A 105,450-nucleotide genomic window follows, 5' to 3' on the forward strand; every position below is an offset into this window, starting at 1 on the left:
CGAACCCGACGGCCCTGCCTCACGCAGAGCCGCATCAGTCCCAGTCGAAGCCATCATCAAATCAGCCTCTTACTGCTTTACCAACGGACAGCCGCCCTTATCGAGCGGACGGAACGCTTCGTCGCCCGGAATGGTGCGAAGAACCTTGTAATAGTCCCACGGTCCTTTGGATTCCGCAGGCGACTTGACCTGAACAAGATACATGTCGTGTACCATACGACCGTCTGCACGCAGCTTCGCATTGCGGGCAAAGAAGTCACTGATATCCATCGTGCGCATCTTGTCGAGCACTACCTTGCCGCTGGTGGACTTTGCCGCCTCGGACGCCTTGAGATAGTTCATGACAGCGGAATAAACGCCAGCATGAACCATCGTTGGCATTTTGCCATTCATCCGCTCACCGAAGCGCTTCGACCAGGCGCGGGTCTGGTCATCATAATCCCAGTAAAAGCCGGTGGTCAGTGTCAGGCCTTTTGCAGTCTCAAGGCCAACGCTATGGACGTCGGAGAGAAACAGCAGCATGCCTGCTATTTTCTGGCCACCCTGCGCAATGCCATATTCATTGGCCTGCTTGAGCGCCGTCATCGTATCGCCCGACGAATTTGCAAGAGCAATCACGTCCGCACCCGATGCTTGCGCCTGGAGCAAGAAAGACGAGAAGTCAGTGGTTTCACGTGGGTGACGAACCGAACCCACAACTTCACCACCGCTCGCCTTGACGGCTTCTGTTGTATCCCGTTCAAGGGCATGACCGAACGTATAGTCAACAGTGATGAAGTACCACTTCTTACCGCCCTCCTGCGTCATGGCGCGACCGGTGCCATTGGCGAGTGAATAAGTGTCCCAGGTCCACTGCGCCGTGGTTGGCGAGCAGGCTTTGCCCGTCAGGTCCGAAGAACCTGCGGTGGATGCCAGAAATGCTACGTCCTTATCGCGCGTGATCTCTTGAACAGCCATGGCGACCGACGATGTCGGCACATCGATAATGGCTTTGACGTTCTTCTCGTCGATCCAGCTGCGCGCCAATGTGGAGCCGATATCCGGCTTGTTTTGGTGGTCGCCAACGATGACTTCGATGGGCTCTCCATTCAACTTGCCACCGAAATCCTCCACAGCCATCTTGGCCGCTACGACCGAGCCTTCACCGGCTAGGTCGAAATTCATGCCGGACATGTCTGTCAGCACGCCCAGTCTAACTGGTTCTGCCAAAGCCGGGCTCGCAAGCATCATTGCGGCAAATGCACCAGAGAGCATCATTGATTTCATTGTCATGGTTTTCCTCCTCCCAAATAATAACGGTGTCAGCTCGACTGGCTGTTGCTTTCCGCAATCAGCCTTGCCAGATAAAACTGGTCAGCTTCATAAGGTGCGGCCCAGTTGGCGCGGTGTTCCTGATCAATGGCCCTCTTCGTCATCCGCAAGGCCATTGGCGGACATTCAGCGATCGTCTGCGCGAAAAGCTTTGCTGTTTCGACCGCGCCACCCGCGGGCGCAATCTTGTCGCACAGCCCCATTTTGAGGGCGTCCTGCTCGCCGATCCGCTCATTGGTGAAAAGCGCGAGCTTGGCGCGCGTCGGCCCGATGAGCGATGACAGGAGGGGCAAACCGCCCCAACCCAGCGTCATGCCCAGACGAACTTCCGGAAACTGAAAGAATGCGCCCTCAGCCATAACGCGGAAATCCGCCGCCAATGCCAAAATACCGCCCCCGCCGACGGCTGGACCTTCGACAGCTGCAATAGTGATTTGCGGCAACAGCCGCCACCGATCACACATGACGCCGCCAAGCGACATGGCCGTGTGACGAGAAACAGCGTCCGAACCATTCCGCCACAGATTTTCGTCCTTCAGATCGACGCCACCCGAAAAACGGCTTTCAGTACCCGTGATGATAACGACCTGAATAGTGTCATCCGCCGACAGCTCGTCAGCCGCTTCTATGAGCTCTTTGATCGCTTTTTCATTGAGAGCATTGGCCTTGCCGCCACGGTCATAGCGCACCACCGCAATCGGTCCTTCGCGCTGGATATCGACTATGGCCATTTCCATCCTCCCAGATGTTTTCGCTTTGACATACTACCGAGTATGTTGCATATTCCAAATAGGTTTGCAACTGCCCTCTTTTGAAGGTTTAGTTGCGACCGGGGCAGGAGGAATTCAGAATATGACGCCAGACCAGCGTGCGCTCGACCGCAACCATTCCGTGTTGCGATATCTTCTCGATCAATATGCAGCGGAGCGCCCCACAGCACCATTCGTGCATTTTTGGCCATCGACAGAATGGGATTACAATACAACCCGGGACCGCGTTCGCCAGCGCGCGGCAACGCTGCAATCCCATGGCGTAAAACGCGGCGATCACGTGCTTTGTTTTATGGGCAACGGGCCGGACCTACTCACCACCTGGTTCGCCATCAATTATATCGGCGCGGTCTATGTGCCGATCAACACCGCAGCCCTCGGGCGCCCGCTGGAACACATTCTGGATGACGCGGATGCACCGTTGATGATCGCACATGTCGACCTCGTGGAACGTTTGCGAGATATCGCTCCGGGCAAACTGCGTAAAGTTCTTGTCGTCGAGGGTACAGCTGACTGCGCAGTCGCTAGCGTGGAAATCCTGCCTCTGATCGATGTTGAAACCGTCAGCGAGACCGAGCTTGTTCTCGACACGCCGATTGAGCCGTGGGACACACTGGCTATCATGTACACCTCTGGTACGACGGGCAATGCCAAGGGCGTCGTGACCTCTTATGTGCAGCTTTATACGATGGGGCCGGACGCCTTTGACTGCGTCGATGAAACGGACCGCTGCATGATTTGCGGTCCGATCTTTCATTGCGGCTCCACGCTTTATGTCTATGCGATGCTGGCGCGCGGACTATCGATTGGTATGATGCGCGAGTTCAAAACGCAGCATTTCTGGCAAGCAGTGCGGGAAACGAACTCGACCTACTGTCTGTTGCTGGGTGTGATGGCCAGTTTCCTCCTAAAACAGCCGGTTTCATCGGATGATCGCAACCACCCGCTGCGTCGTGCCTTCATCACGCCATTTGGCGAAGATGGTCCATTGTTCGCCGAGAGATTTGGCGTGGAGGCATGGACCATCTACAACATGACCGAAATCGCCAGTCCGCTTGTTGCTGGTCCCGGCATTACGCAAAAGGGCATCGCGGGGAAGCCGCGCCCCTGGTATCAGTTGCGTGTCGTCGACGAAAACGACATCGAAGTGCCGGATGGCACGGCTGGTGAACTTGTCATTCGCTCCGACCGCCCCTGGGCTTTGATGAAAGCCTATTACAACAATCCGAAAGCCACTGTCGAAGCCATGCGCAATGGCTGGTTTCACACCGGAGACAGTTTTCGTAAGGATGAAAACGGCGTTTATTTCTTCGTTGATCGCCTGAAAGACGTCATCCGGCGGCGCGGTGAGAATATCTCCTCCTTTGCGTTAGAGGCTGAAGTGCTTTTCCACGACAGCGTCAAGGAATGCGCGGCTATCGCAGTCCCAAGCGAATTGAGCGAAGATGAAGTCCTTATCGCCGTAACGCCGGTGGACGGACAAGAAATTGTCGCCGAAGAGTTGCTGGATTTTCTTGCAGGCCGCCTACCCCGCTTTATGGTGCCGCGCTATGTGCGGATTTTGGAATCTCTTCCGAAGACATCGAGCGGTAAAATCCGGAAGCATATTTTGCGCAGTGAAGGGGTTACCGAAAACACGATCGATCGCGAGTTGAAGGTGAAGCGCGCAAGTTGATTTGCAGAAGCTCGACCCCGATAAATCGAAAGAACTGAACACATGGAAAATTTCGTCTTCAACACAACGCCATCCATCGTGCTACAGACCGGCGGTCTGGCGAAGATAGCCGATATCGCCGGGCACCTGTTGGGCAAGCGTGTTGTGATCGTGACCGACAAGGGATTGCACAAGCTCGGACTTCTGGACTCTGCAACAAATGCGCTGGAACAGGCAGACATTGCCGTTTCGATGTTTGACGACGTGCAGGCTGATCCGCCAGAAAGTAATGTTCTCGCGCTGAAAGATCACATCCTGGCGCATGAAGCGACAGGTGTCCTCGCCATTGGCGGCGGCTCCTCAATGGATGTTGCAAAGGTTGCAGCCCTGATCGCAAAGAGCGGTGAGGCGCTCAACGACATCTACGGCGTCAATATTGCGCGTGGCCCGCGCCTGCCGCTCGTTCTGGTGCCAACAACAGCGGGAACAGGGTCGGAAGTCACACCGATATCGATCATCACCACGGGAGCATCGGAAAAGAAGGGCGTCGTTTCTCCGCTTCTGCTGCCGGACACGGCAATCCTCGACGCAGATTTGACCGTTGGCTTGCCAGCGGCGGTAACTGCTGCCACCGGCATCGATGCGATGGTGCATGCCATCGAAGCCTATGCCTCGGCCTCCACCAACAACAATCCCCTGTCGCGCTCATTGGCGCGCAACGCCCTGCAATTGCTTGGCTCCAATATCCGCACTGCGGTCTTTGAAGGCCAGAACCGTGATGCACGGGCTGCCATGCTGCTTGGCTCATTGCTTGCTGGTCAGGCGTTTGCCAATTCTCCGGTGGCTGCGGTTCATGCACTCGCCTATCCGATTGGTGGCCATTTTCATGTGCCGCACGGCCTGTCCAATGCGCTCGTGCTTGCGCATGTGTTGCGCTTCAATCTGCCAGAAGCAAGCCATATCTATGCGGAAATTGCAGCCGATGTTTTCCCAGAACTCGCCAGCATATCGGCGGAAAAACGCGCTGAAGCCTTTGTCGAAAAACTGGCAGACCTCAGCCGCGAACTTGGCGTACCGCAGACATTGCGCGAGGTGAACATCACGGAAGGCGATCTGCCTCTGCTTGCGCGCGACGCCATGAAACAGACCCGTCTTCTGGTCAACAATCCGCGCAAGGTAACCGAGGCAGATGCTCTGGCGATTTATAAGGCCGCATATTGATATCGCCGCAGTTGGCATCATAAAAAAGGCCGTTTAACCGGCCTTTTTCGTGTCTATCAGCAAATCTCAAACAAGCCTGCCGCACCCATGCCGCCGCCAACGCACATGGTCACCACCACATAACGTCCATTGCGCCGCTTGCCTTCGATGAGGGCGTGCCCAGTCATACGCGCACCCGACATTCCGTAAGGATGGCCAATCGAAATAGCGCCGCCATTCACATTGAGCTTCTCATTGTCGATGCCGAGCTTGTCGCGGCAATAAAGCACCTGCGCTGCGAAGGCCTCGTTCAATTCCCATAGATCTATATCATCGACCGTCAGGCCATGCTGCTTCAGCAGTTTCGGCACGGCATAAACAGGACCAATGCCCATCTCGTCAGGCGCACATCCGGCAACGGCCATCCCGCGATAGATACCGAGCGGCGAAAGGCCCCGCTTTTCCGCTTCCTTCGCTTCCATCAGCACGGAAGCCGAGGCCCCGTCCGACAACTGCGAGGCATTACCAGCGGTGATATAGCCGCCCTGCGCGATGACCTGACCACCGGCAAAGACAGGCTTCAATCCGCGCAAGCCTTCCAGTGTGGTTTCGGGACGATTACCTTCGTCCATGGCCAGCTCGATGTTTTTCGACGAAATCTCACCTGTGACCTTATCCTTGATCAGCATAGTGGATTGTAGCGGTACAATCTCGGCGTTCAACCGGCCTGCTGCCTGTGCGGCTGCCGTGCGTTGCTGCGATTGAAGCGCATACTCGTCCTGCGCCTCGCGCGAGACGCCATAACGCGCCGAAACAATCTCGGCCGTCTCAATCATGCTCATATAGGTGGCGGGCACATGCTCGGTTAGCCACGGATCGCGCCAGCGATAAACGTTCATATGATCGTTCTGCACCAGCGAGATCTGCTCCACGCCGCCGCCAATGGCAATCGTCATGCCATCACCGGTAATCTGCTTGGCAGCTGCCGCGATAGCCATGAGCCCAGAAGCGCATTGACGATCCATCGACTGGCCCGGAACTGACACAGGAAGGCCAGCCCGCAACAAGGATGTGCGGGCGATATTCATATGGGTCGTGCCTTGCTGAAGCGCCGCGCCAATGACGACGTCCTCCACTTCCGCGCCATCAATGCCTGCGCGTTCGACAGCAGCGGCAATTGCATGCCCCGCAAGTGCTGGCGCTGTCGTGTCGTTGAAAGCTCCGCGATAGGCTTTGCCAATCGGTGTACGCGCAGTTGATACGATTACAGCTTCTCTCATCAGAGCTCCTCCACTGACGCCGAAACGTAAAGCCTTTCGGCTAATTCTCTAAGTTCCGGGGTCAGCGGAACAGGTCGTCGCGTGTCTCGGTTCACATAGACATGCACATATTCACTTACAGCAGCAGTCAGCTCTTCGCCATCCTTGAAGATGCCAAATCCCCACAGCAAGCTTGTATTACCGATGTGCTCGACACGAACCCCGACAACGACATTGTCGGGATAAGAAATCTCGGAGAAATAATTCGTTGAATTGCGCGCCACGACGCCGATGGGGGTGGCGCCATTCAGCTCCAGAGCGCCTGCCGCTATCAGCGACCGATTCAACGCCGCATCGCAATATTGCATATAAACGACGTTATTGACGTGGCCATAAATGTCCATGTCACTCCAGCGCGTCTGCATCTCGTAGAACTCCCGATAGGCTGAGCGAGGTTCAGCCTTCGGGCGAGGCTTTTGCGCCGTCATTCGACGACCTCGTGTGCCCTCGACGTTGCAATGATGCGATCCACATGCGCCAATCCGGCATCGGTTTCGATGAAGTTGGCCATATCATCGATCTTCGTGAAAGCGGCAGCAACAGCTTCAGGCGTCCGCTCACCCTTCGGCAGATAAACGCCTTCACTTTCCACAATCGCCATGCGTGCTACGGTACCGGCACCGGCCAAAAGAACAGTCCGGCTTGGCGCTTGCTCGCTTACGAGGAAGAGAGCAGCAGGAACAACGTTTTCCGGTGCGAGGCGCACCAGCATTTCCTCGTCCAGCACATCACCGGTCATGCGTGTTGCCGCAGTCGGCGCTATCGCATTGACGTGGATGTCGTACTTGTCGCCCTCAAAATGCAACACATTCATCAGGCCGACGAGTCCCGCCTTGGCGGCACCGTAGTTGGATTGACCGAAATTGCCGTAAACGCCCGACGTGGACGTTGTCATCAGGATGCGGCCATAGTTCTGACCTTTCATGACGTCCCATACGGCGCGACTGGCATTGGCCGAGCCAATGAGATGCACGTCAACGACAGCGCGAAAATCGGCCATTTCCATCTTTGCGAAGCTCTTATCGCGCAAGATACCCGCATTGTTTATAAGAATATCGATGCGGCCAAATTCTTCGACTGTGCGCTTGGCCAGCGCCTGCATGTCATCGAATTTCGTGACGTTACCCGCATCGGCGATAGCCACGCCGCCCTTGGCGCGAATTTCCGCAACCACCTTTTCCGCGGCTTCAGACGCGCCGCCTGTTCCATCCCGGCTGCCGCCGAAATCATTGATGACAACCCTCGCGCCGCGTGCAGCCAGTTCAAGCGCATAAGCGCGCCCAAGCCCACCACCAGCACCTGTTACGATTGCAACGCGATTTTCGAAAGAAATGGCCATATGATCCTCAACCTACTGTCAGAATAAGCCAGTCAGCAGCGAGTGCTGGCTTCGCTTCGTCTTTGATTTCAACCGTCGCTCCAAGGGTCTGGAGCTGACCATTCCCCTTCGGCTGAACCGATTTGGAATTGAACACGCCGCGAATGGAAGACCCCACCTTCACCGGCGCGAGAAAACGGACCTTGTCGAAACCATAATTGATTTCGACCGCATCGGCTGCAACCTCCGGCAATACTTCGCGGCTGAGCTTGGTCAGCAGGGCAAGAACCAGAAAGCCATGGGCGATAGCTCCACCAAAGGCACTTTCTTTTGCAGCGCGCTCGGGATCCGTGTGAATGAACTGATGATCATCGATGACATCCGCAAATCGATCCACAAGCTGTTGATCGATCTTGATCCAATCCGAATACAGGATCTGGCTTTCCGCGCCCGCGTGTGGTGCAGAATTAGGGTTTATTTCCAAAATTAAATCCTCCAAGCGTTGAAAAATGGACAGTGGTCGCATTAATCAACAACATACTGAGTAGTATGCACTTGATCCTGGCTTTGTCTAGTGGCATTTTGTCGTCGAAATTTGCTAGGCTAAGCTGCCGCTTACCCATGCATCAATCGGAGTAGCAGATGGCTGACAGCCGCCGAAATAACCGAACGGACAGTACCGGGAATGTCGTGATCCTGGAAACAGCCGCTCAGTGCTTCATGGAGCAAGGCTTTTCCACAACGAGCATTGACGACGTGGCGCGCAGGATGGGCTCGACCAAGGGGCGCATTTATCACTACTACTCATCGAAGACGGATTTGTTCTTCGATGTACATCGTGAAGGCATGGATCGACTGTTCAAGGCTGTCGAACCCGTCATGACGTTGAACGGCTCGGGCCTGCATAGACTTGAAGAGATGCTCATGGCGCACGCACTGGCCATGATGAACAACGTCGCTTTCGAAGCGGTCGTGGTGCAGGGTGTTCATATGCATAAGCTTGCTGCGACAACACCCGACCAACGCCGGACACTCAACGAACTGATTTCGATCAGGCGCCGGTTCGAAGACCTGTTCAAGCAGGTCATTCGCGAAGGCATCGAAGATGGCAGCATCCGTCAAGTCGACGTGTCTGTGGCGGCAAAGGCTGTACTTGGCGCCATCAACTGGCTTTCAATCTGGTACCAACCGCGCAGTGTGGAAACAGAAGCCGACCGGGTCGCGCTCGCCAAAGAAATCGTGGGTATACAGATCAGAGGTTTGCATTCGTGAGAGGCGCTTTAACACCTCTCACATGTGGACAATATTCCCAAACTTATGAAACGCGCTGATGCGCTTCATTTTGCAGTAACGAACCGATCAAGCTTGCCCAGCGTTTCCAGACCAAGCTCAATCGCCCCAAAGCCTTTGGCATTCTGGAACTCAGCGGCTGTGCTGAAGACCATTCCCAGGGTCACTTTCGTGAATCCGTCTTGATCCTCAAATGAGGCCCATGCATCCGCATGTTTCGGTCCATTCTCACCCCATAGCAAGGTATAGCCAAGCCGTTCTTCCGGCTTGACCTCACCGTATTGGTGGTGGTTCGGGTACACTGTGCCATCCGGCCCGATCATATCGAAAACCCATTCGCCGCCTTGCCGCAGGTCAATCCTCTTTGTGCGACAAGAAAATCCTTCCGGGCCCCACCAAAGTGGCAAGGTTTCCGGATTCATCCACGCCTTCCAGACCACGTTGCGCGGTGCACGAATAACTTTCTGCAACACCATGGTGCGTTCGGCAGCAAGGGCCAGATTGTCCAGTCCGGCTCCGAAACCTGCTCGATAGCCAGCTTCCATATCGCCCGCCAGCGAAGACAGCTGCACCGTTACGATCAGTTTGCTCCTTTCGCCGAGGTCAGAAAAAGCGGCCGTGACCAATGCGGCTGATTGCTTCACGCCCTCGCAAGAAATCACCTCATAATTCACACTACGCAATGCGGGCTGCAATTCGAGCCAGTCGCATTCGCAACGAATGTCCGGCTGACCTTTCACCTTGCATAGCGAAACCTCGCGACCACCGATCCGCGTATCAGCTTCCAGAAACTCCACCTCGACGGCTGAATTTGGCGCAGCCCAAACTGCCCGTGCGGCTGGAGCAGCCCACGCCTGCCACAGGGCCGAGACGGGTGCGGCCACATTTCGCTCGAAAGTCAGCGTCGTGAAACGGCCTTCACCGGTGGGCGCTGTTTCAATGCTACTCGGCTTTTGAATTTGTGTCATTTTCGCGCTCCTCCATCACACTCATTACAAATGCATCAAGACGATCCAGACGTGCTTCCCAGATGGCGCGCTGTTCATCCATCCAGTTGCGCGCCGGTTCCATAGCTTCCGGCCGAATAGCGCAAGTGCGTATCCGCCCATCCTTGGATGACACAATCAAACCGGCTTCCTCCAGCACGGAAAGGTGCCGCATCACCGTCGGCAAACGAAGCCCGGTGGGCTCGGCCAAGTCCGTTACTGCCGTCGGCCCAGAAGCCAAACGGGTCAGGATCGACCGGCGTGTCGGATCTGCCAGCGCGTGGAACAAAAGTGAAAGGTCTGGATCATGCTTAGCCATATTACTAAGTATTCAGATAAAGGAAGGATGCGCAAGGAAAAACTTAGCCATTTGACGAAGTTTCTCTTGCGCTACCCGAGCGGATGTTCACCTAGCCGCAATAGGCGCGGATGATCTTTCCGGTATTCGCATCGGTTTCAATGGTTATACGTTCCTGCCGGAAGTCCATTGTAACCGGGTCGCCGGGCTTGACCTGACGCACCATGGTTGCGCCGGTGAGCTGCATGGCAGCGTCGTCGGTCATTTTGTCTTTGCCCGCAAGAGTTTCTGCGACATCCTTCTTGCATATTCCAGCCTGAACTTCAGCAACGACCGGAGCCTGCTCTTTTTGACAAGCGGCAACTGCAAGCAACAGCACTGCACCAAACAACAAAGATGCGCGACGCTTGAAATCCATGATCAAGATATCCTTTCAGCAAAATAATCGGCTACTGGAATCGCGTTATCACGAGACACCAGTGGTCTTGCGACGGTGCATAATCGCTCTCAGATGACCAGAACATGAATGCAATACGATTTTCGGTTGGCGCAACAGATCTGTATCGGTATGTTTTGCCCGAACAAAGATCGATATCGGGATGGAACTATGAACCTGCATAGTGGAAGCACATGGGCGAGATTCCACTCTGCCTTGCTTCCATTTATCATTTGGCTGCTGCTCAATCTTCTGGTGATCGGCGGCCTCGCCATTTACCAGCGATCCGAATTATTATCCGAACTTCAGGCGGCCAGTTTCACGTTACATCGTGAAGCGTCCCAGCGTGCGGTTCAGCATGATGCCCATTTGACGGCGCTTTCAACGATTGCGCAATCCAAGGTGCGGACTGCCGAACTTTCACAGGACGACGTGTTTCTTGAGGTCGCTACGACCATCACGCGCTTCTATCCGCGTATCGATGAAATTCAACTTGTGCCAATCAATCCAGCAGCGCCGGTCACGGGCACAAGAGAGCTGGAACCGGGGCTGACCGGAGCCATACGAGCGGCAGCACTTTCGTCGAGCGGCGTCCCAAAACTGATCACACCGGCAGCGCGTCCCGGACATTACATGATTGTAAAGCGTAGCCCGAATAACGATGATCCCCACGATGGATTGGCGCTATCGATCAATGCTGGCGCCCTTATCAGTTCCGACGATGCATTCTGGCGTCGCAACGGTGTCGCGCGCCGTATTCTCATGCCTGATGGAGCGGTTCTTTTCAGCAGCCCCGCTTCATTCGGCGCGGCACTCTTTTCCAAGCAATTGGGAAGTGCCTCTCAGCCGCTTCTTTTCGAAACCGCCGTGAATGTGGGCTGGGCGTCCCTGCTTCCACTGGACCAGTTGATCCCAATCCTCATTCTCTCAAATTTGCTTTTCTTTGGCGGATTAGTAATCGTTCGCCAGATAAAACGCACGCGACAGGCGGAACGTCGGGCTGAACTGAGCAGCCTTGAAGCCCGGCTGGCCCACGCTTCGCGCGTCAATACAATGGGCGAAATGGCAAGCGGTATGGCGCATGAACTGACGCAGCCGCTGACAGCGCTGCTAGCCGGAGCACAGGCCGGGCGCCGACTGTTGAACCGCAACAACACAACAGCGCTGGCTGGCGCGCTTGACGATATGGTGGATCAGGCGCGGCGCGCCTCCGCCATTCTGGATCGTCTGCGCAACTGGTCACGACCGCAACGCAGGGAAAACGTCCAAGCCGATCTCCGTCTTTCGCTGCAAAATGTTCAGACTTTGCTGGCTCCGGAAGCAAAGCGGCAAAATGTCGATATAGAACTTCTGATGCCTGACAACCCTTTGATGGCTGCGGTAGACCCTGTGGAGATGGAACAGGTTATGTTCAATCTCCTGCGTAATTCCATCGAGTCTTTTCATGATGCGGACATCAACAGTCATCGGCAGGTCAAAGCATCTCTGAAGGCTGATGGAAGCTCGGCCATTCTGGAAGTTCAGGACAATGGCCCCGGTGTGGCACCGGAACTGCTGCCTCGTCTGTTCACACCGTTCACGACAAACCGGCCGGAGGGCACTGGCCTTGGTCTTGCCTTGAGCCAACGTCTTGTCGAAAGCTTCGGAGGTGAGATTTCCTATATCCCGCAGGAGCGGGGCGCGCTATTTCGCGTGGCGCTTCCAATCGTTGCCGACAGAGAAAGTTGAAATTGATGGCCCAGCCTGTCTATCTCGTGGATGACGATGAAGCGGTCAGAAAAGCGCTCAGCCTCCTGCTCTCGACCATCGACATTGAGGTCAGGACTTTTGCCGATCCGTCCCTGTTTCTCGCACAACTGTCACGGCTGACGCCGGGATGCCTGATTTGCGATATTCGCATGCCGGTGATGACAGGCCTCAAACTACAGGAACTGTTGACAGTACAGGCAGTCGACTGGCCCGTGATCATTATTTCCGGTCACGGCGACATTGAGGCCTGTCGCCGCGCTTTTCGCAATGGCGCTGTGGACTACCTCTCCAAACCTGTCGATGAACAGGACCTGATCGATGCAATCCACAAAGCCCAGCAATTGCTCGACAGAAGGCTCGGCAGCAAGGCATTGAAGGCTGAAACTCTAGCCTTGCTCGATGCGTTGACCGCACGCGAGCGTGAGGTTCTGGAGCACATTGCGCAAGGCTTCACCACCCGGCAGATTGCGGACGGTCTTGGTTTGTCGCCACGAACAGTAGACAGCCATCGTGCCGCCATTGGCGTAAAACTGGGCACTACATCGCAGGCAGAAATGACCCGTTTGTGGCTGGAAGGGAACGCACATCCGTAGAACTACGGATAAGATCGCAAGCGCTACGGATTCAGTTCTCGGGCTGGTGGGATTAGGTCAGCTCCATCGAAAACGAGGAACGACCATGATCCGTAAACTTGCAATTATCGCTCTGTCGCTGGCTCCGGCTACCGCTTTCGCCCAAACTCTTCCAACGACGCCCTATCTGCCGCTTGATCTGGCAACCAAGGCCGCTCAGGCAGCACTGGATGCTTGCGTTGCCAAGGGCAACAATGTGAGCGTTGCGGTTGTAGCACGCGATGGATCGACAAAAGTTCTGCTCAAAGCGGACCTTTCCGGCCCGCACACCGGCAACAGTGCTGTAGGAAAGGCGTTCACATCAGCGGCTCTCGGCCGGGATTCGGGCGAACTTGCCGAGTTTATCGCTTCAAAGCCCGCCAATAGCGGCATGCGCGATATGGATTCGCGCTTTGTCATCCAGGCGGGCGGATTGCCGATTAAGATTGGCGATGCGCTGGTTGGCGGAATTGGTGTCGGCGGCGCACCGTCTGGCGCAACTGACGCAGAATGCGCACTGGCCGGCATTCAGGCAATCGTGGCGAAGTAAGAAACATCGGGGTCGGGTAATTTACCCGGCCCCGATTTTTCAGTGGCGGCATATCGCGATCTTGAAACAAGGTTCCTTTTCATAGATGAAGGCTGGATAATCCACGCTATCGGCCTGTGAAACGGGAAACTTTGATGACTGTTACGATCTATCACAATCCGAAATGTGGGACCTCTCGCAACACGCTGGCGATGATCCGTGCCAGCGGAGAAGAACCCGTCATCATTGAGTATGTGCAAAGTCCGCCATCGCGCGAAAGACTGCTAGAACTGCTGAAAGCGATGCAGATGACGCCGCGCGAACTTCTCCGTGAGAAGGGCACGCCCTTTGCAGAGCTTGAACTGCAAGATTCAAAGTGGACCGATGACGAATTGATCGACTTCATGATGGCGTATCCCATCCTGATCAATCGACCAATCGTGGAAACGCCGCTTGGTACCAAGCTGTGCCGTCCGTCGGAACTGGTTCTCGACCTTCTCGACAATCCGGTTACGGCATTCACCAAAGAAGACGGCGAAAAGATTTTCTTCAAATAACAGGGCAAAACCGTTTTTAAAAGAGACCGCCGCAAAAGAATATTTATAAGCAATCGCGGCCTGTTTCATTAAAAACCATCATATAATTCTTCTTGATTAAAGAAGGTAATTTGATATTAAGGGCGCATACTAAATAATCAGGATCGCACCAGAATTCCGAATATGACAAATATTTTTCAAAACGCACTGAATCTGTCAGCCATTTTGAAGAATGCCTCGTCATTTCCCCTGATGATGGATGCCAGATCAGACGATGCCATTGGGTTGCTGCACACATAAAGCTGCAGCGACCCCGACACTCCCATCATGACGAAACATGAAGTTCGATCTGGCAAGGCCGATCGTCCTTAAAAACGTTTGGGTTTTCAAATGGCTATCTGGACTGAGTTGGCGAACGCCGGCAATGATGCTGGCGACCAAATATTGTTGCGCCAAAGAGGCGATATCTACGAAATTCGCTACAACGGACTGGAATTGATGTCGAACATCAATTTTCAATCGGAGATAGTTCTCGCAGAACGTTCTCTGCGGTTTTTGCGTCAAACACCAAAGAGAATTCTGATCGGTGGGCTTGGCATGGGGTTCACGCTAAGAGCGGCACTCGATTATGTTCCACCGGAAACACAGATCACGGTGTGTGAACTCATCCCCGACATCATAGAATGGAACCGCTCATTCATCGGCCATCTCGCTGATCATCCACTGCGTGATCGTCGTGTCGAGCTTCAAATCGGAGATGTCATGGAAACCTTGAAGCAACGCCCTTCAACGTTCGACCTGATCTTGATGGACACCGACAATGGTCCCGATTTTCTGGTGCGAGAGCAAAACGACGCAATCTATTCCGGAAATGGCCTGGCCGCATTGGGTCGAGCTTTGACGCCGACAGGGACAGCAAGCTTCTGGTCGGCGACAGCATCATCCAGATTTGAGACAATGCTCGATGCGGAACAATGGAACTGGGACCGTCACGACGTGTGCCTGATCAGCGGCAGAGCCGATGCATTCCATCATATCTACTCCGTCAGTAGAGGCATGACGACGCCTCTCCATGCTCAAAATGCGAGCAACGCATACCAACTAATTGGCGCTTAGCGGACACCGAATGAGAAAGGCGGCTATCGAGCCGCCTTTCATGCACCATCTCTGAAAGGGTCCCGGTGGCGCGCGGCTCGGGAGAAAATCTACTCGCACTGTATAATATGCTAGGCGTGCGGCACGCTGGCTGATAAGTCCACGATACGAAGTCGTGAAAACTATATAGTCAGAGAAGCAGGCATTATGAGTCACGAATCCCATGATCCGGGCGGCAAAGTTCGTCTGAAAATCAAACCGGAAATCAGAGGAGATGCACTCTTTTCTGACTGTGGTCGATATCGCCAGCTTCTGACGCGTGAATGGGACGGCGGCGATCAAGACGGGTACGTACTTTGGATTGGCATGAATCCAAGCACTGCAGCTTATGATGTCGATGATCCAACGGTTTTCAAAGAGCAGAAATTTACACGCCGCTGGGGTTACAGCCGCTATGTAAAATGCAACGTCATGGACTATCGTGCGACACATCCGAAAATGTTGCTGGAAGAAGGCGTTATCCCCTGCACCGATGAGAATGTTCAGACAATTCTCGAGCAGGCCGGAGGCGCGGCAATTGTCGTCATGGCCTATGGATCGCTTCACAAGAAGCTGGCGCATCACGGAGAAGTCGTGACGAACATGTTGCGAAGCAACAATATCACGCTCCATGCACTGAAGATCACCAATAACGGTTCGCCGGGGCACCCGCTGTATCTGAAGGATACGAGCGAACTGATCATTTACTGACAGACCAAAGACAGAAAGACAGAAAATTGTCCAAGAACCCTCCTCGCAACCAGGCTGGTTTTGCAACGCGCGCGATCCATGTTGGCCAGGAACCCGATCCGTTGACCGGAGCCGTGATCCCGCCGATCTATCATGCGACAACCTATGTGCAGGATGGAATCGGGGCGAGCAAAGGATACGACTATACGCGAAGCGGCAATCCCACCCGAAACAACCTTGAGCGCTGCCTGGCAGACCTTGAAGGTGCAGAAGCCGCATTCGTTTTTCCGAGCGGACTTGCAGCAGCCGCGACATTGCTGGAGGCGCTTCCCGCCGGTTCATCCATATTGGCCCATAATGATCTCTATGGCGGTGTCTACCGGTTGCTCGCCGATGTTCGGCCAATCACAGCGGCGCAGAATGTGCGCTTCGTAGATTTTTCCGACGAGGCCGCGCTGCGTGAAGCCGTGGCCACGCACAAGCCTGCCCTGCTCTGGTTTGAGACGCCGTCCAATCCAACGCTCCGCATTGTCGATCTGTCGCTGGTTGCGGAGCTTGGCAACAAGGCAGGTGCGATTACTGTCTGTGACAGCACCTTCTCATCTCCCGCGGGCCAACGCCCGATTGACCATGGAATCCATGTTGTCGTTCACTCGGCAACCAAGATGCTGAACGGTCACTCAGACCTGCTGGGTGGTGTTGTCGCCGTATCGGCGAATGCACCTGCGGGGCTTGCAAAGCGGGTGGGTTATTTGCAGAACGCCCTCGGCTCCGTCATGTCGCCGACAGATTGCGCTCTTTTGCATCGCTCTTTGAAAACTCTCGAAATTCGTAGCATCCGGCAATCGCAAACGGCGCTGAAGCTGGCAACCAGCCTTGAACAAAGAGTGGATGAGCTGGGTCTGACGAGGGTTGTCTATCCCGGCCTGACGAGCCATCCGCAGCATAAAATGGCCGCCGACCAGATGATCAATTTCGGCTGTGTAATCTCTATCGAAGTTGGCGGCGACCTCGCACGGGTCGAGCGCATTTTGACTTCGACACGCTATTTCCACTTTGCAGTCAGCCTTGGAAGCGTGGAAAGCCTCATTCAGCACCCGTCGTCGCTGACCCATGCAGTTGTTCCCGAAGACCAGAAAAGCCAGCTCGGAATTAGCGCTCAGCTCATTCGCATTTCCATCGGCCTCGAAGATCCGGAAGATCTCGAAGCCGATCTTGTGCAGGCATTGATGAACAACCGCTAAGCTTCGCTCGAAGGCGAAATGGCTGAGCTTTCTATCAGCCATTTCGTTTCATCGAATAAGGCAGGAAGAAGAGATATAAACCCGTCGCCAGCAACACAAACAGTGGCAAAAGGGGTGAATAGACCACCCATGCTGGCGGTTGACCGAAAGCCATGGTGGGGAAATTCGCAATAACGGTCAGAGTAAATATAATCGATAGCCAGCGGTGAACTTGCCGGATGGATCTATTCAAGGCCATTTGTTCTTTCCCCTTCAGAAGCCAGCCATAGGCTTGGTGGCTGGCTCTTTTGTTAATCTTCCGTTTCGCGCGGTCTGAGCACTCTTCAAAGCGTCAAATTCAATCCACATTGCCCGCCACGGATTCGAGCTTTTCGAGGAAGCCCTGCCACCCGTGTTGTGCACCGTGAAACGCCTGCGTCTGATCCGGCATGAAACCCGTCTGCTCCATTCGCAAATGTGTGCCGGAGGCAGTCGGTTTGAGCGTCAAAGTCACGACGCTTCTAAGATTGTAAGCGCTATTCTCGTGGACGTGGTTCCAGGTGTAGGACAGTTGCTTGTTTGGCTCTACTACCAGTACTTCACAATCCAGCACACCACCCCACTCACCGCGAAGCTTGAATTGATGACCGACAGTCGGCGCGAAATCATTGTTCATCAGCCAATCGGCGATCAGATGAGGCTCGGTCAATGCCCGCCAGAGCTTCTCAGGTGGATAAGGTATCTCGCGCTCGACGACCACCGTGCGGGTCTCTGTTGATATCTCGCTCATTGGTCCATCCTCCTCAACAAATCTTCAAGGGCGTCAAACTTCCTCTCCCAGAAGCCGGTCATTTCCCGCGCCCAGTCTATAAGCGGCGCCAAAGCAGCATATTCGGCTTTGTAATGGCTCTGACGGCCTTCATGGCGATCGCTCACCAGCCCTGCCCGCTTCAACGCGGCAAGGTGCTTTGAGACGACGGGCTGAGAAACCCCTGCTCCCGCCGTCAGAACCGTGACCGTTTTCTCGCCCTCGCGACAAAGGCGTTCAAATATCGCCCGCCGCGTTGGATCGGCCAGTGCTTTGAAAACTTCGTCACGCGTCACAGTCACTTTATTCATACCTCTATAGCTATGGATTAATTCATAGCTACCTAGCTATACGTTTGTCAAGCGCGATGATAATCGCTTCAAAAGCCTGTCACAGTTGTATGCACATGAATATGCGCATATACTCGACTGAAAGGAGACTGTGATATGTCGGAGCATGAAGCAGCACGCATATTCAAGCGTGCGACCAATCTCTCAATCGATAGCGAGCTTCTTGCGGAGGCCCGTCGGCATAAGATCAATATTTCCAGAGCGGCTGAATTTGGAATCGCGCAGGCGGTTGCAGCCGCCAAGGCGACGCGCTGGAAAGAAGAAAACCGCGCTGCGATACAAAGCTCGAACGCTTATGTCGAAGCAAACGGCCTGCCTCTTGAACGCTATCGCCAATTCTGATGGCTCGATACGACGTCTACCCGAACCCCGGCGGCGGCTATGTGCTGGACTTGCAGGCCGACCTGCTCGATGAGCTGAAAACGCGCATTGTTATTCCGCTCATTAGCAAAACATCAGCCCCGCTTCCAGCAAAGCGCCTTAATCCCAGTTTTGAGATTGAGGGTGAAGCCTATATTCTCGTCACCCAGTTCATGGCGGCAATTCCGGTCTCAGTTCTGAGCGAGCCCGTGACAAACCTTATGGCTTCACACGACGAGATCGTCGCAGCCATTGATATGGTTTTTCACGGCTTTTGAGCCGAGAGGCCATGTCAACCAGACGCCGATAAGTGTACCAGCGGTGCCTTACTCTCTTGCCATAGGCCTTAGCAAATACTGCAACCATTCAGCAGTTTTCTCCGCGAAATCCGCCAGATACGGAACTTACAAGTGAACTCGTGAGTTTTAACAAGCGCTTTGCGTTGTATCGAACCATAGCAATTGGCGCGCTGACTGACGCGGAGGAGTTGTCGTGGAGAATTTTTTCACTCGTCTTTCTCAGAGCATCGCAGAGCTGGCAGGAACATCCTATGCTTTCGGCTGTGCTCTGGGGTTCATTCTTGTTTGGGCCTGCTCAGGTCCGCTTTTCGGGTTTTCTGATACCTGGCAGCTCGTCGTGAACACCGCCACCACGATCATCACCTTTCTGATGGTGTTTCTGATCCAGAACTCGCAGAACCGCGATTCTACAGCCGTGGAAGCCAAGCTGGATGAGGTGCTTCGTTGTGTAAAGGGCGCGCGTTCGCAGCTTATCGGCATTGAACATTTGACTGAGAGCGAAGTCGAAGCCATCCGGACAGCCATCGAAGACGAGAACGGGAACGAGCGTGCCAATGTGAATATTGAAGAGTTGCTCCGCAATGCGACCCGCAGGGCAAAACGACATCAAGCGAAGTAAGATGCGCTCCCGGTCATCCGCTTCAATTGGAGTGATTTAATCCGATACATCAGCGGTACGAAAAGTTGGACGTCTTCCACCGGCGGCCGAGCATCACTGGCTGGTCCGGATTATTCGGTTCTGGCAAAGGCTGCCCGGGGTCAGGGAGCGGCGGTATCTGCTCCGGCTCATCTGGACTGACCGGCTCACTGTCGGGGGTCGGTATCGTTTCAGGCGGCGGTTCTGGCAGTTTTTCCGGCTCGGGCGGTGGTATCTCGTTGGGATTTCCCGACATTTGCCTGAGACCAGTTGACCAAATGTGTTCAGTATCGAGTTGTGGTGCGGTCATTTGACGATCCTCTCTTACTAATGAGGATCAACCTGTCATTCACCCAATTGTTCCGCTCTATTCCTGATGCATCCTGGATTTCTTGTAAGCACTGCGCAATTCGTATTTCCTCATTTTTGATCGTCCGCCCAACTGCGCGATGAGCGAGCCAGCCACTGTCGTCTCCCTCAAGCAGCTCAACGCGCTGTTGTTACGATGGAATTAGGACTATCGATCCTGTTGTTCTGCGCGCCTCAAGATCACTATGAACGGCCACAACCTCATCCATGGACCGCTGCGTAATATGATCGACCCGAACCTCACCTGAAGCTAGCCGTCGAAACAGCTCTTGCGATCGTCTTTCCAGGTCGCTTTTCTCGGCAATATAATCGAACAGCACTGGTCGGATCGCGGACAGAGATCCCTTTGCAAGACGAGACAGTTCAAACCCCTGAATAGGCCCGGAAGACTGACCGAAGTTCACAAAACAGCCAAAACGCTGCAAACATTGCAGCGAGCCGCGCCATGTGTCTTCACCAACGCTGTCATAAACAACAGCACAGCCCAGCCCCTTTGTGATCGACAGAACTTCCGACACGAAATCTTTTTCACGATAATTGATGACGTGATCATATCCATGATCATGTGCGAGAGCGACCTTGTCATCAGACCCGGCAGTGCCGATTGCCCTAGCTCCCAAGACCTTCAACCATTGTCCAAGCAAAAGCCCGACACCGCCTGCTGCGGCATGGACGAGAACAACATCACCCGGCTTTACTGTATAAGATGAAGTGACGAGATACTGTGTCGTCAAGCCTTTCAACATGGCGCTTGCCGCTACAACATCACTCAATCCGTCTGGTATGATCACAAGCTGCGATGCCGGCAGATTCCGCAAGGTGCAATAAGCACCATGCTGCATGACATAGGCGACGCGATCTCCCGGCAAGAATCCGTTCACCCCCTGTCCCACGGCTGTGACAACACCTGCGGCTTCCGCTCCCGGAACCATTGTCGGTTGCGGCCACGGATAAAGACCGCTGCGGTAGTAGGTATCGAGGAAGTTGACCCCGATCGCCGTAGGGCGCAGCTGAACCTCGCCCGGCCCGGGTTTAGGAACGTCAACTTCAGTCCATTCAAGAACGTCCGGACCGCCCGGCTTACGCGCGACATAGGCATAGGCTTCACTCATGGAATGCCCTCAGCTTTTGACATCAAATTCTGGATCGACCGGAATTTGCAGGGCCGTCACGATATGGTTGGTTTGGGCAGCCAAACCAATAACCGCTAGGAGTTCACCATGTTGCGCATCGGTCATCCCCTTGGCGCGCGCTGAAGCTGTGTGAGAGTGAACGCAATACTGACAGCCATTGGCTGTTGATACGGCAATATAGATCATCTCACGCACAACGGGATCGAGGGCTCCCGGTGCAACCATGATCGACTTGAGCTGTTCCCAGACGCGCTTCAAATTGACAGGATCGTTAGCAAGACCACGCCAGAAATTATTGACGAAATCTGATTTTCTGGTTGCGCGTATATCATCGAAGACGGCTTTAACTGCCGCATCCTTCTCAACGTCTGCATCACTCAACAGTCTGACAGTGGCCATGGTCTTTCTCCTCAGGCGTGCGCCCATTCCCAATAGAAGCTGCGGGTGCGTTTGGTAGCAGTTCCGTAGTCAAAGCGGCCTTAGTGTACTGCCGCATACATGATCTTTTCTTCCGTCGCTTCTGCTGGCGAGAACTCCTCTACGATACGCCCCTGTCTGCAAACAAGAATTCGGTCGGAAAGATTCATGATTTCAGGTAGATAAGACGAGATCACAACGACAGCCAGCCCCGCATCAGCCAACTCGTTGATCAGCTGATGGATTTCAGCAATCGCGCCGACATCCACGCCACGTGTCGGCTCATCGAAAATCACCAGGCGAGGCTCCTGCACCAGACCCTTGCCTATAACGACCTTCTGTTGATTGCCGCCGGACAATTCAACCACCCTGGCATTGTCATTGATCGCGCGAATATTAAGCTGCTTGATCCATTGCGAGGAAAGCGCCTGCATTTCCTTCAAGCTTACGATGCTCGACTGTTCTTTATCGGCAGCCAGAACACCCGCAAAAAGGTTTTCCGCAATTGACATTGTTTCAAAAAAGCCTTCGCTTTTCCGGTCTTCAGTGATGTAGACGATCCCCAATTTTACGGCTTCGCGCGGCACATAATAGCGAACTGGTTTGTCATCGAGTTCTATAGCACCTCCGCGCAGAAAGTCTCGTTTGTAAATCCCGGAAATGACTTTGAATGTTTCGGTCCGGCCAGATCCAATCAGCCCAAAGACGCCGGTGATCTGCCCCTCAAAGATTGAAAACGAGTTGTTGCGAACCGCACTCCCCATGGAGATATCTTGAACCGACAGTATTTTTCGGCCCGCCTGACGCAAACCCGACGCATCTCGCTGGCGATATAGCTCGCCCGAAAGAGAACGGCCGACCATCGCGGCCACGATCTTTTCGCGGTCGAAATCTTCAACCGCACCGCTAGCGACCAATTCTCCATCACGCAGGATTGTGATCCTGTCCGAAATCATCAGCGCTTCTTCCAGTGCATGGCTGATGAACACAATCGAAACACCCTTGGTTTTCAACCGTCGGATCAGCGCAAAGAAATGGCGTTTTTCCTCCGGCGTTAGCGTTGCTGTCGGCTCATCGAAGATGATGACTTCTGCATTGTGATGTACAGCACGGGCAATCTCGACCATCTGCTTTTTGGCCGCTCCAAGCGTTTCCACCATCGCAGTCGGATCTACGGAAAAGCTTAGCGACTGTAAAAATTGTTGCGCTGAAATATAGATACCTCGGAGACGATTAAGGAATTTTTCGGAACCGAGATAGAGGTTCTGCGCAACTGTCATGGAAGGTACCAGACTGGTCTCCTGAAAGACCATTGCAACGCCTGCTTCCAACGCTTCATTCGGCGATGAAAAGCGAACTTCCTTTCCATTGTAAATCATGACGCCCGAGGTCGGCTCAACGACACCGGCAATCATCTTGGTGAGGGTCGATTTTCCGGCCCCGTTTTCACCAAGCAGCGAGTGAACCTCGCCACGCCTCAATCTGAAATCGACATTCTTCACAGCGGGAACGCCACGGTATTCCTTGGTGACGTTCTTCATTTCGACAACAATATCGTCTGTCTGAGCCATCAGTGCACCTTCTCATGGCTATGATCGACCGACCCTGCGTCAACAACACAGTCGCCGCCCTTGCTGGCCACCAGCAACCGTCCGTTGTGTTCTATAGCGCTGCAAGTACCATGGCGATGACCATTGGCTCGGCTATGATAGCTGAGAACCGGTTGGAACTGCTTGTCGAGCCGTACGACAAGTCCATAGGACCTGCTTGGAGCCCATGGTTTATGAACGCCCATCGTTTTGATGCCACCGCATTGCAGTGGTTCAAGAAAACTGCGTCCAGACGACAATGCGGGCGCAATCCAGAATTCCTGCGGAACCTGATCAATCATATCATTACGGTAATGTCTCTCCTGCAGAACAAGCTCGATCAGTCGATTGCGTGGCGCGAAAAACGCCAGCCACGCACCATCACCTGACGCTGGCGACAGATGAGCCGGATAACCCGGCAACTTGTCAGCAACGATGCGTTTTTCGCCTGTTTCTGCATCGAGAAAAACCAGCCGGTGCTTCCAGCTTTCACTAAAGACCACGCCGCCGGCGGTCGGCAAAAGCCCATAAGGGTATGCGAGTCCCGAAGCCACTTGCTGAAACTGTGTAGCGCCAACAGTCCGCTTCCAGATGGAGCCTGACGAGCCATGGCGCATCAAATCGGCGGACCAATTGGCCGCCGAGTGATCCGCAGACCCATTGGCCAACCACAAGGTTCCATCCACAGCGTAGCTGAGAGCTGTGATGCAACCAATCTTCGCAGGCAAAGGCTGCTCGTGATTGTCGATGAGGAGTTTTCCGGTTTCGAGGGCCACGGCGAGTTCACCCGAAGGTCCAGACGCGAGGCTCGTCACCGGGGCAGAAAAACGCTCGACGACTTCCGGCGCATTATTGGCGGTCAACCGGAAAACAGCGTTCCCGCTCGAAGCGAGAAGCGTGCCGCCGGACATAACAAGATTATCAGCCTCGTTGAGGTCTGCAAAAACCGGAGCCTCATCAAGGAGCGTATTGGGACGGAATGCACCATCAAGCGGTGGTATTGTCACTGCCTTGCCGCGGAAGAAATCCAGGATCGGATCAAAGATCATTGTTTTTCTCCCCAGTACGAGGCAGGACCTGTCCAGTCCGTGGCAGCACCGGCGATCCTATAGCGACCGATACGGTTGTTCAGGATGCCACCGACAAAGAGATAACCCTTGTGTTCGCGCATGGAGGTTACCATAGGGTGCGAAACACCCGACAAATCGCCCAGCGTATCGATGATCTTTCCCGTTTCATCAAACTTCACCACACCGCCAGTGTTAATATTCGGGAACAGCCATTCATCCTGTGGCAAGCGACGCGTCATGCGCTTGCGCATATCAGGATGGCGCAGCGACAGGTCGAAACTTGGCGTACGCATGCCGAGCCACGCCATCCAGTAGCTTCCATCGGATGCGCGATTGATATTGTCTGGGTAGCCGGGCATGTCTTTGATGACACATTCAGCCGTTCCTGCCTTCGGCCCTTCCAGCCAATAGCGATGTACCCTGCAGGCCCAGCTTTCGGCAAAATAGATCGACTTTCCGTCATGGGCCACACAGACACCGTTGGTGTAACGATAGCCATCCAGAAGTGTTTTCGTCGAACCGTCTTTGGGGTCATAAACCAGAAGCCGTCCAGTTGGGCGGTTCTCAATGGAATCGAGCGCCCAGTCATGAGCGTCATAGCGTTTGGTTGAATCGGTGAAATATATGCGTCCGTCGGGTGCAATGTCGCAGTCATTGGGATCACGCAAGCGCGCGTCATCTACAATAGACGTCAATGAGCGCGCGGTCTCTGCCGACAGTTTCTTCACTTCTCGCTCTGGCGAAATGGAATATAGACCCATCGCTCCGACACAGGAAATCAGATTGCCAGCCTTGTCAAAGGCAAGTCCGAGCGGAAAGCCGCCGACGTGAGCAAAGACTTCCGAACGCGAATAGTCTGGAGCAAAGAAGCGCATGATCTCCCCATGGCGGGTTCCGCAATAGAGATTGTCATTGCGATCAAGAATGACGTCTTCCGGCCCTTCGAGTTCGCCAAGACCGATATAATCTGTGCCCGAAAGGCGGTCATCCAGTTCATATGGTGTGCCGGATCCCGGGGCCGCCGACAAGGTCTCACCCATTTTGAGATAGACCGGCGCCACATAAATCTCGTTGAGAACTTTGTGGCGGTTCTTTAGCCAGCGAATATCGACTGTCACAGCAACGGCGAGCATGACGCCCAGAACAAGCTGCGTTGTGCCCGTCCCGTAACCGAGACGAATGAGCCCGTTGGTCATGACGAGAACGATGATCGCGCCCATCACGCCCTTCACGACCGAGCCGCGACCGCCACCCAGACTGTTACCACCAACCACCGCTGCGGTAAGCGCCAGAATTTCGAGATTCAGGCCTGTGCCGGGTCCAACACCGCTCAAACGACAAGCAATAAGAAAGCCAGCGAGAGACGAGCACAATCCCGAGAAGACATAGGTGAAGAACACCGTTCGGCGCACACGGATACCGGCATTATGTGCCGAGCGGCGAGAACCGCCGACAGCCAGAATATGCCAGCCTGGTCGAGAACGCGTGAGAACGATATGTGTAACGACAGCCATCAGGATTGCCGCAATCACCGACGCGGAAAAACCGAAAATAGTTTCGTCACCAATGAAATCCCAAACATCGGAAGAAGCGAGAGACGTTTGCACGGCAGCAGCAAAATTCACGACGAGAATATCGTATATGGCGCGACCGATGATAAATGTCACCAGCGTGGTGATAAACGCACGCAGTCTTAAAATGCCAACCAGATACCCATTGATCGCACCATAGACTACGCCGGTAGCAATGGAAGCAAGCAGCGCTAGCCAGACCGGCTGCTCGAAGATGAAGAATACGGTGACCGCAGAGAAAGCAGAAAGCGCGAAGATCGAGCCGACTGACAGGTCAATGCCACCGCCGAGCATGACAACCGTGAGCCCTGTGACCACCAGGGAGAACTCACCCAACTGGCGTGTGGATTCCTGCAAGGACGAGATCTTGAAGAACCCTGATACCTGTGATCCAAAAAGCGCAATCGTTGCCACAAGCACGGCAAAGGGAATGGCGTTATCAGTCCAGCGTTTTGTCAGCACCTCACCGATCAGATGATCAGGAATGTAGTTATAGCGCCAAGCCTTGATACGTTCTCGTAACGACATAGGGACTTCCGGAAATTTGATGTGTTCCGCCAAATATCAGACCGCCATGCGCCAAAGAAAAGCGCGTGGCGATCTGTCGGTTTTTCAATCAGCCCCGGCAGCTCTCCAGCCGGTTAAGCCGATATTATTGAGCTGCCTGTGCCTGCAGCGCCTTGACATCCCAGCAACTGGCGGGATTGAGATCCTTTTTGGTCGTCGCCTTTTCGAGCGTGTAAATATAGGTGTGCGACGTTCCTGCAGGCTGGCCGCTTTGCAGAAGGAACTTGATGATCGCATTGATATCGCCCGATTGGCGCGCAAGGTCTGTCATCACGACGGCGCCATAGGTGTTGTCTTCAAGACGATCGCAATCTGCAGTCTTTTCACCGCCGCCCGTCGTCACAAGAAAGATCTTGTCCTGAAGCTTGGCGTCGCGGATTGCAGCGGCAGTCCCGGTCGCGTCACCGTCCCAGAAATCGATAATGCCGCAAATGTCTGGATGCTGCTGCAAGATTGTGGTCGTTGCATTGCGTGCTGTCGTGGCGTCCCAATTGGAGTCTGGTTTAGCAACGACCTGGAAATCCGGGTTCTTTTCAAGAACCTTGGTGATGCCGGCATATTGATAGAGACTTGATGCGTTGACCTGATCTCCCTGGATGAGCGCAATCTTCTTTGAAGAATTTGCTCCGCAGCCCTTTATAACCGCTTCGGCTTCAAGTTGCCCCAGACGATCCCAGTCGGAACCAATGAAGGCATCGACGGCATAGTTGACCGGATTATCAATGGCGATGACGTAAATTCCCGCTGCCTGCGCCTTCTTGAAAAGCTTGGCATAAGAGTTGAGATCGGGCGATTGTACGACGAGAACGTCGGGCTTGGTATCAGACGCGATGGCTTCGGTGATGGCCTGCGCACCTGCTTCGGCGCTCCAGTTTGGATCGCGGGTTTCGAAAATGCCGCCGAACCCCTCAACCTCACTCTTGAGGTAAGCCGCCCATCCTTGAGCCAGATCAAAACCCATCGTCATAGGAACAAGCAAAACACGCTTGCCTTTGAGCGCCTTTTCATAAGCGGCCGGGCCCGGATCTTCGGCTGCTTTTGCAACTTGCACGGATAGAACCGTGGACATGATGGCGGTTGCCGCCAGAATTGTCCTGAAAAGCTTCATAATGTCCCTTCTCCTTTGAACAGCCATTCCGGCTGTCTTGAAACTGATTAGATGTCGCCCTGCTGCGCTGTCTGTTCATCACGTGGGTTGATAACGCCGTCGATGATGATGGCGGCCAGCAGAATGGTGGATTTGATAAGGTTCTGATAAAGCAGGGGAATATCGAGAATGGTCATGGCATTGAGCAGGATGCCAATCAGTGCGGCGCCGACCAGAACATTGCGCACGCCACCCTTGCCGCCAGACAAGCCAATGCCGCCGATAACCGCAACCAGAACAATGTCATACAGCAGAGTAGAATTCACGACCCGTGTATTGATCGAATGCAGGCTTGCCGCCGTTAGAAGACCCGCCGCAAAACCGATCAGCGCGGAAAGCACATAACGCAACACGATCATGGGCCGAACAGGCATACCGGAATTGCGAGCCGAAACGGGGTTGTCACCCGCATAATAGACGTATCTTCCCCATTTCGTGAAACGCAGAAATGCAAAGATAGCGAGACTTAAACCCGCGAAGATAAACACTTCGACGGGGATGTCGAAATAGCGAAGGCCGCCCAATAGTTCGAGCCAATGACCGCTAGGAACGGGCACTGCGTCCTGCGTGATGAGCTGTGAGCGAACATAGCCAAAAACGAAGGAGCCGCTTGCAAGCGTGACAAAGATCGCAGGCACTTCCGCATAGGCCACGAGAAATCCATTGAGAAGACCGATGCCCACAACGCCTGCCAGAACAAAGGCAATCGCCATGGCGTCGGATGTTCCCGCCCCCAATAGTTGCAAATACCACGCGACAGACATCGCCATGATTGCCACGGTCGAAAGATCAATCCCTCGTCCGATGATCACGATGGCCATGCCCAAAGCCAATATGCCCAGAACCGAAACGGAGCGTATGACGGCAATCAGATTTTCGGCGGTCAGAAAGCCGGGCAAAGCAACGGAGGCCGCGATGAACATGACAATCGCCAGCGCAAGAACTATTCTCTCTTGATTGATAACACCCCAAGCAGACTTTTGCATTTGCCCAACCCCTTCTAACCCAATGCAATGTCCTGCTTTGCGGTTCAGAAAGCGAAGGTAATCGGTGCGAAATCAATTCGTCCAATGAATAATTTTATCAAATATCAATGCGAAATTGGAATAGGTTATGCGCGCCAGCGAATTCTTAGCCCGCTCATGAATAGATGGGGCGAATCCGATCAGATAGTCTCGGCGATGATGTGATCCTTTAACGCTTCAACGAAACGCATCCCGTATTCGGGCAGAGGCGACGCATAGCTCCACATCGCGCATATATCAAAGTAAACCCGCTGGCCTTTCAAAGTAATCGGTTTCCCGATCAACGGCGGTCCAAATTTGACTGCCGAAGAAGGAACGACTGCCACGCCAATTCCACCCTCGGCCATTGAGAATAATGTATGCGGTGAATAGCTCTCGAGCACGATTGTGGGTGCAATCCCTGCCAGTTTACATGCTGCGTCAAAGACTTCACGTGACGCGTGGCGCTGATTAAGTGTCAGGATTGGCAAACGCAGGAGGTCGTTTAATTCGATGGACGGGGCTTCGTCGGATAGAAATTCCTCTGTTGCGACAGCCAGAAAGCTCAGTCGCCCGAGGGAAACCGATTCAAATAGATCGACTGGCGCGAGAGGACGCGCGCTGATCGTCAGATGAACAGCACCCGCCCGCAACTTATCAGCCAGTTCCGGTCCGCCGCCATCTTCAATGCGAATGCTCACGCCCGGATTCTCCCGGCTCCAATTCTTGATAAACTTCGGTAAGTAACGTTCAATGAGTTGCGAACAGGCACCCAATTTCAAGACACCGCTTTCGCCGTTGCCGAGGTTATCGGCCAGAACCCTCAGACTGCGATCAGCCCGCACAATGTCGTTTACTTTTTCCAGAAGAGCATCGCCATAGGCCGTGAGCTTCACGTTCCGCCCACTTTTCTCGAAGAGTTCGACACCCAGATAATCTTCAAGCCCCTTGATCTGGCGTGACAATGCTGACTGGGTGATATTGAGCCGTTGTGCAGCAAGTGTAAAATTCATCAGCTCCGCAGCTGCGACAAATCCATTGAAATTGCGAATATCCAAGTGGCCCCGCCTCTCTTATTCTTACGCTTCCAAGGCTGAGCTTATACGCTGGTGCGAAAGCTTCAAGAAATCTGATTTCAATCCAAAGCCGCATATTGCGCCCCCAATGGGAGCGCAATATCGCCGATCCAGCTTCAAGCAGAGGCCCCCTGCTGCCCGGCAAACCGAGCGGTAAAGACTTCCTTGGCTGCAAACAGTCCGTTGAGCGCCGCAGGGAAGCCTGCATAGACCGCCATCTGTATGATGATTTCAATGATCTCGTCTTTGGTCAGACCAACATTCAGCCCAGCCTCGATGTGGACTTTCAGTTGTGGAGTGGCCGTTCCCATCGCTGTCAGCGCTGCAATCGTCGCAATCTCGCGAGCACGCAGATCAAGGCCGGGACGACTGTAAATGTCACCAAACGAAAACTCGAAAACGTAATCTGCAAAATCGGGGGCAATGTCAGCCAAAGCGGCGATGACATTGTGGCCAGCATTGCCGTCAATTTCAGCGAGTGCGCGCTTGCCGCGTTCCAGCCTGCTTTCGCCTTGGTTCGGTAACTGATGCGTCATAGTTTTTCATCCTCTGTTCCTCGCCGGCATATCCGGCAATCTTGGTGTCGAGGACGACAAGGCAGGCTTGTAGTTTGGCCACATGTGCACGGACACGCTCACGGTGCTGTTCCAGCAACGCGCCGCGTTCTTCTTCCGTGCCAACGCCGCGCTCCCGCAAAGCTGCATAGTGCAACATTTCCCGAATAGGCATTCCAGTCATCTTGAGACGGTCCAGAAATTCTATCCAGGTCAGGATCGATGCGTCGTAATCACGTTGGCCCGATTGATCTCTGTCGGCAAAGGGAAGCAGCCCGATCCGCTCATAATAACGGATCGTATAGGCCGACAGTCCTGATCTCTTCGCCAACTCGCCAATCTTCATCGGAGCCCTTCTTTCGTCACGACGCAGAAGAAGCTAATTGTTAGAGTGCACTCTAAGTCAAGAGCCAATCGACAAAACCGCTCTCGACCCTCATTTCGGTCAGGTTCAGCAACTCAACCAGGCCGAATGTGAGAGCCTCGATCTGGCTCTGCACATTTTTGAAGTCGCCGAAACGACGAACATCACGCTACTGCGCCGGTGCAATTGCTTTCAGAAGATCGGCGTTGAAGCGCTCTGGATCCTGCATCTGCGGGCTATGCCCGTAGTCAGGATAGGTGATCAGCTGCGAATTCGGAATGCGCGCCTGAGCTTCCTTTGCCAACACCGGATAATTGCCGAGCGTTGCCGCGAGTTCCTTATCGGCGCGGTTCCTACCCATGGCGGTATTGTCCTTCAGGCCGATCATCAGCACGGTTGGCACACGCAGCTTCTCGAACTCGTGGACTACCGGTTGGTTGAAAACCATGTCGGCAGTCAAAGCCTGATGCCAGGCAACGATATTTCCACCCGGACCTTCATACATGGATGCCAGCATATCGACGGGCCGGTCGAATTCAGGTTTCCACGTTCCGGCATAATAGGTCGATTGCTGATAGGCCTTGATGCTCGCCCGTGTGGTCTTCAGTTCGCCGGCGTAGAGCGCATTGACTGTCGCATTGGGTACGCCCTTGGCGCGCCAGTCTTCCATCCCCAATGGATTGACCACGACCAGTTTCTGGAGTTCATCCGGATATTGCAGCGCGTAGCGTATGGCCAGCATCCCGCCCATCGAATGACCGACGAGAACCGGTTTTTCGATGTTAAGCGCGGTCAAAAGCTGATGCGTGTTGTCGGCAAGCGCGTGCAGACCATATTGATAGCGCGCTGGCTTCGTTGATTTGCAGAACCCAATCTGATCGGGAGCGATGACCCTGTATCCAGCTCCTGTCAGAGCCTTGATCGTCGTTTCCCATGTGCCGCCGCAGAAATTCTTGCCATGCAAAAGAACGGCCGTCTGGCCATTGGCCTGCTCGGGACGGGCATCAATATAGGCCATTGTCATGGCCTCGTTCTGGCTAAGTATGGTTTGTCGCTGGACCGGCCAGCCGTAGTCGAAATCACCAAGCAGAGGGTCAGCCATCGCAGGCGTAGCGGTTCCCAGGGCGATGACAGCCATCATCGTTCGGATCATGGGTGATACAGTCATTTGGGTCTCCAATTGCTCGTTTCAACAACCACATTCACGATATTCGCCATTTGCAACACCAACATGGTTTCGCGACCGTTACGTGGCTTGTTACGATCGCGAAACCAGTGATGAAGATGGGCGCAGCTTACTTGTCGATAAAGTTCTCAAGCAGCGCGTTGACTTCCGGGGCCGATTCTTCAAGCAGCCAATGGCCGGTATCTGGAAGAATGGTCGAACCCAGCTTGCTGGTGTCCTTTACGAAGCGCGCTTCAAGCTGCTTCGGCAGAACGTCGTTGACGCCCTTTGCACCGCTGATCGAATAGACCGGGATGGTCAACTGCTTGCCAGCGGCGAGCAGAGCTTCATTCTGGCGGATACTGTCGGAATGCGACTGATAATAGCCAAAGGCGGCATGCAGATTGGCACGGGTCGAATAGGGCTCGATCAGCTCATCCAGCAGTTCAGGCGTGAAAACGTCCTTCTTGCCTGCATATTCCTTGATGAAATAGCTCATGAACAGGACCGGATCGGTGGAGACCATCTTTTCAGCGATATCGCCAAACGAGAAATAGCCGAAATGCCAGCCAAGGCCTGGACCGTTTGGAGTCTAACCTGGATAGGTCCACATCGCCTTGTCGGGGATCGGCGAATCCATGAACACCACCTTCTTGATGATATCCTGATTGTTGGCGACCATTGGATAGGAAGCCGAGTTGCACAGATCATGGCAGACATAGGTGAAAGGCTGGTTGTTGGTCAGGCTCTTGATCGCGCCCAGAAGATAGGTACTCATCTTTTCTGCATCATAGCCCGCAGCAGAAAGTTCCGACAGACCCAAACCAGGCAGGTCGAGAGCGATGACCTGATGGTTTGCTGAGAACTTCTTCAGAGCTGGTTCCCACATTTTCCAGGTAGAGCCGAAGCCGTGCACGAAGATGATCGGATCACCTTTACCCTCGCCTCCGCTGACATAGTGCAGGCGAATACCATCGGTTTCCACCATGCCGCTCTTGAAGCCATCAGGAACGGCATACTGACCGTGCTTTTCGGCTTTGACTTTCGCCAGGTTCGCTTTGGAAACTTCCGGCGGCGTATTGATAGAAGGCAGCACGTTTTCCTGCGCCAGAACAGGCGGCGAAAACAGCATTGTAGCGCTCAATAGTGCTCCGGCGGATATGATTTTAGAAAACACGGTTTCGTCCTTTCTCGAGAAAGCCCGATACGAATGATCTCGGGCGAAGTGACCCGGCATACCCAACTTGAATAATGAGAGGGACACCGGTGCCAATAGAGGTGAAGGGGTTGTAAGGCGGCGCGATCAGACCGCAGCAATCCACCGGCCCGGTGAGGCGCGCATGAATTTTCCCAAGAGAACCCTGTGATTAAGCGACCAGCGGACGTCCGCTATAAGGCGAATAATCCACGTAGCCTTCGCGTCCCCCACCGTAATAAGTCGCACGATCCGGCTCGGTCAGGGGCCAGTTGTTGCGCAGACGCTCGACGAGATCGGGATTGGCGATGTAAGGCTGACCGAATGCAGCCAGATCGATCAATCCGGCATCAATCAGACGCTGTGCGCGTGCATGGTCGAGGCTACCGGCCAGAATGAGCGCCGTATCCGGCAGCAAGGGGCGCCATTGTTCCATCAGACCATGAATCGCATCGCTGACGGGGCGTTCACCGTATGGCAGCTTGACCTGTCCGGATTGATCCATGACATGGATATAGGCAACGCCGCGCGTACCCAATTCTCTGGCCAAAGTGACATAGGTCTCTTCCAGGTCTGGGAACAGCGGATTGTCGTGAATGGTGCCATATGGCGACAAACGAATGGCTACCCGGCTTGCGCCGATAGCGTCGGAGACGGCATCCACCGTTTCAAGCACGAAGCGCAGACGCCCCTCGATGGTCTTTGCCGAATAGATATCATCGCGGTCATTGACAAGCGGATTGATAAACTGCTCCAGCAGGTAACCATTGGCCCCGTGCAGTTCAACACCATCGAAGCCCGCATCGACAGCATTGCGTGCGGCCTGAACAAAGTCGCCAATAACCCGCTTAACTTCATCAGTAGAGAGAGCCCGCGGTTCCGAAACCGGCAGGAAATCCGGCTTGCCATCCGCATTGCGCACGAAAGACATGGCGCCCGAAGCAACCCGATCCGTGGAACTGACCGGCGCCACGCCATCGACCTGGATAGAGCGGTTGGAAATGCGTCCCACATGCCAAAGCTGCGCGAAGATGCGGCCGCCGGCACTGTGCACGGACTGCGTTGTCAGCCGCCAGCCCCGGACCTGTTCTTCCGAAAAAATACCCGGATTGAAAAGATATCCCTGACCTTCGCGCGAAATCGGCGTACCTTCGGTAACGATCAGTCCAGCTGTTGCACGCTGGCTGTAATAGAGCGCAACTAGCTCGTCTGCCACACCATCGAAACTGCGCGAGCGTGTCATCGGGGCCATGACGATACGATTGGGCAAGGCCAATCCTGAAAGATTAAACGGCTTAAAAAGGCTGCTCATGTTCCGGCTTCTCCTGAACTCGCATTCATCAGTTTTCTGAAAACTTTTATATCGCCATTGACGAGATAGCTTAATGGCGCTTGAATTCAGAACATTGTGGAAGGATTTTCCGGAATGAAACTCAAGCTGGATAATATCGGCGCGCTGCAAACATTCGTACATGCCGCCGAGAAGCGAAGTTTTCGCGAAGCGGGCCAGATTGTGGGGCTGTCGGCCTCGGCAGTCGGCAAATCGGTGCAAAAGCTCGAAGAACAGCTCGGCGTGCGCCTGTTTCATCGCTCGACGCGCTCAATTGCACTCAAACTGAAGGAAAGCTGTTTCTCGAACGATGCCGTCGTATTCTTGGTGAACTGGAAGTGGCAGAGGCAGAACTGTCCCAATCGTCCCAAGGCACACATGGCCGACTGAAGATCGGCTTGCCGATTTCCTCAACGCTGCTCGTGTCGGCAGTCAGCGCCTTTATGAAAGCTTATCCCGAGGTCGATCTTGAGCTGGACATCAGCGACCGCTTCGCCGATGTCATCGACGAAGGCTTTCACATTGTGATCCGCACCGGCAAGCCCAGAGACAGTCGCCTGCTCTACAGAAAAGTCGGAGAATTCTCGTGGTGCCTCGTCGCCGCTCCAGACTATATCGCGCGATGTGGAACACCCCAGTCTGTCGCCGATCTCCAGAACCATCGCTGCCTCCGGCACCGTTATTCGGAAACCGGCAAAATTGCCCCATGGGAATTGGCCGGACAGGACGACGACAACTATAAGCCACCGGAAACATTCACAGTAACGACTGTCGATTCCATCATACAATTGGCTCTCGACGGCAACGGAATTGCGTTGTTGCCAAGCTTCGCTGTTAAAGAAAAAATACTGGACGGATCATTGATTGATGTTCTTCCGGGAGCAGCCAGCAATACCGGAATATTTTATCTTCTGTGGCCCGCAAGTCGTTATCCGTTGTCACGGGTCCGTGCCTTTGTCGATTTCGTTTCGAAATTTCTTACAGATGAACTCGCTTAGATACGGAAATCCAGCGATTATCTCTTTGTTCGGTATTCCCAATGAATCGCTATCGCGGGTATCAGGAAAAAGACGACGTTCAAGACCTTCCAGAACCCGATGATGTTGGCCATATAGATGTGCGTTTGATCGGCGCTGAAGCCAAAAAATACAGACATTGCACTGGCTGTGACGCCAGTGAGTGACATCAGCCACGCAAAAATGATGACCAGCAGGTTGATGACAAAGGCCTTTAGCAGGACATTTCTAATTCTGAGGGGCGTTTCCATCGAAAGTACTCCTTCTTCGGCCAGGCGGCATTACCTCTTTCTCGGCCCAAGAGTTCCTATTATAGCGCAACCGGCGCGTATTTCGGTGGCGTTTCTGCTGGCAAGTCTCTATGGCGCGGCAACGCGCCTCCCCGCAAACCGGCGCGAAACATTGAACCTCTGACGCTAGTCAGGTAGCACTGCCACTGAATATCGAAAAGAACAGAGAGTCAGAATGACAGTTAGAGAGATCGTCGCCTATCCTGATCCTCATTTACGGGCAACCGCCGAACCTGTCATCACCTTTGACGACGATCTGCGTGCTCTCGCAGCCGACTTGCTGGACACTATGCGTGCTGCGCCGGGGATAGGCATCACGGCACCCCATATCGGGGTTTCAGCACGGGTCGTGGTGCTGCAACTTTCCGGCATTGGCAGTGAAAAGACCTACATCAATCCTGAGATGTTATGGGTATCGGATGAAAAAATCCGCCATCAGGAAGGCAGTGTGTCAATGCCGGGTATCGTCGAAGACGTCGAGCGTCATGCGCGTATCCGCATTCGATATCAGGATCTGGATGGCCGCGAGCAGGAGGAAGAATGCGATGGTCTGCTTGCTGTGTGCCATCAACATGAAATTGATCAGCTCAACGGCATATTCTGGCTTCAGCGCCTGTCGAAGTTAAAGCGCGATCGGCTTATCAAGCGATATCAGAAAGCTCAGAAATGATCGGGAAGCACTCGCTTTGATCCGGCGATGCTCCAATTTACCTGCAGGCATAGAATGCGACCGGGTCTTGCCCGGTCGCAATCGTTTTACTTGGTGGTGTATCCGCCATTGACGAGAATGGTCTGGCCGGTCATCCACCAGCCTTCCGAAACCAGCAGGCGGATCCAGGGGATGATGTCGCCAATATCGGTCAGGCCGGTCTTGGAGAAACCCGAAAGCGCTGCGGCAGTCTTATGATAGGCTACAGCGTCAGCACCTTCAGCGGGGTAGAAGAAAGGCGTGTCCATCGGGCCGGGCCCGATAGCGGTGACGGAAATCCCGCGCTCGCCAAATTCCTTTGATGCCGCCCGTGTGAAATGCTCGACTGGAGCCTTGGTACCAGCATAGCTTGAGTAGAACGGCGTGTAGGCACCGAGCAGAGACGTGACCAATGTGCAGATTTTGCCGTTATCATTCAGATGCTTGCCTGCTTCCTTAATGAAGAAGAATGCAGCTTTGGCATTGACCGCAGACATTTCGTCATACTCAGCCTCCGAAATCTCTGTCATCGGCTTTTTTAAGACCTTGCCAACGGTATTGATGGCGATATCCGGCCTGCCAATGGCAGCAACGGCGTCGGCAAACAGCTTCTCCGTCGCGCCGGCTGTGGCCAGATTGGCTTGAAAGGCAACAGCTTCGGCACCTGCTGCCTTCACAGCAGCAACGGTCGCATCGGCATCGGCTTTGCTTGCCGCACTATTGTAATGGATCGCGATTGCCTTGGCGCCATGCGCTGCGAGATCGCGGGCAATGAGCCCACCCAGATTTTTTGCACCACCGGCGATGAGGACGGTTTTACCTTTGATGGAATGATCAGTCACTGAATGGGCCTCCTTGGGGACGATATGCGACACAGTCCTGTTGAAGCTCGAATTTATCGTCTGGATTGTTTCCATAAAGACGATCATTCTGACAACATATGTCAGAATAGTCGAACAATCAGTTTGGAGGCGACGTGGACCGTATCGATCTTTTTCGTATCTTCATTCGTGTCGTCGAAGCGGCAAGCTTTACGCGCGCTGCCGATACGCTTGGCCTGCCACGCTCATCCGTCTCGACGGCAGTCGCGGAACTGGAGAACCGTGTCGGCGCTCGACTTTTGCATCGTACGACGCGGAAGGTTGCACCTACACAGGAAGGGTCAGCATTTTATGATCGCTGCGTCATGCTGATTGCCGACGTGGAGGAAACGGAAGGCCTTTTCCGGCGCAATCGCGCCGTGCCTTCTGGAAAGCTGCGTATCGATGTACCGGGACGTATTGGCCGTTTGATCATTGCCCCCGCTTTATCCAGCTTTCTTGATGCTTTTCCCGATGTCGATATCGATCTTGGCGTGACGGATCGCGCCATAGATCTGATTGGGGACGGCGTGGATTGCGTGCTGCGTGTCGGTCCCTTGAGCGATTCCGCTCTCATCGCGCGTCTAATTGGCAAACTGCCGCTTATCAACGTAGCCAGCCCCGCTTATCTTGCCCGGCATGGCGTGCCGTCTGGTCCCGTTGATCTCAAAAATCATGTGGGAGTCAATTATGCCTCACCCTCAAACGGTCGAGTAGAACCATGGGAATGGCTGGAGGATGGTCAGTATCATTCTGTCTTCTTGCGGGGGCGGGTAACCGTCAACAATGCCGAAGCCTATATAGCTTGTTGCCTTGCCGGGCTCGGACTAATCCAGATTCCCTCTTATGATGTTCGTCATCATATTGAGGCGGGCGAGCTGATCGAAATCCTGCCCGCCTACCGTGCCGAACCTCTGCCTATCACATTGCTCTATCCGCACCGCCAGCACCTTTCGCAACGGGTTCAGGTTTTTGCCGACTGGTTGGAGCCTCTATTAAAGGCCACCCTGTTTTTATAAGTGAACAGGATGACCCTACGTACCACTCAAACTAGCCTTTATGGGCCGCAACCAGCAGCATCATTGGTCTTTCCAGTTCCTCAGCGAGACCCGGGTTCTCATCGATCTGACTTCTGGTCGGAGCGAATTCATCCACGCGGTCGATATGAAACCCACCTTGGATGAGCGTATTAATCGTCGTTCCGATTGTGCGATGATACTTTAAAACACCATCCGCAAACCAGTTTGTTCGGCGCTCCCCCTCGATAGAATAGTGATTGACCGGCCACATCTTCTGTCCTTCGCTATCTTCAATCCAACCCGGCTGCGTCGCGGCCATGAAGATGGGATGCTCGATAGTGAAGACCAAAACGCCGCCGCCTACCAAGGCCTTGTGAATCATCCTGACAAGGCGGTGGAAGTTTTCGACATAATGAAAAGTAAGCGCGCTGTAGATGAGTTCGTATCTATCAGCGGGCAACTCCAACGTGTCAAGATCGGCAATGCGATAGTCAATCAGGTCATCGCCTGTATCCGCTCGCGCACGATTGATCATGTTTTCAGACAGGTCATAACCCATAACCGACGCGGCGCCATTCTCGCGCATCCAGCGCGACGCCCATCCAAAACCGCAACCAAGATCCGCGACCCGGGCGCCATTTAAGGGAGGTAGCAGCGCTTTGATTGCGCTCCACTCTGGAGCACCCATCAAACCATGCACCTGCCTTGGAAGCTGGCTATATCCGGCGAAAAATTTCGGATTGTCGTAGATGTTTTGTGCCATTTTCAATTCCTATGAAAGATTGGACGAGGCACCAGCCGAGCCAAAACACCCCATCCGAAAGGGCAAGACCGGCATTGGCAATCCGCTTGATCAAATCACGCGCTTGACGTCCCGGCATCCCGCGAAAGAGATACCGGCCAAGCGGGAGACAATATGGGTGTCCTTTTCAATCATGTTGTTATGATCGTGAATGAGATCGGCGTAGTCAAGCCGGATCTCCGGTCATCGGAGAAACCATTGGACCCCTCCTTTCAATCGTAGCGCGCCAAAAGCAACTTCGATGGGGCAAGCTACAATTTTTCTCAGACAATTTGGAGAATAGAAAAATATTCACAATATGGTGTATATTATGATTATTTCCATCATAATATATCTGCGCAATCGGGATATCGAACGATATGCGCCACGATAATTGGCGATTGGCTCCAACTGATAGATTGCGCCTATATAAAGCAAATATCAGGATATTTTATTATAAATTTTATATTTATACAGATAATGAAAACAATATTATTATTAATGCAAGACATAAAAATCCAAAAATAATATTATAACTTCTTATTAGCGAATTCAGACATAATTAATATCGATAAAGCTCTCGGAAATTGGCAATTATATAACCGTTATTGAGCGCTACTCTTCACATGGCTTCGCAAGGTTCAAAACCAAAGCCAGCTCTACCTTGTGCGGATCAGGCACATCCCTTTGATGCATCGGTATCGTCAAGGGCAAAAAAGGCCCGCTTGTATTTTGAAATGGACTGAGTCACAAATACAGTCTGGATGTTGCTTTACGTCTTGGGTGAAGGCCAAGGATTTGTTGCGTATCGTTACATTCTAATAATTATAATAAGGGGAAATCAGAACATGAAAACTGGCTTAACCACACATTCTATAGCGAAGTGCTTGATCGTTTCGACAGCTCTGCTTGGCGCGAGTTTAACCGCCCAGGCCGAGAAAATCGGCAATTGTGAGGTCACCGGCACGAAGGGCTCAGACCCAATCAAACCAACGGTTCCAGGTCAGCTCACGGTACAGACCACGCTGCCTGCGCCCGCCTGGTGGAATGGCGATTCACCTGACGCGATGAAAGACGGCTATGAATACTGCATGGCAGTCGACATGGCTTACCGTGCGGGTCTCGACAAGGTGAAGGTCGTCAATGTGTCCTTTGATGCGCTGGTTGCAGCCCAGACCAAGGATTTTGACATTGCGCTCGCCGAAGTGTCCATCACCGATAAGCGCAAGAAGGTGGTCGATTTTTCCACGCCATATTTTGATTCTGATATTGGAGTGGCGATTAAAAAGGGAACCAGCTACACCCCTGAAACCGTCAAGGACCTGCGCATTGGCGTGATGCAGGGCACGACGGGCGCTTCTTTTGTCGATCAGAAGCTGAAGCCGAAGGAAGTCAAGGTCTTTGCCGATACGGGCGCGCTGTCGACAGCTCTGATGGCCAACCAGATCGATGCAGGGCTGCACGATACGTCGATCATGCTCGGCGTCGCGTCGAACTCGCATGGCATGGTTGAAGTGCCATTCCAGTATTCCACTGGTGAATCCTATGGTGCTCTCTATCCAAAAGGATCGCCCAACGAGGCCGTCTTCAACAAGATGATCGAAGATATGAAGAAAGACGGCACCTTCGCGGCCTTGTCCAAAACCTATCTGGCCGACGCCTGGGGTGCCGATCCGGCCAAGATTCCTTATCTCAAGCCGTAATCGCGTTTGCGCATCGGATCGCTGCAAATAGCGGTCCGATGCACCCGTTCCACTGGTCGTTCGTCCTTGCCTGAAACAGAAAAGGCGAGATTACGACGTATAGAAACGGAGGCTCGCGCGATGACCGCCAACACTCCTCAATCCGGTACCAAGCCTACTCTTGGTCTTTATGATAGCGAACGCGGATGGAGCGCCAGCGCGCCGCCGCGTGATACGATGAACTGGGCAGTCACAGCCCTTATCGTCGCACTGGTCGTCATATTCGCCAGTTGGAAAACCCTGCATAATGTCAATGGCGCTCTAACAGAACTTGGAGCGGGCGGAGTTCTCGCAACAGCTTTGTTGTTTCTTTGCGGCTTGGCAGTACTCCTGCTGTTGAAGCCCGCAATGCAATCATGGCGAACATCGACCGCTGCCCGCCAGGCGCTTGCTGCGAATGATCTGATTGCTGCGCGTGCCAATACGGCAATAGCGCGCGAAGCCGCCTATTCGACATTGGGTTATGGTGCGGTAACGGTGCTGGTGCTTATCGACATCCAGTTTCTTCTGGCCAACGACCTTGCCGTCAGCCGCACATTTCTGCAACTGCCGCTCATAGCCAGCTCCTTCTGGCTGGTGCTCAAGGCTTTCTGGGTCAACGTCTATATCTTTGTTATTGCAGAGATTCTGGTTCTGATCTGGGGCCTCATCGTTGCAATCGCTCGTCTGATGCCAGGAGAAGCGGGGCGACCCGTCCGGCTGATCGCAACAGTTTATACCGATATGTTTCGCGGCTTGCCCGCAATCATCAACATCTATCTGATCGGTTTTGGCATTCCACTGACAGGCCTGCCTTATCTGAAGGATCTGTCGCCGGAATCCTATGCGATTATCGCTTTGACGCTCACCTATGGCGCCTATGTCGCCGAAGTTTACCGGGCTGGTATTGAGAGTATCCATCGCAGTCAGGTTGCCGCCGCGCGCTCCCTTGGTTTGTCCTACTTCCAGACATTGCGTTATGTTGTCGTGCCGCAGGCGGTTCGAAGAATCATACCGCCGCTTCTGAATGATTTCATCGGCCTTCAAAAGGATACCGCGCTCGTCAATGTCATCGGCTCGATCGATGCGTTCAATCAGGCGCGTATCATTGGCGCAAACAATTTCAATCTTTCGCCTGTGACGACGGTTGCTCTGCTCTTCATCCTGATAACGATCCCGCAGGCGCGGTTCGTTGATCGGCTGCTTGAGCGTGAACAGCGCCGTACACAGTCATAGCCTTTGCGGAGAATATGAACGATGGCGATGATAGAAATCCGCGACGTAACAAAGTCCTATGGTCAGGTTAAAATCCTCGACGAGCTAAACCTCAGCGTGGACGAACATCAGGTGGTTTGCCTGATTGGTCCTTCCGGTTGCGGCAAGTCGACTTTGTTGCGCTGTCTCAACGGTTTGGAGCCAATACAGGGCGGCGAAATCTGCATCCATGGCGACCGCATGTCGGGTCCTGGCGTCGACGTCAATGCGCTGCGGCGCGATGTCGGCATTGTGTTCCAGAGCTACAATCTCTTTCCGCATATGAGCGTGGTTGAAAATGTCATGCTCGCGCCGATGAAAGTGCTGGGCCGCAAACGTGAGGATGCTCAGGCTAGAGCCATGTCGCTGCTGACGCGCATCGGACTTGAACACAGAGCCACGGCCTATCCGGATCAGTTGTCCGGGGGGCAACAGCAGCGCGTCGCGATCGTCCGTGCGCTGGCGATGAGCCCGTCGGTTTTGCTGTTGGACGAAATCACTTCCGCGCTCGATCCTGAACTTGTGTCCGAAGTGCTAAACATCGTCCGCGATCTCGCTGCGGAAGGCATGACGATGTTGCTTGCCACCCACGAAATGGGATTTGCGCGCGAAGTTGCGAGCAAGATATGCTTTCTCTATGGCGGGAAGGTCCATGAGGAAGGACCGCCGGAACAGATATTTGGAGACCCACGCGAAGAGCGCACACGAAAATTTCTACAAAGCATTATCGAAGCCGGAAGGCTCTAGAACCGATAACCAAAACACAACCTCAGGCACCGAGACCGTCACCTGATCCATGGGATAAACCATACCAGACGGCGAACGAACTCACTTCCACATGCTGCGCATCCGCGCGCCGACATCTATACGCACATCGCGCAGACTGCGCTCACTTGCATAGGCGGCAACTTTTGGCCAGCTCGTCTTCTCGAACAAATGAAGGAGCGAAGCGGGAATGAACCGCGTCCGCGAGGCGTAAACATGCCAGTCGCCCTTCACATTTTGCCCATAGGTGAAAAACCGTTGCGGCGTGATGAGTGTGAGATTGTCACGCGCACGCGTCATTCCGACATAGAGCAGACGACGCTCCTCTTCCAGCTCGGCCGTCGTTCCAGCTCCGAGATCCGAAGGCATGCAACCGTCAACGACGTTGAGCATATAAACGGAGCGCCATTCCTGTCCCTTGGCGGAATGGATGGTTGAGAGGATCATATAGTCCTCATCAAGAAGCGGCACACCAGCCTGATCACTCGTTGCATCCGGTGGATCAAGCGTCAGTTCGGTGAGGAATCGCTCACGGCTTGGATAGCCACTAGCAATCTGTTCGAGCTGAACCAGATCTGCCTTCCGTGTATCGGCATCTTCGTGAATACGTTCGAGATGCGGCTCGTACCAGCTGCGCGCCAGACCGATATCGTCGGGCCACCCGCTTTCGGCCTTTCGAAGGCTTGAGAGCATATCGATGAAGGCTGGCCAGTCATCACCACTTCTGGGCGGCGGCGGAATTTCGGCGAGCGACTGTAAAGGTTCCGGGTCCAGGGCGATGGTGTCAAGAATCTTGCCAGCCGTCTGGGGACCAACGCCGGGTAACATTTGCAAAAGACGGAAGCCCGCAACGCGGTCGCGCGGGTTTTGCGCAAATCTCAAGGCAGCAAGCAGGTCTTTTACGTGCGCGCTGTCGAGAAACTTCAGGCCACCGAATTTTACGAAAGGGATATTGCGACGGGTGAGTTCGACTTCCAACGCGCCGCTATGGCTTGATGTTCGAAACAAAACGGCCTGCTGTTTGAGCGTGACGCCCACCTCACGGTTGGCCAGAACCTGCTCAACGATATAGTTCGCCTGATCGCTTTCGTCTCGCACCGTCACGAGCATGGGCCGCTGTTCCGATTGACGGTCGGTCCAGAGATTCTTGGTGAACCGTTCGCGGGCCAGATCGATCACACCGTTGGCGGCAGCCAGAATGGGCTGTGTGGAGCGATAGTTACGGTCAAGCGTGATGACGTCGGCGGGCTTCGGCGAGAACTCCTGCGGGAAGTCGAGGATATTGCGAATAGTTGCAGCGCGGAAGGAATAGATCGATTGGGCATCATCACCGACAACCGTGAGACCACATCCACTCGGTTTCAACGCCATCAGGATTGATGCCTGAAGACGGTTCGTGTCCTGATATTCATCGACCAGAACATGATCGAAGCGGTTGCCGACATCGTCAGCAAGTGCCGGATCCGACATCATCTGTGTCCAATAAAGCAGAAGATCGTCATAATCGAGCACGTTCTGGTGCTGCTTGGCCTCAACATAGGCCGCGAAAAGCTGCTTGAGCTGCTCTTCCCACCCTAGCACATATGGATAGGCGTTCTTCAGAACTTCGCCGATGGAACTCTCGGAATTGACCACGCGCGAATAGATCGCAACACATGTCCCCTTGGTTGGAAAGCGGCTTTCCATTTTCGAGAAACCCAGTTCATGGCGAACAAGGTTCATGAGATCCGCACTGTCTTCGCGGTCATGAATAGTAAAATCGGCACCAAGGCCGATCTGTTGCGCATAAATACGTAGGAGCCGTGCGCCGATTCCGTGAAATGTGCCTGCCCATGCCAGCGCATCCGTCATGACAGCGGAATTGTCGCCAAGGACCTGCTTGCAGATACGCTGAACGCGGCGCGCCATTTCAGACGCTGCCCGGCGTGAGAACGTCATCAGCAATATCCGACGCGGGTCAGCACCGTTAACGATGAGATGAGCGACACGATGAGCCAATGTGTTTGTCTTGCCCGATCCAGCGCCCGCGATAATCAGAAGCGGTCCACCAATGGCACCATCCGGCATTGCGATGCCGTGCTCGACCGCCTCGCGCTGGCGATCATTCAGTTTTTCCAGATGGGCCGCTGCCATGTGTCCTCGTCACGCAAGAATTTATCTGATCATTGGATCACGGCTTGTACGCCGAAGTGCTCTCAAGACATCTCTATTAGAACATTAGGAACAAAAAAGGAACACGCTGGATTGCAACTGAGCTGCTTTCCCCTCCGGCAAAAATGGGTCATTCGGGCAGGGAACATTCTCTTAAGACCCATGAAAAAGAACATTTGCCAATTAAGCGGCCTCACGCTTAATTTCAGTGAACGCTAAAAACTCACGGGCTGAAACGGATTCTCGATGACAATAGACGGCATTTCTTCGCTTCCCGTTTCACAATCCGTTGTTGGAAAACTGACGAAAGCGGCAATTTTTCTCGTCGTGACGATCAACCCTGGATCAGAAGCTGAAGAAGCCGTTCGTGATTTATGCGCGGATATTTCAAGTCTGGTCCGCGGCGTTGGTTTTCGGCGCTTGGACGGGCAGCTTTCCTGCATAACAGGGTTCGGCTCGGAGGCATGGGACCGCCTGTTTGGCGCTCCAAGACCAAAAGAGCTGCATCCATTTCGCGAAATCCATGGCGTGCACAATGCTGTATTAACACCCGGCGATATTCTGTTTCATATCCGTGCGAGCAGCATGGATCAGTGTTTTGAGCTAGCCAGCCACCTCATGGAACGGCTTTCGGGTCATGTGTCTGTTGTTGATGAAGTGCATGGCTTCAAATTCTTCGATGATCGCGATCTTCTCGGTTTCGTTGATGGCACAGAGAACCCGGTGGACCAGGCCGCTTTATCTGCCACGATCATCGGTGAAGAAGATCCGGACTTTGCAGGAAGCAGCTATGTCATCACCCAAAAATATCTGCACGATCTGGCGAAGTGGAACAACGTTTCTGTCGAAGAGCAGGAAAATATCATCGGCCGGCATAAGCTCTCCGATATTGAACAGCTTGAGTCCCAGAAGAAGCCCTATGCCCATAACGTTCTGACGAATATCGAGGAAGATGGGGAGCAGATTCAGATTCTGCGTGACAATATGCCGTTCGGCGAAGTCGGAAAGGGCGAATTTGGCACCTATTTCATTGGTTTCGCTCGTTCCCCATCGCGGATCGAAAAAATGCTGGAGAATATGTTTGTCGGTAATCCTCCCGGAACGTACGACCATATTCTCGATTTCAGCCGAGCCGTGACCGGGTGTTTGTTTTTTGTGCCGACACTAACGTTTCTCGATAACGTCTCTTAAGACGCAGGACCGCCACGCTGCATGTGCCGGGAAGGTCTTCGATAGACACTTAGTCGTTGACGCAACTCGGAAACCGGAAAAGGTTCAAAGCTGCATATTGCAGCAGGATGATCGTCTTGGCATCCCGGATTGCGCCGGAGCCAATCATGCCCAATGCCGCATCGATATCCACTTCGAAGCCTGCAATATCCTCGCCCTCCTCTTCCTTTCCACCGCCCTGTGAAACCCGATCTCCGGGCTCATACTCTCCAACGAAAAAATGGAGGCGTTCTGTCACCGACCCGGGGCTCATGAAGACGTCGAAAATCTGCCGCACTTCGCTTACTTGAAAGCCCGTTTCCTCTTCTGTTTCTGCACGAATGCGCACCGCCGGTTCCGCATCATCCAACAATCCGGCTGGCGCCTCGATCAGCAGATCATCATACCCATTCACGAAGGCTGGATATCGAAACTGGCGGGTGAGAATAACCGTTCGCCGACGCGGATCGTAAAGCAGAATGGTTGCGCCATTGCCGCGATCATAGGTTTCTCGTGACTGGCTCTGCCAGCTTCCATCAGCCCGCTGGAATGAGAACTTGGTTTTCTTCAGGACATACCAATCGTTTGAGAGAAGGGTGACTTCTTCCACCCGAACACGATGCGCAATACTCACAATAACCTCCACACAAACACGATAAGTCGCTAGCCGTCGCCAGATCGTCGTGATATTCGTGCAATATCATGCAGAGTCAAGGATTTTCGTGCAATGAATATGCTGACAAGTGAACGAAAGGCTTTGATACTCGAGCTGCTGCGTCGCGATGGTCGGATCGTGGCAAAGACATTCAGCCGAGAGCTGGGTGTTTCAGAGGACACGATCCGCCGCGATTTGCGTGAACTGGCCAGCGAAGGTCATCTCTTGCGCGTTCATGGCGGAGCCCTGCCCGCCTCAGCGGCCGTTGCCGATTTTGCAACTCGGGAAGATGCAGCGTCATCCGCCAAAACTATGCTCGGCGGCATTGCTGCCCGGCTGATCCGACCGGGCCAGATCGTCTTCCTTGATGGCGGCACGACAAACATACAGCTGGCGCGTCAATTGCCCCTCGATCTCAAGGCAACGATCGTCACCCATAGTCCCAATGTAGCCGTTGAGTTGGCGCGCCACCCGCTCATTGACATCGAACTGGTGGGCGGACGCTTATTCAGACATTCCATCGTCACAGTTGGGTCGGTAGCCGCTGAAGCCATCTCCCGAATTCGAATGGATGCATATTTCATGGGTGTGACGGGTCTTCACCCAGAAACGGGCGCGACCACCGGCGACAATGACGAAGCCGCCATCAAAAGACTGATCGCTCGCCAGTCGGCGGAGACAATCGTCGTGGCAACCCGCGAGAAACTCGGGGTCGCATCACCTTATCAAGTCGTACCGCTGGCAGAGATAACAACCCTTGTGACAGAGCCACAGCTATCGCAGGAGATATTGCTTCCCTTCGCATCCCAATCAATCGATATCGTCCAAGCGTGATTGACGGCGTGACCGTCACGGTAAACTCGGGACAAGCGTTATGATAATGCCTCAAGCGATTTCGCCAGTTCCATGACAAGCGGTGACGGATCATCAGCAGCATATATGCCAAATTCGGCGACCGGTGCCGGGGGCAGATTGTATTTTCCATTTATGGTCTCGCAGTCTGGCGGAACCGCTTCCGCAAACAACACCCCAACACCCAGCCCTCCCCGCAGTGCCGATAGCATGGCAGGCAAGCTTTTCACGCGGCAGCCAACGGTCCACGCGATGCCCGCTTCGGCAAGGGAGGCGATCATACGATCCTGCCACGAACAGGATGTTTCAAAAAGCACGACGGGAAGCGGGTCATTCTCATCCACATCAAGCAATCGGCTGGCGCACCAGACCAGTTGATAGGATATAAAGCTCATTGGCGGCAGGGCGAACCGGGCGGGATCGGCAACGACGATGTCGCTTTGCCCTTCATCAAAAGATCGCGCAAGCTGCGCCGAATTGGATGAACTCAGCTCAATTTCCACCGACGGATGTTGCTGTCTGAACTGAGCAATTGCGCCAGGAAGACGCGTGACTGCCAGATCTTCAAAAAGTCCTAGCCGAATACGCCCCACCAACTTCTTATCGACCAATCCGCGCTGCATGTCTTCCGTCAGCGCAATGACCCTTCGCGCATAAGCCAGAAAGGCTTCTCCCGCTTCCGTTAGAGAAACACCGCGAGAGGACCGCGTAAACAGTTCACTGTCCAGTTCCCTTTCTATTCGCTGCAACTGCATGCTGACGGCTGCCTGCGTGCGCGCAAGACGATCAGCGGCTTTGCTCAATGTGCCCGTTTCGGCCACCGCGACAAACATCCTGAGCAGTCTGAGATCGTAACTCACATCCATAAAGAAACCTTATACCGTACTAAGAATTATAAGGGTACACGAGGGGTACCGCTTTTGACAATATGGAATCCGAAACCAGAAAATGGAGTATGAAATGTCCGACTATAAAGAAAAACTGGCTGCTTGCGGTATCGTTTGGCCCAATCTGACCCGGCCAGATCTGCCCTTTTCGCCCACCACGAAAGTCGACAATTTTCTCTATGTTTCGGGCCAGATACCCGAAAAAGGCAGCGACATCGCTTACATCGGACAAGTCGGCGGCGAGATCGATATGGAAACCGCCCTCGAAAGCGCGAAGCTCTGCGCTGCAAATGTCATCTTCTGGGCGAATGAAGCGCTTGATGGCGATCTTGACCGTGTTGTCCGGTTGGCCAAGCTTACAGTCTTCGTCAATGCCGTCCCGGGCTTTACCACCTATTCTCAAGTCGGCAACGGTGCTTCTCAACTTATGAATGCGGTCTTTGGCGAACGTGGCGCACATGCACGCTCTGCCATTGGCGTCGCCGGGCTGCCAGCCAATGTGCCGGTCGAAGTCGAAGCCGTTTTCCATATTCGCTAATCAAGGGACCGCAAATGTCCGTCGTGCATTTTAATCATAGCGGAGCCGGGTTGCCTTCCCCCGAAACGGTTCAGGTGATTGTCGACCATCTGCGTCTCGAAGCCGAACGCGGTCCGATGGAGGCTGGCGCGGGCGCATCAGACGCCCTCCATAGGACCTATCAAGCGGCGGCAAAGCTGTTGGGGTGCTCACTGCAGGATATCGCTTTCGGAACCAGTCATGGACAGCTTTATGGCAACCTGATTGCCTCTATTCCGCTCTCTCCCGGCGACAGGATATTGGTCAGCCGTCAGGAATGGATTGGCAATGTCTTATGTCTACAACGCTCTGCAGACCTGAATGGCGCAACACTCTCATTGAGGGCCTCGGACGATACAAGCGCCGTCGATACTGTTGCGCTTGGACAAAGCCTCTCGCCGGTTACGCGCATTGTTGCCCTGACCTGGGTTGGTGCGGGAAGTGCACTGATCAACCCTGCCGCAGCTATTGGTGCTGCAATCCGGCAAGCCGGGTCATCGGCGTTTTTCATCATAGATGCCAGTCAGGCTATTGGACAGATACCGATTGATGTCGCCGAGTTGGGTTGTGACGCTCTCATCGCCTGCGGGCGGAAATTTCTGCGCGGACCGCGCGGCACAGCCTTGGCCTATATTTCACCCCGCCTTGCGGAAGAACTCGTTCCGCGCAGTATCGACAACCTGTCCTCCACTTTGAGTGACGGCAACGTCGCAGTGGCAAAAAGCGCTCAGGTTTTTGAGTTTGGTGAAGAGTCGGTGGCACTCAAGCTTGGTCTTGGAAAAGCAATCGAACAAGCCCTCGACTTGGGTATCGACCGCATCGGGCAAGACCTCGCACATAAGGCCGTGACCCTTCGTCAGACCCTTGCTGAAGTGCCGGGAGTCAAACTGCTCGATCTTGGAGACAGCAAAGGCGCTGCCGTCACATTTGCAATCGATGGATTACCATGCGCGCTCGTAAAGCAACGTCTCGCCGATCAGGGCATCAATATCGGCCTGAACGGACCGGGCTACACACCTTACGATATGTCTATACGCGGGATTTCAGAGTTGCTTCGAGCCTCCGTGCATTTGAGCACCTCTGATGATCATATTGCTTTGCTGGTCAATGCTATCAGATCGATCAGACAAACAGGGATTTGAGTTGGAATTTGACAATGAATGACAAAAAGCAGACAGCACTTCTTTTGGGTGGAAGCAAGGGTCTTGGATTAGGTGTTGCCGAAGCTTTGGCAAAGCAGGGCGTAAATATTGCTCTCGTCGGCAGAGACAAAATAGCGATGCGCGCAGCAGAAGAGCGCCTTGGCACTTATGCGGGTTCGGTGATGTCTTTCGCCTGCGACCTGACTGATCCTGCCAGTGTTTCCAGAATGATGGAAAATGTCGACAAAGCCGTCGGCAGCATCGATATCCTGCTTCTCAATGGCGGCGGCCCTGCTCCGGTTTCCGCTTCTCAATATGACGAAGCCTACTGGAACACACAGATCAGAAGCATGTTCCTCAGTCAGATTGAAGTGGCTGCTCACTATCTTCCCGGCATGCGTGAGCGCAATTTCGGTCGGATCATTGCAGTATCCTCGACCAGCATTCGCGAACCCATTCCCAATCTCGCAGCTTCCAATGCCTTGAGATCGGCCCTCGCAGGATGGGCCAAAACGCTTGCAAGCGAAGTCGCTGGAGATGGCGTGACCGTCAATGTCGTAATGCCCGGCCGGTTTGCCACCGAGCGCACCACGCGTCTCGACGCACTGGATGCAGTTGAGCGCGGTGTCGATCCAGTCGTCATCGCAACCGAGAGCCAGAGCGAAATTCCAATCGGACGTTACGGTACTCCGGAAGAGTTCGGCGAAGTTGTAGCGTTCCTTGCCAGCAAGGCAGCAAGCTACATCAATGGCGTGGCGCTGCCGATTGATGGCGGCCTGAGCCGTTCAATGATCTGATAAGCCAGACGTCGCCATACCTGCTCAGGGTTGCATCGCACCATAACGATGACGCTGGCTTCGCCCAATTGGACGTGACAGCCTGAAAATTCTAATTCTCCGAGATAAAGCCTCGGAGAACTGCCCATAGATTGTAATTAGGGAACCACTATTGCAGTCAGCAATTGCCTATCCGACGATTAATATCGTCATGATAGCTACGTTTTCACACACGGCATCATTTAACATATAGATCCCGCGACCGTTTGAGATGTGCAAGCATGGCCGCTTCGGCGCCTTCGGCGTCGTTTTCAGCCAAACGGTCGAGAATTTCGGTGTGTTCAACGAGCGTATATTTTTCCTTGCCGGTCCAGATCAGCATGTGGGTGTGATATTCCTTAAGCCACGCCAGCATGGCTTCGCTGACCGCTATAAAGATCGGATTATCCAGAATCTTCGCAATGCGAATGTGGAAGTCCATATCCGCAGCGATGAATGCATCAGCATCACCCAGAGATTGCCGCTGCCGTTCGATAATTTCGCGCAGTTCCGAAATATCGCGCGCGGTCACTTTTTGCGCAGCCTCGCGCGCAATGCCGCGCTCGAAAAAGATGCGCGCACTCTTCAGGTGCTCGAGCGTATCCATCGATTGCGCAAGCATGATCTTCGCCGTCGGATCAACCTGCTGAAATATCGACCTCGCTGTGAGCTTGAGAACCTTGGCGCGTTCTCCATGCGAAATACTGACCAACCCCATTTTGGCAAGTGACTGCATCGCCTCACGGATTGCAGGGCGGCCGACACCAAACCGTTCCATAAGGACGCGTTCGGACGGCATCTCATCGCCAGGGAGCAATTCGCCGGACGTGATCATGGTTTCAAGCCGGTCAAACACTTCGTCTGACAGTTTGCGGCGAACGATAGGTTCGATTGGCTGGGTCATGGCATCTCACTAATCATGAGCTTTGCTCTCTTATGCATCTTCGAATGCTCAGATGAAAGACATTACCCGTGCCCTCATGCACGGGCTAACAATTTTCCTCTTGCAGATATTGGAATACTCATTATACCAGTTTGCATTCGAACGCCATGCGCTTTTCGTTAGCGCGACTAAAGCAGCGAGTAACGGCAATTCCGATGAATATCTGTTTGACCTATCGCATTGAGACCACCGGCAGCATCGAGAAGATGGCAGCCAAGATCGCCAGCGACCAATCCACTGGCACCTTTGTTGCACTTCCGGGCGAAACGGAGGAATTGAAGGCACGCGTCGCCGCCAGAGTGCTCGATATCCGCCCTCTGAAAGATGCGCGCGTTCCGGCTTGGCCGGAACTGAAAGACGGTCATGGTCCGATCAGGCGCGCCGATGTGGACATCGCTTTTCCGCTCGATGCAATTGGTACCGATCTCGCAGCGCTCATGACGATCGCTATTGGCGGTGTTTATTCGATCAAGGGCATGACCGGTATTCGCGTCGTCGATATGAAGCTGCCGTCGGCGTTTCGCGATGCCCATCCCGGCCCGCAATTCGGGATCGAAGGCAGCCGCAGGCTCACTGGCGTAGAAAAGCGCCCGATCATTGGCACCATCGTGAAGCCCGCACTTGGCCTTCGCCCTCATGAAACTGCGCAGTTGGTAGGTGAATTAATTGCGTCCGGCGTGGACTTCATCAAAGACGACGAAAAGCTGATGAGCCCGGCTTACTCGCCGTTGAAAGAGCGCGTAGCGGCAATCATGCCGCGTATTCTCGACCACGAGCAAAAGACCGGCAAGAAGGTGATGTACGCGTTCGGCATTTCGCACGCAGATCCTGACCAGATGATGCGCAATCATGACATTGTTCTCGAAGCAGGCGGTAACTGCGCGGTGGTCAACATCAACTCCATCGGCTTCGGCGGGATGAGTTTTCTGCGCAAACGCTCGAGCCTTGTCCTGCATGCACATCGCAACGGCTGGGACGTTCTGACTCGCAATCCGGGCGCCGGGATGGATTTTCGCGTCTACCAGCAATTCTGGCGTTTGCTTGGCGTTGACCAGTTCCAGATCAACGGCATCCGGGTGAAATATTGGGAGCCGGACGAGAGTTTCGTGTCTTCCTTCAAGGCCATCAGCACACCACTTTTCGATCCATCCGATTGCCCGCTTCCGGTTGCCGGTTCCGGTCAATGGGGTGGTCAGGCACCTGACACCTACGCGCGTACAGGTCGCACCACAGATCTCCTCTATCTGTGCGGCGGCGGCATTGTCAGTCATCCGGGCGGACCGGCTGCTGGCGTTCGCGCAGTTCAACAGGCGTGGGAGGCAGCAGTCACAGACATCCCGCTCGAGACTTACGCAAAAGACCATCCCGAGCTTGCCGCCTCGCTGGCCAAATTTGGCAACGGAGGCGAATAATGACCGGCATCAACGCTCCGCTGCTCTCCTACTATGGAGATGATCTGACTGGCTCCACAGATGTCATGGAAGCCTTGAGTTCGAACGGCGTAGACACCGTCTTGTTCCTAAACACGCCGGATGACGTGCTATTGGCGCGATTTGCCCATTGCAGAGCTATCGGTCTTGCAGGCACCAGCCGCAGCGAAACTCCGGACTGGATGGACAATCATCTGACGCCGGCTTTCGCATGGCTGCGCGCCCTCAATGCTGCAATTTGTCACTATAAGGTCTGTTCCACATTCGATTCCGCTCCGCATGTCGGCAATATCGGCAAAGCGATCGAGATCGGCAAACATGTCTTCGAGCAGGCCTATGTTCCGCTGGTGGTCGGTGCGCCGCAACTCAAACGCTACACGTCCTTCGGCAATCTTTTTGCTGCATATCAAGGCGAGACCTACCGCATAGACCGTCATCCCGTGATGAGCCGCCATCCTGTGACGCCAATGCATGAAGCCGATCTGCGTCTGCATCTGGCCCAACAAACGGCGTTGAAAGCCGAACTGATCGACAGTCCAACCCTGACCTCAGCTGACGCTGATACACATGTCGACAAGATCGCTCAGACGGCGGACGGCATGGTGCTCTTCGATGTCGATAGCACAGAAACCCAGCTGCGCGCCGGAGAGCAAATTTGGCGTTTGCACGCGCCAGAGGGCTGGTTTGTCGCCGGTTCTTCGGGCATCGAATATGCGCTGATTTCTGCATGGCGAGAGGCTGGGTTGATCGGCGCTCGGAGAGACTTCCCGCTACCTGGCAAAGTCGATCGTATCGCCGTGGTGTCAGGCAGCGTCTCGCCGACAACCGAACGGCAGATCCGCAGCGCAACCGCAGCCGGGTTTATCAGCATCGATCTCAATCCGTTGGACCTTCTGGGTGAGAATGCTGCGCAGTCGATTGAAGAAGCCATCACGCTTGCACAAAGAACTTTGCAGGATGGCAGAAGCGTCATCCTCAATACCGCCCTTGGTCCATCTGCTGATCGTGGCCGTGAAATTGACCGCATTCCCGGTAGCCGTCATCGACTAGCGCGCATTCTGGGCTCGATCTTACGCAGTCTGGTGGAGCGCGAAAATCTTTCACGTGCCGTCATTGCTGGTGGCGATACGTCCAGCCATGCCCTGCGCGAGCTGAATGTTGACGCGCTGACCACTCTTCTGCCGCTACCGCAGACACCCGGCTCGCCGCTCTGCACGGCCCATAGCCGCGATGATACGACCAACGAACTTCAAATCGCACTGAAAGGCGGGCAGGTCGGCGCTGATAATTACTTCAGCCAGATACGCGACGGCCTATCCAAATGAATCTGGAATACTCATTGACTGGTTATACCAGTTAAGCTACCAAAGATACGGGAAGGAAAATTCAATCATGACAGCAATCGCTTTGTTCGGCGCAGGCGGCAAGATGGGCTACCGTCTGGCCAAGAACTTGAAGGGCTCACGCTTCGACGTCCGCCACATCGAAGTCAGCGATGCTGGCAAGACGCGCCTGAAGAATGATCTGGGCATCGAAACGGTAGATGCCGATCAGGGCCTTGCAGACGTCAATGTCGTTATTCTCGCCGTGCCAGATACGCTCATCGGCAAGGTGGCTGCGAGTATTATCGACAGACTGAAGCCCGGCACGATGGTGATTGCGCTTGATGCGGCTGCCCCTTTCGCAGGTCATCTGCCCGAACGCGCTGATCTGACCTATTTCGTCACCCATCCTTGTCATCCGCCGATTTTCAACGACGAAACGGATATGCAGGCAAAGAAGGACCATTTCGGGGGTCTGTTCGCCAAGCAGCACATCGTTTCGGCACTCATGCAGGGACCGGAAAAGGATTATGCGCTGGGCGAGGAAATCGCCAAGGTCATCTGGGCTCCCGTCATGCGCTCGCATCGCGTCACTGTCGAACAGATGGCCATGCTGGAGCCGGGCCTCTCCGAAACCGTGTGTGCATCGCTGCTCGTCATCATGCGCCAGGCAATGGATGAATGCGTGCGACGCGGTGTTCCGGAAGAAGCGGCTCGCGATTTCCTGCTCGGTCATATGAACGTTCTGGGCGCGGTCATTTTCAAGGAAGTCGACGGCGTATTTTCGGATGCCTGCAACAAGGCCATCGAGTTTGGCATTCCTGCGCTGATGCGCGACGACTGGAAAAACGTCTTTGAACCACAGGAGATTGCCGAAAGCATTCGCCGTATCACCTGACAATCAAAACGGGAGGGTCAAGCGCCCTCCCTTCACTGCCTTGCTGGGAACAGGGCTGAACACACTGGGAGGAAATTATGGAATTCACACGTAGGAAACTGACGCGCGGAATTGCGCTGGCTATTGTCGCTGGTGCACTGTCGGCAGGCACCGTTATGCCAGCCTGGGCGGCGGACCTCATAGCGATTATCACGCCTTCGCACGATAACCCGTTCTTCAAGGCTGAGGCCGTCGGCGCAGAAGCAAAAGCCAAGGAACTTGGCTATGAAACGCTGATCCTCGTTCACGACGATGACGCCAACAAGCAGTCTCAGCTTGTTGACACGGCAATCGGTCGTGGCGCCAAGGCGATTATTCTGGATAATGCTGGCTCTGAAGCATCCATTGCCGCAGTGCAGAAAGCCAAGGATGCAGGGATTGCATCCTTCTTGATCGATCGCGAAATCAATGCGACCGGCATTGCTGTATCGCAGATTGTTTCCAACAATTATCAGGGTGCACAGCTTGGTGCAGAAGAATTCGTCAAGCTGATGGGCGAAAAAGGCAACTACGTCGAATTGCTCGGCCGCGAAGCCGATCTCAATGCAGGCATTCGCTCCAAGGGTTATCACGACGTTATCGATGACTACCCGGATATGAAGATGGTTGCGCAGCAGTCAGCCAATTGGAGCCAGCCGGAAGCCTTTGCCAAGATGCAGAGCATTCTGCAGGCTAATCCGGACATCAAGGGCGTGATTTCGGGCAACGATACGATGGCCATGGGTGCCTGGGCTGCCCTTGAGGCAGCTGGCCGTAAAGATGTGATCGTGGTTGGTTTTGATGGTTCCAATGATGTACGCGATTCAATCAGGGCTGGAGGCATAAAAGCCACGGTCCTTCAGCCAGCCTTTGCGCAGGCACAGAACGCCGTCGTTCAGGCCGACGAATTCATCAAGTCGGGCAAGAAGCCAGCTGAAGAAAAGCAGTTGATGGATTGCGTTCTGATCAACGGCGATAATGCTGAAAAGCTCGAAACCTTCGCCTTGAAGGATTGAACCAAAGAAACCGAGAGCCGGGAGCCGAAACGCTCCCGGTATATTCCCTATACCGAGGATATCTTTATGTCAGTGCTGAAGTCAGCGTCCATTGTTGTGCTGGCCTGTGGTGTTGCGCTTTCGGGCTGTAAGATCATCAAGACGCCAACAGCTGAGGAAGCCGCAGCCGCGCGCGGTGACAATTTCAATCCGGATCGTTCTGTTGCCGATATCTGGGATTCCAAGGTTAAACCGTTCTTCGCAGAAAAGACGGTGACCCTCGATGACGTCATGACGGCGGCTAGCAGTGACATCGACGCGGCAGGAAGCAAATTTGGCCATCGTGAAAAGCAGGGCAACGCGCCCTGGACATTTGCAACCAAGCTGGAAGGCGTGGTCGTTGACGCCGAAACCAAATCGCGGGCCGCTTATATCGATGTTGACAGCAATGGTGACGGCAAGGCGGATGCCCGCGTCCAGATTGGGCCGACTATTCGTGGCACCGCAATCCGTGACAGCTTGAGCTTTGTAAACTTCAGCGAGTTCCGCAACCAGATTGAATGGGCCCAGTTTGGCAAGTCGTTCAACACACGTATCAATGATGATGTTTTGTCGAAGCTGCCGCGTGACAATCTGGTCGGCATGAAAGTCAAGGCCAGTGGAGCCTTCGCCATGCCCGCCAAGGGTCAACTACCACTTTTCACTCCCGTATCCATAACACTGGAGAAGTGACCATGGACACGGAACAACAACCCGAAGACGATATCGTTCTCAAACTCGAAGACGTATCGAAAGTCTATTCCGGCATTGTCGCCGTCAAACGCGCCAATCTGGAATTGCGACGGGGTTCGGTCAATGTGCTGGTCGGAGAGAACGGCGCTGGCAAATCCACGTTGATGAAGATCATTGCCGGTGTCGAGCGCCCAACCATGGGCAGGATCATTCTCGATGGAGAACCGGTCACATTTGACAGCCCTGCCGACGCGCAAAAGCGTGGCATCGCAATGATATTTCAGGAACTCAACCTGTTCGCCAACATGTCCGTGGCCGAGAATATCTTTGCTACCCGTGAGATTATGCGCGGAGTGCGCGGCATTGACCATAAAGCGCAAGTGCTAAAAGCCAATGCGTATCTCAGACGTCTGAATGCGGGCATTGATGCCAATATGCTCGTTTCCGATCTTCCCATCGGCCAGCAGCAATTGGTGGAAATCGCCAAGGCAATTTCGCTTGATGCGCGTATCGTCATCATGGACGAACCTACATCTGCGCTCTCCGCCGCCGAAGTTGATATTCTCTTCAAGGTCATCGCTGAACTGAAAAGCCAGGGCGTCGCTATCGTCTATATTTCGCATCGTCTGGAAGAATTGATGCGTATTGGCGATTACATCACCGTGCTGCGCGATGGCAAGATCACCGGCCAGGAGGAGGTCAAGAACATCGACACGCAATGGATTGTGCGCTCGATGATCGGCTCCGATGCCAAGGACTTTGCCAAGTCCGTCACCCATAAAATCGGTAGTGAGCGGTTCCGCGCTGAAAATATCACCCTGCCGCGTACAACTGGCGGCCTTGCCGTTGACGATGTCTCATTGTCGGTGCGCGCTGGAGAAGTTCTGGGTATATATGGTCTTATGGGCGCAGGGCGTTCCGAGTTCTTCGAATGTGTCATGGGTCAGCACCGACATTCGACAGGCCAGATTTTTATAGACGGTCAGCAAGTGACCGAACGCGACACGACACGCCGCATAAGGCGCGGGCTTGCTCTTATACCCGAAGACCGACAGCGCGAGGGGCTGGTGCAGGTGCTTTCAATCGCCAGTAACCTTACGATGGCCAGTCTCGACCGGCTGGCGAAGGTCTTTCACATCGCGCCGAAGCGAGAAAAGGAAGCCGTCAGGGAGGCTATCAAGGATCTCTCCATCAAAGCCCCGAACCCCGATTTCGAGGTGACGTCGATGTCCGGCGGCAACCAGCAGAAAGTCGTGATCGGCAAGGCGTTGATGACCAATCCAAAAGTTCTTTTGATGGACGAACCATCGCGCGGGATTGATGTTGGCGCAAAGGCGGATGTCTTTCGCACGATGCGTCGTCTCGCAGGCGAAGGATTGGCTATCCTCTTTTCAACCTCAGATCTGGAAGAAGTTATGGCGCTGTCTGATCGCATCGCCGTGCTCAGCAATGGCAAGCTCATTGCTATCTTTGAACGCGAGCACGCAACCGAAGCCCAAATCATTGCGGCCTCTGCCAAGGGGCATGGCCACAACCCGGATCAGCAAATCAAGGAAATCGTGTCATGACAGCCAAGACAGTTACGGCAGCCACTGACCCAACCTTTGCCGGCGGCTCTGCCCTGCTGACGCTGATGAAACTGCGAACATTCATTGCGCTTTTTGCAGTTTTCGTCTTTTTCTCATTCGCCGCGCCGAATTTCCTTTCGGCAGCCAATCTGATTTTGATGTCGAAACACGTTGCGCTGAATGCGTTTCTCGCGATGGGCATGACTTTCGTCATCATTACGGGCGGCATCGATTTGTCTGTTGGTTCGATTGTCGGCCTGTGCGGCATGGTCGCTGGCGGTCTCTTGATCTATGGCGTGGACCTGGGGATCGGTTACACCGTCTATTTCAATGTGATCGAAATATCTCTCATAACACTGGCTGTCGGCGTCGCGGTTGGCTTCGTCAACGGGCTCTTAATCACAAAGCTCAATGTAGCGCCATTCATCGCCACGCTCGGAACCCTGTATGTCGCGCGCGGCCTTGCCCTGTTGTCATCTGACGGCCAGACCTTCCCGAATCTGGTCGGCCGCGAAGATCTCGGCACGACCGGCTTTGGTTTTCTCGGCGCGGGCAGCATTTTGGGCTTACCGGTTTCCATCTGGCTTTTGATCATCGTTGCATTGGGTGCGGCCTATGTCGCCCGATACACGCCGTTGGGACGACAGATTTTCGCAGTAGGCGGCAATGAACGCGCGGCGCGCATGTCCGGCATTCGCGTCGACCGTGTAAAAATGTTCGTTTACATGTTTTCGGGCTTTTGCGCTGCCATTGCCGGTCTTATCATTTCCTCGGAATTGATGGCTTCGCACCCTGCGACGGGCAACTCCTTCGAACTCAATGCCATTGCGGCAGCCGTCTTGGGTGGAACATCCATGTCAGGGGGGCGCGGCACTATCGGCGGAACGATTATTGGCGCGTTTGTGATCGGGATTCTTTCCGATGGGTTGGTCATGATGGGGGTATCGTCCTTCTGGCAGATGGTCATCAAGGGCCTGGTCATCATCATCGCCGTGGTTGTAGATCAGGCGCAACGCCGCCTTCAGCAACGCGTCACGCTCATGCAAATGGCAAAGGCAGGATAATGACAGAATTGAATGGCGCGCTTATCGGCTGCGGCTTCTTCGCGATCAACCAGATGCATGCCTGGAACGATGTTTCCGGCGCGAAAATCGTGGCCATCTGTGACCGCGATCCCGAACGGCTGAGAATTGTCGGTGATCAGTTCGGGATCGAACGCCGTTATGCCGATGCTGAAGCGCTGTTTGCTGATGGCAACGTTGATTTTGTCGATATTGCCACGACAGTTGGAAGCCATCGCTCGCTGGTTGAAATGGCTGCCGCACATAAAGTGCCCGCCATCTGTCAAAAGCCTTTTGCCACAAATCTCGGTGATGCGAAGGCTATGGTGAAAGTGTGTCACGATGCCGGTATTCCGTTGATGGTTCACGAGAATTTCCGCTGGCAGACCCCGATACAGGCCGTTCGGAAAGCGCTCAATAGCGCCGCGATAGGCGATCCCTTCTGGGGGCGCTTTTCCTTCCGGTCGGGCTTTGATGTCTTCTCGGGCCAGCCGTATCTTGCGGAAGGCGAGCGCTTCATCATCGAAGACCTCGGCATTCACACGCTCGATATCGCGCGCTTTATTCTCGGCGATGTAACAAGCCTCGTCGCGCGAACCAAACGCGTGAACCCGAAGATCAAGGGTGAGGACGTAGCGACCATCTTGCTCGACCATGAAAATGGTGCCACATCAGTTGTCGATGTCAGCTATGCAACCAAACTTCTGGTTGACCCCTTCCCGGAAACGCTCATCGAACTGGATGGAACGGCGGGGTCAATCCGCCTTCATCAAGGATATCGTCTGGAGATAATTAATAACAAAGGAACAGCTATCTCAGATGTTTCACCTAGAATGCTGTCCTGGGCCTCACGCCCCTGGCACAATATTCAGGAAAGCGTTTACGCAATCCAGCAGCATTGGGTCGACAGGCTTGCTTCCGACGAGGAAACATCAACATCGGGCGCTGACAACCTCAAAACCTTTGCACTCGTGGAGGCAGCTTATAGCAGTGCGGCCAGCGGCAACCGCATCGATGTAAAGGCTATGCTGGCATGAGCAGCGTCGATCCGTTTCTGCTTTATGGTACACAGGAAACCGAAGCCAGACCGCTGCATCTGCAAGCCGGGCGTCTCGCAGTTGACCTGAGCGATGGGAATTTGCGGACCATCACATATGATGGGGCCGAAGTGCTGCGCGCTGTCTCCTATCTTATTCGCGACCGTGACTGGGGCACGTATGCTCCCTCTATCCGTGACCTGACCGTAGAGAGAAACACAGCCGGCTTTTCTATCACCTATCAGGCGCATATTGACGGCCCCAACAATACTCAATTGAAGGTCGACGTAACCATATCTGCCGATGCCGGTGGAACACTGACCTTTGATGCCATCGCCACATCGACAACCGGCTTTGAAACCAACCGATGCGGTTTTTGTATTCTGCATCCGATTGTCGGACTTGCCGGTTCGCCAGTCACGGTGGAGCATGTCGATGGGACGCATGTCGAGACCCACCTACCCGATCTCATCGAGCCGTGGCAACCTTTCAAGAACATGCGCGCCATCACCCATGAAGCCCTTCCGGGTGTGCTGGCCCAATGCCGGATGGAAGGCGATGTCTTCGAGATGGAGGACCAACGTAACTGGTCCGACGCGTCTTATAAAACCTATGTGCGCCCGCTGGCACTGCCCTGGCCTTATCGGATTGAAGCCAACGAACCTGTGCATCAGCGCGTCGCGTTGATTATACGCGATAATCGGATGAGTGCGCCCGTTGTTGTCAAGGCAACCACAGAGCCAGTCCATATTACGCCTGACAACGCACGTGGCACCATGCCGAATATCGGCATTATCATTACGCCGGAAGAGGCCAAGACAAGTCTAGCTGCATCATCCCTGGTTGATGAAATTAACCCGCAGGATTTGTTGTTCCACTACGATCCGCGTGCCGGACATAACAAAACGGCATTCATGAACTTTGCCGCCATAGCGGCTGAATTCAAGGGGCGCACATCGTTAGAAATAGCGCTCGCTTGTGAAAGAGCACTGCTTGACGAGACCTCCGAAATCGCGGCGCAAATGAAAGCTGCAGGCTTTACGCCAGACACGATCATTGTCTCGCCTTCAATCGACCGCCAGTCCACGCCGCCCGGCAGTGCGTGGCCACCTTGCCCACCACTGGAAGAAGTCTATAGCGCCGCGCGCATTGCTTTCCCGGGCGCCACCCTTGGCGGCGGTATGCTGAGCTATTTTACGGAGCTGAACCGCAAGCGCGTGCCGGGCGCTCTGATCGATTTCGTGACCCATTGCACCAACCCGATCGTCCATGCCGCAGACGATCTCAGCGTCATGCAAACCTTGGAAGCGCTCCCCTTTATTACGCGTTCAGTGCGCGCGATCTATGGTGCGAAACCCTACCGCATTGGCCCATCGACCATTCCCATGCGCCAAAATCCCTATGGTAGCAGGACCATGGACAATCCCGATGGAAACCGTATCGCCATGGTCAATCGGGATCCGCGCCACAACGGCAAATTCGCGGAAGCTTTCGCATTTGCCTATGCCGCGCGGGTGCTGGACGCAAATCTCGACTGTCTGACCCTATCGGCATTGACCGGTCCTTTTGGACTGATTGCGGATGAAAATGAGCCAACACCAGCAGGTTATACGCGCCCGGTCTTCAACAGCGTGAAGAGCTTATCTGCACTGGCTGGGAAGGAATGGCGCGCCTATCTTTCCTCACGGCCGAGCCATGTTCTTGCATTTGCAGTCGAGAGTGAACTCTGGCTGGTGAACGTCACCGCTGAAGAACAAAGTATCGGTATAGAAAACCAAAGACCGCTTCCGCTCGCTCCCTATGCCGTTACGGTGGTGGCGCTCTCAAACTGATTTTACAGGTAGGCAAAAGAGATGCCGATACACGACATTTTCCAATCGTATATCTGCTGAAAATTCAGCGCCGCTTAGCGGGCCTGGCAGCCAGAACAACATTGTGACGCTTGGCCAGCTCAGCGGTCACTGCTTCGATTTCTTCGGCTTTGCGCGCGTCACTCCAGCCAAGTTCCAGCGCCAGAATATCCGCTATCGCAGCCAGATTATCGGTTGCCAGTGCGCCATCAATGGCGAGCGTCGTACGGCGCAACACAACATCGGCGAGATGGACCACCAGTTCATTGCGCGCGATCCAGGCGATTTCGGCGCGGCTTACCGTATCGGTTTCAGGCAAATGCGCGGCACCGGCTTTGGCTTCATCGCGAATGATTGCACCAGCCGTTGTGCCATAGCGCTTGAGCAACAACTCAACACGCTCCCGTCCATGGCCCGTCTCGCTTACCTGTCGCGCAACCCAGGCAGCACGTGCTTTGTCATCCAGCGGGTAGTCCTTGCCGCCACCGATTGCGAGATTGCGCGTCGAATGAATACGCTTGCGGTCCATTCGTTGGAGAACCTTATCCGCAACCTCCTCGGCAAAGCCCCGGAATGTCGTCCATTTGCCGCCGATCAGCGATATGATTGCGAATGGACGCGCCGCATCGGGCTCAATCACCGGGGCCGAGTGATCACGGCTGATCAGCCCCGGTTCCGAGGCATTGGAAGCAGGCAGCGGGCGAATGCCGCTATAGGTGTAGACGATCTGGTTGCGGTCAAAATGCAGTTTCGGCAAAAGTGAGCGCAGACTTTCAATGAAATAATCCGTCTCATCATCGTCGCAGCTTACATTGTCCGGATCATCAGACGGAATATCAGTCGAGCCAACCAGCGCAAGACCATGATAGTCGTAGACCAGGCAGATACGACCGTCATCGGCCTCGAAATAAATCATCCTTCCATCAAGGCTCTTCACCAGTTCGGAATGGTCGATCAGAATATGCGATCCCTTGGTGCCACCGATCATCTTGGTCGGCTTGCCGAGCGCTGCATTCACATGGTCGATCCATGGTCCTGCCGCGTTGATGACAAGCTTCGGCCTGACCGAAAACCCTGCACCATCTGGACCTTCAAAACTGACTGTACCGTCACCGGCTTTTACCAATCTGGTGAAATTGACCGCCGCACTCAATGAATTGGCCTGAAGCCCGTCACTGACGAGTTCATAAACGAGGCGTTCCGGCCGGCTGACCTTCGCGTCATGATAGATGCCGCCAGCAACAATCGCTGGCGTGATATAAGGCATTTCCTTCGTAGCGGTCTTTTTCAAGAGAAAACGATGACGCGGCATCACACGTTCACGCGCACCGAAATAATCATAGAGACCAAGACCAATCTTGATCAAAACCGCACCGCGGCTGCGTGGAGCTGTTGTAGAACCGAACAAAGTGCGCAGCGCGGCTGTAATACCTTTGGTCCATGAGAAAACGGGAATAAAAGTCGGCAACGGCTCAACATTATGTGGCGCATTCTTCAAAAGCAGGTTTCGTTCCAGCGTGGATTGCGCAACGAGACCGAATTCTCCTGTCTCCAGATATTTCAGCCCGCCATGGATCAGGCGAGATGGCGCTGCACTGGTGCCCGATCCGAAATCACCCTTATCGACAATCAGGCAATTGACGCCTTGCTCGCACAAATCACGATAAAGCCCCGCACCATTGATGCCCGCCCCGAGAATAAGGACGTCCAAGCCGTTCTTTTCGAGTTGCGCAATGCGGCTTTTCATTTCGGCAGAGCCTACGAAACTGTTCATTTCACCGTCTTCACATGTGTTTTCTGCGCAGCCGCGCAATATTCGTTCCGTTCATCGTCAGTCCGTAAGGGCTTCGATCTTCGGCCATAATGGTCCAAGCGAGGATGCAATTTCCTTGAACAGCGTGAAGCGCTTTTCATATTGCACGCTGCGTTGGGCATCTGGCGTGTAGGTGCGGCAGATCGCATCAAGATCGCGCGGATCACTGTAAACATCCGCAAAAACACCTGCACCTTTGCCCGCACAAAGCGCTGCACCCCAGGCTGCTGCCTCATCCGTCTCGGTCACGGTTACGGGCATTCCGAGCACATTGGCAAACATCTGCGCGAAAGCTGGACTGCGCGACACCCCACCGGTCAACCGCGCAGCAGAAATATCAAACCCCTCCTTGAGGTGGTCGACATGGATACGATGATTGAAGGCTATTCCTTCCCAGACAGCGCGCAGCATATCGCCTCGTTCCTGCCAGCCGCGCAGACCGAAGAAGGCCCCACTTGCCATAGCCCCATAGGGTGAACCGAAGAGATAGGGATGGAACAATGCTGTTGAAGGCTTGGCCAAGGCTGCATCTATTTCCGGGCGCAACATGTCATGGATCGAGCGGCCCGTTTCCTCCGCCAGACGCCGCTCCGAAGGACAAAGCTGGTCCAGAAACCAGTCATAATTCGCCGTCGACGCCGGCGAGATCGACATGTTGTTCCATTCCCCCGGCGCAATGCCATTGCGGCAAAACCAGCTCTCGTTCACGCGCGGTTCGGAGGATAGCGTTTCATTGATCGAATAGGTTCCAGCGACAACCGCCACAGTCCCCGCTTTGAGGCCACCAACCCCCAGCGCCGATGCCGTCACATCGTGCAGACCGCCGACAACTGGTGTTCCAGCGACAAGTCCGGTCCGTGCCGCGCAAGCCGCAGAAACGCCGCTCACGATCTCGTCCGAGCGCGACATGGGCGGCAATGCGTTCCAAAGGGCATCGAGCCCAAACAGTTTCAGCGCCTCGCGCGAATAATCCTGCGTATTCACATCCGTAAATGAGGTGGACGCCTCGGTTCGATCCGTTCCGACCTCTCCTGTCAGGCAGAACCGCAGCCAGTCCTTGCAGGCTATCACATGCGCGATGCGGCTGAAGCGCTCGGGCTCGTTTTCTTTCACCCAGGCGAGAATTGCCGAAGGTGCCGAAGCGTGGGGCAATTGTCCGGTAACGGCGATGGATTGCGCTGCCACCGCGCTATTCAGCCAGTTTTCTGCAATATCGACGGCGCGGCTATCCAGCGACAGAATACCCGCGCCAAGAGGGCGGAATTCATCGTTGAGCATATAGATACCATCCCCATGTGCAGTGGTGGCAATGGCCAGAATGTCCGAGGCAGATCTCCCGCTCACGGAAATGGCTTCTGCAATTGCTACTGCCGTGGCGTTCCAGAATTCGTCCATGTCCCGCTCGACATGACGGGGATGTGGAAAAGATTGCGCCACGCGGCGACGCGCAACGGAAAGCGTCCTGCCGTCGATATCGAACACAACGGCTTTTGTGACGGTCAGTCCGCTATCAATTCCCAACAGAGAGGGCATGGATCGAATTCCTGGTATGTAAATGCAGGGCAGCGAAGAGCGTTCGCTGGGATTGGATTATTCTCTCTGGCCAGTTGAACGGGCGACCACGACATTGATATCCTGTGACTGCATCCGTTCAATATGCGTCTCGGGCGTATCTTCATCGACGATGACGACATCGAAATCGTTCAACGCACCGAAATTGTGCAGGGCGCGCCGTTCGAATTTTGTATGATCGGCCAGAAGGACACTTTTTGCTGCGCATTCGCGCATAGCTCGCTTGGTTTCAACCATCTCGGTCGATTGATGGAACAGCAGATCGTCGGTGATTGCAGCAATCGAGATGAACGCTACGTCTGCACGCAGACGCCGGATTTCATGGATCGTCATGCCGCCGACAAAGGCGTTGCACCAGTTATAAAGCTGCCCACCCAGACCGATCAGCGTGATGTCCTGCATATCGCGAACCTCATTCATCAGGATCAGCGAATTGGTAATGATGGTCAAAGGCGTCTTGGCCTGAAGATGCGGCACCATTTGCAAAACGGTGGTCGAGTTATCCAGAAAGATGGCTTGTCCCGGCTCGACAAACTGCATCGCCGCTTCAGCGATCTGTTTCTTTTCTTCCGACTGCCTTGAAACCCGATAAAGATCACTCGCTTCGATCAAGCTGGTGGGTGCTGCGGAAACGACGCCGCGCGTCTTGCGAAAAAGACCCCGGCTCACGAGTTCGTCGACGTCGCGGTGAGCGGTCATCAGGCTGATGCCGAAACGCTCGGTCAAGTCTTCGATCCGCATAGAACCTTCGGCCATAACAGTCTCGGCAATCTGCTGGCGACGCACCAGCTGACGTGCATGCCGACTGTCATTTGGCACTTGATCCGTCATCAGATTGTCTATGCTTGCTTTGTTGTTCACCGTCATGCCTGCTATCCGTTCCCTGCAATATTATCGTTTTCACTGACAGGTTCCGACGCTCTGCGCCAGATAAAAAGGGGAACGATATTCGGAGCGCCGGTTAGAAGCCGACGCTCCGGTCTTAGCTCTTACTGCTCGAGAACGAACGGAGCCGTGTACTTGTTGACATTATCCTTGGTGATCAGGAAGCAATCAAAAAGCTGCTTCTCCTGATCGACGCCTGTCTTGCCGGTCTTAATAAAGCTATCAGCCTGCTTGACGGCAGCTTCCGAGAAAATGGCAACCGGCTGCAGTACGGTGTATTGAAGTTCACCGGCCTTGATTGCTGCAACAGCATCTGGCGAACCATCGAAGCCGCCGACCTTGACCTGCTCCAGCTTGCCAGCCTTCTTCAGGGCAGCAATCGCGCCAAGAGCCATTTCGTCGTTGCCGGAAATCACGCCGATAATGCCGGGATTGGCCTGCAACAGGGCCTGCATCTTGTCGTGCCCCTGTGTGCGGTTCCAGTTGGCCACATCCTTGCCGGCCTTCACCAGATCCGGGTACTGCGACAGGACAGTTTCGTAGCCATTGGAGCGCGTTGCGGCATTGTTATCCGACGGCGCGCCGAACAGCTCGACATATTTGCCCTTGTCGCCAACGCTTTCAACCCACTGGGTTGCGCCGATTGCAGCGCCCTGAGCATTGTTGGAAACGAGCTGCGCCTTGGCGAGGCCTTCCTGATTGATTTCAGCGTTGACGAGGAACACCGGAATGCCTGCTGCGACAGCGCGCTTGACCGCGCCAACCGAGCCGTCAGCATTGGCCGGATCAAGAATGATCGCAACCGACTTATTGGTGATCGCGGTGTCGATCAGATTGCTTTCGGTGTTCGTGTCGCCCTTGTGACCGCCAACGACAGCCGAATAGCCCATGCCTTCAGCCGTCTTCTTGGCGATTTCACCTTCGGTGTACCAGTAGGGGTTGGAAGGATCGTTGACGATAATCGTCATCAGACCTTCAGCCCAAGCTGCGCTGGCGATAAGCGGCAGTGCCGCTGCTGCGGCAAACAGAACGCGCATACCCTTCTTAAACATGTCTCACTCCCGTAACATTTATTGTTTGTGTTGTGCCGGTTGCCCGGCGGGTATCATTTCCAGTGGGCGAGGCTTTTGAGGTTGATCGCCGTCTTGGAAATCTTTCGATACGCCCTCGGATTACGACCCATCCAAGATTGGACCGGGTCCTGTTCCTATCGTCGGGAGTATTGAATGCTGTTGAGCAGAACCGCGAGCACAATCACCGCGCCGGTAAAGACCGTCTGCCAGTAGGAGGATACACCGATGATCACCAGACCGTCGGATAGGAAGCCGATCACGAAGGCTCCCAACAGCGTACCTTGAATGGTGCCGCGTCCGCCTGTCAAAGCTGCGCCACCGATAACAACCGCTGCGATTGCCGTTAGTTCATAGGTCGTTCCCGCGGTCGGACCGGCCGATGTAAGCTGCGACGACAAAACGAGACCGGCAATTGCGGCGCAGATACCTGAAATGACGTAAACGGAAATCTTGACCCGCTTGACGGGTACGCCCGAAAGCTCAGCAGCCCGCTCGTTCCCGCCCGAAGCATAGAGCCAGCGACCGAACGCTGTGCGGTTGAGAACGATGGCGCAGATGATTGCGAGAACAGCCAGAACCAAGACACCGATCGGAACACCGAAAAGCGTGTTGAAACCGAGCCACTCAAAGCCGGTGTTCCCGAGTTCAGGACGGCCACCAAGATTGTTGTAGGTCAGACCGTTGGTCATCAACAAAGCAACACCACGCGCGCAATAGAGCACGCCGAGCGTCGCCACAAAGGCTGGAACCCGCAGATAGGCAATCAGCACGCCGTTAACAGCGCCCACAAATGCACCCAGTGCACAGGTGAGGATCACCACGGCCCAGACCGGGAAATACAAAATGATGCCAAATTCCTGCAGCGTCACGCCCTGCATAAGAAAACCGGCAACCACACCCGCAAGTCCCAATGTGGAGCCAACGGAGAGATCGATGCCGCCATTCAGGATCACCAGCAACATGCCGATCGCCAGCAACCCGAAAATGGCAACATGCGAAGACATGATGAGGAAATTGTCGACTGTGAAATAATAGGGCGACAGGAACGAAAAAGCAGCGATGATTGCGATCAGGGCAAAAAACGCACGACCTTCGAGCAGCAGATGCACGATACTGGTTTTCCGCTTTGCCCCGCCCGGGGTTGCCGCTTTGTCTTTTGTGCTCGTGACTGACATTCTATCAGTGCTCCATAACTAAAGCATTCAGCGATCTGGTAAAATCAGATCAGGTGCTCGAACTTTTGACTTGCGCATGCCCCACTTAAAAAGCCGAAGGCGTCGGGAGACATGCAGGAATTTCTCAGTGACCGACCATGGATTCGCCCGAGGCTGCCATGATCTTTTCCTTGGAAACATCCGAACCGAATTCGGCTGAGATGCGCCCTCGGTGCATAACGATGATGCGGTGCGCGATACTCAGGCATTCGCCAACTTCGGAGGTGGTGTAGACAACCGCCAGTCCCTGCTTGGCTTTCTCGGCCAACAGCTTGAACACCTCGGCCTTCGCGCCGATATCAATGCCCCGGCTCGGTTCATCCAGCAGGATCACCTCTGGCTCGGTCGCCAGCATCTTGCCGATCACGACTTTCTGCTGATTGCCGCCGGACAGCGATCCAATCGCCGCGTCACCGCCATCGGTCTTGATATGAACGTTCCTGATCGACTGATCGATGATGTTCTTCTCGCTCTTTCGGGACGTGAAGAGGCCCTTGGTAATCTCGGCGATGCTGGCCAGAGACAGGTTCTTTCCGACCGTCATCGTCTGGACGAGACCGTCGCGCTGGCGGTCCTCCGGAACGAGAACCAATCCCTTTTCGATGCGCTGGGCAATAGTGAGGCCTGAAACGTCATTGCCCTTGAGGACAATCCGGCCGCTGCTTGCCTTCAGTCGACCAGCAACCGTTTCCAGAAGTTCGGTACGACCAGCGCCCATCAGCCCGTAAATGCATATGATTTCACCAGCACGCACATTGAGGGACAGCCGGTCGACCAGCGCGAAATCCGCGCCTGCCGGATCGGGAACCGTCAGGTTCTCGATGGAAAGAGCGACATCACCCCATTCATAGCCGGTCGGAGGCGAGCCAAGATCGAAATTCTCGCCCACCATATTGCGAACGATCCATTCCAGATTGATTTCACTGCGAGGCGCATAGGCCGTCATCGTGCCATCGCGTAGCACGACAGCATGATTGGTGATCTGAAGCGCTTCTTCGAGATGGTGAGAGATATAGACGATTGCGACGCCGCGCGACGTCAGATCGCGGATGACCTTGAATAGCACCTCGACTTCCGACGCGCTCAATGCGGATGTTGGTTCATCCATGATGAGAATGCGGGAATTGACCGAAAGAGCGCGAGCGATTTCCACAATCTGTTGCTGGCCGAGTCGCAATTCTTCAACCGGCGTCAGCGGATCAATATCCTCTTCCAGTTCCTTCATGAGTTCGCGCGTCAGGCGCTCTTCCTCAGAGAAATTGACACCGGTCGGAGTGCGGATTTCGCGACCCATGAAGATATTGTCGCGCACATTCATGTTCGGTGCGAGGCTCAGTTCCTGATGGATGATCGAGATGCCGCGATCACGCGCTTCGGTAGAAGAGCTGAATGTCACCGGTTCACCATCCAGCACAATTGTACCCGATGTTGGTTGAATGACCCCAGACAGTACTTTCATCAGAGTCGACTTGCCTGCACCGTTCTCGCCAAAAAGCGTGGTGACCTGACCGCGACGAATTTCGAAGTTAACGCCTTTGAGCGCATGGATGCGACCATAGGATTTGGCCACATTGTGCGCCGCCAGAACGACATCGCCGTTCTTACCTTCGATCTTGGAGCTTTCCATAGTTTCGGTGGAACTCATTTTACTGCAAGCTCCACCGGCGTCACGAGCCAGTTCTTTGGATTGACGAGCTTGAATACGCCGGTTACCGAAACGGTCTTGCCAGTGAGACTATCAGCATCCACACCCTGTAGAACCTGCTTCTTCATTTCATTGTTGAGCGCAGAACCGGCGTTTTGAAATTCGATCTGGTTCTTGAACTGGCCAAACTCGACTGTGCCGGTCGCATCGCGCAGATCCGTGCCGTTGACGGCAGGCCCGGTCTGAACGCGGATTGCCACGCCCTCAGGCATGCCATCGACCTTGATCACGTTATAGTTCGACTTACGTTCCTCAACGACACCAGTGAACTTCACAGGGATGACGGGATTGACACTGCCGACGCCGTATTTTTTGCCTGCGGCGGCCTTGTCTGCGACCAGCGCAGTTGCGACTTCGACCGCATCAGCAGCCCGTTCAACAATGCTCGACTTCACCTTAGGGAACTCCGAAGCGCCATATGCCTCCGGCGAGAATACCTGCTGACGCACATCGGAATCGGAACCGATCTTGACGACTTTGGTGTCGAACCCAATCGCGCCAATAACGACAACGGCCGCAATCACGCTCCAAAGAATGGCGCGGCTTTGCTTGGCAGAACCTTTTGAAACTTGATTAGTCTGTGCACTCATTATCAAACGCCTTCAGCAATTTCTGCCAGATTGTCGTGACGGAGCGTGCCGCGCAGCCACATTTCAGCCCCTACTCGCAAATGGCTCATATCCGGCCATCACATTGAAACAGGCAAAGCCCCGTTCCGTGCGCCGCAAAGGGCCGGGTCCAAGATCATGAAGATCCTCCACAGGTCCCAGGGCTCCGCTCCTCCGCGCCTTCTGGAAACAGGTATCGCCACATGCATTATGATAGCGACGTGTTATTAACTCCAGTAATGATGTTATAAACATAGATAGCTGTCAATGAGATGTTTTAAACCCTGCCGTGGAATACCGCAATTTCGCGTGAATCCAGTCCGATACAGTAGGGGAAAACCCCGCGCCGATCCTCTTTTTTTTGGATCATCACCATTGCAGCTGACTGGAGTCCTAAGCACGTCACGCTCAAATTCTTCAGTTATTTTTTGTATAATTAACAATATGATAGACCGTATATGGCGAATGATAAAAAATATGCCACTCGTATACTAAGTTCGAAATCCGCATCTTATCCCACAGGGATTTTATCCACGCTCACCAAGATTTGTAAAAAAAAACTGTCGTAAAAAAATTTTACAGACATTGCAGAGTCGTTATGTTATCTCCATTATACGCAAATGTCCGATTTGGTTAAAAACAGGACTGCGAGCGACGTATTTCAGTCGTGGGAGGAATCCAGATGTCGTTAAAAGCGTGTAGCCGTCATGCGTGATAAAGGTGATCTCATAATCGGGATCGACGCTGGCACGTCCGTTCTCAAGGCAGTCGCGTTTGATTTTACCGGACGCCAGATTGAAGCCGCAGCCGTTCGCAACAAATACGAGACGGGTGATCACGGCGCGGTAACCCAGTCCCTGTCACAAACCTGGAAAGACTGCACCAGCGCTTTGCTCGGCCTTGCAGAAAAAGTTCCGGAATTGCGTGAAAGAGCAGCGGCGATCGCTGTCACCGGCCAGGGCGATGGCACATGGCTTGTCGGCAAGAACAATCGACCAGTGACCGATGCATGGCTCTGGCTCGATGCGCGCGCCGCCACGACTGTTACCCGACTTGCCGCAGGCCCCATGAACCGCGCTCGCTTCGAAGCGACAGGCACAGGGCTCAATACCTGCCAACAGGGCTCGCAAATGGCGCATATGGACAGTGTTGCGCCGGAACTGCTCGATCAGACCGAGGTCGCGCTTCATTGCAAAGATTGGCTCTACCTGAACCTTACCGGCATTCGTGCGACCGACCCATCGGAAGCAAGCTTCACTTTCGGCAATTTCCGCAACCGCCAATATGATGACGTCGTCATAGAAACCCTGGGGCTGCAAAAACGGCGTCAGCTTCTGCCTGAAATCATCGATGGCACACAGATTATGCATCCGCTGAGTGATGAGGCTGCGGCGGCAACCGGCTTGCTTGCTGGAACGCCAGTCAGCCTGGGCTACGTCGACATGGCCATGACCGCCCTGGGTGCTGGTGTTCGCGGTGGTAGCACCGACGCTGGCTGCTCCACCATCGGCTCGACGGGCGTACATATGCGCGCAAAGCCTGTCGCCGATATTCACCTAAACCGGGAAGGCACCGGCTATGTCATCGCATTGCCGATCCCCGGGATCGTGACGCAGGTTCAGACCAATATGGGAGCCACGATCAATATCGACTGGATATTGCAGGTGGCCGCCGACCTCATGTCCACGCCGGACAAGCCCGTTTCATTGAACGACCTTATTCCGCGTCTCGATGAATGGTTCAACGCAAGCCGCCCAGGCGCAATCCTCTATCACCCCTATATTTCTGAGGCCGGCGAGCGCGGACCCTTCGTTAATGCCGATGCGCGTGCAAGCTTCATAGGTCTTTCCAGCCGTGATCGCTTCCCCGAAATGGTCAGGTCTGTGGTCGAAGGGCTCGGTATGGCGACGCGCGATTGCTACGCCGCCATGGGCGACATGCCAGCAGAACTGCGCATTACAGGGGGCGCAGCCCGGTCCCGCGCGTTGCGCAGCACGCTTAGCGCTTCCGTCAATGCGCCAGTGCGCGTTTCCTCCCGCGAAGAGGCAGGTGCTGCCGGTGCGGCGATGATGGCCGCCGTTGCTATTGGTGCTTATCCGACCATGGATGATTGTATCGCTGAATGGGTGGAACCTCTGCTTGGAGCCCCCGAGGCGCCAGACGCCCCACGCGCGCAGCATTATGAAGAGCTTTACCTCGCCTATCGGGAATCTCGGCTGGCGCTCGCGCCAGTCTGGGACAAATTGGCGGCCGACAGGTAAGGCCGGGCGGATTGCCCGAGACGACATTATGAGATGTGCCGAAACATCGGCACCCGAAGGAGCATGCAATGGCTGAGACGGAAACTTGCGATCTGTTTGTGATCGGCGGCGGCATCAATGGCGCGGGTGTGGCGCGCGATGCTGCCGGGCGTGGTCTCAAGGTCGTTCTGGCCGAGAAAGACGATCTGGCGGAAGGCACTTCGTCGCGTTCGGGCAAGCTTGTCCATGGCGGCTTGCGCTATCTCGAATATTACGAGTTTCGCCTCGTTCGAGAGGCCTTGATTGAACGCGAGGTGCTACTCAATGCGGCACCGCACATCATCTGGCCGATGCGTTTCGTTTTGCCTCACAGTCCGCAGGATCGCCCCGCATGGCTGGTGCGGCTGGGTCTGTTTCTCTACGATCATCTCGGCGGCCGCAAAAAACTTCCCGGCACCCGCACGCTCGACCTCAAGCGCGACCCGGAAGGCACACCGATCCTCGACCAATATACCAAGGGCTTCGAATATTCAGACTGCTGGGTCGATGACGCTCGTCTTGTAACACTCAATGCGCTGGGCGCCGCTGAAAAAGGAGCGACCATCCTCACCCGCACACCGGTTGTGTCGGCGCGGCGCGAAAAGGGTGGATGGATCGTCGAGACCCGCAATCGTGACAACGCCGAAGTCCGTAGCTTCCGCGCCCGCTGTATCGTCAATTGCGCAGGCCCTTGGGTAACGGATGTTATCCACAATGTGGCTGGCTCGAACTCCAGCCGTAATGTTCGTCTGGTCAAGGGCAGTCATATCATCGTGCCCAAATTCTGGGCTGGTTCGAATGCGTATCTCGTCCAGAACCACGACAAGCGTGTGATCTTCATCAACCCTTATGAAGGCGACAAAGCGCTGATCGGGACTACGGACATTGGCTATGAGGGTCGTGCGGAAGATGTTGCCGCGGATGAAAAGGAAATCGATTATCTGCTTGCTGCGGTCAATCGCTATTTCAAGGAGAAGCTGCGCCGCGAAGACGTGTTGCACGCGTTCTCCGGGGTGCGCCCCTTGTTTGATGACGGTAAGGGTAATCCTTCCGCTGTTACACGCGATTATGTCTTCGATCTGGATGAGACCAATGACGCGCCTCTATTGAATGTGTTCGGCGGCAAAATCACGACATTCCGCGAATTGGCCGAACGGGGCATGCACCGTTTGAAGCATATCTTCCCTAACATGGGCGGTGACTGGACAAGAGGCGCTCCGCTTCCCGGCGGTGAGATCCCCAATGCCGATTACGAGACCTTCGCCAATAGTCTGCGCAACAATTATCCCTGGATGCCACGCCAGCTGGTGCATCATTACGGTCGCCTCTATGGCGCACGGACCAAGGATGTCGTCGCTGGTGCGACAGAACTTTCAGGCCTCGGTCGCCATTTCGGTGCGAACCTCTATGAGGTGGAAGTTCGCTATCTGGTCTCCAAGGAGTGGGCAAGGACGTCAAACGATATTCTCTACCGCCGCACCAAGCATTATCTGCACCTGACCGAAGCCGAACGCGCCGCTTTCACGCAGTGGTTCGAAAACACCCATATTGCCGCCTGAGGACGACATGGCCCTTACGCTTTCTTTGAATACCAACCCGCTGGTCAATCGCTTTGCCGAGCCTGATGATCTGGTTGAAACTGTCGCCCGTGATCTGCGCCTGCGCGATCTTCAGCTGACACACGAGTTCATCAACCCCAGCTGGCAGGCCTCCACGATCCGCCGTTTGACGCGCGATATGGACAAAGCCTTAGAGCGAACTGGTGTGCGCGTGACATCAGGCATGACGGGCCCCTATGGTCGCCTCAATCATTTCGGCCACCCGGACCGGGAGGTTCGCCGCTACTATGTCGATTGGTTCAAAACCTTTGCTGACATCATCGGCGATCTTGGTGGCAAATCCGTTGGCACGCAGTTTGCGATCTTTACATATAAGGACTTTGACGATCCCGCGCGTCGTGAAGACCTGATAAGCATCGCAATCGATTGCTGGGCAGAGGTAGCCGACCATGCGGCCAACGCCGGTCTGGAATATGTTTTCTGGGAACCAATGAGCATCGGTCGCGAGTTCGGCGAAACCATCGCCGCATGCATGAAGCTTCAAGACCGCCTGACGGCTACCGACATGACGATCCCGATGTGGATGATGGCCGATATCGATCACGGCGACGTCACGTCAGCCAACCCAGACGACTTCGACCCCTATGCCTGGGCCCGCGCCGTGCCCAAGGTTTCGCCGATCATTCATATCAAGCAGAGCCTTATGGACAAGGGCGGTCATCGGCCTTTCACGGCAGCCTTCAACGCCAAGGGTCGCATTCAGCCGGAACCCTTGCTAAAGGCCTTTGCCGAGGGCGGTGCCGTTGACAATGAAATCTGCCTTGAACTCTCGTTCAAGGAACGCGAACCAAACGATCGGGAAGTCATTCCACAGATCGCGGAAAGTGTGGCTTTCTGGGCCCCGCACATTGACACAGGCGTCAGGGATTTGAAGATATAGATACAGGCATGATCCGATCGCCGCATTGCGCATATTGAGAGGATTATGCTTCAAGTGAAAAACCTTAGAGTGCGGTTCTGACGCCATTGGAGCAGAGCGCGCTCAACGTCCGAAAGGAGCCGGAAGGCTCGAAATGGCAGATCAAGACGACTCCCTCGCCCTTCGTGCCGCCTGGCTTCATTTTGTTGCGGGCATGACGCAGTCTGCAGTTGCCAAGCGCCTTGGCGTGCCATCGGTGAAGGCCCACCGTCTCATCGCCAAGGCTGTCGCGGACGGGGCGGTTAAAGTCACTATCGATGGGGACATTATCGAATGCATCGATCTCGAGAACCGTCTCGCGGATCGCTATGATCTCGATTATTGCGAAGTCGTACCCGATATCGGGGAAGAAGGACTGCCTCTTACCGCTCTTGGTCATGCTGGCGCGGATTTCCTTCGCCGTGAGATCGAACATGGTGACCATGAAGTAATCGGCATCGGCCATGGACGTACCTTGTCGGCTGCAGTCAATTATATGCCGCGGGTTGCGGCAAACGACTTGCGCTTCGTTTCGCTTCTAGGCGGCCTCACGCGAAATTTTGCCGCCAATCCCCACGACGTTATGCATCGCATCGCGGAAAAAACAGGCATGCCAGCTTATGTGATGCCGGTGCCCTTCTTTGCCAATACAGCCGAAGACCGCGAAGTTCTTCTCGCTCAACGTGGCGTCACGGCAGTTTTCGATATGGGATGCCGTGCAGAGTTAAAAGTCGTCGGCATTGGCACAGTCGATTCCCAAGCCCAACTCGTAACAACAGGCATGATCGAACTCGCCGAGGTCGAAGAGATCGCTTATCTGGGCGGCGTTGGCGAAATGCTTGGACATTTCTTTGATACCGACGGCACGCGCCTTGAAACCGGCCTGACGGCGCGCACAATCGCTGCGTCGGTTGAAAACGCAGATATGAGCCGCATTATAGCCCTGGCGGGTGGCTTATCCAAAGCCGAAGCCATTCGGGCTGTTCTGAAAAGCGGGCGTCTTTACGGCCTTATTACCGACGAACGCACTGCGAGAGCCCTCGTAGAATAGAAAACGTGAAAACGTCACAAAATCACATTCTTTGTAGATTTTTTTGTGATTTTGTGATTTATGCCTCTGCATGAATGCTCCGCGAGACAAATCGGACACAGGCGTGAAGCGCGACGATAGAAGACAAGCGATCATAAACTTGCTGATTGAAAATCAGGCAGTCGATCTTGACGATCTGGCTGATCGCTTTGCCGTCTCCAAAATGACCATCCACCGCGATCTGGATTCGTTGGAAGAATCCGGCGTATTACGCAAGGTCCGCGGCGGAGCGACAATGGACGCTGGCTCGCAGTTCGAAAGCGATTTTCGATTTCGCGAGCGGCAGGACAATGAAGCCAAGCTCCAGATGGCAAGGGCAGCACTGGAACTGATTGAACCGGGTATGACCGTCATGATCAATGACGGTTCGACGGCTGCGGTACTCGGCGGCCTTTTCCCCGAGAAGCGCCCCTTGACCGTCATCACAAACAATGCGGTCATCATCGATACGCTTAAAGGCGAAAGCGGGATCAATCTCATTGCTCTCGGTGGGGTTTTCTCAACCAAGTTCAACGCTTTTTTCGGCCTTCTGACGGAAGAAGCCCTGTCGCATCTGAGCGCCGATATCGCCTTTATTTCAACGCCCGCCGTCAATGGCAGGCTCGTCTATCACATGGACGAGAATGTCGTGCGCACAAAACGTGCAATGACCGCTTCGGCGACACGCACCTGTCTTCTGGTCAACCACCAGCGCTTCGGGCGTCCCGCCTTGCATGTCATGGCCGATCTTGGCGACTTCGATGCGATCATCACCGATACATCGCCCGGCCGCGAGATTATGGCCGAGTTGGATCAGGCTGGGATCAAACTGACAATAGCAGACTAAGAAAGAGCATTTTGGCATGGCCAGATTTTGGGTTGGAACGAGCTGGAAAATGAACAAGACGCTGGCGGAAGCGCGGCAGTTTGCCGATGCGCTGAAGGCAGCCGACGGCGACCGGTCCGCCGATATTCAGCGTTTCATCATTCCGCCCTTCACCGCGGTGCGCGAAGTGAAGGAAATTCTGTCCGACACATCGGTGAAGGTAGGCGCACAGAACATGCACTGGGCTGACAAGGGCGCATGGACCGGTGAAATCTCACCTGTGATGCTCAAAGACTGCAATCTTGACATCGTAGAGCTTGGTCACTCCGAACGTCGCGCACATTTCGGCGAAACCAACGAGACTGTGGGCCTTAAGGTTGAAGCTGCGGTGCGCCACGAGCTGATCCCGTTGATCTGCATCGGTGAGACACTGGAAGACCGTGAAAGCGGTCGGGCTGCGGAGGTCCTCGCAGAGGAAGTACGTGGTGCGCTTTCCAAATTGTCCGACGAGCAGAAGCAGTCCGTCATCCTGTTCGCTTACGAGCCCGTTTGGGCCATCGGCGAAAACGGTATTCCCGCGTCCGCGGATTATGCTGATGCCCGGCAGGCAGAAATTATCGCTGTCGCTAAAGGTATTCTCGGTCGCCGCGTTCCTTGCCTTTATGGTGGCTCGGTCAATCCCGGCAACTGCGAGGAACTGATCGCTTGCCCGCATATTGACGGCCTGTTTATCGGACGCTCCGCGTGGAACGTCGAAGGTTACCTCGATATTCTCGCGAAATGCGCGGCAAAAATTCAAGAAAATTAAAAGTTCAGACAGGTTAAGGAGTGAAATCATGAAAGTTGCAGTAGCAGGAGACAGCGCCGGCGAAGGTCTGGCCAAGGTTCTGGCCGACCATCTCAAGGACCGTTTCGAGGTTTCCGAAGTCTCGCGCACCGATGCTGGCGCCGACGCATTCTACGCCAATCTTTCCGACCGCGTCGCATCCGCCGTTCTGGATGGCACCTATGACCGCGCCATTCTCGTCTGTGGTACCGGCATCGGCGTCTGCATCGCGGCCAACAAGGTTCCAGGCATTCGCGCCGCACTGACACACGACACCTACTCTGCCGAACGCGCCGCCTTGTCGAACAACGCCCAGATCATCACCATGGGTGCGCGCGTTATCGGCCCGGAAGTCGCCAAGACCATCGCTGATGCTTTCCTCGCCCAGACGTTCGACGAAAACGGTCGCTCGGCTGGAAACGTCAACGCCATCAACGACGTCGACGCCAAGTACAACAAGGGCTGATTTTGCCGCTTAGAGCTGGTGCTCGAAACGTTACGCACATTTCGGAATGGCGCAGCTCTAAAATTGAGAAAGCGGACGGTTTCCCGTCCGCTTTTATTTTTACAAAAAGCTGGGTGCTTAATTGAACTTTGGATCGAGCGATCCATCGAGATAACGCTTTGCCATATCGGCAAGCGGGATCGGACGGATGGACGATGCATGGCCAGCCGTGCCGAACTGCTCGAAACGGTCCTTGCAAAGCTTGGTCATCGCCGCCATCGCAGGCTTCAGATATTTGCGCGGATCGAATTCGCTTGGATCTTCCTGCAGGATGCGGCGGATCTGACCGGTCATTGCCATGCGATTATCCGTATCGATATTGATCTTGCGCACACCATGCTTGATCCCGCGTTGAATTTCTTCAACTGGCACACCCCAGGTCGGCTTCATCTGTCCGCCGAACTTGTTGATGATTTCCTGAAGATCTTCCGGCACCGATGACGAACCGTGCATGACAAGATGCGTGTTCGGCAGCTTACGATGAATTTCTTCGATCACATGCATGGCAAGAACCGAGCCGTCCGGCTTGCGGCTGAACTTGTAGGCGCCATGTGACGTGCCCATGGCAATCGCCAATGCATCGACCTTGGTTTCACGGACAAACTTCACCGCTTCATCCGGATCGGTCAGAAGCTGGTCGTGCGAAAGCACACCTTCTGCACCATGACCGTCTTCCGCATCACCCATGCCGGTTTCGAGCGAACCCAGAACACCCAATTCACCTTCGACAGAAATGCCGCCAAGATGCGACATCTCGCTGACACGGCGCGTGACCGAAACATTATAGTCCCAATCGGCGGGCGTCTTGCCGTCAGCCTTGAGCGAGCCATCCATCATGACAGAGGTGAAACCGGCCTGGATAGCCGTCATGCAGGTTGCAGCTTCGTTGCCATGATCCAGATGCACGCAAACGGGAATATGCGGATAGATCTCCGTCACTGCATCCATCATGTGGCGGAGCATAATATCATGGGCATAAGAACGCGCGCCGCGCGATGCCTGCAGAATAACCGGCGCATCAACGGCGTTAGCCGCTTCCATGATCGCCAGAGCCTGCTCCATATTGTTGATGTTGAATGCCGGTACGCCGTAGCCTTTTTCAGCTGCGTGATCGAGCAATTGCCGCAGTGTGATGCGTGCCATTTATCAGTCTCCCTACCAGTCTTAGTCAGATGCGCTCACGCGCGTAATATTCACCCAAAACATCGACTTCTTCCGCCACGCCAAACACAAGCGCGCTGCGTTCGTGATAGGCCTGCGGCACAATATCGAGGATGGGGGTTGAACCGTTTGTCGCCTTCCCGCCTGCTTCCCGGCAAAGGAAAGCAATCGGATTTGCTTCGTAAACGAGCCTCAGACGGCCCTTTTCGTAACCGGGGCGGCGGTCATCGACATAAAAGAAGAGGCCACCGCGCTGCATGATGCGATGCATGTCGCCAACGGCAGCGCCGAGCCAGCGCATATTGAAATTGCGCCCGCGCGGACCGTCTTTGCCAAGGAATGCATCGTTCACATAGGCCTGCATGCCAGCCGACAGATGCCGCTGAACGGATGCATTGAAGGCCAGATCCGATGTGCGGTCGGGCAAGGTCACATTGCGACGCGTGATCTGGAATGTGCTGCTTGCGGGATCGAAGGTGGCGAAAACAACGCCATCGCCAACCGAAAAACACAGATCAACGGAATTGCCGTAAGACACGTAACCGGCAGCAATCTGCCGATTGCCCGGCTGAAGGAACGGTTCCGCCGTATCGGCTGGAAAGAACGAGAAGATCGTACCGAGCGGCGCTCCCAGACCAACATTGCCGGAGCCGTCCAGTGGATCGATTGCAACGGCAATCAGACCGTCTGCCTTACCGGCAACCGGCAAATCGGCTTCTTCGGACAGGACGGATGCCGCGCCAGCGGCGATCAGCAAATCGACGAACAGATTATGCGAGCCGACATCGATGCTCTTCTGTTGATCCTGATCGCTGTTAACGCCGACGAGCTTACCCGGATCGCCGGGCAGCGAACCGCGTGCGACGCGCCCGGCAAGCCTGCTTGACCCCGCCAGAATGGCTTTGATAGCATTGGCGGTTGCAAGACGCATGGCATCCTGTCCTGCCCAACCATCGAGATAGTCTGCGACGGTTTCAGTCTCAACGCGGTCACTATCACCCGCCAGAACGAGTGGCGCGAAATTGCTGGCCATAGTCATTCACCTTGCTCCAGAAGAAACTTTGCCCGCGCGACAACGCCATCGACGGTGATACCGAATTTTTCATAAAGCACTTCGGCAGGTGCAGAAGCCCCGAAGCCGTTCATGCCAATCACATCGTCTTCGCTGTCGACATAACGCGTCCAGCCAAACTTACCGGCGGCCTCGATTGCAATGCGCGGCGCGGCGCCAAGAACGCCATCACGATAGGTCTTGCTCTGTTTCTCAAACAGATCCCAGCTCGGCATCGAAACGACGGCTGTCGGGATGCCCTGTGCACCAAGTGTCTCGGCAGCTTTTACTGCCAGCGACACTTCAGTGCCCGTCGCCAACAACGTGATCTGACGTTCACCCTGTGCGTCGCGCAGCACGTAAGCGCCCCGTGCAGAGAGATTTTCACCATTGTCAGTGCGCAATTGCGGTACATTTTGACGCGAAAGCGCCAATGCAGAAGGGATATGCGGATCGGAAACGGCAATCGCCCAGCACTCAAGGGTTTCAATCGTATCCGCAGGACGGAAGACATGAAGGTTGGGCATGGCGCGCAAGCTTGCCAGATGCTCGACCGGCTGATGGGTTGGGCCATCTTCGCCAAGACCGATGGAATCATGCGTCAAAACATGGATGACGCGAACGCCCATCAGCGCTGAAAGACGGATGGCATTGCGCGCATAATCCGAAAACACCATGAAAGTGCCGCCATAAGGGATGAAACCGCCATGCACGGCTAAGCCGTTCATCGCTGCACCCATCGCGAATTCGCGCACACCATAACTCACATAACGACCGCTCTTTTCCGGCGTGAAATCGCTGTCGACAGCGGGGACGCGGGTCAGATTGGAATGCGTCAGGTCGGCGGAACCGCCGATCATTTCTGGCAGCGCTGCCGTCAGGCTTTCCAGTGCAATCTGGCTTGCCTTGCGGGTTGCAACATTCTGCGGCTTGTCGATCAGGCGCTGCTTGGCGTCGCTGACAGCCTGTTCAAAGCCTTCCGGCAAAATGCCAGCCATACGGCGATTGAATTCGGCACGCTGGGCTTCCGGCAACGCATCGACGCGTTTTTGCCAGGTTTCCCGCTCGGCAGCACCGCGCGAACCGGCCGCACGCCATTGATCAAGCAAGGGAGCCGGAATTTCAAAGGCTTCGGCAGCCCAACCGAGCGCCGCTTTGGTCGCCGCATTTTCGGCAGATCCCAACGGCGCACCGTGAACACCGCTGGTTCCCGCACGGTTCGGAGAGCCGTAACCGATAACCGTTTTGAGCGCGATGAGCGTCGGACGTTTCGACTGCGCCTTGGCGCGGGTCAACGCTGCATCGATAGCATCATGATCGTGACCATCGACCTTTTCGACATTCCAGCCGCATGCCTTGAACTTGGCCGGAATATCGTCGGTAAATGCAATGTCAGTGCTGCCGTCTATGGTGATGCCATTGTCATCATAGAGCAGGATCAGCTTGCCCAGCCGCAGGTGACCGGCAAGCGAGATCGCTTCTTGCCCGACGCCTTCCATCAGGCAACCATCGCCACAAAAGACATAGGTACGGTGATCGACAACGTCTTTGCCGAACTGGTCAGCCAGTGCGCGTTCAGCAATCGCCATACCAACGGAACTCGCCAGTCCCTGACCCAAAGGTCCGGTGGTCAACTCAACGCCGGGCGTGTGCCCATATTCGGGATGGCCAGCGGTTTTTGAACCCCACTGACGGAAGTTCTTCAATTCCTCAATCGTCACACCCGCGTAACCGGTGAGGTAGAGTGCGCTGTAAAGCAGCATCGAACCATGACCGTTCGACAACACGAAACGGTCGCGATCAGCCCAGTTGGGATTGGCCGCATCGAATTTCATATGCTTCGAGAACAGGACCGCCGCGGCATCGGCCATACCGAGCGGCATGCCTGGATGGCCTGAATTCGCTGCGTCAACGGCGTCTATTGAAAGCGCACGGATGCAGTTTGCCAGTTGCAGCATGTCGGATACGGGCGAGGCGAAATTCATGGCGGCAACCTCCTTGCCAAGCACTGATTTTTTGCCTGCAGCACGCGTATTCGTAAGAAAGGTCAGCAGGCATCAGCCCACTAACATCATCCTGAGATATTAACAACGTCGCTTATAACATTATAACGATTTAAATGTTATTTTGTGTGCAACTTTTTTATTTCGTGATTTTCGGTCTTTTTATCATCCCTTTGTAAATATTACATATTCTCGGCCCGGCACCATTTTGGTGAATCCGGGCCAAACTATGTTATAAAGCAGATCAGCGCATCATCGCGGCCACATTTCCTCCGTCTACCGTCATCACAGCACCCGTTGACGTGCGCACTTGCACCAGATGCAGCACAGCCTCCGCAACGTCTTCGCCTGTGACCTCACGATTGAGCAGATTGCCCCGCATGTAAACTTCCGGTGTGACACCACGCGCACGAGCACGCTCTTCCACCATGGCATCCGTCATCAGCCCTGTCCTGATCCGGTCCGGATTGATTGCATTAACCGTTATGCCGTCGCTCGCATGTTCCAGAGAATATTGCCGCATCAGCGCCATGAGCGCCGCTTTCGACGTTCCGTAAGGTCCAAAATCAGGGCCTGGATTGACGGCCTGCTTGCTCACATTGAAGACGATGGAACCTCCGGTGCCCTGACGCTGCATCACCTTGACTGCGGCACGCGCAATATAATGATGGCTCCAGAAATTGAGATCGAAGGCCGCCTTGAACAGCCCGTCATCCACTGCAGTCAACGCGCCCTGAAACGCTGCCCCTGCATTGGAAACCAGAATATCGACGCCGCCCAAGGCTTCCACAACACGCGAGATCGCCATTTCGGCAGCGTCGGCGTCAGTGAGATCGCAGGCAACAGCGAGACCGCCCAATCGTTTCGCTTCTGCGCAAACACGATCCGCATCGACATCGATCAGCGCTATTTCCGCGCCCTGACTTTTGAGAAGTTCCGCGACTGCGAGACCGAGGCCGCCTGCACCGCCCGTTACAACGGCCACCTGCCGGGTGAGCGGCTTTTCTGTCTGCTTGGCGAGCTTGGCTTGCTCCAATGACCAGTATTCAATATCAAAAAGGTCTTCTTCCGAGAGAGCCTCGAACCGGTCGATACCTTCTGCGCCGCGAATGACCTCAATCGTCGCTTCCGCGACGTCAGCACAGATACGCGCGGATTTCTGCGTTGAACCGGCAGCGAAAAGACCAACACCTTCGACATAGAAAACACGCGGCATCGGGTCGAGCATTTTCTTGCCGCCGCCAACACGGGCATTGTTGCGCTCGAAATAGGCCTTGTAGTCGGCAGCATAAGCGGCCACCGCGTCCTTGACCATCTTTGCCCAACCGTCGACATCGTCGGCGTGCGGGCCAGGAAGGGCGATGCCATACCGCTTGATATGAATGACATGCTCCGGCGTAGCATTCCCACGTCGCACGAGATCGGCAACATTGGACGCTCCGCAGAAGTCGAGAATGTCATCGTTGGAACGATGCTCAATGACAAAGCGACGCGGACGCCCCTCGCCCGCACCAGGCAAAGCTATCGCGCCACGCAGTATCGGTGCGATATCGGCAACAGAGGCCAAAGCCGCAGCGGGCTTTTTTGTGCTTGCGCTGCCGAACGGACGCGGATTGCCTTTCGCAATACGCTTCTCGGCGCGGTCGATGGCAGCAATCATATTTTCATAAGCAATGCGTGGGTCTTCGGACCATGTAAAAATACCATGTTTGAGCAAGATCATGCCGGGAGCGTCCGGCTGCGCCGTAAACGCCTTGAGACAGGCTTTCGACAAGTCGAAGCCTGGCATAACATAGGGAACGATGATCATTTCCGGAAACGCTTCGCGGATGATTTCCTCGCCATGCGGCTGGTTTGTCAGTGCGACTATCGCATTGGCATGGGTGTGGTCTACGTGCTTGAATGGCAAGATTGCATGAAGAATGGCTTCGACAGAGGGATTGGGCGCAGCCGGATCGAGCAATAATCGTCGCTGCAACATGACCATATCATCATCCGAAAGCCGCTCGTAATTCACCATCGCTTTCAACGGTTCCAGATGCAGCGCCGGCAGACCCGCCGGTTCGATCTTGCCCATATCCCAGCCGCTGCCTTTGACGCAAAGCACGTCAACCGGGCTACCATCATGATCGGTCAGGACGGTCTTGACGGAGGTATTGCCGCCGCCATGCAAAACCAGATTCGGCTCCGAACCGAGCAGCCGCGTCGTATAAGTACGGATAGCGATGTCGCGATTCACTCCCGCCTTCACATATGCGCCGACGATTGTGTCGAATTCCGCCTCAGACCATGTCGATTTCATCTGCTGTTTTCCTAACTGTCGGTCCGCAGCCTGCAGCTGAAGACACGCCGTTGCACCCACGGAAAACGACGGTTTTCCACGACGCAACAAAGACTTCTGGAGATTACTCCTCACTTCATATACAATTGACACCATAGACTGACATTCGTCAACTCGAATAAGCATCTTGTTGATTAAAAGCATTTTCTATGCAACTCAGGCACACAGCAGACGTCGGGACGACATCAGTCAACTAACAGGGCAAAGTCAGGAATTGAGTATGACATCGGACGATTTGACGCCGACGACGCATGCCATCCCCGCCGAGTTCGACGACGCCATCGTCTGGGCCGCCTGGCTTTACTACGAAAACCAGCTCACCCAGAACGACATCGCCAAGATCGTTGGTGTATCGCGTGCGACAATCGTCAATTATCTGCAAGAAGCGCGGCAAAGAGGTGTGGTGCGGATTCTCATGAATTCCGAAATCCTCACCCGCACCAACATCGCTCGCAAACTGGCCGCCAAATATGGGCTGGCAGAAGCGCTCGTCATTCCAACCGACAAGTCTGTCACCACGCAAGAACGGCTGAATGCTTTGGGCGCCGGCGGCGCTCGCCTGATCGAACGGATGGTCACGCCCAGCGAGACTATCTGTGTGTCCTGGGGACGCACTGTTCTGGCTATTGCCGATGCTATTTCGCTGCCGCGTCCCGTTGAAGGCCTGACCGTGGTTCAGGTGACGGGCTCGTCGATCGGCAAACGTGAATTCTCAGCAGAGCTTTGCACATCGATCCTGGCACGCAATATCGGCGCGACAAGCATCAATATGCTTGCTCCTGCGGTTCTCAGCACTGCTGCACTCCGTGATGCGCTCATGGGCGAACCCATTCTCCAGCGCCAGTTTGAACTGATCGCCCAGTCAGACATGATCGTGTTTGGCGTCGGCGGACTAGCGGCAGAGAGCACAATGCGCGTGGCTGACGTAACCAGCGATGAGGAAATCGATGCCTATGCCAAAGAAGGCGCGGTTGCCGTTTTGATCTGCCGGTTTCTCGACCGGGACGGCAAACAGATCGTGCGCGATCTCGACCGACGGGTCATCGGCATTGAACTGGATGAACTGCGCAGCGTGCCGAGCAGACTTTGCGTGGCGGGCGGCAAACAGAAGGTCGAAGCCATACGCGCTGTTCTTGCAGGCGGCTACGCCACCCATCTGGTAACCGATGTCGAAGCTGCGGAATTGCTGTTAGCCAGTTGAACGAAGATGAAGCGAGCTGGCTACCCAGCTCGCCTGTTTTGAATCAGTGCTTGATCGGCGCACTGTTCATGAATGCCAGCGTCTCTTCGAACGAACGAATGCCTGCATCCGAACCAAGTCCGGTGGCCACCAGAGCGGCCGAAGCCTGCGCGAAGTTCAGTGCTGTTTTCAGGTCCATCTTGCGATGAAGCGCGGTGATAAACCCGGCATCGAAAGCATCGCCGCAACCCGTGGTATCGACGACTTCAATCTGGAATGCCGGCTGGCTCAGCGTCTCACCCGATGCACCCATAAAGCACACGCCGTCGCCGCCAAGCGTGAACACGCAATGTTTCACACCACGGTCGAGGAAAAAGCGGCCCGCCCCTTCAACATCCGATGTCCCGGAAATCTGACGTGCTTCTTCTATGGAGGGCATGAAATAATCGATATGGGGAAATAAAGGCGCAATAAGATCAAGTGTGCCTTCATTCGCGCCCAGCAGATCAAAAGTGGTGGTCCGTCCGCGAGCCTTGGCTTCAGCGAGCAGTTTGCGGCTTGGCTCTCCATCGAGTTTAGCCAGCAGGCCGGTGCCCCCCAGATGAACAATGGGCGGTGCCAGAACCGCATCGAGAGCGCTGTCGGCAATTTCAAAATGATCGGATGCACCGCGCGCGTGCAAGGCAGGCCGGTCTCCGTTGCGCCGGATGTTCAAAATGGTCGAAGATGTCGGCACACCTTTCAGGCGCTGCATTTCGGTTGTATCCACACCGAAGCGCTGGAGCGTTGCAATGACGAAGTCTGCCTTTTCGTCATCACCCACAGCGCCAACGGCAAGACAGTTCAAACCGAGCTTCGCGAGGTCCACAACCGTTCCCCCCGCAGTACCAGCGACCGTCAATCTGATTTCGTCAATGAACTCCACATTGCCGCCGGGCGGAATGGCATCGACCGGTCGTCCGAGGACATCAAGAATGTAGAGCCCAACGACAGAAACATCATGAGACATGAAAACCCTCCCAGATAATAACGCAAGGCCAACCCAGCGCCGCCCGGCGGCACAGGGTTGGCTTGAAGACAGTTAGCCGCGATTGCGCAGCGCAAAGATCGTACCAGCGAGCAGAATGAAGAACCCCACCACGGCCAGCTGCAAGGTGCTGGGAATGCCAACGAAGATCAGCACATTGCTAACGAGTGTTATCAGCAACACACCGAGCAGCGTCCCAACGACGGAACCCGAGCCGCCAGTGATACGCGCGCCACCCAAAACCACAGCAGCAATGATTTCCAGTTCCATTCCCGCCAGATCGAACGGATTAGCGAGCCGGTTGCTCGATACGTGAACGACACCAGCAATCCCTGCCAGCAGCCCGGCATAGGCAAAGACGAATACCCGTACACGAAAAAGGTTGATACCGAGCCGCTCGGCAATGGATGGATTGCCACCCACGGCGAAGATAGCGCGACCCATCAGCGTGCGTTCAAGGATAAACCATGTCGCTACGGCCGCGACCAACAGAACCAGCACGGTTGCGGGTAGCACCGACACCACGCCGTTTGATGCGTGGTGGGTGAAAAGAGAAGCTTTTCCAAAGGCGTCCATTGCCGCTGGAATATTCATGAACAGGGCCGTGCCAACGAAAGTCAGCAGAAAACTACGGATTACATATTGGGTGCCAATGGTAACGATCAGCGATGGAGCTTGAAGTTTCTGCACCATCACGCCGTTGAGTGCCCCAAATGCCGCTCCACCCAAGGCGGCGAGGATCAAAATGATCGTCATCGGCATCTCGGGGAACCAGTTGGTGACGATCATCGTCAGCGCATACATGACGAATGCAGCAATGGCAGTGAATGACACATCAATGCCGCCGGACGCCAGAACTACGAGAACACCCATCGCAAACAGCCCGCGCACAACAGATGCGCGCAGGATATCGACGATATTGCTCATTTGGAGAAAATCGGGATTTGCGGCTATCACGATCAGGCAAGTGGCGACCGTCAGAAGAAGCGTGAAAATTTCCGGCCTGCGCCCCATCAAATCCCACAGCCGTGTCGCAAAGCCTCGAGGTTGTGTCTGGGAAGTGGTCGCCGATACGATCTCGGTCATTGTACAACTTCCTTTGCGTTCCCAACTGCTGATGTGCTGGCCATGGATTGATAGATCGCATCCTCTGTAAGCCCGTCCGCATTATGCGTCGCAACGATGCGTCCCTGACGCATAACAATGATGCGGTCGCAGTTTTGCAGCAGTTCCGGCAGGTCATCGGAAATGATGATCACGCCCATGCCATCATCGGCAAGACGTTGAATTATACGGAAAATTGTGTCTTTCGAGCCAACATCCACGCCGACAGTTGGCCCATGCAAGATCAGCAATTGTGGATTGATAGTCAGCCAGCGACCTATCAAAACGCGCTGTTGATTACCGCCGGAAAGCGACCGCACGGGGATCGACACATCCGGGGCTACAATCTGGAGATCGGCCACGCTTTTTTCTGCCACAAGGCGCGCCTTGCGCGAAGAGATAATGCCGAGCGCATTCTTTAAACGATTAAGGATCGGAAGCGTGATGTTGTCCTGTATCGGCTTTTCCAGAAACAGCCCTTCAATCAGGCGGTCTTCGGGCACATAGCCAATCCCATATTCGATAGCTTCAGCGGTTGATTGTGGCGCGATTTCTTTGCCGTTCAGATAAATTTTGCCTGAAATCGATGGTTTGACGCCCGCAAGCGCCAGCGCCAATTCATTGCGGCCTGAATCGAGCAACCCGGTAACGCCAAGGATTTCGCCTTTCCGCAAACTGAATGAAACATCGCGAAACGTTCCTTCATCCCCGAGCTTTTCAAGCTCCAGCATTGTTTCGCCGAGTTTCGGTTCCGTGCGATAGCGTGTTTCACTGATCTCACGCCCTGTCATCCAGCGACTGAACTCCGCCTTGCTATGACCTGCAACATCGAGTTCAGCTACTTTCAACCCGTCGCGCATGATGATTGCCTTGCCACCGAGCGATTTGCATTCATCGAGCTTGTGGGTGACAAAAAGAACCGCAACGCCGTTGTTTCGAAGACGTTCAACCACACGCAGCAGATTGTCGACTTCCTGACGCGTCAGTGATGTTGTCGGTTCATCCATGATAACAAGCCGCGCCTCTGAGGCCACAGCCCGTGCAATCGCTACCAACTGACGGGTTGCAAGCGGCAACGTATCGGTTCTGCGGGTTAAAAAGGTGCGATCAGTCGGCAGATGCACTTCGCCAAGAGCCCGCTGTGCGGTTTCATAAAGCGCCGTCACATTAAGTCTGCGCGCAAGTCGTCCGCCCGCCTCGACAAGCTGCTCGGTAAAGGCGACATTTTCGGCGACCGACAGATTGGGAAGCAGCGACAAGTCCTGGTATACAGTTTCGATCCCCGCACGCAATGCGCCGATCGCGCCAAGATCGCCAGCACATTCGCCGGTCGGTTGACCGTCGATAAGCATCTGGCCTTCATCTGCGCGCTGGGCACCCGATAATATCTTGATCAGCGTGCTCTTGCCGCAGCCGTTCTCACCCATCAGATGATAGATCTGCCCCGCTTCTATAACGAGGCTGATCTCTTTGAGTGCTTTGACACCGCCAAACGACTTCTTGACGTGCCTGACTTCAAGAAAAGGGGGCGCTGAACGGGGGGTGGCAATGGTGACGTGCATGACGAATTCCTGAAATTCTCAAGACGATTTCTCCCGGGGCTGCGGTGGTGCAACACAGCCCCGGAAGCAAGCGTTGGCGCTTATGCGCGATTAGAACGGGAAGTTCTTGTAGTTCGATTTGTCGACATCGACCCAGGCCTGGCCCTGGATGATGACGCCCTTACCCGGTCCCTTGACCACAGTCATCTTCTCGTAACCCGGCACGCCAAGATTGATGCCGTCCTTGATCTCTTCTCCCTTGAGCACGAGATCAGCGACCTTGTTCATGACGTAGCCTGCGTCCTTCGGATCCCAGAAGAAGATCTGGTCAACCGCGCCGCTTTCCAGATAGGGACCAGTGTCCTTTGGAAGACCGAGCCCGTAAACGCAGGTCTTGTCCTGAAGCCCTGCTTCTTCCACCGCACGGCCGATACCAATTACGTCAATGGCGGACGAGCCTTGGAAGCCTTTGATATCCGGATACTTGCGCAGGATTTCCTTGGCTTTTTCATAGGCGCGGTTGGCGTCGTTGAAGGATTCATTCTTCTCAGCGACAAGCTGCATATCCGGGTACTTCTTGGCGTTTTCAGCGCCTGCTTCAACCCACTGGTTATGGGTCAGGCTGCCGAGAGAGCCCACAAACGAAGTCCACTTGCCGGACTTGCCCATGCACTCGGCAAGCTTTTCATTGATACGTGCACCGAAAGCCTTGTTATCGAAAGCTTCGATATCGACATCCGTATTCTTGAGGCTGTCACCTTCATGGGTGATGACCTTGATACCGCGCTGGGAAGCACGGCGCAGCACGCCTTCAAGCGACGACGGGTCCATTGGAACGACCGCAATTGCCGATACGTTCTTGGCTACAAGGTCTTCGATGATGCGGGTCTGCTGAGCGGCATCGGCTTTTGCAGGGCCGATCTGGCTGGCGCTCACATTGGGGTTGTCTTTGCCATAGGCATCGACACCTTCATTCATGCGAATGAACCAGTTTTCACCTGTGACCTTCACCACCGTCACGATGGATGGCTTGTCCTGGGCAAAGGCCGCCCCGGCCATGACGGCGCCTGCAAGCATCGTGCAGGCAGCTAGTTTGGAAATCGTGCTCATATTTCTCCTCCATTGATATAAGCAAATTGCATTCAACACTTCACACCAACGGCCTGGAGAGAACCTCCCAATTCAAGCCGATGGTGAAATCTGTTATCGCCGCTTCGGCTGCAACCAGTAACCAAGGTGCACCCGTGCTGAGGCCAAAAGGGCCAGCAGCAGAACTCCCCAGGCGAGGTCGCGGAAAAAGTTCGAGATATTCATGAAGTTGAACAGGCTGGACAGTATCTGCAGCGCAGTCGCAGACAGCAGCACACAAATGACCTTGCCATAGCCGCCCTCCGGCTTCACGCCGCCCAGAACTGCAATGAGAATTGCGATCAGCACATAAGAGCCGCCATAGTCCCATTTGACCGAGGAATTGCGCGCGGCAATGATGATGCCGGCGACCGAAGCCAGCACGCCGCAAAGCGTATAGGTCACCAGCAACATGCGCTTTTCATTGATCCCGCCATAACGGGCAGCCTTCGCATTGCTGCCAAGCAACATCAGCTTCACACCGAATGGCGTATATTTCAGCAAAAATGCCAACACGGCTGCGATGGCCAGAAACGCTGCAAAACATATGGGAACGCCGAACACTGGCATGTTGCCGAAATTATCGAGCGGTTCGATAAAACCCATGCTGAGTGCAGAGCCATTGGTCAGAAACACTGCAAAGCCAGTAAAAAGAAGCTGCGTGCCCAAGGTCGCAATCAGTGGCGTCAGCCGCGCATAGGCAATAACGACCCCGTTCAGCAGCCCACCCATGATACCGATGGCAACGGCCAGACCGGCAAAGGCCCACGCAAATAAAAGCGGCGCATCATCTGCAGAGATATAATGGCGAGCGATCAGAAAGGCGACGATGCCGGAGAAATTAGCGAGTGCGATGCCCGACAGATCGATGCCGCCATTGCCCGATATCATAGCCAACATGACGCCCAGCGCCAGAAGCCCCAGCTCAGGCACCTGCGACGCCATGGACTGCAGGTTATAGCTGTCCATAAAGGTTGCTCCGGCCAACACGGCGCCAGCAACAAGCACGGCACAGTTAATCAACGCCAGAAACAGCGTTTGCCGATCCAGACCATACAATGACACGTCGTTTCCTCCCGCAAGCGGGGCGTCTTAACACCCCAAACAAGCTCGCCGCCTCCACGGCCGATTGGCAATTTGAATATTGCCACCCTTAATTGACATTTGTCAGAATGAACTGTCGCTTGTCAACATGTTTCATGGAACCGTCATCAAAACTTTGCGACTTCAAGCCGCAAAACCCGCATCTGTGTCAGTGAGAAAATTCTATAATCGCCGTTAAAGTCGGCATGCTCGATAGCGCGAATGCACAGGCTTCCTACCTTTACGAAACTGGCCAGTTGCCAGCTTTGATATGCCTGCTATGAGTGTCGATACTATTTCGACATGTTTCCAATTGGGTCGCACCTTAAGGCTCGCAATGTGCAAGGCACGGGAATGAACGAGGATTTCGGATCGCTGGATGACGAGCTGGAACGCGCGCGCGTTGCCTGGCTCTATTTTATCGGCGGGCAAACCCAGCAGGAAATAGCGCAGCGGATGAACATCACGCGGCTCAAGGTCAATAAGATCATTGGTCATGTCCGCGAGTCTGGGCAGGTGCAAGTCAATGTAAACCTGCCACTGACCGATTGCATTGAGCTGGCCGAGAAAGTAGCGGCCCGATACGATCTCGTTGAAGCCGTCGTTGTGCCCGATCTTGACGATTATATCGAGCAAAAGCGGGTTATCGGTGAAGCCGCAGGCACTATGGCGTCGCAGCTTATTGAAGGCCGCGATATGGGTGTCGGCATCGGCTCGGGACGAAGCTTGAGTTTCGCCGTTCGCACCCTCACACTACGCCCAAAGCCGGAAAGCTGGGTTGTGGGGCTCACAGGCGGCGTCACCAGCGGTTCATCGACGAACACATTTGAAGTCGCAACGGCTTTTGCCCGTGCGCTGGGTGTTGAATGCCATTACCTGACAGCGCCGATCTATTGCGCAAATCCCGAAAGCCGCAATGCGCTTTTGCTCAACGATGAGCTGACCGATGTTCTGGCCAGAACGGAAATCGCAGATATCGGGCTTGTTTCATGCGGTCCACTGACGCAAGAAACATCACTAACACATATCCGGGTTGTCAAAGATCACCTCGATACGGTGCTGAAGCTCGGCGCCGTAGGGGAATTCATGGGCTGTTTTCTGGACGCCCAGGGCCAACCGATCGATCATTTCCTCAATGATTCAATCATTGCCCTGCCGCCGGATAAACTGAAACTCAAACCCGTCTCGGTTCTCGTTTCAGGTGGTCTCAATAAAATTCCAATCATCCGCGCAATTTTGCGCGGTGGTTATGTCAATCGGCTCGTCACCAATGAAGGTGTGGCCCGGGCCTTGTTGCAGGGGCCGCGTTAAGCGACATCTGCAACAAGCAACGCTCTACTTCTTCGTCACTACGGCCTGCAAGGCTTCCGCCATGGCGCGCAGCGTCACAAATGTCGAGGCTGCGCCGGGGTCGATATGACCGACCGAACGCTCTCCAAGTTTTGCAGAACGACCGCGACGCGATTCCATCGCAGCGGTCGATTTCATACCTGCCTCTGCGCCGTTGCGCGCGGCAACGAGGACGTCCAGTGTTGACTGCCCCTGCTTTGCGGCATCGGAAGCGGCAGCCACAGCGGGAACCCAGGCGTCGATCATGGTTTTATCGCCCGGTTCCGCACGACCACGATCACGAATGCCCTGGCAGGCAGCCGCCAGCCATTCGGCGACGCCCGTACCATCAAGGTTCAACCGGTTGCTGACCGCAGTGCCCGCGCGCAAGAATGCCGTTGCATAAAGCGGACCAGATGATGCACCAACCGCATCCAGAAATGCCTTGGCCATACGTTTGCAGATGGCTTCGATGGTTTCGTCATCCGGAGCATCTTCCAGCGCGTGCTGGACAGCCTTCCAGCCGATCTCCATCGTAATGCCGTGATCACCATCCCCGATAATACCATCCAGCTCCGACAGCCAGTTTTTCTCGGCGATGATCTGTTCGCCGACATTTGCCATCATGATCTTGAAAATGGCTGGCGTAACGTCGCCGTCCTTGATCAGTTCCCGCGGCGCATCTTGGGCAGGGTCCAGACTTTCCGCTGCGCGCTCGATCTTATGGCTGCGGCTTGCAAGACGTTCCTTCGGTTGCACGGCACCGACCGTCAAGGCAGGCGTATGACATGGATGGTCAAGAAGCCCCTGCAATGTATCATCCAGCTTCATCAGCGTGATGGAAGCGCCAGCCATTTCGAGTGACGTTGCATATTCCCCTACCCAGGACGCATGGATGCTCACACCCTTACCATCAAGCAATTGCTTGACACGGCGGAACACCAGATAGAGTTCTATCTGGGATGTTGCACCAAGGCCGTTGACCAAAACAGCAACGCGGCCACCGCTCTTGAGAGCCAGCTCGCTCAGGATGGATGCCATCAGTTCGTCGGTAACGGCATCGGCAGGTGCGAGTTTTTCGCGTCGGATGCCCGGCTCGCCGTGCAAACCCATGCCGATTTCCATATCCTCGTCGCCGATTGTGAAATTCGGCTTGCCAGTTTGCGGCAAAGAACACGGGCTAAGCGCCACGCCCATTGAGCGCGTCGCCTCATTGGCAGCCTGCGCAAGCGCTTCGACGCGCGCAAGAGGTTCGCCAAGATCGGCAGCGGCACCCGCAACTTTGAATACGAAAAAATCACCGGCAATGCCGCGACGTTCCGTTTTACGCTCCAGCGGTGCGGAGGCCACATCGTCGGCCACAGCTACATGCCGCACTTCCATGCCGCTTTGCGCCAGTTCTTCTGCAGCCATGGTGAAATTCAAAACATCGCCGGTGTAATTCCCATACAGCATGAGAACGCCAACACCACCATCAGCCGCGCGCGCCGCTTCAGCAATATGCGACGGCGACGGCGAAGCAAAAACATTGCCGACAGCCGCAGCATCGGCCAAACCGCGCCCGACATAGCCCGCGAAGGCTGGCTCATGTCCCGAGCCGCCGCCAACGACGATACCGACCTTGCCGTCACGCGGACCGTCGACTGCCACCACGGCGCGACCGGTCTCGCCCTCGACACGCAACATGTCGGGATGAGCACCGACCATGCCTTCGATCAATTCAGCAATAATGTTTTCCGGCGCGTTTATAAGCTTTTTGGTTCTAACCTGTTCATTCATGTTCATATCTCTCATAAAATGTCAGCGGCGGATTTAGTTGGCATCGCGTCGCAGATAGCGTCGCGAGATTGCGTCAAAGGAAATGGCAAGAACCACAATCGCACCGGATACAATCCCCTGCCAATAGGGCGAGACGCCAAACAGCACGATGATGTTTTCGATGATGGCGATGATGCCCGCGCCGAGGATCGCACCTATCGGGCTGCCTATACCGCCAGTCGTTGCCACACCACCAATGACCGATGCCGCAATCGGAGCAAGAACCCAGCTATCACCGATGGAGGGTTGCGCTGTTCCCAGACGCGCCACCATCAAGACGCCAGCCAGCGCTGCGATAGCACCTGCCGCCACGAAGACCAGAAGACGAACACGATTGACGCGGATACCCAGCATGCGCGCACCATCGCGATTGTTGCCGATCGCGTACATATAGCGGCCAAAAGGCGTCTTCAGCATCACGAAGGTTGCAACTAGAAGTGCGACAATCATCACGAGAAACGGCACCGGAACTCCGAAAACATCGCCGCGTCCCAGAAACTGCACGTCACGCGGAATACCGGTAATCGCAACGCCGCGCGTCAGCACCAGATTGGCGCCGCCGAAAATTCCCGCCGTACCGATGGTGAGAACCAGCGAATGCAATCCAAGCACGGTTACCAGCAAGCCATTAAGCAGGCCAAGGAAAGCACCGAGGCAAAGCGCCAGAAGCATGGCGGTATAGGGTTCAATGCCCAACTTGACCATCAGAATACCGGACGCAACGCCGCACAGGCCGCCGATGACGCCAAGCGACAGATCAAGTTCACCCAGAACCATGAGCATGGACTGCGCTATGGTGATAAGACCAACAAATGCCAATCCGCGCGCGACGACCGAAAGGTTGTACGGGGTAAGAAAATAGGGCGAAATCACTGCTGAAAGGACGAAAATCACCAACAGAGCAAAGAACACTCCAGCAAGCGGCGTGCGTATCAGATTGGAAAGCGGTTTAGTTTGCATCGGCTGTCACCTCTGTTCCAAAGATCGCGCCTACGAGTGTTTCGTTGTTGGTTTCTGCGGCGTCGTATTCGCCGGTGATGCGGCCATTATGCATAGTGACGATACGGCTTGCGCATTTCTTGAGTTCGTTCAGCTCCGAGGAAACCAGGATGACGCCGACGCCCTCTTCAGCCAGATTTTTCATGATCCGGTAGATTTCGGTTTTGGTGCGGATATCGATGCCCTTGGTGGGTTCGTCAAAGATCAGCACACGCGGTCGCGTCGCCATGGCGCGCCCTATGATTGCCTTTTGCTGGTTGCCACCTGATAGTTGCGATATGCGCTTGCCCATGCCTGAGGTGCGAATACCGTAATCGTCTATGATTTTCTGGACGATATTGCGCTCACGCCGGTTGTTGATGCCCATCGCACCGCTGGTCAGTGAAAGCACGGACAGGCCGATATTCTCGCGCAACGAGAGCAGCGGAAAAATTCCGTGATGCTTACGCTCTTCCGACAGATAGAGCATACCGCCATCCACAGAACGAGACGTATCGTTCAACGCCCAGTCCTTGCCTTCGACCTTCACGCTGCCTGCACGAGCATTGAGAAAGCCGAAGATGGTTTGCATGACTTCCGAACGACCAGCGCCGACGAGGCCGGCAAAGCCCAATATCTCGCCCTTGCGAAGATCGAAGCTGACCTCTTCAAAGCGTGAACCCGACAGCCCACGAACTTCCATGATTGGCGCACCAATCGGACCGGCAGGCCGGAAATGCTCATCCAGCGCGAGATCACGGCCCGACATGGCGCGGATAAGATCGGCCTCTGTCACATCGCTTATCTTGCCGCTTTCAATCTTCCTGCCATTGCGAAGAACCGTATAGTCGTCACCGATCTGGAAAACCTCGTCCATCTTGTGACTGATGAAAACGATAGCATGGTCGCGATCAAGTAGACCGCGAATGACCTTGAAAACGCGCTCCACCTCGACGCGCGTCAGTGACGATGTCGGCTCATCCAGAATGAGGACCTTCATCTGCGAATTGGTGCAGGCGCGCGCGATTTGCAAAAGCTGCTGGTCGGACACCGATATATTGGCGACCAGCTGATGCGGATGCGCTTCGATGCCAAATCGATCCAAATAGGTTTTGGCCTCTTCCATCAACGCGGTGCGATTGACCAGAAAACCGCCATGACCTGTCCGGCTGAATGGCATGAACAGGTTTTCGGCCACGCTCATCTGCGGAAACAACGTCAGTTCCTGCGGAACATAAGCAACGTTCTTGAAAAGCGCAGGATCGGACACAGGATCGCGCCCGTCGATCAAAACCTGACCGCGCGATGCGTGATCGGTCCCCGTCAATATTTTGACGAGGGTCGATTTACCTGCACCGTTCTCGCCAGCGAGAATATGAGTGCGCCCGAGCTCAATTTTGAGATCGACGTCATCCAAAGCGGTTACGCCAGGGAAATCCCTGCCGAGGCCACGTGTTTCAAGATAAGCCATAAGGACATCCTGGACTGCATTGGATAAAGTGAGCGCGGAGAAACTCCGCGCCCCTGTAGCGTGATCGGTGAGATCAGTTACCTACGTTTTCTTTGGTCAGGAATGCGTTGCCGGTATCGATATAACCCGGCACCGGAGCGCCGGTTGCCTGCGCCCAGAGCATCATGACCGACCAATAGCCCTGCAGTTCCGGCTGCGACGCCGAGGAGCTATCGGCAACGCCATTGCGGATCATGTCCAGCATTTCCGGCAGGTTGTCGAGGCCGACGAGTGTGACCTTGCCCTGCTTGCCAGCTTCTACAATAGCCTGACCGATCCCGATCGGACCCGCGGCATCCGATGCGACCCAACCCTTCAGATTTGGGTTGGCCTGCATGATTGCAGCGGCCTGCTGCTGAGCTGTTTCAATGCTGTCATTGTCGATGCCTTCGGCAACGACCTTGATGCCCGGATGCTCGGCGAAGACCTGACGATGACAATCGGCACGGATTGAATGATTTGGCGCCGTCGGCACACCCATCATGATCGCGACCTCGCCTTCACCGCCAAGCACCTCGACCAGACGGCGCGCGGCAATCTTGGCCTGCTCGCAGAAGTCGGAACCGATATGCGTAATTGCCATGCCTTCCGGCGGAACGGAATCGAACAGCACGAGCGGAATTTTCTGGCCCTGCGCTTCTTCAAGCGATGCACGATTGCCAGAAGGATCGAGCAAATCGAGCGCCAAACCATCGGGACGCGTTGCCAAGGCACTGTCGATGATCTGGTTCTGCTGAACGACATCCGCACTTTGCGGTGCCGAATAGACGATTTCAACATTCGCGCCGGTCTGCGCCTTGAGCGCTGCAGCAGCCTGCTGCGCGCCGTCATTCACCTTGTCGAACCAGGGATGGACGACCTTCGGCACGATAACGAAGCGATAACTATCCTTCTTCGTCGTTCCCGGCGCATCCTGCGCAATCGCGACGGTAGGCAATGCAAAGGCGGCAAGCGCCAGCAAAGTAGCGAATTTTTTCATTAGATTCCTCCCTAAGCAAAATCAGGCCAGGCAACCTCACCTGCCCGCAAGTCGATGTGCGAAACTCCATGGTTCCCATTTCGCACAACATGATCCTCCGATCATTTACAACTGTATTCTGAAAATTACAAGAGTTTAAGGCGCTGCTCGTTGCCCCTCAAATTGGGTATTCACTGCTTTGATCACTTCAGTGCATTCGCAATCCACACCTTCAGCCGAATAGAATTTAGGCAACCGATTGTTTTCATTGATCTCTTCGAGAGCGCATAATTGAGCGCTCATCTCTGCAGTCATCGCCTCAAATTTCGCCTGATTGACATATGTCGAGCTGTGTCTGAATAATGTAAAGTAGAGGAGGTGATTGCGCTCCGGCTCTGGCGATTGTCAGGCTTGAGGTTGCGACTGTTCTTCACGCCTTACCCGGACTGTTATCATCAGCTGCGATTTACGGATCGTAGGCGATTAAAAAATTCAGAGCTTGGCGCTCTATCATCTGACTGGAGGTCGTATGCAGCGCTTTATCAACAATCCCGACGAAGTCGTTGAGGACACCGTAAAGGGTTTTGTCAAAGCCCATTGTGACATTGTGCGCCTTGCTGAAAACCCGCGTGTCATTGCATCCAAGGATGCGCCCATCGCTGGCAAGGTCGGCGTCGTGACCGGCGGCGGATCGGGCCATGAACCGGCATTCATCGGATATACCGGCAAGAACATGCTCGACGCCGTGGCAGTCGGAGAATTGTTCTCATCGCCAACAGCCAAGAGCTTCCACGACGCCATTCGTGAATCGAATGGCGGAAAAGGCGTTGTGGTTCTCTACGGCAACTATGCCGGTGACAACATGAACGTCAAAATGGCGGCAAAGCTCGCGTCAAAAGACGGCATCGAAATTGCCACCGTCGTTGCCAATGACGATGTCTGCTCCGCGCCCGCCGACGAACGGGAAAAGCGTCGCGGTGTAGCGGGCGAAATCTTCATGTGGAAAATCGGCGGCGCCAAAGCCGCATCTGGCGCAACGCTGGAAGAAGTGCGCGCAACAGCGCAAAGAGCAATCGACAATTGCCGGTCTATCGGCGTCGGTCTTGGTCCCTGCACTCTGCCAGCTGTCGGCCACCCGAATTTCGAGATTACACCGGGCACAATGGAAGTCGGCATCGGCCATCACGGTGAACCCGGCGTTCGTGTCGAACAGCTCAAGACAGCAGACGCGATAGCCAGAGATATGTGCCAGATTGTTCTCGACGATCACAATCTTGCCGAAGGCACAGAAGTCGCTGTTCTTGTATCCGGCCTTGGCGCTACCCCGCTCAATGAGCTTTATATTCTCAATGATACGATCGAGACGGAAATCACCGCACGCGGCTTGAAAATCCACCGCACCTATATCGGTAATTACTTCACCTCACTCGAGATGGTCGGCGCAACACTGACGATCATGGCGCTCGACGATGAGCTGAAGCAACTGCTCAATGTCGAAGTGCGTTGCACAACCATTCTGTAAGGAGAAAGCCGTGCAGACCCTGAACAATGCAAAGGCCGGCGACATTGTGCTCACCATGGCCGAACGGATCGTGGAAAACCGCGCCTATCTCAGCGAGATCGACGGCAAGATTGGTGATGGCGACCATGGTGTCAACATGGCCAAGGGCTTCAACATGGCTGCCGAACGATTGAAGGGCAAAAGCGAAACGCTCGCTGCCTCGCTCGATACGCTTGGAACCGTTCTTCTGACTGAAATTGGCGGTTCGATGGGACCGCTTTACGGCGTGATGTTCACTGAATTTGCGGAGAAGATCGACGGCGTGGAAGAAATCGATCCGGCCACGTTCAGCCGCATGCTGCACGCCGGTCTGGAAGGTACTCAGTCCATCGGCGCGGCGAAAGTCGGCGACAAGACGCTGCTGGACACACTGGTCCCAGCCATTGAGGCATTCGATGATGCGAATGCTTCAGGAGTGTCTTTTTCCGACGCGCTTGATGCCCTCGTACAGGCAGCCGAAAAAGGGCGCGATTCCACCATCGATCTCGTGGCCAAAGTGGGCAGAGCAAGCCGTCTCGGTGAGAGATCATTGGGTGTGCTCGATGCAGGAGCGACATCATGCGCGATCATCTTGAAAGAGCTGGCGCAGGGCGCACGTGAACGTCTGCATTAGCTGTATCGAGAAAGTGGGTGGTCCGTTTGCCTTAACAAGCGGATCATCCTTCCTCTTTCAGAAGGCACAACGATACCGAAAAAAACAGCAAGAGGATCGTTGCAGACAAATGGCGCCAAAAGGAAGAACATCGACCAGCAAAACAGGTCAGACAGAACCAGCCGACGCGATCCCTCTTCGATACGGCGACGACCCTCATGTGTGGGCGTGCTGGCTTTATTACGAAGACGGTCGCACACAAGGCGAGATTGCCGAAATCATGGGCGTCTCGCGTGCGACTGTTAACAATTACCTTGCGGATGCGCGTCATCGCGGCATCGTCAACATCTCAATCGAGCCATCGCGGCTTTCCTCTCTCACCATAGCCCGGGAACTGAAGCGCCATTTCCGTTTGACCGACTGTCTTGTGGTGCCAAATGACGATGGAAGTCGTGCACTCATCGACCGGCTCGGGGCGGCAGGCGGTCAGGCAATCGCTAGACTACTGAAATCCGGCGATACGCTTGCTGTTGCGTGGGGACGCACCATACTGGCGATTGCGCAAAACACGCATGTTTCCAATCGGCAGGACGTCACTATTGTGCAGGCCACTGGTGGCATGCGATCAAGCTTCGACTACACGCCCGAATTATGCGCCGCAGCGCTTGCGCGTGCGACAAACGCACGCCTTATCACCATAACAGCCCCGGCAATCGTGACCAGCGCCGAAGTTAAGGCAGCGATTGTTGGCGAGCCATTCATAGCAGAGCAATTCGAGGCATTAGCGCGCGCCAACAAGGCGCTTTTCGGCATCTCGTCGGTGAGACCCAATTCGACACTCCACGCGAGCGGCTTTTTCGAAGATATGGCTATTCAGGCCTACATGGCCAAGAATGCGGTGGGTGTCATGGCGGGACGCTTCATCGATGCGTACGGCCAACCCATTTCCGGCCCGCTTGATGAAAGAACCATCGGCATCAGCCTCGATATGCTGCGCAGCATAGAAATGCGCATCGCGGTAGCAGGCGGCTTCGACAAGGTGCCCGCCATACTCGCCGCCTTGCGCGGCGGCTATATCACTGTTCTGATCACTGATGCTGCGACGGGGCGCGGTATTCTAAACGCGGATGGTGCTAGCGATATCGACGACAGGCTTTCCCGCAGGCCGCGTCTTGAAGCGACGACATCCACGACTGGAGAGACGCGCCGTCACATCAAAAAATTCCTGAATAATCCCGATAATGTGGTTGAAGAAATGCTGGATGGCGTCATCAAGGCACATTCATCCTACATCGTACCGATTGAGGGCTCCAAACGCGCACTCATGGCCAAAACGGGACCGCGGTCAGGTAAGGTTGGCCTCGTGATCGGCGGCGGCGCAGGGCATGAGCCTTGTTTTGTGGGATATGTCGGCAAGGGCCTTGCAGATGCGGTCGCAATCGGCAACGTCTTTTCATCTCCGCCACCTGCACAGATCCTGAAATGCGCCAAGGCTGCATCAGGCGGAAAAGGTGTGCTTTTCCTCTATGGAAATTATGTCGGCGATGTCATGAACTTCGAGATGGCTGCCGAACTTGCACAGGACGCAAACATTCCAACGCGAACCGTTGTAACGACAGACGATATATCCTCGTCCCCGATAGAAGACAGAGATGGCCGCCGTGGGGTGGCGGGCAATTTCTTTGTTTTCAAAATGGCGGGCGCTGCTTGTGATCGTGGCCTGTCACTCGATGCATGCGAAGCCGTAACCCGCAAAGCCAACCGGCGAACCTACACAATGGGTGTCGCACTGGAAGCCTGCTCTCTCCCCCAGATCGGGCATCGAAATTTCGAGATTGGTGTGGACGAGATGGAGTTTGGCATAGGGATTCACGGGGAACGAGGCGTTCTGCGTGAAAAACTGTTGCTCGCCGATGAAATTGTCGACCGGATTATGGACAGGATATTTTCAGAGATGAAAACGTCTCCCGGTGATCATGTGGCAGTCCTCATCAATTCCTTCGGTTCGACACCCCTCGTAGAGCTATACGTTTTGTTTCGACGCGTCGAGCAGCGCTTGAGTGCGAAAAAGGTGGTGATTGCTGCAAGCTGGATCGGCCACTACTGCACATCATTGGATATGAATGGCGCATCGATCTCTATTCTGCATCTCGATCAAGAGCTATCCGACCTTCTTTCCCATCCATGTGACACGCCTTTTCTCAAGATCGGCCAGATCAGTTAGCGGCCAAAGCGGCGTGTTTTCGAAACTGGCGATGTGCCCAAACGTTGGCTTTCATGGAGCCAACTCGTCAAACAATGGCCCCAAGCCGTCACAGCGAAAAAGTACGGCGACGGCTTTTCAGGGCCGTTATCTCAGCGGATTGGTGTTGGTTGTTGATTGCCACTGAGAACTGACCCAAGCGGGGTTGCGGACAAAAACTTGGACTGATTTTACGTCACAAAGCCAAGACTGTTTCGATATTCGATTGGGCTTCGTGCGCCAAGTGACATTTTGATCCGCTTCTCGTTGTACCATCGAATGTAGCCATCGACTTCCTTGATAAACTGCTCAATTGTGGTGGTCTTCCAATCACAGGGGGGTAGAAGAGTTCTGTTTTCAGTCTTCCGAAGAAGCCTTCGCATGCAGCGTTATCTGGGGAACACGCCTTGCGGGACATTGAGCGCACCAGCTTCGCATCACTAATCCTCGATAGCCAACCCGGCCAGCGATAGTGTGCACCCCGATCAGAATGCACTATTGGCCGTTTATCTACGTCGCTCACAGTTTCGATGGCGGCATCGAGCATCGTGTTGACCAATTGCGCATCTGGTCTCACTCCGATAGACCAGCTGATGACCAAACCATCGAAGCAGTCGATGATGGGCGAGAGATACACCTTGCCAGCCGGGATATGGAATTCAGTGATATCGGTCAGCCATTTCTCATTTGGGGCTGAGGCCTGGAAGTCGCGATTAATAAGGTTCTCGGGTGCCGGACTAATTTCTCCGAGATAAGAGCGATATCGCCGCCGCTTTGGCCTGGCAACGATCAGGTTCTCCTGTTTCATCAAGCGCTGCACAACCTTCTCTGAGATTGTAACGGATTGTTTGGCTAATGACGCCAGTAGCCTGCGGTAGCCATAGCATCGACGGTTGGCTTCGAAAATTTCGGTGATGTTTTGACGAATAGTGAGGTACTTGTAGGTAATCCTCATGCGAGTTCGATGGTAAAAATATGAGCTGCGCGCCAATCCCAACTGAGTAAGCAGATCAGGGAATTGATAAAGATCTTTTAGGGCGCCAACCAACAGCGTTTTCTCCCGATTACTCAGAAGTTGCAGATCGACGCCCAGGTCTTTTTTTATAAGTTCGGTCGCTTTCTTCAAAAGGTCGTGCTCAAGCTGCAGTTTCTGAATATCGTGCTGCAGTGTTTCGAGCTGGCGCTCTAGGTCACATACCCATAAAATAGTTTTCGGTTTGAATGGTTTGTGATTCACTGTCTCCATCGATTTGGAGGCAGTGATGGCGCGCTTTGATTTAATAGATTTCGAATGGTCGGTGATTGAACCGCTTCTTCCGACCAAAGTGCGCGGTAAGGCCCGCGTTGACGATCGGCGCGTTTTGAACGGTATATTCT

At 54.6% G+C, this 105,450-nt stretch carries 100 protein-coding genes and 2 pseudogenes; 46 read left to right on the forward strand and 56 right to left on the reverse strand.

The window, feature by feature from the left end; all coding sequences use genetic code 11:
- Positions 1-69: 69 nt before the first annotated feature.
- Together QBD01_RS22305 and QBD01_RS22310 are read right to left on the reverse strand one after the other, a co-directional pair.
- Positions 70-1,272, reverse strand: coding sequence for an ABC transporter substrate-binding protein (locus QBD01_RS22305; protein ID WP_182522570.1), 1,203 nt, complete (start codon positions 1,270-1,272; stop codon positions 70-72).
- 29 nt (positions 1,273-1,301) lie between these two features.
- Complete coding sequence (locus QBD01_RS22310; protein ID WP_182522569.1) at positions 1,302-2,042, reverse strand: enoyl-CoA hydratase/isomerase family protein; 741 nt, start codon at positions 2,040-2,042, stop codon at positions 1,302-1,304.
- A 121-nt stretch (positions 2,043-2,163) separates the two neighbouring features.
- On the opposite strand from QBD01_RS22310, the gene QBD01_RS22315 reads away from it, so the two are divergent.
- Positions 2,164-3,756 carry an AMP-binding protein gene (locus QBD01_RS22315; protein WP_280994572.1) on the forward strand — a complete coding sequence of 531 codons (1,593 nt, stop codon included), beginning with the start codon at positions 2,164-2,166 and terminating at the stop codon, positions 3,754-3,756.
- A gap of 42 nt (positions 3,757-3,798) precedes the next feature.
- Complete coding sequence (locus tag QBD01_RS22320) at positions 3,799-4,956, forward strand: iron-containing alcohol dehydrogenase (protein ID WP_280994573.1); 1,158 nt, start codon at positions 3,799-3,801, stop codon at positions 4,954-4,956.
- A gap of 56 nt (positions 4,957-5,012) precedes the next feature.
- Here the strand turns inward: QBD01_RS22320 and QBD01_RS22325 are convergent, their stop codons facing one another.
- The 4 genes from QBD01_RS22325 to QBD01_RS22340 are packed head-to-tail and all read right to left on the reverse strand — an operon-like array spanning position 5,013 to position 8,098.
- A complete protein-coding gene (locus tag QBD01_RS22325; RefSeq protein ID WP_280994574.1) occupies positions 5,013-6,215 on the reverse strand; it encodes an acetyl-CoA C-acyltransferase in 1,203 nt (400 codons plus the stop codon).
- Positions 6,215-6,682 carry a thioesterase family protein gene (locus tag QBD01_RS22330; protein WP_280994575.1) on the reverse strand — a complete coding sequence of 156 codons (468 nt, stop codon included), beginning with the start codon at positions 6,680-6,682 and terminating at the stop codon, positions 6,215-6,217. The genes QBD01_RS22325 and QBD01_RS22330 overlap by 1 nt, the downstream gene beginning before the upstream one ends.
- Positions 6,679-7,593 carry an SDR family NAD(P)-dependent oxidoreductase gene (locus QBD01_RS22335; RefSeq protein ID WP_280994576.1) on the reverse strand — a complete coding sequence of 305 codons (915 nt, stop codon included), beginning with the start codon at positions 7,591-7,593 and terminating at the stop codon, positions 6,679-6,681. Before QBD01_RS22335 ends, QBD01_RS22330 begins: the two co-directional genes overlap by 4 nt.
- 7 nt (positions 7,594-7,600) lie before the next feature.
- Positions 7,601-8,098, reverse strand: coding sequence for a MaoC family dehydratase (locus QBD01_RS22340; protein ID WP_392391466.1), 498 nt, complete (start codon positions 8,096-8,098; stop codon positions 7,601-7,603).
- Between the two features lie 116 nt (positions 8,099-8,214).
- Between QBD01_RS22340 and QBD01_RS22345 the strand changes: the two genes are divergently transcribed.
- Positions 8,215-8,844 (forward strand): TetR/AcrR family transcriptional regulator, encoded by a 630-nt coding sequence (locus tag QBD01_RS22345; protein ID WP_280994577.1) that lies wholly within the window; start codon positions 8,215-8,217, stop codon positions 8,842-8,844.
- Between the two features lie 65 nt (positions 8,845-8,909).
- Here the strand turns inward: QBD01_RS22345 and QBD01_RS22350 are convergent, their stop codons facing one another.
- The 3 genes from QBD01_RS22350 to QBD01_RS22360 all read right to left on the reverse strand — a co-directional run bounded on the left by QBD01_RS22350 (position 8,910) and on the right by QBD01_RS22360 (position 10,564).
- On the reverse strand, positions 8,910-9,830 hold the full coding sequence (locus QBD01_RS22350; RefSeq protein ID WP_280994578.1) for an SRPBCC family protein: 921 nt from the start codon (positions 9,828-9,830) through the stop codon (positions 8,910-8,912).
- Positions 9,805-10,167 (reverse strand): metalloregulator ArsR/SmtB family transcription factor, encoded by a 363-nt coding sequence (locus tag QBD01_RS22355; RefSeq protein ID WP_280994579.1) that lies wholly within the window; start codon positions 10,165-10,167, stop codon positions 9,805-9,807. The genes QBD01_RS22350 and QBD01_RS22355 overlap by 26 nt, the downstream gene beginning before the upstream one ends.
- Before the next feature lie 91 nt (positions 10,168-10,258).
- The gene (locus QBD01_RS22360; protein ID WP_280994580.1) at positions 10,259-10,564 is read right to left on the reverse strand and encodes an I78 family peptidase inhibitor; all 306 of its coding nucleotides are present in this window, start codon (positions 10,562-10,564) and stop codon (positions 10,259-10,261) included.
- Positions 10,565-10,753: 189 nt separating this feature from the next.
- On the opposite strand from QBD01_RS22360, the gene QBD01_RS22365 reads away from it, so the two are divergent.
- The 7 genes from QBD01_RS22365 (at position 10,754) to QBD01_RS22395 (ending at position 17,075) form a co-directional block, all read left to right on the forward strand.
- On the forward strand, positions 10,754-12,310 hold the full coding sequence (locus QBD01_RS22365; RefSeq protein WP_280994581.1) for an ATP-binding protein: 1,557 nt from the start codon (positions 10,754-10,756) through the stop codon (positions 12,308-12,310).
- A gap of 5 nt (positions 12,311-12,315) precedes the next feature.
- On the forward strand, positions 12,316-12,924 hold the full coding sequence (locus QBD01_RS22370; protein WP_280994582.1) for a response regulator: 609 nt from the start codon (positions 12,316-12,318) through the stop codon (positions 12,922-12,924).
- Between the two features lie 85 nt (positions 12,925-13,009).
- A complete protein-coding gene (locus QBD01_RS22375; protein ID WP_280994583.1) occupies positions 13,010-13,492 on the forward strand; it encodes a heme-binding protein in 483 nt (160 codons plus the stop codon).
- A gap of 134 nt (positions 13,493-13,626) precedes the next feature.
- On the forward strand, positions 13,627-14,028 hold the full coding sequence (arsC, locus tag QBD01_RS22380; protein WP_280994584.1) for an arsenate reductase (glutaredoxin): 402 nt from the start codon (positions 13,627-13,629) through the stop codon (positions 14,026-14,028).
- A 369-nt stretch (positions 14,029-14,397) separates the two neighbouring features.
- Positions 14,398-15,123, forward strand: coding sequence for a hypothetical protein (locus QBD01_RS22385; RefSeq protein ID WP_280994585.1), 726 nt, complete (start codon positions 14,398-14,400; stop codon positions 15,121-15,123).
- Positions 15,124-15,309: 186 nt separating this feature from the next.
- Positions 15,310-15,852 carry a DUF1643 domain-containing protein gene (locus QBD01_RS22390; protein WP_280994586.1) on the forward strand — a complete coding sequence of 181 codons (543 nt, stop codon included), beginning with the start codon at positions 15,310-15,312 and terminating at the stop codon, positions 15,850-15,852.
- Positions 15,853-15,878: 26 nt separating this feature from the next.
- Entirely contained in the window at positions 15,879-17,075 is a 1,197-nt protein-coding gene (locus QBD01_RS22395) for a PLP-dependent aspartate aminotransferase family protein (protein ID WP_280994587.1), read from the forward strand.
- Between the two features lie 34 nt (positions 17,076-17,109).
- On the opposite strand, the gene QBD01_RS22400 is transcribed toward QBD01_RS22395, so the two are convergent.
- The 3 genes from QBD01_RS22400 to QBD01_RS22410 form a co-directional block, all read right to left on the reverse strand.
- Positions 17,110-17,313, reverse strand: a complete 204-nt coding sequence (locus QBD01_RS22400; protein WP_280994588.1) for a hypothetical protein — start codon at positions 17,311-17,313, stop codon at positions 17,110-17,112.
- Positions 17,314-17,412: 99 nt separating this feature from the next.
- Positions 17,413-17,844: an SRPBCC domain-containing protein gene (locus QBD01_RS22405; protein ID WP_280994589.1), complete on the reverse strand. Its 432-nt coding sequence runs from the start codon at positions 17,842-17,844 to the stop codon at positions 17,413-17,415.
- Complete coding sequence (locus QBD01_RS22410; protein WP_210277373.1) at positions 17,841-18,173, reverse strand: metalloregulator ArsR/SmtB family transcription factor; 333 nt, start codon at positions 18,171-18,173, stop codon at positions 17,841-17,843. Before QBD01_RS22410 ends, QBD01_RS22405 begins: the two co-directional genes overlap by 4 nt.
- A gap of 135 nt (positions 18,174-18,308) precedes the next feature.
- Here QBD01_RS22410 and QBD01_RS22415 point away from each other — a divergent pair, with 135 nt between their 5' ends.
- From QBD01_RS22415 to QBD01_RS22425, 3 genes are all read left to right on the forward strand, one after another.
- Positions 18,309-18,554 (forward strand): type II toxin-antitoxin system CcdA family antitoxin, encoded by a 246-nt coding sequence (locus QBD01_RS22415; RefSeq protein ID WP_280994590.1) that lies wholly within the window; start codon positions 18,309-18,311, stop codon positions 18,552-18,554.
- Complete coding sequence (locus QBD01_RS22420; protein ID WP_280994591.1) at positions 18,554-18,850, forward strand: CcdB family protein; 297 nt, start codon at positions 18,554-18,556, stop codon at positions 18,848-18,850. The genes QBD01_RS22415 and QBD01_RS22420 overlap by 1 nt, the downstream gene beginning before the upstream one ends.
- A 214-nt stretch (positions 18,851-19,064) precedes the next feature.
- Positions 19,065-19,490, forward strand: coding sequence for a low affinity iron permease family protein (locus QBD01_RS22425; RefSeq protein ID WP_280994592.1), 426 nt, complete (start codon positions 19,065-19,067; stop codon positions 19,488-19,490).
- Positions 19,491-19,539: 49 nt separating this feature from the next.
- Here the strand turns inward: QBD01_RS22425 and QBD01_RS22430 are convergent, their stop codons facing one another.
- The 15 genes from QBD01_RS22430 to QBD01_RS22500 all read right to left on the reverse strand — a co-directional run bounded on the left by QBD01_RS22430 (position 19,540) and on the right by QBD01_RS22500 (position 34,041).
- Positions 19,540-19,818, reverse strand: coding sequence for a chitin-binding protein (locus QBD01_RS22430; protein ID WP_280994593.1), 279 nt, complete (start codon positions 19,816-19,818; stop codon positions 19,540-19,542).
- Positions 19,819-20,008: 190 nt separating this feature from the next.
- On the reverse strand, positions 20,009-20,989 hold the full coding sequence (locus QBD01_RS22435) for a quinone oxidoreductase (RefSeq protein ID WP_280994594.1): 981 nt from the start codon (positions 20,987-20,989) through the stop codon (positions 20,009-20,011).
- Between the two features lie 9 nt (positions 20,990-20,998).
- Entirely contained in the window at positions 20,999-21,409 is a 411-nt protein-coding gene (locus QBD01_RS22440) for a carboxymuconolactone decarboxylase family protein (protein WP_182522546.1), read from the reverse strand.
- Positions 21,410-21,489: 80 nt separating this feature from the next.
- Entirely contained in the window at positions 21,490-22,998 is a 1,509-nt protein-coding gene (locus QBD01_RS22445; RefSeq protein ID WP_280994595.1) for a sugar ABC transporter ATP-binding protein, read from the reverse strand.
- A complete protein-coding gene (locus QBD01_RS22450; protein WP_280994596.1) occupies positions 22,998-24,065 on the reverse strand; it encodes a hypothetical protein in 1,068 nt (355 codons plus the stop codon). The genes QBD01_RS22445 and QBD01_RS22450 overlap by 1 nt, the downstream gene beginning before the upstream one ends.
- Positions 24,062-26,185, reverse strand: a complete 2,124-nt coding sequence (locus QBD01_RS22455; protein ID WP_280994597.1) for an SMP-30/gluconolactonase/LRE family protein — start codon at positions 26,183-26,185, stop codon at positions 24,062-24,064. Before QBD01_RS22455 ends, QBD01_RS22450 begins: the two co-directional genes overlap by 4 nt.
- 124 nt (positions 26,186-26,309) lie before the next feature.
- Positions 26,310-27,332 carry a sugar ABC transporter substrate-binding protein gene (locus tag QBD01_RS22460; protein ID WP_280994598.1) on the reverse strand — a complete coding sequence of 341 codons (1,023 nt, stop codon included), beginning with the start codon at positions 27,330-27,332 and terminating at the stop codon, positions 26,310-26,312.
- A 47-nt stretch (positions 27,333-27,379) separates the two neighbouring features.
- Positions 27,380-28,357, reverse strand: a complete 978-nt coding sequence (locus QBD01_RS22465; protein WP_280994599.1) for an ABC transporter permease — start codon at positions 28,355-28,357, stop codon at positions 27,380-27,382.
- A 179-nt stretch (positions 28,358-28,536) separates the two neighbouring features.
- Positions 28,537-29,433 (reverse strand): LysR family transcriptional regulator, encoded by an 897-nt coding sequence (locus tag QBD01_RS22470; protein ID WP_280994600.1) that lies wholly within the window; start codon positions 29,431-29,433, stop codon positions 28,537-28,539.
- A gap of 134 nt (positions 29,434-29,567) precedes the next feature.
- Positions 29,568-29,987, reverse strand: a complete 420-nt coding sequence (locus QBD01_RS22475) for a carboxymuconolactone decarboxylase family protein (protein ID WP_280994601.1) — start codon at positions 29,985-29,987, stop codon at positions 29,568-29,570.
- Entirely contained in the window at positions 29,923-30,351 is a 429-nt protein-coding gene (locus tag QBD01_RS22480) for a MerR family transcriptional regulator (protein ID WP_280994602.1), read from the reverse strand. The genes QBD01_RS22475 and QBD01_RS22480 overlap by 65 nt, the downstream gene beginning before the upstream one ends.
- Before the next feature lie 187 nt (positions 30,352-30,538).
- Positions 30,539-31,537 carry an alpha/beta hydrolase gene (locus QBD01_RS22485; protein ID WP_280994603.1) on the reverse strand — a complete coding sequence of 333 codons (999 nt, stop codon included), beginning with the start codon at positions 31,535-31,537 and terminating at the stop codon, positions 30,539-30,541.
- Positions 31,538-31,664: 127 nt separating this feature from the next.
- The gene (locus QBD01_RS22490) at positions 31,665-32,060 is read right to left on the reverse strand and encodes a hypothetical protein (protein WP_280994604.1); all 396 of its coding nucleotides are present in this window, start codon (positions 32,058-32,060) and stop codon (positions 31,665-31,667) included.
- A gap of 66 nt (positions 32,061-32,126) precedes the next feature.
- Entirely contained in the window at positions 32,127-32,678 is a 552-nt protein-coding gene (locus QBD01_RS22495) for an alpha/beta hydrolase (RefSeq protein ID WP_280994605.1), read from the reverse strand.
- A 223-nt stretch (positions 32,679-32,901) separates the two neighbouring features.
- On the reverse strand, positions 32,902-34,041 hold the full coding sequence (locus tag QBD01_RS22500) for an alkene reductase (RefSeq protein ID WP_280994606.1): 1,140 nt from the start codon (positions 34,039-34,041) through the stop codon (positions 32,902-32,904).
- A gap of 114 nt (positions 34,042-34,155) precedes the next feature.
- On the opposite strand from QBD01_RS22500, the gene QBD01_RS22505 reads away from it, so the two are divergent.
- Entirely contained in the window at positions 34,156-34,449 is a 294-nt protein-coding gene (locus QBD01_RS22505; RefSeq protein ID WP_280994607.1) for a LysR family transcriptional regulator, read from the forward strand.
- A gap of 32 nt (positions 34,450-34,481) precedes the next feature.
- Positions 34,482-35,057, forward strand: coding sequence for a LysR substrate-binding domain-containing protein (locus QBD01_RS22510; protein ID WP_280994608.1), 576 nt, complete (start codon positions 34,482-34,484; stop codon positions 35,055-35,057).
- A gap of 17 nt (positions 35,058-35,074) precedes the next feature.
- Here the strand turns inward: QBD01_RS22510 and QBD01_RS22515 are convergent, their stop codons facing one another.
- Positions 35,075-35,326, reverse strand: a complete 252-nt coding sequence (locus QBD01_RS22515; protein WP_280994609.1) for a hypothetical protein — start codon at positions 35,324-35,326, stop codon at positions 35,075-35,077.
- A 214-nt stretch (positions 35,327-35,540) separates the two neighbouring features.
- Between QBD01_RS22515 and QBD01_RS22520 the strand changes: the two genes are divergently transcribed.
- Positions 35,541-36,035 (forward strand): peptide deformylase, encoded by a 495-nt coding sequence (locus QBD01_RS22520; RefSeq protein ID WP_280994610.1) that lies wholly within the window; start codon positions 35,541-35,543, stop codon positions 36,033-36,035.
- An 86-nt stretch (positions 36,036-36,121) separates the two neighbouring features.
- Here QBD01_RS22520 and QBD01_RS22525 read toward each other — a convergent pair whose 3' ends face one another.
- Positions 36,122-36,895, reverse strand: a complete 774-nt coding sequence (locus QBD01_RS22525; RefSeq protein WP_280994611.1) for an SDR family oxidoreductase — start codon at positions 36,893-36,895, stop codon at positions 36,122-36,124.
- 134 nt (positions 36,896-37,029) lie between these two features.
- Here QBD01_RS22525 and QBD01_RS22530 point away from each other — a divergent pair, with 134 nt between their 5' ends.
- Positions 37,030-37,932 carry a LysR family transcriptional regulator gene (locus QBD01_RS22530; protein ID WP_280994612.1) on the forward strand — a complete coding sequence of 301 codons (903 nt, stop codon included), beginning with the start codon at positions 37,030-37,032 and terminating at the stop codon, positions 37,930-37,932.
- Between the two features lie 31 nt (positions 37,933-37,963).
- Here the strand turns inward: QBD01_RS22530 and QBD01_RS22535 are convergent, their stop codons facing one another.
- A complete protein-coding gene (locus QBD01_RS22535; RefSeq protein ID WP_280994613.1) occupies positions 37,964-38,695 on the reverse strand; it encodes a class I SAM-dependent methyltransferase in 732 nt (243 codons plus the stop codon).
- 866 nt (positions 38,696-39,561) lie between these two features.
- On the opposite strand from QBD01_RS22535, the gene QBD01_RS22540 reads away from it, so the two are divergent.
- The 3 genes from QBD01_RS22540 to QBD01_RS22550 all read left to right on the forward strand — a co-directional run bounded on the left by QBD01_RS22540 (position 39,562) and on the right by QBD01_RS22550 (position 42,435).
- Entirely contained in the window at positions 39,562-40,416 is an 855-nt protein-coding gene (locus QBD01_RS22540) for an ABC transporter substrate-binding protein (protein WP_210277371.1), read from the forward strand.
- A gap of 120 nt (positions 40,417-40,536) precedes the next feature.
- Positions 40,537-41,670 (forward strand): amino acid ABC transporter permease, encoded by a 1,134-nt coding sequence (locus QBD01_RS22545; protein ID WP_280994614.1) that lies wholly within the window; start codon positions 40,537-40,539, stop codon positions 41,668-41,670.
- Positions 41,671-41,691: 21 nt separating this feature from the next.
- The gene (locus tag QBD01_RS22550) at positions 41,692-42,435 is read left to right on the forward strand and encodes an amino acid ABC transporter ATP-binding protein (RefSeq protein ID WP_182522530.1); all 744 of its coding nucleotides are present in this window, start codon (positions 41,692-41,694) and stop codon (positions 42,433-42,435) included.
- Between the two features lie 81 nt (positions 42,436-42,516).
- Here the strand turns inward: QBD01_RS22550 and QBD01_RS22555 are convergent, their stop codons facing one another.
- Complete coding sequence (locus QBD01_RS22555) at positions 42,517-44,586, reverse strand: ATP-dependent helicase (protein ID WP_280994615.1); 2,070 nt, start codon at positions 44,584-44,586, stop codon at positions 42,517-42,519.
- 264 nt (positions 44,587-44,850) lie between these two features.
- Here QBD01_RS22555 and QBD01_RS22560 point away from each other — a divergent pair, with 264 nt between their 5' ends.
- Complete coding sequence (locus tag QBD01_RS22560; protein ID WP_280994616.1) at positions 44,851-45,795, forward strand: Dyp-type peroxidase; 945 nt, start codon at positions 44,851-44,853, stop codon at positions 45,793-45,795.
- A 49-nt stretch (positions 45,796-45,844) separates the two neighbouring features.
- Here the strand turns inward: QBD01_RS22560 and QBD01_RS22565 are convergent, their stop codons facing one another.
- Entirely contained in the window at positions 45,845-46,447 is a 603-nt protein-coding gene (locus tag QBD01_RS22565; protein ID WP_280994617.1) for an NUDIX domain-containing protein, read from the reverse strand.
- 99 nt (positions 46,448-46,546) lie between these two features.
- Between QBD01_RS22565 and QBD01_RS22570 the strand changes: the two genes are divergently transcribed.
- The gene (locus QBD01_RS22570) at positions 46,547-47,302 is read left to right on the forward strand and encodes a DeoR/GlpR family DNA-binding transcription regulator (RefSeq protein ID WP_280994656.1); all 756 of its coding nucleotides are present in this window, start codon (positions 46,547-46,549) and stop codon (positions 47,300-47,302) included.
- Between the two features lie 38 nt (positions 47,303-47,340).
- Here the strand turns inward: QBD01_RS22570 and QBD01_RS22575 are convergent, their stop codons facing one another.
- Entirely contained in the window at positions 47,341-47,943 is a 603-nt protein-coding gene (locus tag QBD01_RS22575; protein WP_280994618.1) for a substrate-binding domain-containing protein, read from the reverse strand.
- Positions 47,944-48,000: 57 nt separating this feature from the next.
- Positions 48,001-48,186 (reverse strand): annotated as a pseudogene (locus QBD01_RS25470) (LysR family transcriptional regulator); the annotation flags it as partial.
- Positions 48,187-48,280: 94 nt separating this feature from the next.
- Between QBD01_RS25470 and QBD01_RS22580 the strand changes: the two are divergent.
- From QBD01_RS22580 to QBD01_RS22590, 3 genes are read left to right on the forward strand one after another with little or no spacing between them, the layout of a single operon-like run.
- Positions 48,281-48,745, forward strand: a complete 465-nt coding sequence (locus tag QBD01_RS22580; protein ID WP_280994619.1) for a RidA family protein — start codon at positions 48,281-48,283, stop codon at positions 48,743-48,745.
- 14 nt (positions 48,746-48,759) lie between these two features.
- On the forward strand, positions 48,760-49,905 hold the full coding sequence (locus QBD01_RS22585) for an aminotransferase class V-fold PLP-dependent enzyme (RefSeq protein ID WP_280994620.1): 1,146 nt from the start codon (positions 48,760-48,762) through the stop codon (positions 49,903-49,905).
- Between the two features lie 14 nt (positions 49,906-49,919).
- The gene (locus QBD01_RS22590) at positions 49,920-50,702 is read left to right on the forward strand and encodes an SDR family oxidoreductase (protein WP_280994621.1); all 783 of its coding nucleotides are present in this window, start codon (positions 49,920-49,922) and stop codon (positions 50,700-50,702) included.
- Between the two features lie 217 nt (positions 50,703-50,919).
- Here the strand turns inward: QBD01_RS22590 and QBD01_RS22595 are convergent, their stop codons facing one another.
- Positions 50,920-51,624: a transcriptional regulator NanR gene (locus QBD01_RS22595; RefSeq protein ID WP_182522522.1), complete on the reverse strand. Its 705-nt coding sequence runs from the start codon at positions 51,622-51,624 to the stop codon at positions 50,920-50,922.
- A gap of 194 nt (positions 51,625-51,818) precedes the next feature.
- On the opposite strand from QBD01_RS22595, the gene oiaX reads away from it, so the two are divergent.
- The 9 genes from oiaX (at position 51,819) to QBD01_RS22640 (ending at position 62,556) form a co-directional block, all read left to right on the forward strand.
- Entirely contained in the window at positions 51,819-53,075 is a 1,257-nt protein-coding gene (gene oiaX / locus QBD01_RS22600) for a 3-oxo-isoapionate-4-phosphate decarboxylase OiaX (protein ID WP_280994622.1), read from the forward strand.
- The gene (locus QBD01_RS22605) at positions 53,075-54,418 is read left to right on the forward strand and encodes a four-carbon acid sugar kinase family protein (protein ID WP_280994623.1); all 1,344 of its coding nucleotides are present in this window, start codon (positions 53,075-53,077) and stop codon (positions 54,416-54,418) included. Before oiaX ends, QBD01_RS22605 begins: the two co-directional genes overlap by 1 nt.
- 67 nt (positions 54,419-54,485) lie before the next feature.
- The gene (locus QBD01_RS22610; protein WP_280994624.1) at positions 54,486-55,313 is read left to right on the forward strand and encodes a phosphogluconate dehydrogenase C-terminal domain-containing protein; all 828 of its coding nucleotides are present in this window, start codon (positions 54,486-54,488) and stop codon (positions 55,311-55,313) included.
- 77 nt (positions 55,314-55,390) lie between these two features.
- Entirely contained in the window at positions 55,391-56,347 is a 957-nt protein-coding gene (locus QBD01_RS22615) for a D-ribose ABC transporter substrate-binding protein (RefSeq protein WP_280994625.1), read from the forward strand.
- A gap of 66 nt (positions 56,348-56,413) precedes the next feature.
- Positions 56,414-57,058 (forward strand): DUF2291 family protein, encoded by a 645-nt coding sequence (locus QBD01_RS22620; protein WP_280994626.1) that lies wholly within the window; start codon positions 56,414-56,416, stop codon positions 57,056-57,058.
- A 2-nt stretch (positions 57,059-57,060) separates the two neighbouring features.
- Complete coding sequence (locus tag QBD01_RS22625; protein WP_280994627.1) at positions 57,061-58,626, forward strand: sugar ABC transporter ATP-binding protein; 1,566 nt, start codon at positions 57,061-57,063, stop codon at positions 58,624-58,626.
- Complete coding sequence (locus QBD01_RS22630) at positions 58,623-59,690, forward strand: ABC transporter permease (RefSeq protein ID WP_280994628.1); 1,068 nt, start codon at positions 58,623-58,625, stop codon at positions 59,688-59,690. Before QBD01_RS22625 ends, QBD01_RS22630 begins: the two co-directional genes overlap by 4 nt.
- Complete coding sequence (locus QBD01_RS22635; RefSeq protein ID WP_280994629.1) at positions 59,690-60,724, forward strand: Gfo/Idh/MocA family oxidoreductase; 1,035 nt, start codon at positions 59,690-59,692, stop codon at positions 60,722-60,724. The genes QBD01_RS22630 and QBD01_RS22635 overlap by 1 nt, the downstream gene beginning before the upstream one ends.
- The gene (locus QBD01_RS22640) at positions 60,721-62,556 is read left to right on the forward strand and encodes a hypothetical protein (RefSeq protein ID WP_280994630.1); all 1,836 of its coding nucleotides are present in this window, start codon (positions 60,721-60,723) and stop codon (positions 62,554-62,556) included. The genes QBD01_RS22635 and QBD01_RS22640 overlap by 4 nt, the downstream gene beginning before the upstream one ends.
- 64 nt (positions 62,557-62,620) lie before the next feature.
- Here the strand turns inward: QBD01_RS22640 and QBD01_RS22645 are convergent, their stop codons facing one another.
- The 7 genes from QBD01_RS22645 to QBD01_RS22675 all read right to left on the reverse strand — a co-directional run bounded on the left by QBD01_RS22645 (position 62,621) and on the right by QBD01_RS22675 (position 71,426).
- On the reverse strand, positions 62,621-64,348 hold the full coding sequence (locus tag QBD01_RS22645) for a glycerol-3-phosphate dehydrogenase/oxidase (RefSeq protein WP_280994631.1): 1,728 nt from the start codon (positions 64,346-64,348) through the stop codon (positions 62,621-62,623).
- A 57-nt stretch (positions 64,349-64,405) separates the two neighbouring features.
- Positions 64,406-65,920 carry an FGGY-family carbohydrate kinase gene (locus tag QBD01_RS22650; RefSeq protein WP_280994632.1) on the reverse strand — a complete coding sequence of 505 codons (1,515 nt, stop codon included), beginning with the start codon at positions 65,918-65,920 and terminating at the stop codon, positions 64,406-64,408.
- A 57-nt stretch (positions 65,921-65,977) separates the two neighbouring features.
- Positions 65,978-66,826: a DeoR/GlpR family DNA-binding transcription regulator gene (locus QBD01_RS22655; RefSeq protein WP_280994633.1), complete on the reverse strand. Its 849-nt coding sequence runs from the start codon at positions 66,824-66,826 to the stop codon at positions 65,978-65,980.
- Between the two features lie 122 nt (positions 66,827-66,948).
- The gene (locus tag QBD01_RS22660) at positions 66,949-67,896 is read right to left on the reverse strand and encodes a D-ribose ABC transporter substrate-binding protein (protein ID WP_280994634.1); all 948 of its coding nucleotides are present in this window, start codon (positions 67,894-67,896) and stop codon (positions 66,949-66,951) included.
- A 155-nt stretch (positions 67,897-68,051) separates the two neighbouring features.
- Entirely contained in the window at positions 68,052-69,092 is a 1,041-nt protein-coding gene (locus QBD01_RS22665) for an ABC transporter permease (RefSeq protein ID WP_182522508.1), read from the reverse strand.
- 124 nt (positions 69,093-69,216) lie between these two features.
- Positions 69,217-70,758 carry a sugar ABC transporter ATP-binding protein gene (locus tag QBD01_RS22670; RefSeq protein ID WP_280994657.1) on the reverse strand — a complete coding sequence of 514 codons (1,542 nt, stop codon included), beginning with the start codon at positions 70,756-70,758 and terminating at the stop codon, positions 69,217-69,219.
- Positions 70,759-70,772: 14 nt separating this feature from the next.
- On the reverse strand, positions 70,773-71,426 hold the full coding sequence (locus QBD01_RS22675; RefSeq protein ID WP_280994635.1) for a DUF2291 domain-containing protein: 654 nt from the start codon (positions 71,424-71,426) through the stop codon (positions 70,773-70,775).
- Positions 71,427-72,151: 725 nt separating this feature from the next.
- On the opposite strand from QBD01_RS22675, the gene QBD01_RS22680 reads away from it, so the two are divergent.
- The 7 genes from QBD01_RS22680 (at position 72,152) to QBD01_RS22710 (ending at position 79,427) form a co-directional block, all read left to right on the forward strand.
- Positions 72,152-73,705: an FGGY-family carbohydrate kinase gene (locus QBD01_RS22680; protein ID WP_280994636.1), complete on the forward strand. Its 1,554-nt coding sequence runs from the start codon at positions 72,152-72,154 to the stop codon at positions 73,703-73,705.
- Between the two features lie 68 nt (positions 73,706-73,773).
- The gene (locus QBD01_RS22685) at positions 73,774-75,282 is read left to right on the forward strand and encodes a glycerol-3-phosphate dehydrogenase (protein WP_280994637.1); all 1,509 of its coding nucleotides are present in this window, start codon (positions 73,774-73,776) and stop codon (positions 75,280-75,282) included.
- 7 nt (positions 75,283-75,289) lie between these two features.
- The gene (locus tag QBD01_RS22690; protein ID WP_182522504.1) at positions 75,290-76,222 is read left to right on the forward strand and encodes a TIM barrel protein; all 933 of its coding nucleotides are present in this window, start codon (positions 75,290-75,292) and stop codon (positions 76,220-76,222) included.
- Positions 76,223-76,355: 133 nt separating this feature from the next.
- Positions 76,356-77,291 (forward strand): sugar-binding transcriptional regulator, encoded by a 936-nt coding sequence (locus QBD01_RS22695; RefSeq protein ID WP_280994638.1) that lies wholly within the window; start codon positions 76,356-76,358, stop codon positions 77,289-77,291.
- A gap of 103 nt (positions 77,292-77,394) precedes the next feature.
- On the forward strand, positions 77,395-78,156 hold the full coding sequence (locus QBD01_RS22700; RefSeq protein WP_182522502.1) for a DeoR/GlpR family DNA-binding transcription regulator: 762 nt from the start codon (positions 77,395-77,397) through the stop codon (positions 78,154-78,156).
- A gap of 16 nt (positions 78,157-78,172) precedes the next feature.
- A complete protein-coding gene (locus QBD01_RS22705) occupies positions 78,173-78,943 on the forward strand; it encodes a triose-phosphate isomerase (protein ID WP_280994639.1) in 771 nt (256 codons plus the stop codon).
- A 28-nt stretch (positions 78,944-78,971) separates the two neighbouring features.
- Positions 78,972-79,427, forward strand: a complete 456-nt coding sequence (locus QBD01_RS22710) for an RpiB/LacA/LacB family sugar-phosphate isomerase (protein ID WP_280994640.1) — start codon at positions 78,972-78,974, stop codon at positions 79,425-79,427.
- Positions 79,428-79,544: 117 nt separating this feature from the next.
- On the opposite strand, the gene fba is transcribed toward QBD01_RS22710, so the two are convergent.
- From fba to QBD01_RS22730, 4 genes are all read right to left on the reverse strand, one after another.
- Positions 79,545-80,609 (reverse strand): class II fructose-bisphosphate aldolase, encoded by a 1,065-nt coding sequence (gene fba / locus QBD01_RS22715; protein WP_280994641.1) that lies wholly within the window; start codon positions 80,607-80,609, stop codon positions 79,545-79,547.
- A 25-nt stretch (positions 80,610-80,634) separates the two neighbouring features.
- On the reverse strand, positions 80,635-81,666 hold the full coding sequence (locus QBD01_RS22720) for a class 1 fructose-bisphosphatase (protein ID WP_280994642.1): 1,032 nt from the start codon (positions 81,664-81,666) through the stop codon (positions 80,635-80,637).
- Positions 81,663-83,663 (reverse strand): transketolase, encoded by a 2,001-nt coding sequence (gene tkt / locus QBD01_RS22725; RefSeq protein ID WP_280994643.1) that lies wholly within the window; start codon positions 83,661-83,663, stop codon positions 81,663-81,665. The genes QBD01_RS22720 and tkt overlap by 4 nt, the downstream gene beginning before the upstream one ends.
- Positions 83,664-83,925: 262 nt before the next feature.
- Positions 83,926-85,983 carry a bifunctional aldolase/short-chain dehydrogenase gene (locus QBD01_RS22730; RefSeq protein ID WP_182522496.1) on the reverse strand — a complete coding sequence of 686 codons (2,058 nt, stop codon included), beginning with the start codon at positions 85,981-85,983 and terminating at the stop codon, positions 83,926-83,928.
- Between the two features lie 259 nt (positions 85,984-86,242).
- Between QBD01_RS22730 and QBD01_RS22735 the strand changes: the two genes are divergently transcribed.
- Positions 86,243-87,223 (forward strand): sugar-binding transcriptional regulator, encoded by a 981-nt coding sequence (locus QBD01_RS22735; protein WP_280994644.1) that lies wholly within the window; start codon positions 86,243-86,245, stop codon positions 87,221-87,223.
- Between the two features lie 43 nt (positions 87,224-87,266).
- On the opposite strand, the gene QBD01_RS22740 is transcribed toward QBD01_RS22735, so the two are convergent.
- The 5 genes from QBD01_RS22740 to QBD01_RS22760 all read right to left on the reverse strand — a co-directional run bounded on the left by QBD01_RS22740 (position 87,267) and on the right by QBD01_RS22760 (position 93,067).
- A complete protein-coding gene (locus QBD01_RS22740) occupies positions 87,267-88,211 on the reverse strand; it encodes a sugar kinase (RefSeq protein WP_280994645.1) in 945 nt (314 codons plus the stop codon).
- Positions 88,212-88,283: 72 nt separating this feature from the next.
- Positions 88,284-89,315, reverse strand: coding sequence for an ABC transporter permease (locus QBD01_RS22745; RefSeq protein ID WP_280994646.1), 1,032 nt, complete (start codon positions 89,313-89,315; stop codon positions 88,284-88,286).
- Positions 89,312-90,895 carry a sugar ABC transporter ATP-binding protein gene (locus QBD01_RS22750; protein WP_280994647.1) on the reverse strand — a complete coding sequence of 528 codons (1,584 nt, stop codon included), beginning with the start codon at positions 90,893-90,895 and terminating at the stop codon, positions 89,312-89,314. Before QBD01_RS22750 ends, QBD01_RS22745 begins: the two co-directional genes overlap by 4 nt.
- Positions 90,896-90,985: 90 nt before the next feature.
- On the reverse strand, positions 90,986-91,984 hold the full coding sequence (locus QBD01_RS22755) for an autoinducer 2 ABC transporter substrate-binding protein (protein WP_280994648.1): 999 nt from the start codon (positions 91,982-91,984) through the stop codon (positions 90,986-90,988).
- 93 nt (positions 91,985-92,077) lie between these two features.
- Positions 92,078-93,067, reverse strand: coding sequence for an ABC transporter permease (locus QBD01_RS22760; RefSeq protein ID WP_392391467.1), 990 nt, complete (start codon positions 93,065-93,067; stop codon positions 92,078-92,080).
- A gap of 372 nt (positions 93,068-93,439) precedes the next feature.
- Here QBD01_RS22760 and QBD01_RS22765 point away from each other — a divergent pair, with 372 nt between their 5' ends.
- The gene (locus QBD01_RS22765; RefSeq protein ID WP_280994649.1) at positions 93,440-94,396 is read left to right on the forward strand and encodes a sugar-binding domain-containing protein; all 957 of its coding nucleotides are present in this window, start codon (positions 93,440-93,442) and stop codon (positions 94,394-94,396) included.
- Positions 94,397-94,420: 24 nt separating this feature from the next.
- Here QBD01_RS22765 and dhaL (QBD01_RS22770) read toward each other — a convergent pair whose 3' ends face one another.
- The 4 genes from dhaL (QBD01_RS22770) to QBD01_RS22785 all read right to left on the reverse strand — a co-directional run bounded on the left by dhaL (QBD01_RS22770) (position 94,421) and on the right by QBD01_RS22785 (position 99,699).
- Positions 94,421-96,193 (reverse strand): dihydroxyacetone kinase subunit DhaL, encoded by a 1,773-nt coding sequence (gene dhaL / locus QBD01_RS22770; protein ID WP_280994650.1) that lies wholly within the window; start codon positions 96,191-96,193, stop codon positions 94,421-94,423.
- A 33-nt stretch (positions 96,194-96,226) separates the two neighbouring features.
- Positions 96,227-97,192 carry an ABC transporter permease gene (locus QBD01_RS22775; protein WP_280994651.1) on the reverse strand — a complete coding sequence of 322 codons (966 nt, stop codon included), beginning with the start codon at positions 97,190-97,192 and terminating at the stop codon, positions 96,227-96,229.
- A complete protein-coding gene (locus QBD01_RS22780) occupies positions 97,182-98,681 on the reverse strand; it encodes a sugar ABC transporter ATP-binding protein (protein WP_280994652.1) in 1,500 nt (499 codons plus the stop codon). Before QBD01_RS22780 ends, QBD01_RS22775 begins: the two co-directional genes overlap by 11 nt.
- Before the next feature lie 73 nt (positions 98,682-98,754).
- Positions 98,755-99,699 (reverse strand): substrate-binding domain-containing protein, encoded by a 945-nt coding sequence (locus QBD01_RS22785; protein WP_182522485.1) that lies wholly within the window; start codon positions 99,697-99,699, stop codon positions 98,755-98,757.
- Between the two features lie 508 nt (positions 99,700-100,207).
- Here QBD01_RS22785 and QBD01_RS22790 point away from each other — a divergent pair.
- The 3 genes from QBD01_RS22790 to QBD01_RS22800 all read left to right on the forward strand — a co-directional run bounded on the left by QBD01_RS22790 (position 100,208) and on the right by QBD01_RS22800 (position 104,055).
- Positions 100,208-101,200: a dihydroxyacetone kinase subunit DhaK gene (locus QBD01_RS22790; protein ID WP_280994653.1), complete on the forward strand. Its 993-nt coding sequence runs from the start codon at positions 100,208-100,210 to the stop codon at positions 101,198-101,200.
- A gap of 10 nt (positions 101,201-101,210) precedes the next feature.
- Positions 101,211-101,852 carry a dihydroxyacetone kinase subunit DhaL gene (gene dhaL, locus QBD01_RS22795; RefSeq protein WP_182522483.1) on the forward strand — a complete coding sequence of 214 codons (642 nt, stop codon included), beginning with the start codon at positions 101,211-101,213 and terminating at the stop codon, positions 101,850-101,852.
- 109 nt (positions 101,853-101,961) lie between these two features.
- Positions 101,962-104,055, forward strand: a complete 2,094-nt coding sequence (locus QBD01_RS22800) for a bifunctional sugar-binding transcriptional regulator/dihydroxyacetone kinase subunit DhaK (protein ID WP_280994654.1) — start codon at positions 101,962-101,964, stop codon at positions 104,053-104,055.
- A 209-nt stretch (positions 104,056-104,264) separates the two neighbouring features.
- Here QBD01_RS22800 and QBD01_RS22805 read toward each other — a convergent pair.
- A pseudogene (locus tag QBD01_RS22805) lies at positions 104,265-105,450 on the reverse strand (IS3 family transposase); the annotation flags it as partial.

The sequence above is a fragment of the Ochrobactrum sp. 19YEA23 genome (genome assembly GCF_029909865.1).
Lineage (GTDB): Bacteria > Pseudomonadota > Alphaproteobacteria > Rhizobiales > Rhizobiaceae > Brucella > Brucella gambitense.

Bases quoted from the DNA above. Each gene is read 5' to 3' on its own strand.
- QBD01_RS22545 (WP_280994614.1), top strand. From the start codon at position 40,537: ATGACCGCCAACACTCCTCAATCCGGTACCAAGCCTACTCTTGGTCTT.
- QBD01_RS22585 (WP_280994620.1), top strand. From the start codon at position 48,760: ATGTCCGTCGTGCATTTTAATCATAGCGGAGCCGGGTTGCCTTCCCCC.
- QBD01_RS22305 (WP_182522570.1), bottom strand. From the start codon at position 1,272: ATGACAATGAAATCAATGATGCTCTCTGGTGCATTTGCCGCAATGATG.
- QBD01_RS22360 (WP_280994580.1), bottom strand. From the start codon at position 10,564: ATGGATTTCAAGCGTCGCGCATCTTTGTTGTTTGGTGCAGTGCTGTTG.
- QBD01_RS22500 (WP_280994606.1), bottom strand. From the start codon at position 34,041: ATGAGCAGCCTTTTTAAGCCGTTTAATCTTTCAGGATTGGCCTTGCCC.
- oiaX (WP_280994622.1), top strand. From the start codon at position 51,819: ATGAATATCTGTTTGACCTATCGCATTGAGACCACCGGCAGCATCGAG.
- QBD01_RS22785 (WP_182522485.1), bottom strand. From the start codon at position 99,699: ATGAAAAAATTCGCTACTTTGCTGGCGCTTGCCGCCTTTGCATTGCCT.
- QBD01_RS22310 (WP_182522569.1), bottom strand. From the start codon at position 2,042: ATGGCCATAGTCGATATCCAGCGCGAAGGACCGATTGCGGTGGTGCGC.
- QBD01_RS22630 (WP_280994628.1), top strand. From the start codon at position 58,623: ATGACAGCCAAGACAGTTACGGCAGCCACTGACCCAACCTTTGCCGGC.
- QBD01_RS22650 (WP_280994632.1), bottom strand. From the start codon at position 65,920: ATGCCCTCTCTGTTGGGAATTGATAGCGGACTGACCGTCACAAAAGCC.
- QBD01_RS22535 (WP_280994613.1), bottom strand. From the start codon at position 38,695: ATGGCACAAAACATCTACGACAATCCGAAATTTTTCGCCGGATATAGC.
- QBD01_RS22560 (WP_280994616.1), top strand. From the start codon at position 44,851: ATGACAATAGACGGCATTTCTTCGCTTCCCGTTTCACAATCCGTTGTT.
- QBD01_RS22410 (WP_210277373.1), bottom strand. From the start codon at position 18,173: ATGAATAAAGTGACTGTGACGCGTGACGAAGTTTTCAAAGCACTGGCC.
- QBD01_RS22325 (WP_280994574.1), bottom strand. From the start codon at position 6,215: ATGAGAGAAGCTGTAATCGTATCAACTGCGCGTACACCGATTGGCAAA.
- QBD01_RS22730 (WP_182522496.1), bottom strand. From the start codon at position 85,983: ATGAAATCGACATGGTCTGAGGCGGAATTCGACACAATCGTCGGCGCA.
- QBD01_RS22640 (WP_280994630.1), top strand. From the start codon at position 60,721: ATGAGCAGCGTCGATCCGTTTCTGCTTTATGGTACACAGGAAACCGAA.
- QBD01_RS22675 (WP_280994635.1), bottom strand. From the start codon at position 71,426: ATGAGTGCACAGACTAATCAAGTTTCAAAAGGTTCTGCCAAGCAAAGC.
- QBD01_RS22440 (WP_182522546.1), bottom strand. From the start codon at position 21,409: ATGGCCACTGTCAGACTGTTGAGTGATGCAGACGTTGAGAAGGATGCG.
- QBD01_RS22655 (WP_280994633.1), bottom strand. From the start codon at position 66,826: ATGACGGTGAACAACAAAGCAAGCATAGACAATCTGATGACGGATCAA.
- fba (WP_280994641.1), bottom strand. From the start codon at position 80,609: ATGGCACGCATCACACTGCGGCAATTGCTCGATCACGCAGCTGAAAAA.
- QBD01_RS22490 (WP_280994604.1), bottom strand. From the start codon at position 32,060: ATGGTCTCCACCGATCCGGTCCTGTTCATGAGCTATTTCATCAAGGAA.
- QBD01_RS22415 (WP_280994590.1), top strand. From the start codon at position 18,309: ATGTCGGAGCATGAAGCAGCACGCATATTCAAGCGTGCGACCAATCTC.
- QBD01_RS22720 (WP_280994642.1), bottom strand. From the start codon at position 81,666: ATGACTATGGCCAGCAATTTCGCGCCACTCGTTCTGGCGGGTGATAGT.
- QBD01_RS22625 (WP_280994627.1), top strand. From the start codon at position 57,061: ATGGACACGGAACAACAACCCGAAGACGATATCGTTCTCAAACTCGAA.
- QBD01_RS22740 (WP_280994645.1), bottom strand. From the start codon at position 88,211: ATGTCTCATGATGTTTCTGTCGTTGGGCTCTACATTCTTGATGTCCTC.
- QBD01_RS22405 (WP_280994589.1), bottom strand. From the start codon at position 17,844: ATGAGCGAGATATCAACAGAGACCCGCACGGTGGTCGTCGAGCGCGAG.
- QBD01_RS22515 (WP_280994609.1), bottom strand. From the start codon at position 35,326: ATGGAAACGCCCCTCAGAATTAGAAATGTCCTGCTAAAGGCCTTTGTC.
- tkt (WP_280994643.1), bottom strand. From the start codon at position 83,663: ATGAATTTCGCCTCGCCCGTATCCGACATGCTGCAACTGGCAAACTGC.
- QBD01_RS22690 (WP_182522504.1), top strand. From the start codon at position 75,290: ATGGCCCTTACGCTTTCTTTGAATACCAACCCGCTGGTCAATCGCTTT.
- QBD01_RS22745 (WP_280994646.1), bottom strand. From the start codon at position 89,315: ATGACCGAGATCGTATCGGCGACCACTTCCCAGACACAACCTCGAGGC.
- QBD01_RS22330 (WP_280994575.1), bottom strand. From the start codon at position 6,682: ATGACGGCGCAAAAGCCTCGCCCGAAGGCTGAACCTCGCTCAGCCTAT.
- QBD01_RS22660 (WP_280994634.1), bottom strand. From the start codon at position 67,896: ATGTTTAAGAAGGGTATGCGCGTTCTGTTTGCCGCAGCAGCGGCACTG.
- QBD01_RS22455 (WP_280994597.1), bottom strand. From the start codon at position 26,185: ATGTCGTTACGAGAACGTATCAAGGCTTGGCGCTATAACTACATTCCT.
- QBD01_RS22780 (WP_280994652.1), bottom strand. From the start codon at position 98,681: ATGGCTTATCTTGAAACACGTGGCCTCGGCAGGGATTTCCCTGGCGTA.
- QBD01_RS22385 (WP_280994585.1), top strand. From the start codon at position 14,398: ATGGCTATCTGGACTGAGTTGGCGAACGCCGGCAATGATGCTGGCGAC.
- QBD01_RS22575 (WP_280994618.1), bottom strand. From the start codon at position 47,943: ATGCAGCGCGGATTGGTCGATAAGAAGTTGGTGGGGCGTATTCGGCTA.
- QBD01_RS22605 (WP_280994623.1), top strand. From the start codon at position 53,075: ATGACCGGCATCAACGCTCCGCTGCTCTCCTACTATGGAGATGATCTG.
- QBD01_RS22475 (WP_280994601.1), bottom strand. From the start codon at position 29,987: ATGACGCATCAGTTACCGAACCAAGGCGAAAGCAGGCTGGAACGCGGC.
- QBD01_RS22480 (WP_280994602.1), bottom strand. From the start codon at position 30,351: ATGAAGATTGGCGAGTTGGCGAAGAGATCAGGACTGTCGGCCTATACG.
- QBD01_RS22400 (WP_280994588.1), bottom strand. From the start codon at position 17,313: ATGGCCTTGAATAGATCCATCCGGCAAGTTCACCGCTGGCTATCGATT.
- QBD01_RS22450 (WP_280994596.1), bottom strand. From the start codon at position 24,065: ATGATCTTTGATCCGATCCTGGATTTCTTCCGCGGCAAGGCAGTGACA.
- QBD01_RS22355 (WP_280994579.1), bottom strand. From the start codon at position 10,167: ATGGCTAAGCATGATCCAGACCTTTCACTTTTGTTCCACGCGCTGGCA.
- QBD01_RS22555 (WP_280994615.1), bottom strand. From the start codon at position 44,586: ATGGCAGCGGCCCATCTGGAAAAACTGAATGATCGCCAGCGCGAGGCG.
- QBD01_RS22790 (WP_280994653.1), top strand. From the start codon at position 100,208: ATGCAGCGCTTTATCAACAATCCCGACGAAGTCGTTGAGGACACCGTA.
- QBD01_RS22800 (WP_280994654.1), top strand. From the start codon at position 101,962: ATGGCGCCAAAAGGAAGAACATCGACCAGCAAAACAGGTCAGACAGAA.
- QBD01_RS22460 (WP_280994598.1), bottom strand. From the start codon at position 27,332: ATGAAGCTTTTCAGGACAATTCTGGCGGCAACCGCCATCATGTCCACG.
- QBD01_RS22765 (WP_280994649.1), top strand. From the start codon at position 93,440: ATGAACGAGGATTTCGGATCGCTGGATGACGAGCTGGAACGCGCGCGC.
- QBD01_RS22540 (WP_210277371.1), top strand. From the start codon at position 39,562: ATGAAAACTGGCTTAACCACACATTCTATAGCGAAGTGCTTGATCGTT.
- QBD01_RS22465 (WP_280994599.1), bottom strand. From the start codon at position 28,357: ATGCAAAAGTCTGCTTGGGGTGTTATCAATCAAGAGAGAATAGTTCTT.
- QBD01_RS22695 (WP_280994638.1), top strand. From the start codon at position 76,356: ATGGCAGATCAAGACGACTCCCTCGCCCTTCGTGCCGCCTGGCTTCAT.
- QBD01_RS22315 (WP_280994572.1), top strand. From the start codon at position 2,164: ATGACGCCAGACCAGCGTGCGCTCGACCGCAACCATTCCGTGTTGCGA.
- QBD01_RS22365 (WP_280994581.1), top strand. From the start codon at position 10,754: ATGAACCTGCATAGTGGAAGCACATGGGCGAGATTCCACTCTGCCTTG.
- QBD01_RS22685 (WP_280994637.1), top strand. From the start codon at position 73,774: ATGGCTGAGACGGAAACTTGCGATCTGTTTGTGATCGGCGGCGGCATC.
- QBD01_RS22520 (WP_280994610.1), top strand. From the start codon at position 35,541: ATGACAGTTAGAGAGATCGTCGCCTATCCTGATCCTCATTTACGGGCA.
- QBD01_RS22570 (WP_280994656.1), top strand. From the start codon at position 46,547: ATGCTGACAAGTGAACGAAAGGCTTTGATACTCGAGCTGCTGCGTCGC.
- QBD01_RS22435 (WP_280994594.1), bottom strand. From the start codon at position 20,989: ATGAGTGAAGCCTATGCCTATGTCGCGCGTAAGCCGGGCGGTCCGGAC.
- QBD01_RS22420 (WP_280994591.1), top strand. From the start codon at position 18,554: ATGGCTCGATACGACGTCTACCCGAACCCCGGCGGCGGCTATGTGCTG.
- arsC (WP_280994584.1), top strand. From the start codon at position 13,627: ATGACTGTTACGATCTATCACAATCCGAAATGTGGGACCTCTCGCAAC.
- QBD01_RS22595 (WP_182522522.1), bottom strand. From the start codon at position 51,624: ATGACCCAGCCAATCGAACCTATCGTTCGCCGCAAACTGTCAGACGAA.
- QBD01_RS22615 (WP_280994625.1), top strand. From the start codon at position 55,391: ATGGAATTCACACGTAGGAAACTGACGCGCGGAATTGCGCTGGCTATT.
- QBD01_RS22580 (WP_280994619.1), top strand. From the start codon at position 48,281: ATGTCCGACTATAAAGAAAAACTGGCTGCTTGCGGTATCGTTTGGCCC.
- QBD01_RS22485 (WP_280994603.1), bottom strand. From the start codon at position 31,537: ATGACTGTATCACCCATGATCCGAACGATGATGGCTGTCATCGCCCTG.
- QBD01_RS22340 (WP_392391466.1), bottom strand. From the start codon at position 8,098: ATGCGACCACTGTCCATTTTTCAACGCTTGGAGGATTTAATTTTGGAA.
- QBD01_RS22345 (WP_280994577.1), top strand. From the start codon at position 8,215: ATGGCTGACAGCCGCCGAAATAACCGAACGGACAGTACCGGGAATGTC.
- QBD01_RS22335 (WP_280994576.1), bottom strand. From the start codon at position 7,593: ATGGCCATTTCTTTCGAAAATCGCGTTGCAATCGTAACAGGTGCTGGT.
- QBD01_RS22590 (WP_280994621.1), top strand. From the start codon at position 49,920: ATGAATGACAAAAAGCAGACAGCACTTCTTTTGGGTGGAAGCAAGGGT.
- dhaL (WP_280994650.1), bottom strand. From the start codon at position 96,193: ATGAATGAACAGGTTAGAACCAAAAAGCTTATAAACGCGCCGGAAAAC.
- QBD01_RS22430 (WP_280994593.1), bottom strand. From the start codon at position 19,818: ATGACCGCACCACAACTCGATACTGAACACATTTGGTCAACTGGTCTC.
- QBD01_RS22645 (WP_280994631.1), bottom strand. From the start codon at position 64,348: ATGAACAGTTTCGTAGGCTCTGCCGAAATGAAAAGCCGCATTGCGCAA.
- QBD01_RS22665 (WP_182522508.1), bottom strand. From the start codon at position 69,092: ATGTCAGTCACGAGCACAAAAGACAAAGCGGCAACCCCGGGCGGGGCA.
- QBD01_RS22620 (WP_280994626.1), top strand. From the start codon at position 56,414: ATGTCAGTGCTGAAGTCAGCGTCCATTGTTGTGCTGGCCTGTGGTGTT.
- QBD01_RS22710 (WP_280994640.1), top strand. From the start codon at position 78,972: ATGAAAGTTGCAGTAGCAGGAGACAGCGCCGGCGAAGGTCTGGCCAAG.
- QBD01_RS22390 (WP_280994586.1), top strand. From the start codon at position 15,310: ATGAGTCACGAATCCCATGATCCGGGCGGCAAAGTTCGTCTGAAAATC.
- QBD01_RS22735 (WP_280994644.1), top strand. From the start codon at position 86,243: ATGACATCGGACGATTTGACGCCGACGACGCATGCCATCCCCGCCGAG.
- QBD01_RS22705 (WP_280994639.1), top strand. From the start codon at position 78,173: ATGGCCAGATTTTGGGTTGGAACGAGCTGGAAAATGAACAAGACGCTG.
- QBD01_RS22445 (WP_280994595.1), bottom strand. From the start codon at position 22,998: ATGGCTCAGACAGACGATATTGTTGTCGAAATGAAGAACGTCACCAAG.
- QBD01_RS22550 (WP_182522530.1), top strand. From the start codon at position 41,692: ATGGCGATGATAGAAATCCGCGACGTAACAAAGTCCTATGGTCAGGTT.
- QBD01_RS22505 (WP_280994607.1), top strand. From the start codon at position 34,156: ATGAAACTCAAGCTGGATAATATCGGCGCGCTGCAAACATTCGTACAT.
- QBD01_RS22350 (WP_280994578.1), bottom strand. From the start codon at position 9,830: ATGACACAAATTCAAAAGCCGAGTAGCATTGAAACAGCGCCCACCGGT.
- QBD01_RS22755 (WP_280994648.1), bottom strand. From the start codon at position 91,984: ATGAGCACGATTTCCAAACTAGCTGCCTGCACGATGCTTGCAGGCGCC.
- QBD01_RS22610 (WP_280994624.1), top strand. From the start codon at position 54,486: ATGACAGCAATCGCTTTGTTCGGCGCAGGCGGCAAGATGGGCTACCGT.
- QBD01_RS22635 (WP_280994629.1), top strand. From the start codon at position 59,690: ATGACAGAATTGAATGGCGCGCTTATCGGCTGCGGCTTCTTCGCGATC.
- QBD01_RS22370 (WP_280994582.1), top strand. From the start codon at position 12,316: ATGGCCCAGCCTGTCTATCTCGTGGATGACGATGAAGCGGTCAGAAAA.
- QBD01_RS22775 (WP_280994651.1), bottom strand. From the start codon at position 97,192: ATGCAAACTAAACCGCTTTCCAATCTGATACGCACGCCGCTTGCTGGA.
- QBD01_RS22670 (WP_280994657.1), bottom strand. From the start codon at position 70,758: ATGGAAAGCTCCAAGATCGAAGGTAAGAACGGCGATGTCGTTCTGGCG.
- QBD01_RS22320 (WP_280994573.1), top strand. From the start codon at position 3,799: ATGGAAAATTTCGTCTTCAACACAACGCCATCCATCGTGCTACAGACC.
- QBD01_RS22375 (WP_280994583.1), top strand. From the start codon at position 13,010: ATGATCCGTAAACTTGCAATTATCGCTCTGTCGCTGGCTCCGGCTACC.
- QBD01_RS22750 (WP_280994647.1), bottom strand. From the start codon at position 90,895: ATGCACGTCACCATTGCCACCCCCCGTTCAGCGCCCCCTTTTCTTGAA.
- QBD01_RS22680 (WP_280994636.1), top strand. From the start codon at position 72,152: ATGCGTGATAAAGGTGATCTCATAATCGGGATCGACGCTGGCACGTCC.